The 115,343-nt window shown below is 41.9% G+C and carries 117 protein-coding genes and 1 other RNA gene (2 of these 118 cut by a window edge); 86 read left to right on the top strand and 32 right to left on the bottom strand.

What is annotated here, in order from left to right:
- The 6 genes in view from fliM to fliR are tightly spaced (at most 42 nt apart) and all read left to right on the top strand, a layout consistent with a single transcriptional unit that may run on beyond the window.
- Nucleotides 1–900: the 3' portion of a flagellar motor switch protein FliM gene (fliM, locus tag FG24_RS11195; protein WP_036303464.1), read on the top strand. 105 nt of this gene lie to the left of the window's left edge; only the last 900 of its 1,005 coding nucleotides appear in the window; its start codon lies beyond the left edge, outside the window; the stop codon is at nt 898–900.
- Nucleotides 890–1,363, top strand: coding sequence for a flagellar motor switch protein FliN (gene fliN, locus FG24_RS11190; protein WP_036303463.1), 474 nt, complete (start codon nt 890–892; stop codon nt 1,361–1,363). The genes fliM and fliN overlap by 11 nt, the downstream gene beginning before the upstream one ends.
- A 42-nt stretch (nt 1,364–1,405) precedes the next feature.
- Entirely contained in the window at nt 1,406–1,870 is a 465-nt protein-coding gene (fliO, locus tag FG24_RS11185) for a flagellar biosynthetic protein FliO (RefSeq protein ID WP_036303462.1), read from the top strand.
- Nucleotides 1,863–2,618, top strand: coding sequence for a flagellar type III secretion system pore protein FliP (gene fliP / locus FG24_RS11180; RefSeq protein ID WP_036303461.1), 756 nt, complete (start codon nt 1,863–1,865; stop codon nt 2,616–2,618). Before fliO ends, fliP begins: the two co-directional genes overlap by 8 nt.
- Nucleotides 2,619–2,658: 40 nt before the next feature.
- The gene (gene fliQ, locus FG24_RS11175; protein ID WP_036303460.1) at nt 2,659–2,928 is read left to right on the top strand and encodes a flagellar biosynthesis protein FliQ; all 270 of its coding nucleotides are present in this window, start codon (nt 2,659–2,661) and stop codon (nt 2,926–2,928) included.
- A 31-nt stretch (nt 2,929–2,959) separates the two neighbouring features.
- Nucleotides 2,960–3,751, top strand: a complete 792-nt coding sequence (gene fliR, locus FG24_RS11170) for a flagellar biosynthetic protein FliR (RefSeq protein WP_036303459.1) — start codon at nt 2,960–2,962, stop codon at nt 3,749–3,751.
- 144 nt (nt 3,752–3,895) lie between these two features.
- On the opposite strand, the gene flgL is transcribed toward fliR, so the two are convergent.
- The 11 genes from flgL to flgB form a co-directional block, all read right to left on the bottom strand.
- Nucleotides 3,896–4,807 carry a flagellar hook-associated protein FlgL gene (gene flgL / locus FG24_RS11165; RefSeq protein WP_036303458.1) on the bottom strand — a complete coding sequence of 304 codons (912 nt, stop codon included), beginning with the start codon at nt 4,805–4,807 and terminating at the stop codon, nt 3,896–3,898.
- 20 nt (nt 4,808–4,827) lie between these two features.
- Nucleotides 4,828–6,801, bottom strand: a complete 1,974-nt coding sequence (gene flgK, locus FG24_RS11160) for a flagellar hook-associated protein FlgK (RefSeq protein WP_036303457.1) — start codon at nt 6,799–6,801, stop codon at nt 4,828–4,830.
- 84 nt (nt 6,802–6,885) lie between these two features.
- On the bottom strand, nt 6,886–7,869 hold the full coding sequence (flgJ, locus tag FG24_RS11155; protein ID WP_051901530.1) for a flagellar assembly peptidoglycan hydrolase FlgJ: 984 nt from the start codon (nt 7,867–7,869) through the stop codon (nt 6,886–6,888).
- A gap of 12 nt (nt 7,870–7,881) precedes the next feature.
- Nucleotides 7,882–9,054 (bottom strand): flagellar basal body P-ring protein FlgI, encoded by a 1,173-nt coding sequence (locus FG24_RS11150; protein ID WP_235189768.1) that lies wholly within the window; start codon nt 9,052–9,054, stop codon nt 7,882–7,884.
- A gap of 7 nt (nt 9,055–9,061) precedes the next feature.
- The gene (locus FG24_RS11145; RefSeq protein ID WP_081880978.1) at nt 9,062–9,844 is read right to left on the bottom strand and encodes a flagellar basal body L-ring protein FlgH; all 783 of its coding nucleotides are present in this window, start codon (nt 9,842–9,844) and stop codon (nt 9,062–9,064) included.
- A 135-nt stretch (nt 9,845–9,979) separates the two neighbouring features.
- Nucleotides 9,980–10,762: a flagellar basal-body rod protein FlgG gene (gene flgG / locus FG24_RS11140; RefSeq protein WP_019898879.1), complete on the bottom strand. Its 783-nt coding sequence runs from the start codon at nt 10,760–10,762 to the stop codon at nt 9,980–9,982.
- 94 nt (nt 10,763–10,856) lie between these two features.
- Nucleotides 10,857–11,597 (bottom strand): flagellar basal-body rod protein FlgF, encoded by a 741-nt coding sequence (flgF, locus tag FG24_RS11135; protein ID WP_036303456.1) that lies wholly within the window; start codon nt 11,595–11,597, stop codon nt 10,857–10,859.
- 27 nt (nt 11,598–11,624) lie between these two features.
- Nucleotides 11,625–12,875 carry a flagellar hook protein FlgE gene (flgE, locus tag FG24_RS11130; RefSeq protein WP_036303455.1) on the bottom strand — a complete coding sequence of 417 codons (1,251 nt, stop codon included), beginning with the start codon at nt 12,873–12,875 and terminating at the stop codon, nt 11,625–11,627.
- A 59-nt stretch (nt 12,876–12,934) separates the two neighbouring features.
- Entirely contained in the window at nt 12,935–13,609 is a 675-nt protein-coding gene (locus FG24_RS11125; protein WP_036303454.1) for a flagellar hook assembly protein FlgD, read from the bottom strand.
- 62 nt (nt 13,610–13,671) lie between these two features.
- Entirely contained in the window at nt 13,672–14,079 is a 408-nt protein-coding gene (gene flgC, locus FG24_RS11120) for a flagellar basal body rod protein FlgC (RefSeq protein ID WP_036303453.1), read from the bottom strand.
- A gap of 80 nt (nt 14,080–14,159) precedes the next feature.
- Nucleotides 14,160–14,567, bottom strand: a complete 408-nt coding sequence (gene flgB / locus FG24_RS11115; protein ID WP_036303452.1) for a flagellar basal body rod protein FlgB — start codon at nt 14,565–14,567, stop codon at nt 14,160–14,162.
- Between the two features lie 311 nt (nt 14,568–14,878).
- On the opposite strand from flgB, the gene flgA reads away from it, so the two are divergent.
- From flgA to FG24_RS11100, 3 genes are all read left to right on the top strand, one after another.
- Nucleotides 14,879–15,613: a flagellar basal body P-ring formation chaperone FlgA gene (gene flgA / locus FG24_RS11110; protein ID WP_036303451.1), complete on the top strand. Its 735-nt coding sequence runs from the start codon at nt 14,879–14,881 to the stop codon at nt 15,611–15,613.
- A 158-nt stretch (nt 15,614–15,771) separates the two neighbouring features.
- Nucleotides 15,772–16,110 carry a flagellar biosynthesis anti-sigma factor FlgM gene (flgM, locus tag FG24_RS11105; RefSeq protein WP_036303449.1) on the top strand — a complete coding sequence of 113 codons (339 nt, stop codon included), beginning with the start codon at nt 15,772–15,774 and terminating at the stop codon, nt 16,108–16,110.
- 8 nt (nt 16,111–16,118) lie between these two features.
- Nucleotides 16,119–16,592, top strand: a complete 474-nt coding sequence (locus FG24_RS11100; RefSeq protein WP_036303447.1) for a flagella synthesis protein FlgN — start codon at nt 16,119–16,121, stop codon at nt 16,590–16,592.
- 292 nt (nt 16,593–16,884) lie between these two features.
- Here the strand turns inward: FG24_RS11100 and recQ are convergent, their stop codons facing one another.
- The 6 genes from recQ to guaB all read right to left on the bottom strand — a co-directional run bounded on the left by recQ (nt 16,885) and on the right by guaB (nt 24,781).
- Complete coding sequence (gene recQ, locus FG24_RS11095) at nt 16,885–18,753, bottom strand: DNA helicase RecQ (RefSeq protein ID WP_200876892.1); 1,869 nt, start codon at nt 18,751–18,753, stop codon at nt 16,885–16,887.
- A gap of 45 nt (nt 18,754–18,798) precedes the next feature.
- On the bottom strand, nt 18,799–20,394 hold the full coding sequence (locus FG24_RS11090; protein WP_036303445.1) for an ABC-F family ATPase: 1,596 nt from the start codon (nt 20,392–20,394) through the stop codon (nt 18,799–18,801).
- Between the two features lie 106 nt (nt 20,395–20,500).
- Nucleotides 20,501–21,103: a nitroreductase family protein gene (locus FG24_RS11085; protein WP_036303443.1), complete on the bottom strand. Its 603-nt coding sequence runs from the start codon at nt 21,101–21,103 to the stop codon at nt 20,501–20,503.
- Nucleotides 21,100–21,606, bottom strand: coding sequence for a GreA/GreB family elongation factor (locus tag FG24_RS11080; protein ID WP_036303441.1), 507 nt, complete (start codon nt 21,604–21,606; stop codon nt 21,100–21,102). Before FG24_RS11080 ends, FG24_RS11085 begins: the two co-directional genes overlap by 4 nt.
- A 15-nt stretch (nt 21,607–21,621) precedes the next feature.
- Nucleotides 21,622–23,229 carry a glutamine-hydrolyzing GMP synthase gene (gene guaA / locus FG24_RS11075; RefSeq protein ID WP_036303439.1) on the bottom strand — a complete coding sequence of 536 codons (1,608 nt, stop codon included), beginning with the start codon at nt 23,227–23,229 and terminating at the stop codon, nt 21,622–21,624.
- A 91-nt stretch (nt 23,230–23,320) separates the two neighbouring features.
- Nucleotides 23,321–24,781, bottom strand: coding sequence for an IMP dehydrogenase (gene guaB / locus FG24_RS11070; protein WP_036303437.1), 1,461 nt, complete (start codon nt 24,779–24,781; stop codon nt 23,321–23,323).
- A gap of 172 nt (nt 24,782–24,953) precedes the next feature.
- Here guaB and FG24_RS11065 point away from each other — a divergent pair, with 172 nt between their 5' ends.
- On the top strand, nt 24,954–25,463 hold the full coding sequence (locus tag FG24_RS11065; protein WP_036304289.1) for a DUF4124 domain-containing protein: 510 nt from the start codon (nt 24,954–24,956) through the stop codon (nt 25,461–25,463).
- 108 nt (nt 25,464–25,571) lie between these two features.
- Here the strand turns inward: FG24_RS11065 and FG24_RS11060 are convergent, their stop codons facing one another.
- Both FG24_RS11060 and FG24_RS11055 read right to left on the bottom strand, forming a co-directional pair.
- Entirely contained in the window at nt 25,572–25,895 is a 324-nt protein-coding gene (locus tag FG24_RS11060; RefSeq protein ID WP_036303436.1) for an RnfH family protein, read from the bottom strand.
- 12 nt (nt 25,896–25,907) lie between these two features.
- Nucleotides 25,908–26,342: a type II toxin-antitoxin system RatA family toxin gene (locus FG24_RS11055; RefSeq protein ID WP_036303434.1), complete on the bottom strand. Its 435-nt coding sequence runs from the start codon at nt 26,340–26,342 to the stop codon at nt 25,908–25,910.
- A gap of 155 nt (nt 26,343–26,497) precedes the next feature.
- On the opposite strand from FG24_RS11055, the gene smpB reads away from it, so the two are divergent.
- From smpB to FG24_RS10995, 13 genes are all read left to right on the top strand, one after another.
- Entirely contained in the window at nt 26,498–26,947 is a 450-nt protein-coding gene (gene smpB, locus FG24_RS11050) for an SsrA-binding protein SmpB (protein ID WP_036303431.1), read from the top strand.
- A gap of 112 nt (nt 26,948–27,059) precedes the next feature.
- Nucleotides 27,060–27,424, top strand: a transfer-messenger RNA (tmRNA) gene (ssrA, locus tag FG24_RS12575).
- A 164-nt stretch (nt 27,425–27,588) separates the two neighbouring features.
- Nucleotides 27,589–28,803 carry a tyrosine-type recombinase/integrase gene (locus FG24_RS11045; RefSeq protein ID WP_036303429.1) on the top strand — a complete coding sequence of 405 codons (1,215 nt, stop codon included), beginning with the start codon at nt 27,589–27,591 and terminating at the stop codon, nt 28,801–28,803.
- A gap of 137 nt (nt 28,804–28,940) precedes the next feature.
- Nucleotides 28,941–29,210: a type II toxin-antitoxin system RelE/ParE family toxin gene (locus FG24_RS11040; protein ID WP_036303427.1), complete on the top strand. Its 270-nt coding sequence runs from the start codon at nt 28,941–28,943 to the stop codon at nt 29,208–29,210.
- Between the two features lie 11 nt (nt 29,211–29,221).
- Entirely contained in the window at nt 29,222–29,515 is a 294-nt protein-coding gene (locus tag FG24_RS11035; RefSeq protein WP_036303425.1) for a HigA family addiction module antitoxin, read from the top strand.
- 108 nt (nt 29,516–29,623) lie between these two features.
- On the top strand, nt 29,624–30,463 hold the full coding sequence (gene radC, locus FG24_RS12980) for a RadC family protein (protein ID WP_051901529.1): 840 nt from the start codon (nt 29,624–29,626) through the stop codon (nt 30,461–30,463).
- 97 nt (nt 30,464–30,560) lie between these two features.
- Nucleotides 30,561–31,007 (top strand): hypothetical protein, encoded by a 447-nt coding sequence (locus FG24_RS11025; protein WP_036303423.1) that lies wholly within the window; start codon nt 30,561–30,563, stop codon nt 31,005–31,007.
- A 95-nt stretch (nt 31,008–31,102) separates the two neighbouring features.
- Nucleotides 31,103–31,348, top strand: a complete 246-nt coding sequence (locus FG24_RS11020; protein ID WP_036303421.1) for a helix-turn-helix transcriptional regulator — start codon at nt 31,103–31,105, stop codon at nt 31,346–31,348.
- Complete coding sequence (locus FG24_RS11015) at nt 31,348–31,764, top strand: hypothetical protein (RefSeq protein WP_036303420.1); 417 nt, start codon at nt 31,348–31,350, stop codon at nt 31,762–31,764. The genes FG24_RS11020 and FG24_RS11015 overlap by 1 nt, the downstream gene beginning before the upstream one ends.
- Entirely contained in the window at nt 31,761–33,452 is a 1,692-nt protein-coding gene (locus FG24_RS11010) for a hypothetical protein (protein ID WP_051901528.1), read from the top strand. Before FG24_RS11015 ends, FG24_RS11010 begins: the two co-directional genes overlap by 4 nt.
- Before the next feature lie 426 nt (nt 33,453–33,878).
- On the top strand, nt 33,879–34,139 hold the full coding sequence (locus FG24_RS11005) for a hypothetical protein (protein WP_036303418.1): 261 nt from the start codon (nt 33,879–33,881) through the stop codon (nt 34,137–34,139).
- The gene (locus tag FG24_RS11000; protein ID WP_036303416.1) at nt 34,139–34,717 is read left to right on the top strand and encodes a hypothetical protein; all 579 of its coding nucleotides are present in this window, start codon (nt 34,139–34,141) and stop codon (nt 34,715–34,717) included. Before FG24_RS11005 ends, FG24_RS11000 begins: the two co-directional genes overlap by 1 nt.
- Complete coding sequence (locus FG24_RS10995) at nt 34,659–36,596, top strand: ClpP-like prohead protease/major capsid protein fusion protein (protein ID WP_051901527.1); 1,938 nt, start codon at nt 34,659–34,661, stop codon at nt 36,594–36,596. The genes FG24_RS11000 and FG24_RS10995 overlap by 59 nt, the downstream gene beginning before the upstream one ends.
- Before the next feature lie 324 nt (nt 36,597–36,920).
- Here the strand turns inward: FG24_RS10995 and cptA are convergent, their stop codons facing one another.
- Entirely contained in the window at nt 36,921–38,588 is a 1,668-nt protein-coding gene (cptA, locus tag FG24_RS10990; protein ID WP_036303415.1) for a phosphoethanolamine transferase CptA, read from the bottom strand.
- A 522-nt stretch (nt 38,589–39,110) separates the two neighbouring features.
- Between cptA and FG24_RS10985 the strand changes: the two genes are divergently transcribed.
- The 35 genes from FG24_RS10985 (at nt 39,111) to FG24_RS10820 (ending at nt 75,859) form a co-directional block, all read left to right on the top strand.
- Nucleotides 39,111–40,799 (top strand): phosphoethanolamine transferase, encoded by a 1,689-nt coding sequence (locus FG24_RS10985; protein WP_036304277.1) that lies wholly within the window; start codon nt 39,111–39,113, stop codon nt 40,797–40,799.
- A gap of 118 nt (nt 40,800–40,917) precedes the next feature.
- Nucleotides 40,918–41,259 carry an ArsR/SmtB family transcription factor gene (locus tag FG24_RS10980; protein ID WP_036303413.1) on the top strand — a complete coding sequence of 114 codons (342 nt, stop codon included), beginning with the start codon at nt 40,918–40,920 and terminating at the stop codon, nt 41,257–41,259.
- The gene (locus FG24_RS10975) at nt 41,256–41,714 is read left to right on the top strand and encodes an ArsI/CadI family heavy metal resistance metalloenzyme (protein ID WP_036303412.1); all 459 of its coding nucleotides are present in this window, start codon (nt 41,256–41,258) and stop codon (nt 41,712–41,714) included. Before FG24_RS10980 ends, FG24_RS10975 begins: the two co-directional genes overlap by 4 nt.
- The gene (gene arsB / locus FG24_RS10970) at nt 41,711–42,769 is read left to right on the top strand and encodes an ACR3 family arsenite efflux transporter (protein ID WP_036303410.1); all 1,059 of its coding nucleotides are present in this window, start codon (nt 41,711–41,713) and stop codon (nt 42,767–42,769) included. The genes FG24_RS10975 and arsB overlap by 4 nt, the downstream gene beginning before the upstream one ends.
- A 33-nt stretch (nt 42,770–42,802) precedes the next feature.
- Nucleotides 42,803–43,282: an arsenate reductase ArsC gene (locus FG24_RS10965; protein ID WP_036303409.1), complete on the top strand. Its 480-nt coding sequence runs from the start codon at nt 42,803–42,805 to the stop codon at nt 43,280–43,282.
- Nucleotides 43,283–43,421: 139 nt separating this feature from the next.
- A complete protein-coding gene (locus FG24_RS10960; protein ID WP_036303407.1) occupies nt 43,422–43,733 on the top strand; it encodes a pyrimidine/purine nucleoside phosphorylase in 312 nt (103 codons plus the stop codon).
- 95 nt (nt 43,734–43,828) lie between these two features.
- Entirely contained in the window at nt 43,829–44,323 is a 495-nt protein-coding gene (locus FG24_RS10955; protein ID WP_019898795.1) for a YajQ family cyclic di-GMP-binding protein, read from the top strand.
- Nucleotides 44,324–44,364: 41 nt separating this feature from the next.
- Complete coding sequence (leuC, locus tag FG24_RS10950) at nt 44,365–45,777, top strand: 3-isopropylmalate dehydratase large subunit (RefSeq protein WP_036303406.1); 1,413 nt, start codon at nt 44,365–44,367, stop codon at nt 45,775–45,777.
- A gap of 20 nt (nt 45,778–45,797) precedes the next feature.
- Nucleotides 45,798–45,917: an entericidin A/B family lipoprotein gene (locus tag FG24_RS10945; RefSeq protein ID WP_036303405.1), complete on the top strand. Its 120-nt coding sequence runs from the start codon at nt 45,798–45,800 to the stop codon at nt 45,915–45,917.
- A gap of 83 nt (nt 45,918–46,000) precedes the next feature.
- The gene (leuD, locus tag FG24_RS10940) at nt 46,001–46,639 is read left to right on the top strand and encodes a 3-isopropylmalate dehydratase small subunit (protein WP_036303403.1); all 639 of its coding nucleotides are present in this window, start codon (nt 46,001–46,003) and stop codon (nt 46,637–46,639) included.
- A gap of 100 nt (nt 46,640–46,739) precedes the next feature.
- Nucleotides 46,740–47,795 (top strand): 3-isopropylmalate dehydrogenase, encoded by a 1,056-nt coding sequence (gene leuB / locus FG24_RS10935; RefSeq protein WP_036303401.1) that lies wholly within the window; start codon nt 46,740–46,742, stop codon nt 47,793–47,795.
- A 117-nt stretch (nt 47,796–47,912) separates the two neighbouring features.
- A complete protein-coding gene (gene asd, locus FG24_RS10930; protein WP_036303400.1) occupies nt 47,913–49,025 on the top strand; it encodes an aspartate-semialdehyde dehydrogenase in 1,113 nt (370 codons plus the stop codon).
- 152 nt (nt 49,026–49,177) lie between these two features.
- A complete protein-coding gene (locus tag FG24_RS10925) occupies nt 49,178–52,150 on the top strand; it encodes a FimV/HubP family polar landmark protein (RefSeq protein WP_235189767.1) in 2,973 nt (990 codons plus the stop codon).
- 169 nt (nt 52,151–52,319) lie between these two features.
- Nucleotides 52,320–52,946 carry a CbiQ family ECF transporter T component gene (locus tag FG24_RS10920; RefSeq protein ID WP_036303398.1) on the top strand — a complete coding sequence of 209 codons (627 nt, stop codon included), beginning with the start codon at nt 52,320–52,322 and terminating at the stop codon, nt 52,944–52,946.
- Entirely contained in the window at nt 52,946–53,731 is a 786-nt protein-coding gene (gene truA / locus FG24_RS10915; protein ID WP_036303397.1) for a tRNA pseudouridine(38-40) synthase TruA, read from the top strand. Before FG24_RS10920 ends, truA begins: the two co-directional genes overlap by 1 nt.
- A 74-nt stretch (nt 53,732–53,805) precedes the next feature.
- Nucleotides 53,806–54,420: a phosphoribosylanthranilate isomerase gene (locus tag FG24_RS10910; protein WP_036304272.1), complete on the top strand. Its 615-nt coding sequence runs from the start codon at nt 53,806–53,808 to the stop codon at nt 54,418–54,420.
- A gap of 71 nt (nt 54,421–54,491) precedes the next feature.
- Nucleotides 54,492–55,694 (top strand): tryptophan synthase subunit beta, encoded by a 1,203-nt coding sequence (trpB, locus tag FG24_RS10905; RefSeq protein ID WP_036303395.1) that lies wholly within the window; start codon nt 54,492–54,494, stop codon nt 55,692–55,694.
- Between the two features lie 162 nt (nt 55,695–55,856).
- A complete protein-coding gene (gene trpA, locus FG24_RS10900; RefSeq protein WP_036303393.1) occupies nt 55,857–56,657 on the top strand; it encodes a tryptophan synthase subunit alpha in 801 nt (266 codons plus the stop codon).
- 19 nt (nt 56,658–56,676) lie between these two features.
- On the top strand, nt 56,677–57,540 hold the full coding sequence (accD, locus tag FG24_RS10895) for an acetyl-CoA carboxylase, carboxyltransferase subunit beta (RefSeq protein ID WP_036303391.1): 864 nt from the start codon (nt 56,677–56,679) through the stop codon (nt 57,538–57,540).
- A 71-nt stretch (nt 57,541–57,611) separates the two neighbouring features.
- Complete coding sequence (gene folC, locus FG24_RS10890; RefSeq protein WP_036303390.1) at nt 57,612–58,997, top strand: bifunctional tetrahydrofolate synthase/dihydrofolate synthase; 1,386 nt, start codon at nt 57,612–57,614, stop codon at nt 58,995–58,997.
- The gene (locus tag FG24_RS10885) at nt 58,997–59,761 is read left to right on the top strand and encodes an SPOR domain-containing protein (protein WP_036303389.1); all 765 of its coding nucleotides are present in this window, start codon (nt 58,997–58,999) and stop codon (nt 59,759–59,761) included. The genes folC and FG24_RS10885 overlap by 1 nt, the downstream gene beginning before the upstream one ends.
- A 65-nt stretch (nt 59,762–59,826) precedes the next feature.
- Nucleotides 59,827–60,318, top strand: coding sequence for a CvpA family protein (locus FG24_RS10880; RefSeq protein ID WP_036303388.1), 492 nt, complete (start codon nt 59,827–59,829; stop codon nt 60,316–60,318).
- A gap of 29 nt (nt 60,319–60,347) precedes the next feature.
- Nucleotides 60,348–61,892, top strand: a complete 1,545-nt coding sequence (gene purF, locus FG24_RS10875) for an amidophosphoribosyltransferase (RefSeq protein WP_036303386.1) — start codon at nt 60,348–60,350, stop codon at nt 61,890–61,892.
- 221 nt (nt 61,893–62,113) lie between these two features.
- Nucleotides 62,114–63,304: an O-succinylhomoserine sulfhydrylase gene (locus FG24_RS10870; protein WP_036304270.1), complete on the top strand. Its 1,191-nt coding sequence runs from the start codon at nt 62,114–62,116 to the stop codon at nt 63,302–63,304.
- A 152-nt stretch (nt 63,305–63,456) separates the two neighbouring features.
- Entirely contained in the window at nt 63,457–64,230 is a 774-nt protein-coding gene (locus tag FG24_RS10865; protein ID WP_036303384.1) for an MBL fold metallo-hydrolase, read from the top strand.
- A 350-nt stretch (nt 64,231–64,580) separates the two neighbouring features.
- Nucleotides 64,581–67,181, top strand: a complete 2,601-nt coding sequence (gene gyrA / locus FG24_RS10860) for a DNA gyrase subunit A (protein WP_036303383.1) — start codon at nt 64,581–64,583, stop codon at nt 67,179–67,181.
- Between the two features lie 151 nt (nt 67,182–67,332).
- Entirely contained in the window at nt 67,333–68,409 is a 1,077-nt protein-coding gene (gene serC, locus FG24_RS10855; RefSeq protein WP_036303382.1) for a 3-phosphoserine/phosphohydroxythreonine transaminase, read from the top strand.
- Nucleotide 68,410: 1 nt separating this feature from the next.
- Nucleotides 68,411–69,508, top strand: a complete 1,098-nt coding sequence (pheA, locus tag FG24_RS10850) for a prephenate dehydratase (RefSeq protein WP_036303381.1) — start codon at nt 68,411–68,413, stop codon at nt 69,506–69,508.
- Nucleotides 69,509–69,721: 213 nt separating this feature from the next.
- Entirely contained in the window at nt 69,722–70,816 is a 1,095-nt protein-coding gene (gene hisC / locus FG24_RS10845) for a histidinol-phosphate transaminase (protein WP_036303380.1), read from the top strand.
- Nucleotides 70,817–70,958: 142 nt separating this feature from the next.
- A complete protein-coding gene (pqqA, locus tag FG24_RS12940; RefSeq protein ID WP_012777389.1) occupies nt 70,959–71,030 on the top strand; it encodes a pyrroloquinoline quinone precursor peptide PqqA in 72 nt (23 codons plus the stop codon).
- Between the two features lie 167 nt (nt 71,031–71,197).
- Nucleotides 71,198–72,115, top strand: a complete 918-nt coding sequence (gene pqqB, locus FG24_RS10840) for a pyrroloquinoline quinone biosynthesis protein PqqB (RefSeq protein ID WP_036303379.1) — start codon at nt 71,198–71,200, stop codon at nt 72,113–72,115.
- 107 nt (nt 72,116–72,222) lie between these two features.
- Nucleotides 72,223–72,987 (top strand): pyrroloquinoline-quinone synthase PqqC, encoded by a 765-nt coding sequence (pqqC, locus tag FG24_RS10835; protein ID WP_036303378.1) that lies wholly within the window; start codon nt 72,223–72,225, stop codon nt 72,985–72,987.
- An 11-nt stretch (nt 72,988–72,998) separates the two neighbouring features.
- Nucleotides 72,999–73,280, top strand: a complete 282-nt coding sequence (gene pqqD / locus FG24_RS10830) for a pyrroloquinoline quinone biosynthesis peptide chaperone PqqD (RefSeq protein ID WP_036303376.1) — start codon at nt 72,999–73,001, stop codon at nt 73,278–73,280.
- Nucleotides 73,281–73,300: 20 nt separating this feature from the next.
- The gene (gene pqqE / locus FG24_RS10825) at nt 73,301–74,536 is read left to right on the top strand and encodes a pyrroloquinoline quinone biosynthesis protein PqqE (protein ID WP_036303374.1); all 1,236 of its coding nucleotides are present in this window, start codon (nt 73,301–73,303) and stop codon (nt 74,534–74,536) included.
- A gap of 138 nt (nt 74,537–74,674) precedes the next feature.
- Nucleotides 74,675–75,859 carry a multidrug effflux MFS transporter gene (locus FG24_RS10820; protein WP_036303373.1) on the top strand — a complete coding sequence of 395 codons (1,185 nt, stop codon included), beginning with the start codon at nt 74,675–74,677 and terminating at the stop codon, nt 75,857–75,859.
- Between the two features lie 11 nt (nt 75,860–75,870).
- On the opposite strand, the gene FG24_RS10815 is transcribed toward FG24_RS10820, so the two are convergent.
- The 8 genes from FG24_RS10815 to FG24_RS10780 form a co-directional block, all read right to left on the bottom strand.
- The gene (locus FG24_RS10815; protein ID WP_036303370.1) at nt 75,871–76,365 is read right to left on the bottom strand and encodes a M48 family metallopeptidase; all 495 of its coding nucleotides are present in this window, start codon (nt 76,363–76,365) and stop codon (nt 75,871–75,873) included.
- A gap of 87 nt (nt 76,366–76,452) precedes the next feature.
- Nucleotides 76,453–76,776, bottom strand: a complete 324-nt coding sequence (gene fdxA / locus FG24_RS10810) for a ferredoxin FdxA (RefSeq protein WP_036303369.1) — start codon at nt 76,774–76,776, stop codon at nt 76,453–76,455.
- A 116-nt stretch (nt 76,777–76,892) separates the two neighbouring features.
- Nucleotides 76,893–78,167: a sulfate adenylyltransferase subunit 1 gene (locus FG24_RS10805; protein ID WP_036303368.1), complete on the bottom strand. Its 1,275-nt coding sequence runs from the start codon at nt 78,165–78,167 to the stop codon at nt 76,893–76,895.
- Between the two features lie 180 nt (nt 78,168–78,347).
- Complete coding sequence (gene cysD / locus FG24_RS10800; protein ID WP_036303366.1) at nt 78,348–79,280, bottom strand: sulfate adenylyltransferase subunit CysD; 933 nt, start codon at nt 79,278–79,280, stop codon at nt 78,348–78,350.
- Nucleotides 79,281–79,337: 57 nt separating this feature from the next.
- Nucleotides 79,338–80,117: a phosphoadenylyl-sulfate reductase gene (locus tag FG24_RS10795; RefSeq protein WP_036303365.1), complete on the bottom strand. Its 780-nt coding sequence runs from the start codon at nt 80,115–80,117 to the stop codon at nt 79,338–79,340.
- Complete coding sequence (locus FG24_RS10790) at nt 80,118–80,735, bottom strand: DUF934 domain-containing protein (RefSeq protein ID WP_036303364.1); 618 nt, start codon at nt 80,733–80,735, stop codon at nt 80,118–80,120.
- Nucleotides 80,732–82,399 carry a nitrite/sulfite reductase gene (locus FG24_RS10785; RefSeq protein ID WP_036303363.1) on the bottom strand — a complete coding sequence of 556 codons (1,668 nt, stop codon included), beginning with the start codon at nt 82,397–82,399 and terminating at the stop codon, nt 80,732–80,734. Before FG24_RS10785 ends, FG24_RS10790 begins: the two co-directional genes overlap by 4 nt.
- Nucleotides 82,400–82,431: 32 nt before the next feature.
- Nucleotides 82,432–83,226 carry a sulfite exporter TauE/SafE family protein gene (locus FG24_RS10780; protein WP_036303362.1) on the bottom strand — a complete coding sequence of 265 codons (795 nt, stop codon included), beginning with the start codon at nt 83,224–83,226 and terminating at the stop codon, nt 82,432–82,434.
- A gap of 188 nt (nt 83,227–83,414) precedes the next feature.
- On the opposite strand from FG24_RS10780, the gene cysB reads away from it, so the two are divergent.
- From cysB to FG24_RS10755, 5 genes are all read left to right on the top strand, one after another.
- The gene (gene cysB / locus FG24_RS10775; protein ID WP_036303361.1) at nt 83,415–84,341 is read left to right on the top strand and encodes an HTH-type transcriptional regulator CysB; all 927 of its coding nucleotides are present in this window, start codon (nt 83,415–83,417) and stop codon (nt 84,339–84,341) included.
- A 121-nt stretch (nt 84,342–84,462) separates the two neighbouring features.
- Nucleotides 84,463–84,936: a DUF302 domain-containing protein gene (locus FG24_RS10770; RefSeq protein WP_369797047.1), complete on the top strand. Its 474-nt coding sequence runs from the start codon at nt 84,463–84,465 to the stop codon at nt 84,934–84,936.
- Nucleotides 84,937–85,001: 65 nt separating this feature from the next.
- A complete protein-coding gene (locus FG24_RS10765; RefSeq protein WP_036303360.1) occupies nt 85,002–86,456 on the top strand; it encodes a helicase HerA-like domain-containing protein in 1,455 nt (484 codons plus the stop codon).
- Entirely contained in the window at nt 86,457–87,029 is a 573-nt protein-coding gene (locus FG24_RS10760; RefSeq protein ID WP_036303359.1) for an IMPACT family protein, read from the top strand.
- Nucleotides 87,030–87,086: 57 nt separating this feature from the next.
- Nucleotides 87,087–88,121, top strand: a complete 1,035-nt coding sequence (locus FG24_RS10755) for an AI-2E family transporter (RefSeq protein ID WP_051901525.1) — start codon at nt 87,087–87,089, stop codon at nt 88,119–88,121.
- An 82-nt stretch (nt 88,122–88,203) separates the two neighbouring features.
- Here the strand turns inward: FG24_RS10755 and ppk2 are convergent, their stop codons facing one another.
- The 4 genes from ppk2 to FG24_RS10735 all read right to left on the bottom strand — a co-directional run bounded on the left by ppk2 (nt 88,204) and on the right by FG24_RS10735 (nt 92,872).
- A complete protein-coding gene (gene ppk2, locus FG24_RS10750; RefSeq protein ID WP_036303358.1) occupies nt 88,204–89,379 on the bottom strand; it encodes a polyphosphate kinase 2 in 1,176 nt (391 codons plus the stop codon).
- A gap of 307 nt (nt 89,380–89,686) precedes the next feature.
- A complete protein-coding gene (locus FG24_RS10745) occupies nt 89,687–90,646 on the bottom strand; it encodes a M48 family metallopeptidase (RefSeq protein ID WP_051901524.1) in 960 nt (319 codons plus the stop codon).
- The gene (locus tag FG24_RS10740; protein ID WP_036303357.1) at nt 90,643–91,161 is read right to left on the bottom strand and encodes an SH3 domain-containing protein; all 519 of its coding nucleotides are present in this window, start codon (nt 91,159–91,161) and stop codon (nt 90,643–90,645) included. The genes FG24_RS10745 and FG24_RS10740 overlap by 4 nt, the downstream gene beginning before the upstream one ends.
- A 22-nt stretch (nt 91,162–91,183) precedes the next feature.
- On the bottom strand, nt 91,184–92,872 hold the full coding sequence (locus FG24_RS10735) for a CHASE2 domain-containing protein (RefSeq protein ID WP_036303356.1): 1,689 nt from the start codon (nt 92,870–92,872) through the stop codon (nt 91,184–91,186).
- A gap of 201 nt (nt 92,873–93,073) precedes the next feature.
- Here FG24_RS10735 and FG24_RS10730 point away from each other — a divergent pair, with 201 nt between their 5' ends.
- The 23 genes from FG24_RS10730 to FG24_RS10620 form a co-directional block, all read left to right on the top strand.
- Nucleotides 93,074–94,393, top strand: coding sequence for a DNA recombination protein RmuC (locus FG24_RS10730; RefSeq protein ID WP_036303355.1), 1,320 nt, complete (start codon nt 93,074–93,076; stop codon nt 94,391–94,393).
- 17 nt (nt 94,394–94,410) lie between these two features.
- A complete protein-coding gene (gene moaD / locus FG24_RS10725) occupies nt 94,411–94,668 on the top strand; it encodes a molybdopterin converting factor subunit 1 (protein WP_019898730.1) in 258 nt (85 codons plus the stop codon).
- A gap of 32 nt (nt 94,669–94,700) precedes the next feature.
- The gene (moaE, locus tag FG24_RS10720) at nt 94,701–95,159 is read left to right on the top strand and encodes a molybdopterin synthase catalytic subunit MoaE (RefSeq protein ID WP_036303354.1); all 459 of its coding nucleotides are present in this window, start codon (nt 94,701–94,703) and stop codon (nt 95,157–95,159) included.
- 1 nt (nt 95,160) lies between these two features.
- Nucleotides 95,161–97,281, top strand: a complete 2,121-nt coding sequence (locus FG24_RS10715; protein WP_036303353.1) for a Lon protease family protein — start codon at nt 95,161–95,163, stop codon at nt 97,279–97,281.
- 8 nt (nt 97,282–97,289) lie between these two features.
- Nucleotides 97,290–97,712 (top strand): nucleotidyltransferase substrate binding protein, encoded by a 423-nt coding sequence (locus tag FG24_RS10710; protein ID WP_235189766.1) that lies wholly within the window; start codon nt 97,290–97,292, stop codon nt 97,710–97,712.
- Nucleotides 97,702–98,028 (top strand): nucleotidyltransferase domain-containing protein, encoded by a 327-nt coding sequence (locus FG24_RS10705; RefSeq protein ID WP_036303352.1) that lies wholly within the window; start codon nt 97,702–97,704, stop codon nt 98,026–98,028. Before FG24_RS10710 ends, FG24_RS10705 begins: the two co-directional genes overlap by 11 nt.
- Nucleotides 98,029–98,094: 66 nt before the next feature.
- The gene (locus tag FG24_RS10700; protein WP_036303351.1) at nt 98,095–98,493 is read left to right on the top strand and encodes an RNA-binding S4 domain-containing protein; all 399 of its coding nucleotides are present in this window, start codon (nt 98,095–98,097) and stop codon (nt 98,491–98,493) included.
- 61 nt (nt 98,494–98,554) lie between these two features.
- Nucleotides 98,555–100,015, top strand: a complete 1,461-nt coding sequence (locus tag FG24_RS10695; protein WP_036303350.1) for a phosphomannomutase — start codon at nt 98,555–98,557, stop codon at nt 100,013–100,015.
- Between the two features lie 221 nt (nt 100,016–100,236).
- The gene (locus FG24_RS10690) at nt 100,237–101,199 is read left to right on the top strand and encodes an acyltransferase family protein (protein ID WP_036303348.1); all 963 of its coding nucleotides are present in this window, start codon (nt 100,237–100,239) and stop codon (nt 101,197–101,199) included.
- A 181-nt stretch (nt 101,200–101,380) separates the two neighbouring features.
- Nucleotides 101,381–101,764: a MarR family EPS-associated transcriptional regulator gene (locus FG24_RS10685; RefSeq protein ID WP_051901523.1), complete on the top strand. Its 384-nt coding sequence runs from the start codon at nt 101,381–101,383 to the stop codon at nt 101,762–101,764.
- Between the two features lie 9 nt (nt 101,765–101,773).
- Nucleotides 101,774–103,243 (top strand): mannose-1-phosphate guanylyltransferase/mannose-6-phosphate isomerase, encoded by a 1,470-nt coding sequence (locus FG24_RS10680; RefSeq protein WP_036303346.1) that lies wholly within the window; start codon nt 101,774–101,776, stop codon nt 103,241–103,243.
- Nucleotides 103,240–104,325 (top strand): GDP-mannose 4,6-dehydratase, encoded by a 1,086-nt coding sequence (gmd, locus tag FG24_RS10675; RefSeq protein ID WP_036303344.1) that lies wholly within the window; start codon nt 103,240–103,242, stop codon nt 104,323–104,325. The genes FG24_RS10680 and gmd overlap by 4 nt, the downstream gene beginning before the upstream one ends.
- A gap of 11 nt (nt 104,326–104,336) precedes the next feature.
- Nucleotides 104,337–105,269 (top strand): GDP-L-fucose synthase family protein, encoded by a 933-nt coding sequence (locus FG24_RS10670; protein ID WP_036303343.1) that lies wholly within the window; start codon nt 104,337–104,339, stop codon nt 105,267–105,269.
- The gene (locus FG24_RS10665) at nt 105,266–106,435 is read left to right on the top strand and encodes a DegT/DnrJ/EryC1/StrS family aminotransferase (protein WP_036303341.1); all 1,170 of its coding nucleotides are present in this window, start codon (nt 105,266–105,268) and stop codon (nt 106,433–106,435) included. Before FG24_RS10670 ends, FG24_RS10665 begins: the two co-directional genes overlap by 4 nt.
- Nucleotides 106,436–106,447: 12 nt before the next feature.
- Nucleotides 106,448–107,131 carry an FkbM family methyltransferase gene (locus FG24_RS10660; RefSeq protein ID WP_036303339.1) on the top strand — a complete coding sequence of 228 codons (684 nt, stop codon included), beginning with the start codon at nt 106,448–106,450 and terminating at the stop codon, nt 107,129–107,131.
- Nucleotides 107,128–108,153 carry a glycosyltransferase family 10 domain-containing protein gene (locus tag FG24_RS10655; RefSeq protein ID WP_036303336.1) on the top strand — a complete coding sequence of 342 codons (1,026 nt, stop codon included), beginning with the start codon at nt 107,128–107,130 and terminating at the stop codon, nt 108,151–108,153. Before FG24_RS10660 ends, FG24_RS10655 begins: the two co-directional genes overlap by 4 nt.
- Nucleotides 108,143–109,588 carry a lipopolysaccharide biosynthesis protein gene (locus FG24_RS10650; protein WP_036303334.1) on the top strand — a complete coding sequence of 482 codons (1,446 nt, stop codon included), beginning with the start codon at nt 108,143–108,145 and terminating at the stop codon, nt 109,586–109,588. The genes FG24_RS10655 and FG24_RS10650 overlap by 11 nt, the downstream gene beginning before the upstream one ends.
- A gap of 2 nt (nt 109,589–109,590) precedes the next feature.
- Complete coding sequence (locus FG24_RS10645; RefSeq protein ID WP_036303332.1) at nt 109,591–110,460, top strand: alpha-1,2-fucosyltransferase; 870 nt, start codon at nt 109,591–109,593, stop codon at nt 110,458–110,460.
- Entirely contained in the window at nt 110,457–111,401 is a 945-nt protein-coding gene (locus tag FG24_RS10640; protein ID WP_036303331.1) for an NAD-dependent epimerase/dehydratase family protein, read from the top strand. Before FG24_RS10645 ends, FG24_RS10640 begins: the two co-directional genes overlap by 4 nt.
- A 55-nt stretch (nt 111,402–111,456) precedes the next feature.
- Nucleotides 111,457–112,473 carry a glycosyltransferase family 2 protein gene (locus tag FG24_RS12450; RefSeq protein ID WP_051901522.1) on the top strand — a complete coding sequence of 339 codons (1,017 nt, stop codon included), beginning with the start codon at nt 111,457–111,459 and terminating at the stop codon, nt 112,471–112,473.
- A 68-nt stretch (nt 112,474–112,541) separates the two neighbouring features.
- Nucleotides 112,542–113,981 carry a hypothetical protein gene (locus FG24_RS10630; protein WP_036303329.1) on the top strand — a complete coding sequence of 480 codons (1,440 nt, stop codon included), beginning with the start codon at nt 112,542–112,544 and terminating at the stop codon, nt 113,979–113,981.
- Between the two features lie 95 nt (nt 113,982–114,076).
- Nucleotides 114,077–115,018, top strand: a complete 942-nt coding sequence (locus FG24_RS10625) for a glycosyltransferase (RefSeq protein ID WP_200876891.1) — start codon at nt 114,077–114,079, stop codon at nt 115,016–115,018.
- A 1-nt stretch (nt 115,019) separates the two neighbouring features.
- A protein-coding gene (locus FG24_RS10620; protein WP_036303325.1) for a glycosyltransferase family 4 protein crosses the window boundary here: on the top strand, nt 115,020–115,343 show its start. Its footprint extends 894 nt past the window's final position; only the first 324 of its 1,218 coding nucleotides appear in the window; its start codon is at nt 115,020–115,022; its stop codon lies beyond the right edge, outside the window.

The raw sequence follows: 115,343 nt of genomic DNA, 5'->3' as shown, positions 1-115,343 counted from the left end.
GACTATAATTTAGCCACGCAGGAGCGTATTGTGCGTGGGCGCATGCCTACGCTGGAAATTATTAATGAACGTTTTGCCCGCCTTGTTCGTATTGAGTTGTTTAATTTTTTAAGACGAACGGTAGAAGTTTCAGTCGGCCCTGTCCGAATTACTAAATACAGTGATTTTATTCGTAATTTAGTGGTGCCCACCAATTTAAATCTTGTTCAGATGAAGCCATTGCGTGGCACTGCACTGATGGTGTTTGATCCAACCTTGGTCTTTTTGGTTGTTGATAATATGTTTGGCGGTGATGGACGGTTTCACACACGTGTAGAAGGCCGAGATTTCACGCAAACTGAGCAAAGAATCATTCAGCGTATTCTAAATATTGTGTTTGAGACATATGCCAAATCATGGGAACCTGTTTACCCAATAGAGTTTGAATATCTACGTTCAGAAATGAATACGCAGTTTGCCAATATTGCCACCCCTAATGAGGTGGTGGTGGTCACTACTTTTAATGTAGAGCTTGGACCTGCTAGTGGTGAAATTCATTTTTGCATGCCATATTCGATGGTTGAGCCAATTCGAGATTTATTAACATCGCCATTACAGGGTGAAGTGCTTGGTGCAGATAAGCGTTGGGTGAAGCTGATGACACAACAAGTACAGGCTGCTCAAATTGAGATAGTTGCTGATTTAGCGACAACTGATATGCGATTGGGTGAAGTGCTCAATATGAAAGTTGGGGATGTGATACCAATCAGCATGGAGGACTCCATCGAGGCTAAAGTAGATGGTGTACCTGTCATGCAATGTAAATACGGATTGTTTAATGGGCAATATGCATTGCGCGTTGAAAAACTTTTGAGATCAAACTCTACGGAATATATTAAAGGAGAACCTTATGGCGACTGATCCAGTTGATGAGAGCGGTATAGAAACCATCGCTGAAGATGATTGGGGCGCTGCAATGGCAGAGCAGGCGTCGTCTGAGACAGCAGCAGACGATTGGGGTGATGCGATGAATGAGCAAGCTTCCGCTTTGCAAGCTGATAAAGCTGAGAAGGCTCAAGTATTCACAGAATTTACTGCAAAAAATAAACTGCACGAAACGCAAAATGATATTGATTTCATTTTAGATATTCCAGTACAGCTTACTGTTGAACTAGGACGTACTAAAATTGCGATTAAGAACTTGCTTCAACTAGCTCAGGGGTCAGTTGTTGAGCTCGATGGTATGGCAGGTGAGCCAATGGATGTGTTAGTGAACGGTTGTTTGATTGCACAAGGCGAAGTTGTAGTTGTTAATGATAAGTTTGGTATCCGCCTCACTGATATTATTACGCCTGCGGAGCGCATACGAAAAATTAATCGTTAATTAATTTTTCTTAAACCGCCAACACAGAGACAACTGAATCTAATGAAGTTTAAACTATTATTCCTTTCCATTTTTTATTGGATATCAAGCTCAGCATGGTCTGCAGATGCGGCAGTGCAAACTTCACCTACCAGCGGACTGCTTAAAATGATGTTGGGATTAGTGTTAGTGTTGGGCGTGATGGCAGGGGTTGCATGGCTAGCTAAACGTATGTTGCCAGGGGTTGGTTACAAACAGTCTACAATTAAGGTTGTGGGCAGCGCAAATGTAGGTACGCGCGAGCGAGTCGTTGTGTTGGAAGTGGCAGGGCGTTGGTTAGTGGTAGGTGTTGCACCTGGGCAAGTAAGTGCGATTGCTAATTTAGAAATGGGTGTTGTTGAGAAAGATGGTGCGGTTGTTAATGATGAAATGGGAACATCAGGTCATCATGCAGAATCGCTTGCGACATCATTTGGAAAAATATTAAAGAATTCGGCAAGTAAGTTTACTGAGAAAACAAATGGTTAAAAGTTGGGTTGTCTGTTTTAAAGGTTTGTTTCTCTTAGGATTGGTGTTATTACCCTTTTCTGTGTTTGCCGAGAATGGTCTGCCATTGGTGAATGCAACGCCAAGTGCTGGCGGTGGTCAGGATTACACCTTAAGCCTACAAACCCTCATATTACTTACTTCATTAACATTTTTGCCTGCTGTCGTATTGATGATGACTGGGTTTACACGCATCATCATCGTGCTGTCATTACTCCGCCAAGCATTAGGCACTCAATCAGTGCCGCCTAATCAGGTGATGATTGGATTAGCGCTATTTCTGACTTTTTTTGTCATGTCGCCTGTGATTGATAAGATATATGTGGACGCTTATAAGCCCTTGTCTGAAAATCAAATCACGATGCAAGAGGCCATGGATAAAGGTGTGGCACCACTCAAAGAGTTTATGCTCAAACAAACGCGTGAAAGCGATTTGGCCTTGTTTGTTAAAATGGCAGAGGTAGATAAACTAGAGAGTCCTGATCAGGTGCCACTCAAGGTGTTGGTGCCAGCATTTGTGACCAGTGAATTAAAAACCGCATTCCAAATTGGGTTCGCAATATTTATTCCATTTCTGATTATTGATATGGTGGTAGCAAGCGTATTGATGTCGATGGGCATGATGATGGTGTCGCCTGCAATCGTAGCTTTACCGTTTAAATTAATGTTATTTGTGTTAGTAGACGGATGGCAATTGATACTTGGGTCACTTGTGGAAAGCTTTTATTAGTATTGCTGATATTCCATTGAATATAAGTAGGGAGTTCTGAATGACGCCGGAAAGTGTAATGACATTAGGTAGAGATGCGATGGGAATCACTTTAATGATTGCCGCACCTATCCTGCTTACAGTTTTAGCGATAGGCTTGTTAGTGAGTATTTTTCAAGCCGCCACCCAAATTAATGAACAAACACTGTCATTTATTCCCAAACTTATTGGAGTGTTTGTTGCATTGATGTTCGCTGGTCCATGGATGTTAAGCACAATGGTTGACTATATGCATCTGGTGTTTACAAGCATACCGGCAATGGCTAATTAACGCCCCTAGCATCACAATCGCTTTTTAAACAATGATTACATTCAGTAGTGAGTTTCTCCAAACGTGGGTAATCAGCTTGTTATGGCCACTTACACGTATTTTAGCAGTCATAGCGATTGTTCCGATTTTTAGCCACACGACAATTCCTAATCGAGTACGATTAGGTTTAGGCATTATGCTAACGATTATTATCGTTCCCACTATTCCCCCAGTACCGCAATTTGAGGTTTTCTCGCTTGATGGCTTACTGATATTAATCCAGCAACTCATCATTGGTTTTGCCATTGGCTTCAGCATGAGGCTTGTATTTTCTGCGGTTGACTTAGCTGGCCAAATGATTGGTATGACCATGGGTTTAGGGTTTGCCCAGTTCTTTGATCCTCAGACAAATGGACAATCGACTGCACTGAACCAGCTTTTGGTATTGCTAGCGATGTTGATTTTTTTAAGCTTGGATGGTCATTTAGTGATTGTGACAGCGATGGCTAATAGCTTTATTACGATGCCAATTGCGTTAGGTGGTGCAAGTGTAGATCCAATGCAAATTGCACAGTGGGGTAGTACTATATTTAGCGCGGGTTTAATGTTGGCACTACCAGCAGTTTGTGCCTTACTTATTACTAATATGGCCTTAGGGATATTAACTAGGACAGCGCCACAACTTAATTTGTTTGGTATTGGATTTCCAATTACTTTGAGTATGGGTTTTTTAGTGTTAGCGTTGTCACTAACTAGTATGTTGCAGCCAATTGTGAAATTTATTGAGCAAGGTACCGATAATATGATGCAAGTTGCGATACCTAAAAATATCGATAATAAGTAGCAAATCGATAACTCTAGAGTTTTTTTATACAGCAATACGGAGTTTTAAAACGGACCATGCTATTCAGACGCAAAAGACGCATAGCCAATGTATATGCGTCTTTTGGATTTAATATTTAGATTGCAAATTTAAATAAAATTAAACCTAAATAAAGTTAAACAAAGACAAACTGGTAGTTGCAACAAATGACTTTTGAGCAGCCTCCATAATTGTTTGGTTTTTTGATAAGTCAGATAAGGCTGCAGCGTAGTCCAGGTCTTGAATTTCAGACAATGATTTACTATATTGTAATTCTAAGTCGCTACCAGATATGTCTAACTGGTCTATTTCATTTAGTCTAGAACCGATAGATGCACGCACAGTGAGTATATTGTCTAGGCCTTGTTGTATGCTCGTTAGTCCTGTGGCGATGCCTGTGCTAAATGCAGCTTGGTTTGCAGGTGTTAAGGGAGTGTTCAATAGCGTGACCAAGTTTTGTAAAGTCGCAAATATATCATTGCCACCAGCTTGAAACACTTCATTTCCTGTTGCATTAACGGCCATTTGTCGTTGGCTGTCTACCTGCAACATTTGCTTGTTAGTGTCACCTACGTACGCTGCACCTGTAGCGTTGGCAACAAAAGGTGGGGTGTCAGTTTCGAATCCAGCATACAAGTAATTACCCGCTGCATCTCTAGTATTGGCTAAGCCTACTAATCCGTCTAGTGTGGTTTTTAGTTCTGAAGCAATAAAGCCTCTTTCTAGATCTGAGTAAGTAGAGTTACCTGCTGATACCATTGCAGATTTCACTGATATCATCATGTTAGTCACGCTAGTCAGGTTTGATTCTAGCGTGTTTAGTTTAAGCTGCGCAGTTTGGCGCGTATCAGCAAATTTTGAATTGATACTTTTGGCATGTGAAACCTCTAAGGCTCTTGCTGAAGCGACAGGGTCATCTGAAGGCGAAGCAATGCGTTGCCCAGTAGATATTTGCTGCATCAATTTAAACTGCTCTGATTGCAGGTTTGATATCTTAGAAATGCCTGACTGATAGATAGTGTTAGTACTGATACGCATGATAAATTCCTTAAGCTATTCTAGTTTCCTAGTTGTAATAGCACATCAAATAGTTGACTCGCAATTTGCATCATCTTTCCGGCTGCTTGGTAAGCTTGCTGATAGCGTATTAAATTAGTTGCTTCTTCGTCTAGATTAACACCTGATTCTGCTTGAACTGCAGCGGTAATCTGTTCTAGCACTTGTGCTTCTGACAGGCTAAGAATGTTGAGTTCACGTGTTTTATTACCTACGCCGTTCACCATTTGACCAAAAGCATCAGAGTAACTTTTATTTCCAGTAATGGTATCTGCGTTTTGTAAGCCGCCTAGTAACAGTCCGTTTGTATTATCGCTAGGACCAGTAACGCTACCCGGGGTAACTGTAAACTGATCACCATTATTTGGTGCTCCAGAAATTACAAAGCTCATGCCAGCTGTTGATATCGTGGCACCATTCACAAATGTGACAGGAGCACCTGCTGCGTATGTGACAGAAGTTCCATTTGTTGACGTTACCGTGACTGGTTCAGTAGCAATGAAGCCAGTTAACGTGTTTGGTGCACCTGCATTATAGGTGATGTTAAAAGGACTCGATATCGGGCTAGATGCATAAGTGCTACTGGCGATTGGGCTGCTGATAGTAGCAGCACCAGTGTTTGCAACATTAGTGCTTCCACTGAGTGCGCTGCCGCCAACTGCTAATTTTCTCGCATCTGTAATAGAAACCTGAAATTTTGTTGCTGCATTCTGCGTTGGTTTAATTAAAAAATTATCACCAGCCAGCATTGTTCCTGATGTTTGGCTAATTGTTAAGCCATCCACATTTACTGGTAGGCTGCTGAAAGACTGCGTTGTATTGTCATTCAAGCGTGTAACGTTGTAGTTCGTGCCATCGTACTGTAGTTTGTAATCGCTTGTTGTGAGTGCTTTAGCGTTGACAATTTTTGCAGCAACTTCTGCCGGGTTTGCGTTAGCTGGTGTTGTGCTAGGGCCAGAGTTAAATGCGTTTGCATTAACTAATGGATCTGGAATACTAAATATAGCAGTGCCGAGATTTCCATCTAAATCAAAGCCTTGGGCATGTTGAGTGTTAAAAGTCTCACCCAAAACGGCAGCTATCTGGCCAATTTGGTTTTGTATATTATCTAAAGACTCTGAGCGGAACTGCAATAACCCACCTATCACGCCACCTGGCAGGCTGTTGGTCCCTAATACTGTCACTTTATTGTTAGATTGGTATGCAACCTCTAAGCGGCTAGGATCTGTTGGGGAAGGGGTTGTGAGGATGCTGAATGTTTCTTTACCTACCACCACAGGTAAGCCATTCCCTACATAAACGTTGTATCCACCTTGGCCTTGAGAAACGGTAGTCGTTTTAATTTGTTTACTCAACTCCAGAACTAATTGATCTCTCTGGTCCATTAAATCATTAGGAGTATTGCCATTAGCACTGATAGCTTTTTCGATAGTATCGTTAAGTTGAGCAATTTGTTTAGCATAAGTGTTAACTAGGCCAACACTTGATGTAAGTTGTGTGTTTACACTATCACGAATTTCATTTAATCGATTATTGGTAGTTTGGAAACGGCTGGCAAGAGATTGTGCATACGACAAGGTAGACTGCCGAGTTGCTAGGTCGCTAGGGTTTGCGCTTAAGTCCTGAATTGCACCAAAAAACTCACTCATTGCTGGATTTAGCCCAGCTGTAGCATTCGATAGCATGTCATCAATCGCGGTCATTTGTGTGCGATAGGTATTTACGCCAGAACTATTAGCTTGGCTACGTACGGCCTGAGCAGTCAATATCTCGTTGAAAATCCGCGTTACTGAGGAAATTTCTGTACCTTGACCAATGAAACCATTCCCAAAGTTTTGAGATTGTGCCGCTGATTGCACCACAACCTGTCTTGAGTAACCGGGTGTTGAGGCATTTGCAATATTATGACCAGTCGTGCTGATACCAACTTGCGCAGCAGCAAGAGCACTTTTTCCGATGTTTAAGATGCTAGACATGGTAATGACTCACTTTAACTAATTTCATATATTGTATGACGGCATAAATTATTAAAACTTTAGGGCTAATTGATGTTTGCTTATTTATGATGATGACACTTTTTTAATAACATTAGTGAGTTTTTCTGCATAGTTAGGGTCTGTGGCATATCCAGCTTTTTGCATGGCCTTTGCATAACCTTGCACATTATCTAAATTAGCCATGACATTTTCATAACGCGTGTTATTTCGCATCAAATTTGCGAAATCTTTAAATGAATCGGCATAGTTATCATATGCACGGAATTTTTCAATCCGTTTTTGTTTGATACCATTTACATATTCTGTGGTCACCGCTTCGATGACTTTGCCGCTCCAGTTACCTGTTGCTTTAATACCAAACAGGTTATTGCTTGGTGTGCCATCGGTACTTTTTAGTTCACGTTTACCCCATCCACTTTCTAACGCAGCTTGACCAAGCATTAAGTGGGCAGGGATGCCCGTAGCGCGGCTTGCTGCTTCCGCATGATGCGCCATCTTCTTTTGAAAGCTTTCGGCACTAGTGCTTTCATTAAGTGGTTTAAAGTCAGAAAGATTTTTAACGACTTGATTTAAATTAGCTGAATTTTGTTGTAATGCTACTCTGGCTTGATTTAAAAATGGATTGCCAATTAGATTTTCATTTAAGGATTGTTTATCTTTTAAGTCGGATGAGTCACTCACTACGTCTTCAAGTGATTGATTTGCACCATAGCCATTTTTGCTCAGCTGGCGTGCTAATACATCCGCTAAGCCCAGCCCCTTTGAGGCGAGATTGTTAGTCAGTTGTTGATCTAACATGCTAATAAAGGTACGGCTTTGGTCGTTATCTAATAGGCCATCTTGCGGGGTTGCTTCGCGCATGCTTTTAAGCATCATATTCATGAAAATAGCTTCAAACTGCTTGGCAACACCTTTGATTGCTTCTGGTGAGTTTTCTTTTGCTGCTTGTTTAAGGTTGTTTAGGCTATTTGCATCAAAAGCGAGATTACCTGATAGATCTGCTCTATTGGTGATGCTGTTATTATTGTTATTAATATTGTTTGTCATGGTTGCTTGTCATTAAATGACTTCTAGTTCAGCGCGGAGTGAACCAGCAGCTTTCATTGCTTGTAAGATAGCGAGCAAGTCTTGAGGTGTTGCACCAATTGCATTGAGTGCTTTTACTACGTCGGATAGATTGGCACCACCATCTAGTTTAACCACTTGACCTGGTTCTTTATTAATGTCGATTTCAGAACGTGCGGTTGCGACAGTTTGTCCACTGGATAACGCACCTGGCTGGCTTATCACAGGGTCTGTGTTGATGGTGACAGTTAAGTTGCCATGTGAAACTGCGCAGCTTTCAAGGGTTACTGTTTGGTTCATTACAACAGAGCCAGTGCGGGCATTGACAATCACTTTTGCATAACTGGCTGCCGGTGCTACATTTAAGCTTTCTAGTGCTGCTAGAAATGCAACGCGACTATAGTTGCTGGGCGGGTTGATTTGAATCACACGGCCATTTTGCGCAAGTGCAGTATTTTGACCAAATTTGCGATTAACAGCATCTACCACTAATGATGCAGTAGAGAAGTCCGAGTCTTTTAGCTCTAGATTGAAAATGCTGTTCTCACTGATGTTTGAAGGAACAGCACGTTCAACCGTAGCGCCAGCGGTAATTCTGCCTACACTTAAGTGGTTGACTTGTGTTTGTGAGCCGTTGGCCGATGCCCCCACGCCGCCTACTACTAGGCTGCCTTGTGCCATTGCATACACTTGACCATCAGCACCTTTAAGTGGAGTCATGAGTAATGTTCCGCCTCTAAGGCTTTTGGCATTACCCATAGAAGAGACTGTGATATCTAGATTTTGCCCAGGTTGTGCAAAGGCTGGTAAGCTGCTAGTGACTATCACAGCAGCTACGTTCTTAAGTTGTAACGACGTGCCTGGCGGTAAGGTGACACCCATTTGCTGCATCATGCTGATAATACTTTGTACGGTAAACGGTGTTTGTACGGTTTGGTCGCCTGTGCCATCCAAGCCAACAACTAGACCGTAGCCGATTAGCTGGTTAGAGCGTACGCCTTGAATCGAAGCAAGGTCTTTCAAACGCTCTGCATGGGCAAAAGTGGTAGAGGTGGCGCAAATTATAGAAACAGCGATAAGTGAACAAGCTAATGTTAAGCGCCTAACAGTATGCTGAAAGCGTTCTGCCTGTATTGTTAGAGCATTCATGTTGAATAATTTTGCCATATGATTTCTACCATGGGCTCATGCTTAAGAAGAAGCGAGCGAATATTGACGCAATCGCAGCACCATCAATTTTGCTGTTGGTTCTATATTCTATTCTAGCATCAGCTACTTTGGTAGATGGTACTGTGTTGCCTAGGGAGATAGTGTCAGGGTTGATGACGCCTGAAAACCGGATGAATTCAGTGCCTTTGTCTAAGCCAACTTGTTTTTCACCACTGACTACTAGATTGCCATTGGGTAAGACGTCAACTACTGTTGCCGTTAAAGAGCCGTTAAACACATTTCTTGCGTTAGCAGCTGCATCATCGTTATAAGAAATATCAGAACTAGCGGAGGCTGAACCTAATTTAGCGAATGGCAATTGTGATACTAGGCCGCCAAAAATTGGTATGTTATCTGCAATTCTCGCATCGGTTTGAAAACCAACTTCGCCTTCTTTACTTGCAGAACTTCCATTAGCCTTTGTGGCTGTTGTGTTTTCAGTAATGTTAATGGTGACAATATCCCCAATAAAGCGAGGGCGGCGGTCTTCAAACATCGGGCGATATGATGAAGCACTATAAATGCCACCATTATTACTTTGCGCATTGTTTGGCTGTTGAGCTCTTGCTGTTGTTGGCTGGTTGACAATAGAGGTTGGTGTGATTGCGCAGCCGTAGAGTAGGTTAGTTGCAAATATTGCGACAATACTGCGGCTAAAAAAGTTGTTTATAGGCACTAGGTATGTTTTCATATTTGCTATCTGCTTGATAGTAGCGTTGAGCAATGTACCTTGAGTGGTATTCAACATGATTGCCTCTTGGTGTTCTGACAATAATACGTGTTCTGACAATAAAACCTTAAAAAGTATCTTTGTAGACTTTCGTTCAAATGTGATTTTTTAAGGTTTTTTAGATAATGCTTTGATTTTATAAGCAATGCTAGTTTACATCTGCGTTAATTTTTGCAACATTTGGTCGGATGTTGTAATCGCTTTACTATTAATTTCGTAAGCACGCTGTGTTTGAATCATATTCACCAGCTCTTCCACGACATTAACGTTTGAAGTTTCCACGTAACCTTGAGTGAGCAAACCTGCGCCGTTGGTGCCAGGCGTATTTGCGTTGGCTGTACCAGACGCAGCGGTTTCAACATATAGATTTTCACCGTTAGCTTGTAGACCGGCCGGATTAATAAAAGTCGATAGTTGCAGCTGGCCAATTTGTGTCACAGCTGTTGAGCCGGCTAGCGTGACAGATACTGTACCATCGCGACCTACAGTAAGGCTTTGTGCATTGGTCGGTATTGTGATTGGCGGCTGAACAGAAAAGCCGCTTGAAGTCACCAGTTGGCCTTGAAAGTCCACTTGAAATGCGCCGTCACGCGTGTAAGCAGTAGTGCCATCAGGCAGTAAAATCTGGAAGAAACCAGCGCCTTGGATAGCAACATCTTTATCATTGCCGGTTTGCTGTAAGTTACCTTGAGTGAAAATACGCTCGGTTGCAACTGGTCTAACACCGGTACCTAATTGCAGGCCTGAAGGTAACTGCGTTTGTTGGGATGTCTGTGCACCTGGCTGTCTAATCGTTTGGTATAGCAGGTCTTCAAACACAGCACGTGATCTTTTGAAGCCACTTGTACTAACGTTAGCTAAGTTGTTTGAAATCACGTCCATTTGCGTCTGCTGAGCGTCTAGACCAGTTTTCGATATCCATAGTGAGCGTATCATTTTACTTCCCTTCAATCACAGCGTGCATTTAATTGCTTTAGGCTTAAATTGCTGAATAATTTATTACAATGATTTCATAATAACTGATTTGTCATTAAGTCAATTGCAGGAGTTGACTGGCTTTATTGGCGTTATTCTCAGCGGTTTGAATTAATTTCATTTGCGTTTCAAACTGACGGGCTAGGCTAATCATGGTGACCATTGCATCAACGACATTCACATTGCTACTCTCAAGAGCACCTTGAACTAAGCTAACGCTTGCGTCGGCTGTGGCAGGATTACCATCTTTGGTTGTAAATAAACCGTCATCTGCACGCACTAAATTTGATTGAGGCGGGTTAACTAGCTTAATGCGACCAATGATGTTTGAAGGGCCAGGTAACGTTAAGTTGTTCACAGTTGAAATCGTGCCGTCCTTACCAATACTGACAGCCACATCAGGTGGAATCGTAATAGGGCCGCCATCTCCCATGATAGTGAGCCCATTGGCGGTTTGTAGCAAACCGTTTGGACTTGTTTTTAGTGAGCCATTTCTAGTATAAGCTTCTGAGCCATCAGCACGCTGTATCGCGATCCAGCCATCACCTTTTACTGCAACATCTAAATCTCGATTAGTCGCTTGAATAGCACCTGAATTAAAGTCACTCCCACTAGTAGAGTCTACGACAAACGCGCGCGTTGGCAAGCCTTCACCAATCACAGGCACCGCTCTAAAAGCATCTATCTGTGATTTAAAACCAGTAGAAGTCGCATTGGCCAAATTGTGGCTGGTCGTTGCTTGCTTCTCAAGGATGTGTTTCGCACCTGTCATTGCGGTATATATCATGCGATCCATCGTGGCTCTCCCTTTAGCTACAAACTATTAACGAAGGTTAACAAGTGTTTGCAAGACTTGGTCTTGCGTTTTAATTGTTTGTGCATTTGCTTGGTAAGCACGTTGTGCTGTAATCATATTGACTAGTTCAGCAGTTAAGTCTACGTTGGAGTCTTCTACTGCAGATGATTGAAGTACGCCTAATAAACCACTACCAGGCGCACCTGTTAATGCAGGGCCAGAACTTGCACTATCCGACCATGCATTTCCTCCTAATGATTGCAAACCATTCGGGTTGGTAAAGCTTGATAGCACGACTTGACCTAAATTTCTAGATTGCCCATTGCTATAACGACCTACAAGGGTGCCGTTAGATGATGTGTTAAAGCCTGATAGGCGACCTGATGTAAAACCATCTTGCGATAGGCTATTGATACTGAAATTAGAGCCAAATTGTGTGCTTGTAGAGTAGTCGATTGTTGTTGTAACGTTAGCTGCGCCGTTAGCAACTGCGGGGGTTGCAGTGTTCAGCGGTGTAAAAGTGACTGAAGGTAATGCTGGTACGATAGTAGGTGAAACACCTGTGCCTGTGAAGGTCATCACCGCAGTAGTTGCTGGTAATGCTGGTGTTGATACGCCATCCACCGTCGTGTAAACGTTCCAAGTATTTGCAGCGGTCTTGCGGAAAAAGTTTTGCAATGTATGCGAGTTGCCTAAGCTATCGTAAACTGTTACCGCAGTTGAGTTGTTGTAAGTAGTGGGGTTAGCAGGGTCAAATGCAGGTACAGCAGGCATTGGATCATTTCGAGAATCAAGATTAATCGTACCTTCAATCTCGGTGGTGGCAATTGGCTGAATGTCTGCGGTGGCGATTTGTAAGTCAACTGATGCACCACTTAATATATTGCCGCTGCTATCTGCAGCGTAGCCTGTTAAACGTTTGTTTGCAGAATCTACGATAAAACCATCTCTATCTAATTGAAACTGACCATTACGTGAGTAAGTAATGGCGCCATTTGATGACATGCGGAAAAATCCGTTACCATTAATCGCAATATCCAAGGAGTTGTTAGTGGCGGTAATATTGCCTTGAGTAAATTGCTGGGCGACTGTGCTTAAGTTTGTACCAATGCCGATTTGGGGAGCGCCACCACCAGTAATTGAGTTTGCAAAAACATCTGCAAACTGCGCGCGTGCCTGTTTAAAGCCTACGGTATTAGAGTTTGATACGTTGTTGCCAATAACGTCTAATTGTTTAGACGCTGCGTTAAGACCGCTTAAACCTTGTTGAAAACTCATGCCATTCTCCTTGGAGCTATATTAATTAATTTGCTAACGTCTAAATTTGCGATGCGTTGTTAAAATATTTCTTTTACTGCGGTCGTATCAACGGTCATTAAATTACTCAAGTTCAGTTTAACGCCTGTTGGGTAGTTGGAAATGCTCAATACTTTTGCAAAGCTGAGGTTGGTAGACTCGGCTACGTTGCCGCCTATCGTTGCATTTACCTCAAATTTATAATTACCAGCAGCAGCGGCAACGCCATCATCTTTAAAGCCATCCCAAGTGAGTGGGGTAGTACCAGCATCTTGTTTGCCAAGCTCGATGGTTCTAATGGTGACACCAGAACCATCTTTGATATTTACCGTCACTTTATCTGCGCCAATTGGTAATTCAATGCCAAAATAACCACCTTCACCAGCAGTTTGAATGGTGTCGCCAGGGGTGAGGACGCTACGACCTATCAGGTTTGATGCTTGATAAGACTGTCCCATTTGTACATTGTTAATTAACGTTTCTAATGTACTGTTTAACTTATCGATACCAGTCACCGTTGAAAGTTGTGCCATCTGGCTCGTTACTTGCGCGTTATCCATAGGGTTAAGCGGATCTTGATTTCTCATTTGCGTCACGAGCAGTGTCATGAATCTATTTTGAGCATCGTCAACTGACGTTGCAGTGCTGCTTTGTCTGTTGTTCACAGCGTCTAATAGCGCTTGTGAAGGTGTATTGGCTGTATTGACAGTAGTCATTTAGAGGCTCCTTGTATTTTGTACGCTTAAGTGGGTATCAGTTTTGGTAGGTGCTTAAACAACTAAGACTGACCTATAGACAGTGTTTTCATCAACATTGTTTTTGCTGCATTCATGGTTTCCACATTGTTTTGGTAAGCACGAGAAGCAGAAATCATGTTCACCATTTCCTCTGTCACGTTCACGTTTGGCATGCTGACATAACCTTTGTCGTTGGCTAGTGGGTGTTTTGGGTCGTACAGCATTCTTGGTGGTGAGTTGTCTTCAACTACCTTAGTCACCTTTACACCGCTTGCATCAGCGGATTTGGAAGGCGTTGCACTAAAAACTACTTGTTTTGATTTGTAAGGAGTGCCGTTAGCGCTAGTTGCACTATCTGCGTTTGCAAGATTGCTGGCGACGGTGTTTAAACGTTGAGCTTGTGCGCTCATTGCTGAACCAGAAATATTAAACACGTTAAATAATGACATCGACTTCTCCTTGAAATTTCCCTGCTAATTACACAACTACAGCACTGCTAAACACTTACACTATAAACACTGGCGCTAATTTACTGCCCCTGAATTGCTGACAGCATTTTTTTGAGCTGTCCGTTAATCATGATGATGCTAGCCTCGTAGCGGATTGCGTTGTCTGCAAATTGATTGCGCTCTACATCCATATCCACGGTGTTACCATCTACACTGCCTTGAATGACAGGTCTAAAAAGTGCGTCGCCACCAATGCTAGAAGGTTTACCATCTAGGTGCTTGGCTGAAGTTTTGCTGGTATTAAAAGCTTCTTTATTAGATGCACCTGCCATTGCACTCTTCATCGCAGCATTGAAATCTAAATCACGCGCTTTATAGTGAGGTGTATCTGCATTGGCAATGTTTGCGGCAATAAGTTCTTGACGTTGACCACGTACTCTTAGTGCGTTTTGGTGAAAACTTAACGCTGCATCTAATTTATTAATCATGTTTATTTCCTTTTGCTAACTGCTTAAGTTTTCAGGGTTTTCTTAAAAAATCACACTAAGTAATTTAAACTTAAACCATTAAGTAAAACTTTTTATTGCCGATATCACACTTGTAAGTAATTCTAATGCTTGGCGCAATCTTTGATTGAATAAGAAGAGGGGTATTTATTGCCCTTTTCTTAGTTTTGCTAGACAACTGTGTCCGTAGAATGCACGTTGAATCTTTGTAGACTGCATTGGAATTCGACATGTCCTGTTTTATGTATCATTTACCATTGAAATTGCTTGTAAATATAAGATTGAAATCATGTATGGAGAGTGGTCGGCTGAGCTTTATGGTGTTAATGGCTACTTTAATGCTTGGCAGTAGCTATGCTTCAAATGCTGCAACCAATCAAGCTAGCTTAAATAAGCAATATCCTAAACAAGATTTGTCATTAGTTAAAGTGAAAGTAGCGGAGTTTCTGCAAACGCAAACAGTAGGCTATCCTGGTAAGGTAGCTGTGCAGGCAGGGGCTATTGATCCGAATTTAAAGTTGGTGCAGTGCCAAGATTTGCAGGTGTTTTTACCTTCAGGCAGCCGTGCATGGGGTAAAACTAGTGTTGGTGTACGCTGTAACACACCTAGTGCCTGGACAATTTATGTGCAAGCCACTGTTAGCGTGGTTGCGCAGTATTTGGTTGCTGCTGCACCATTAGCGCAGGGTAGGGTTGTGACGCATGAGGACTTGTTGTTTCAAACCGGTGATTTGACGCAGTTGCCAGCTGGAATTTTCACTGATATGGCACAAGCACTTGGACGCATTGTGAATATTTCGATGAATGCCGGTACTGTGCTTAGGCAAGAAATGTTAAAGGTTTCACCTGTTGTGCAACAAGGGCAGACTGTGATGATTACTTCAGCTGGTAAAGGCTTCCGTGTCTCTGCTGAAGGTAAAGCCATGACCAAGGCGAATGAAGGGCAAGTTGTGCAAGTTAAAGTGGCTAATGGCCAGGTGGTGAGCGGCATTGCGCGCCAAGGTGGTCAAGTGGAAGTTGTTTTTTAGCTGCTAATGTTTAGTGATAGCGACATAGTTAGTTTAAATTATTGATAAACATTGTTTATTTTTAGAAAAAAAGCTAAAGTTCGCTTAAACTATGCCGATATCTGCATTAAGGATGCGTGTATACGTATAAGCAGGTTAAGCAAAAAGGATGAAATGCCATGAAAATCAATGAGACAATTAAAAACACCGCTGGCTTGGGTCTTGATAAAGCAAGTGTCGAAAAAGCGAATGCGGCTAAGATTGAGGCTGAGGTTAAGCAAAAAGCAGGGAAATCTCAATCAGGTGAGAAATCTTCTGGTAATGTGACTTTGTCACCACTATCAGCTAAGTTACAAACTTTAGAAACCAAAGTAAAAGCAAGTAATGTTTATGATGCTGAGAAGGTTGAAGCCATTAAATCAGCTATCGCTGGTGGTCAGTTTTCTGTCAGCTCAGAAAAAGTTGCTGATGGTTTAATTGAAACCGTGAAAGATTTACTAACAAGTCGTTTTGCTTAATTATCATCATGGCTAACACATCTTCCAATCAACCTGTCACTTTTGCACAAGATGCTTTATTAGTAGCAGAGTTGATTGCGTTGCTCGAGCGTGAACAAGCGCATTTGGTAAAAGCGGATGTTGATGCAATAGAAGCAATTCTGGAAGAAAAGTCATTGTTGCTGCAGCGCTTGAATCTCGCAGCGAAAGCACGCTATCAGTTATTACAAGCGCACGGTTTTACATCCAATGAGTCTGGCATGAGTGATTGGGTTGAAAAGCAGGCAAAAAAAGATATCACGACCGCTTGGGTTAATTTCCAAAAATCTCTTGCACAAGCAAAAGAGCTTAATCGATTAAATGGCACTTTAATTAGTAAGCATTTTAATCGTAACCAAGAGCTACTGAATCACTTGCAGGGTAATAATGATGCAAACTCAGTGTATGGCCCAGATGGCCAAGCTAAGTCAAAAGGACCTTCCCGTTCTGGTTTGATTGTTTAGCAGTTTCATATCGCTTCAAATTAGGCAGTCTTGCTGCTTACACTCTCTAACATCAGGCATTTTCTAGCCTCGCGGCCTTTCCCTTAAATAGTTCATAGTTGGCTAGTATTTAGCTATTTACAGGCTTGGTCTGAAATGGTTTTTTTTGAGTAGTCGTGCCTGTGCGCCTATGCATGTTGATAATCGAAGTATCTAGTGCGTGACTGCAGCTGTTTTTCGGTGCTAGTGTGATGGTCGATGAGAGGTGTTGTTAGGCTTGCCAAGCATCAACTGGTTCTGGTAGGTGCTAGGTTTATTGGTACGATGAGTAATCAACGCCGCTTGCTTGCTCTTCTAACACTTGCAAAAATGCGTCGCCGTATCGTGTCAGTTTTGCTTGGCCTACGCCGCTAATCTTACCCATTTCAGTGAGGCTGCTTGGGTGATGGTTAAGAATTTCAAGCAGTGTGCTGTCATGGAAAATCAGGTAGGGTGGTACACCTTGTTCTTTTGCAAGTTCAGTGCGTTTAGCCTTTAGTGCTTGCCACAATGGATCATCTGCAACACCAGCATAGGCTTCTTTAACCTGTGCACCACGCTCAACCTTGCTCACACGTTTGGTAACTTCATGGTCTTGGCGTAGCCATACGCTTACTTCACCACGTAAAATAGGGCGAGCGGTTTCACTGAGACGTAGTCCACCAAACGCATCCATGTCAGTCTCTAAGTATCCATTTGCAACTAGTTGCCTAAAGACGCTACTCCATTGTGCTTGTGATAAAGTCTTTCCAATACCAAACGTACTTAGTTCTTGATGGTTAAATTGTTCAACTTTAGGTGTTAGTTTCCCAAGTAGTACGTCAATCAGATGTACTACGCCGAATCTTTGACCTGTACGATATACACATGACAGTGCCATTTGTGACGCTTGGGTTCCATCCCAATTGTCTGTAGGTGTCAGGCAATTATCACATTGCCCACAGTCGCCTGGGTGTTGTTCTCCAAAATAGTGCAATATGGTTTGGTGTCTGCATGCAGTTGATTCGCAGAAACCGAGTAGTGCATCCAATTTCTGGCGTTCTACATGTTGACGTTCAGGAGAGGCATCGCTGTTTTCCAGCATTTGTTTCATGTTGACTACGTCACCCAGACCATAGGTCATCCAAGCGTTGGCTGGTAAGCCATCTCGGCCTGCACGACCAGTTTCTTGGTAGTAGCCTTCCATGCTTTTTGGTAAATCCAGATGTGCAACGAAGCGTACGTTAGGCTTATCAATGCCCATGCCAAATGCAACCGTGGCGACCATAATTACACCTTCTTCGCGTAAAAATCGTCTTTGGTGGGTGTTACGTATTGTTGCATCAAGCCCTGCATGGTAGGGTAAAGCATCCCATCCTTTTGACTTTAGCCACTCGGCTGTATCTTCTACTTTGCGGCGTGATAAGCAGTAAATAATGCCAGCATCATTAGGGTGTTCAGATTCAATAAATGCCTCTAGTTGCTGGCGTGCATTTGCTTTAGGTAGCACCCGATATTTAATATTAGGGCGATCGAAACTGGAGATAAACTGACGCGCTTTTTCCAGTGTCAGTCGTTCTATGATTTCTGCTCTGGTGGGGGCATCAGCAGTCGCCGTGAGTGCGATTCTAGGTACGCGCGGGAAGCGCTCATGCAGCACCGTAAGTTTGCGATATTCTGGCCTAAAATCATGACCCCATTGAGAAACGCAATGTGCTTCATCAATGGCAAATAGCGCAATGCCGATACTGTCCTCAATTTGCTCTAGTAGCGTAAGGAAGTTTGGCATGAGTAAACGTTCAGGCGCAACGTACAACACTTGCAGTTCACCACGTAGTAGCGCTGCAGTGATGACACTAAATTGCTCTGCATTGAGACTAGAGTTTAAAAATGCAGCTTTTACACCAAGTTGCTGAAGTGCATCGACTTGGTCTTGCATCAGGGCAATGAGTGGTGATACTACAACCCCCACGCCTTTGCGTAATAATGCCGGCAGTTGATAGCACAATGATTTGCCACCACCTGTCGACATCAGAACAAGCGCATCGCCACCCTCGACCATGTGTTCAACAATTTCTTGTTGCTCACCACGAAAGGTTGTGTAACCAAACACATCCTGTAAGCAGGCGTGCGCAGTTATATGACGAACAGATGAGTTTAACAATTAAACTGAGCCGGCCATTGTGCGATGCTTGCTTGAGCTAAGTGCTTATTCAACACCTTGGCTTAATAAGTAGTCTTCATAGTTGCCAGTAAAGTCTACAATGCCATTTGCTTTAATTTCGATGATGCGCGTGGCAATCGAACTTACAAATTCACGGTCATGGCTTACAAAGAATAGGGTGCCTTTGTATTTATCAAGCGCGGTATTTAGCGCCTCGATAGATTCCATGTCCATATGGTTGGTCGGTTCATCCATGAGCAATACATTTGTTTTTGCAAGCATGAGTTTGCCATACAACATACGGCCTTTTTCACCACCAGAAAGTACTTTGACTGATTTCTTTATGTCGTCGCCAGAGAACAGTAGGCGGCCGAGCATACTGCGCACGGTTTGGTCATCATCGCCTTGCTGGGTAAACTTGCTCATCCATTCAAACAGTTCATCACCATCTTCAAACTCGTATTCATGGTCTTGTGCAAAATAGCCGATTTTTGCTTTCTCGGCCCATTTTACTTCGCCATGTTTGGGTTCTAAATCACCAGCTAGACAACGTAAAAATGTGGTTTTACCAATACCGTTTTCACCAATAATGGCCACTTTTTCGCCTGCTTCAAACATCATGTCTACATCATTGAATAACTGACGGTCAAAGCCGTGGCTCAGTTTCTTCAACTCAACGGCATTGCGATGTAGCTTTTCACGCTCATCATATTCAAAGCGGATAAATGGATATTGGCGCGAAGATGGTTTAAATTCTTCAATCTTGATTTTATCAATCTGTTTGGCACGGCTGGTTGCTTGCTTAGCTTTAGAGGCATTTGCAGAAAAGCGGCGAACGAAATCTTGTAAATCGGCAATTTGCTGTTTAGCTTTTGCGTTATCTTTGGCTTGTTGTGCGCGTGCCGCAGTGCTGGCTTCCATGTAGTCGTCATAGTTACCTGGATACACAGCAATTTTTCCGTAGTCCATGTCGCAAGTATGTGTACACACTTGGTTTAAGAAGTGGCGATCATGCGAAATAATAATCATGGTACAGCTACGGTTATTAAGCACATCTTCTAACCAACGGATGGTATTAATATCCAAGTTGTTGGTTGGCTCATCGAGCAGTAGGATATCTGGGTTAGCAAACAATGCTTGTACTAACAATACGCGTAGTTTCCAACCTGGCGCTACTGCACTCATTGGGCCGTTGTGCTGCTCAATAGGGATACCAACGCCCAGTAACAGTTCGCCAGCACGTGCTTCAGCAGTGTAGCCATCGAACTCAGCAAATACAGCTTCTAATTCAGCTGCGCGCATGTAGTCATCTTCAGTCGCTTCTAAGTTGGCGTAGATTGCATTTTTTTCTACGTTTGCCTTCCACATTTGGTCATGACCCATCATGACCACGTCGAGTACGCGTTGGTCCTCGTAAGCGAACTGATCTTGACGCAAGAACGCCATGCGTTCGTTGTTATCAAGTGAAATATTTCCAGACGAAGGTTCTAAAACCTTTGCCAGAATTTTCATGTAGGTTGATTTGCCGCAACCATTGGCGCCAATTAAACCATAGCGGTTACCATCGCCAAATTTAACGGAGATGTTTTCAAATAGTGGCTTTGCGCCAAATTGCATCGTGATATTGTTAGAAATTAACAAAATGTAAGACCTTAAAAAATAAATTAATTACAAAAAGTGTTGTGTAATATGAATTGTGACGTTAGCCGACATTATTACAGATGGCTATATGTGTTTAAATCAATGCTTAGAATTGATTGTAAATAACGACTTCATCCATTGGCAGTTGTCCGCCTCTAGGCATCGCTTCTTTTAACGCTTTACCAACGACGACAAACATCGCAGGTATGTGATCCTCAGGCAGTTTTAACAATTGTGCTACTGCATCAAAGTCAAATCCATCCATCGGGCAGGTATCGTAGCCCATTTCTTTAGCAGCTAGCATAATAGTAGTAGCTGCCATCCCACAAGAGCGCATAGCTTCATCACGCTGTATTTGTGCATTGCCATCGTAATATTGGCCAATCGCTGGCACTAAGATGTCCTGCACAGGTTTGGCGGCATTTACCCAATAACGCTCAGGCTGTTTTTCCCATGCTTTTAAATCAGCTGTCAGCACGACAAGTAGTGATGCTTCTTCAACCTGTGCTTGGTTCCAGCTAACGCTACGGATTTGGTGACGTAAATTAGGGTCTGTGACAAGCACAAATCGCCAGTTTTGGATATTAAATGCGGTAGGCGACAGCATTGCTAAAGACATGAGTTGAGATATCTCTTCTTCGCTCATTTTGTGTTGTGGGTCGTACGCTTTAATAGAGCGTCGTTCGATAATGGCTTGGCTTACTTTCATGATGGGTAGTGAATGTCCAGAATTTCTAAATTGATATTGCCTACAGGGCGTTGCCAAATGACTGTATCTCCAACCTTTTGGCCAATTAATGATTTTGCTAATGGTGAAACCCAGCTCACTTTGTTGATACTAGCATCAGCTTCATCTTCACCTACAATATGAAATGTATGTTGAGCGCCAGTGTCATCTTGCACTTCAATAGTTGCGCCAAACAACACTGTTTCATGGTTTTGTTTGCTAGGGTCTACCAATATTGCAGAGTCTAAACGTGCGCGTACATAACGTAAGTCACGTTCAATTTCGGCTAGTTTATCTTTTGCAAAAGTGTCTTCAGCTGTTAGTTTTAAGTGATTAAGTTCCGCGATTAACGATTCTTCCATGGTTTGCAGCCCAAGCGCGCCAGTAGGCGTCACATAATTAGGATGTTCGCTAATTGGGCGCTCAACAAGCTCTTTTCCATTGGCTTGTTCAAACCTTTCTTCATTGACGAATGCGCGGCTCATAATGACTGCCTCCTGTTATTCCCACTCGATGGTTGCTGGTGGTTTACCAGAAACATCATATACAACACGGTTAATACCACGAACCTCATTGATAATACGGTTAGAAACACGGCCTAATAATGCATATGGTAGCTCTGCCCAGTGTGCTGTCATAAAGTCGCTAGTCACTACTGCACGTAAAGCAACAACGTAATCATATGTGCGGCCATCACCCATCACACCTACTGATTTGACAGGTAAAAACACAGTAAATGCCTGACTTGTTAACTCATACCAAGTTTTACCAGTTGCTTCATCTTTGGTATTACGTAGCTCTTCAATAAAAATGGCATCAGCACGGCGTAATAGATCAGCAAAATCTTTTTTGATCTCACCTAGAATACGCACACCTAAGCCCGGGCCCGGGAAAGGGTGGCGATAAACCATATCGGCTGGCAAGCCAAGCGCTACGCCAAGCTCACGTACTTCATCTTTAAATAAATCACGTAACGGCTCTAGTAGTTTTAGACCCAATTGCTCAGGCAATCCGCCTACATTGTGATGACTTTTAATAGTGACGGCTTTTTTAGATTTAGCACCGCCTGATTCAATCACATCAGGGTAAATCGTACCTTGTGCTAAGAAAGTTGCACCTTTGTGGCCGCCTGTGCCGGCTTTTAATTTGGCGGCCTCGGCTTTAAATACCTCTACAAACTCACGGCCAATAATCTTGCGTTTAGCTTCTGGGTCGCTGACGCCAGCCAAATGTCCCATGAATTGATTCGTAGCATCTACGCGTATCACATTGACATGTAAGCGACCTGCAAACATATCCATGACTAGGTCGCCTTCGTTTAATCGAAGTAAGCCGTGGTCAACGAATACGCAAGTGAGTTGGTCACCGATTGCGCGGTGAATCAGTGCCGCGGCAACGCTAGAGTCTACGCCACCTGATAAACCTAAAATGACTTCCTCATCGCCCACTTGAGCTTTGATTTTAGCAACTGCTTCTGCAATGTAGTCGCCCATAATCCAGTCAGGTTTTGCACCACATATATCAAGCACGAAGCGATTGAGCATGGCTTGGCCTTGTTTAGTGTGCGTCACTTCTGGGTGAAATTGCACCGCGTAAAATTTGCGGGCTTCATCGGCCATCGCCGCGATAGGCGTAGTGTCGTTGCTTGCAATTACTTTAAAGCCAGATGGCAACTCAGTTACTTTATCACCATGACTCATCCATACGTCAATCAGACCGTGCCCTTCAGCATTCGTGCTGTCCTGAATGTCGCGGAATAGCGCAGAGTGACCGCGTGCACGCACTTGAGCATAACCGAACTCACGTTTATGACCAGCTTCAACTTTTCCGCCAAGTTGTTGCGCCATGGTTTGCATGCCATAGCAAATGCCTAACACAGGCACACCAAGTTCAAATACGGCTTGTGGCGCTTTATCTGTTTCTTCTTCGTATACACTTGCATGGCTGCCAGAAAGGATAATGCCATCGGCGTCAAAATTACGTACAAAGTCATCTGAGACATCGCATGGGTGAATTTCACAATACACATGTGCTTCACGTACGCGGCGAGCAATCAGTTGAGTAACTTGAGAGCCGAAGTCTAGGATTAAAATTTTGGAATGAGTCATTGTTTAGTCACAAAATGCACAGAGAACACAATGTCAGAATAAACTTCTCTGACATTGTGTTCTCTGTTGTTAGAGTTAATATTAAATTGAATTAGTCAACGCGGTAGTTAGGCGCTTCTTTTGTAATTTGTACATCATGCACGTGCGATTCACGCATGCCCGCACTGGTAATTTGTACAAATTCAGCACGTGAACGCATTTCTTCGATTGTTGCGCAACCAGCGTAACCCATTGAAGCACGTAAGCCACCCATGAGTTGATGAATCACAGCGAGCACACTGCCTTTATATGGCACACGACCCTCAATACCTTCTGGTACTAATTTGTCCGCGTTGCCATTGTTATCTTGGAAGTAACGATCGCTAGAGCCTTTTTGCATCGCGCCGATAGAACCCATGCCACGGTAAGACTTGTATGAACGGCCTTGGAATAGCTCGATGTCGCCAGGTGCTTCTTCAGTACCAGCAAACATACCGCCAAGCATTACGCTGTAAGCGCCAGCAGCAATCGCTTTTGAGATGTCGCCAGAATATCTGATACCACCATCAGCGATGAATGGTACACCAGTGCCGCGTAAGGCTTCTTCAACGTTAGCAATTGCACTGATTTGTGGAACACCCACACCAGCAACAATACGTGTAGTACAAATTGAGCCTGGGCCAATACCTACTTTAACGCCGTCCGCACCTGCATCAACTAAAGCGAGTGCAGCGCTGGCAGTTGCAATATTGCCACCAATCACGTCGATTTGTGGGAAGTGTTTTTTAACCCATTTAACGCGATCTAACACGCCTTGTGAATGACCATGTGCTGTATCAACAACGATCACATCAACACCAGCCTCAGCAAGTGCCGCTACACGTTCTTCAGTGCCATCACCAACACCAACAGCTGCACCAACACGCAATCTACCGTGCGCGTCTTTGCAAGCTAATGGATGGTCTGTCGATTTTTGTATATCTTTAACAGTGATGAGGCCTTTTAATGTATCTGAATCATCTACTACCAACACGCGCTCTAGGCGGTATTGATGCAATAAGCGGATCACATCCTCTTTAGTCGCGCCTTCTTTAACCGTGACCAATCTATCTCTAGGGGTCATGATGTTTTTAATTGGCTGATCTAAGTTGGTTTCAAAGCGAAGGTCGCGATTAGTCACAATCCCAACGATCTTGCCATTATCAACGACAGGGATGCCTGATATCTTGTGGGTGTGGGTAAGTTCTAATACGTCACGAACAGTCATGTGGCTTTGAATGGTAATCGGGTCGTTCACAACACCGGATTCAAAACGTTTAACACGTGCTACGTGCGCTGCCTGTTTCATGGCAGTCATATTCTTGTGAATGAAGCCTAAGCCACCTTCTTGCGCCAATGCAATCGCAAGCGGCGCTTCAGTGACAGTATCCATCGCAGCAGAAAGAAGAGGGATGTTTAGTCGAATGTTTCGAGATAATTGTGTGGTGAGTGAAACTTCGCGTGGCAGCACATTAGAGTAGGCCGGCACTAGTAAAACATCATCAAAAGTGAGAGCTTGTTGCAATAAACGCATGCGTAAATCCTTGTACCCAAAACGAAATTATACAGACTTATAATCGACTTAGCGAGAGTGTCAATCATTTATTTGTAAACTTAAAATGTTAACAAACGTTTAAGTGCGATACTTGCTAGTAAGTTAGATTAGCAATAATATGACCAAAAACCTATTAATCAAAGGATGTTTTATGTTAATTCGCTTGTTGGTGCTGTGTTTGGCGATAGTGCCTTTGATGGCAAACGCTGAAATTTACAAATGGAAAGATAAAGATGGCGTTACTCGTTATAGTGATATTCCGCCACCGTCTAACATCAAACAAGAGTCTATTCGCGGTAAAAAGGTGACAAAACCAACAGGCCAAGCACCCTTGGCACCTGTCGAGGGCGATATAGCAACATCTCTCAATAGAAACAAAGCGCCAGAAAAAGCCAAAGAGAGTAGCGCTAGCCAAGAGGATGCTGCAAAAAAACGCGCTCAGGATGCCGAGGCGCAAAAAGCAACAGATCAGCAGAAACAGGCCGAGTTGAAAGTTAAGCAAGAAAATTGTGCCGCGGCTAGAAAAAATCTTGTTACCTATACAACGGGTGGCAGAATTTCAAGAATCAACGAGCAGGGTGAGCGCGAGTATCTTGGTGATGACGACTTGTCGCAAGGTAAAGCTGACTCACAAAAGGATGTCGATGCCTATTGTGACTAATAGGCTAATTTAGATTGATGGCTTGCAGGGCGCATAGTGCACACGATTGCATAGAGCGCCTAATTTTTTTATGCAATCATTTTAGGTGTTGATGTGTTTTTCCATCATTTAGACCGCTAAGTCACCACCGCCTTTTTTCATTACCCTTCCATCAGCGGCCCTTTGCTTTCTCACTTCTTTGGGGTCTGCTATCAGTGCACGATAGATTTCTACGCGATCTAGATGGCGTAGCTTAGTGTCTAGTTTGGTTAGCTTTCCAAAAACACCTACTTTATTAATACTTAAGTCAATATCAGGAAATTTAGCCATAATGCCTGATGCGATGATTGCTTCTTCTGCAGTGATGCCGTCTTGCACTTTGATGGGAATGATTAATTGCTCATCTGGTAATGCGTAGGCTACTTCTACAATCATTTCATTAGGTAGGCTCATTGTAGTCTTTCATTATTTTGCGTAGATGGTATCTGCACGTTTAACAAATCCATCTACAAAGGTATTTGCAATATGGTTAAACACAGGCGCAATAATTTTCTCTAAAAAGTGATTTTCAAATTCATAGTTAAGTGAAAACTCGATTTTACAGGCCTCATCAGATAATGCCACGAAATGCCAAGAGCCATTTAGATGCTTAAACGGCCCATTTTTTAATTGTATTTCCATCGATGCAGGGAAAGACTTCTGATTTTCTGTTGTAAAGTTCTGACGCAAGCCGTGGTAGTCGATATGCAATGTTGCGATAGTCGTCACATTATCCTGTTGAATTAAATCAACGCCACCACACCACGGTAAAAACTTAGGGTATTGTTCAACGTCATCTACTAAAAGAAACATACAGCTAGCCGAGTGGTGGACTAGAACGGTTTTTTTTACATGAGCCATGCTTACCTTTAAACACTGTCATAAAACAAATTGGCTCAAATCAAGAGCGGGTTTTAATGAATTACTTTTTATTACTCAATACGTTCAGCCAAACAAATAAGAGAAGTAGAGTAAAATGATGATTTTAAGCTATTCGCCAAGAAATTTTTAGTTTTATGAGCATTGCACAAAATAAAAAAGCTTTTTTTGATTACTTCATTGAAGACAAATATGAGGCTGGTATTGTTCTCGAGGGGTGGGAAGTCAAAGCCATACGAGATAATCGCGTCAATATTAAAGAAGCGTATGTCATTATTCAGCGTGGCGAGATCTATTTGATTGGTTGCCATGTGACGCCATTGGGCGCAGCCTCTACGCACATACGGCCTGATGCTATTAGAACACGTAAGTTACTGTTGCATAATGAGGAAATATCTAAATTAATCGGTAAGGTAGAGCGTGCAGGCTATACGCTGGTGCCGTTAGATATGCATTTTTCTAAAGGGCGTGTTAAGGTTCAGATTGGTCTTGCCAAAGGTAAGAAGCAGCACGATAAACGTGACACAGAAAAAGCCCGTGATTGGGAGCGTGAAAAAGGCAGAATTATGCGGGCGCATAATAAATAGTTCAGTAGTCCGCTTTAAAAGCGTATAATCGAATTTGCTTATGGAAGCACGGTAATTAAATTATTGTGGATTTCATCTGTCAGATTGTGACTGTTTCTAGTCACAGACTTATGGGGCTGACCAGGTTTCGACGTGGGTTGCAAAGCAGTGCAGGGCATACCGAGGACTAGTCACCTCGTAAATAAACTAGAAAAAGTATAGTCGCAAACGACGAAACTTACTCTCTAGCAGCTTAGTTCTGCTGGACGCTGCACCATCTCTCCCGTGGGGTGGATTGGGGTAACCCATACGTAGTGTCATATACACGGGATACGTGTTGTGTTGGGTTACTTAGCACTTCATTAACCTTAAGGTAGCTCGCGTGCAAACTGCTTGTCTGTTGGTGTGTTGCACGTTAAATTAAACAACAAGGCTAAGTATGTAGAACTGTCTGTGGAGGGCTTGCGGACGCGGGTTCGATTCCCGCCTGCTCCACCATTTTAATGTAGTAGATTATCCTAAGTTGTACCGAAAACCCGCCGAAGTGCGGGTTTTTCTTTATCTATTGTTCCTATTTATGCCTAATTTATTTTATTGCATCCAATGCTAAAAGGGGGTATAAATATGGGGTACATTGATAAATATAAACGGACATACCCCCAATGGCGCTTTCAGATATTGCTGTGCGTAATGCTAAGCATGAAGACAAACCTAGAAAACTAGCGGACGAAAAGGGGTTGTTTCTGCTAATTCACCCAAACGGCTCTAAATACTGGCGGATGAAATACCGTATTGTGGGTAAGGAAAAGCTACTTGCTTTGGGGGTATATCCTGAAGTAACGCTTGCAACTGCTAGGCAGCTTAGAGATGATGCCCGAAAGATGATTGCTAATGGAGTAGATCCAAGTCTAGTAAAGCAGCAAGTAAAACGCTCTAAAAGCGAAGCAGCAGCCAATAGCTTTGAGGTTGTTTCTCGGGAGTGGGTTATTTCCCATATGGCGAATAAGTCCGAGTCTCATAGAGAAAGAACGCTTAGACGCTTTGAAACTTATCTATTCCCTTGGGTTGGTAACAGACCCATATCTGACTTAACTGCTCCCGATATACTTCAATGTGTTAAACGACCTCAAAATCAAAATAAATTAGAGACAGCTCACAGAGTCTTGCAGGCATCTGGCCAGGTGTTTCGTTATGCAGTGCAAACAGGTCGAGCTTTTAGAGATGTAACAGCTGACTTAAAAGGTGCGCTACCAAGCCCAAATGTAAAACATATGGCATCTTTCACCGAACCTAAGCAGGTGGCAGAGCTTCTCAGAGCTATAGATGGATTCCAGGGAACACTCACAGTCGAGTGTGCGTTGAGGCTTGCTCCGCTTGTTTTTGTAAGGCCTAGTGAACTCCGCAGGGCTAAATGGGCAGACATTGATTTAGAGCGTGGTGAGTGGAGTTATCGGGTTAGCAAAACAAATACGGATCATCTTGTGCCATTGTCCAAGCAAGCAATTGAGATTCTTAAAACCATTCATCCATTATCTGGACGTGGTGAGTTTGTATTTATAGGGGGGCATGACCCTAAGAAGCCTATGAGCGAGGCTGCTATCAATGCATCCCTTAAGCGTATGGGGTATGACACAAAAACAGAGATTACGGGGCACGGTTTTAGAGCCATGGCACGCACTATTTTACATGAGCGCCTTGGGGTAGATCCTCATGTAATTGAACATCAATTGGCCCACAAAGTACCAGATGCTCTAGGTGCAGCTTATAACCGTACTAAGTTTATTGATCAACGTACTTTGATGATGCAGCAATGGGCAGATTATTTAGATGAGTTAAAGGCAGGGGCGAAAGTTATTCAAATTAACAGTGCTATGTGATTCGCTTTGTGGTCTGCTTAATTTAGCAGCATTAGTGAGGTATGGTTTCTTGTTTTTTAATCAAATAGAAATTACTTTTGGTAATTATTAAATAAACACTTGCATTGTATCTTGATGCGTTATACGATACAAATTAAATGATAAAAAGTTTTGCTCATAAAGGGCTTGAAAAGTTTTTCTTAACTGGTAGTAAAGCTGGCATAAGAACAGACCATGCAAGTAAGTTAGCACGCCAACTGGCAATGCTTAACATGGCAACCGATCCGAAAGACATGGATATACCAGGCTGGAAGTTACACCGACTAACTACAGGACATTGGTCTATATGGGTAAATGGTAACTGGCGCCTCACGTTTAGCTTTGAAGGTGAAGATGCAGAGATTGTTGATTATCAGGACTATCACTAGGAGATAAAAGTATGAACAAAATGTTTAACCCGCCTCATCCAGGTGAGACTCTCAAAGAAGATGTATTGCCAGCCTTGGGACTAACTGTTACGGAAGCAGCGGAACAGTTGGGTGTTGCTCGCGTAACCTTGTCACGTATGATTAACGGTCATGCTGCTATCAGTGCTGATATGGCTATTCGTTTGGGGCAATGGCTTGGAGGTAGTGCTGAGGTATGGCTTCGTTTACAGCTTCAATATGATTTATGGCATGCAGAGAAAAATAGCAACATTAAAGTTAAACCTGCTCAGCAGTTAGCAGCGTAGTTTTACCGTCACCTGACGGCTTCAGGTAAAAGCGGCAACGCTGGTAACTTTTCGACGGACACCAGCGCTACCTAACCACAATGCAATACTAAATTGGAGTATCACATCATGGCTAAGCAACATTCTACTACTACGGAATCAAAACAGGATAAAACAATAACTGAGGCAATAAGTTTGCTATATGCACAACTTAAGCAACCAAAAACTGAGAGTTTGAATAATCCTTCTAAAGTAAAACAATACCTGACTCTTGCACTCTCAAAAGAAGAGCGTGAAGTGTTTATGGTGCTATTCCTTGATGCAAGAAATAGGCTGATTGAATCAGATATTATGTTTAATGGCACTCTTACACAAACAGCGGTTTACCCGAGAGAAGTTGTGAAGCAGGCATTGGTACACAATGCAGCGTCTGTGATATTTGCTCATAACCACCCAAGTGGTGATGCTTTACCTAGCAATGCAGATAAAGCTTTAACAGAGCAGCTGCAAAATGCCCTAGGATTGTTGGATGTTAGGGTTTTAGATCACTTTATTGTTGCTGGCAATGAAATATATTCATTTGCTGAGCATGGCGTGCTTGATAGTAGTCATGCATCAGTTAAGGATGATAATAAAGATTATGAAAAAAGACACTATGCAAAACCATTCAGCGAGATATCGGGTTTTAATGATTTTGGAACTGGAATTGGTAATTATATAAAAGCCATATCTAAAAATGATAAAGATATGATTTCATCTCGCGGGGAAAATGTTGCGGAAACCGCATTTTCGCTTTTGGCCACACTAGGTAAGTTAATTGTTTATGCTGATATGAAAGAGTTACAAGGAGAGACCGGTAACATAGGATGGTTAGTTACAACTTTAGCTGAACTAGGCTCAAATGCTCACTGTCATTCAACTGAAGCTACATTTATACAAAGTAAGATTAAAGAGCTGCATCAAAGTTAAGCGGTTTAGCTATCCCTAGCACGGCCATGCGAAAAGCGGATTCCTTCACCGCCTGGGATAGTTTCCATATTGAAGACAGCGCCTTGAAGGGGTGTTGATGAGAGAAAATAAAAAAACACCTCAAAGTAACTTGAAGTTACTAGATAAATTGATTGACTGGTATATTCAAAAATATCATTTTGATGATCCCATTAAGGAGGTATGTCAAATAATAGGTCTTTTTCTTGAAGCTAAGAAAAAAGCGCATTATGAAATAGTCCTTCCAGAATTTCCAGATAGTGGTAGTACGTCTTTTATTGATTATATTAGCGACTACGCCTTTGAAGCTCACCCAAACCTTGAAAGAGATGAGTGGAAATATCTTTTTACGCGAATACTTTCAAAAAAATATGGAGGTGAAAAATTTTATATAAATAGTGATCCTGCAGCTGAGCGTAAGCAAGCAGCCAAAAGTATGACACCTAATGAGTTGATGAATAAATTCGGTATTAGCCGGGGTTATGCTTATAAACTTAGGTCAGCAGCATTAAAAAGAAATACATAAAATAATTCTCCTTTTTTAGAAGAAATTAGACTTATATATATTTAGCATAAATGCCATGTTCCGTAGCAATACGGATTAATCCTTTAGGAGCTAACATGGCAGATTCAGAACAATCCACACCTTCAATTCTCAGACGCAAGCAGCTTGAGACAAAAATCGGTCTAAGCAGATCAACCATCTATGACAGAATCGATCCAGATAGTCCTCGATACGATTCAACTTTTCCTAAACCCATTAAGCTAGGCAGTGGTAAAAATCCGCCAATTGGATTCGTTGAGTCTGAAGTTAATGCCTGGATCACCTCTCAGATTATTAAAATCCGCTCATCTGGAGCGCAGTAATGGCAATTGATAATCTGCTATCAAAACTAGATCATGTAAGGCGTACGAATCATGGGCGATGGATAGCTAAGTGTCCTGCACATGATGATAGTAGAGCATCTTTATCAATTAGAGAGTTGGATGATGGCCGAGTGCTGATTCATGACTTTGCTGGGTGTTCTACTGAGAATGTTCTTGGGGCTGTAGGACTCACATTCTCTGATCTTATGCCAGAGGTAGTTAGTGAGTGTAAGAGAAAAGAATCAAGGCCATTTTCAGCAGCCGATGCTCTTAGATGTGTCTCGTTCGAAGTAATGCTTGTAGCAACGTATGCTAACAAAATGGCAGGCGGGCAGAAGTTGGGTGTTACGGATAAGGAAAGACTGTTATTAGCTAGTTCCAGAATACGTGGTGCGCTTCAGGGGGCAGGGCTATGAGCTACACTGATGTTGAATCAGCGACAGCTAAAGTTGATGCATTCTTAAAAGGTAAAAATGTTATTGCACTACCCGTGCCTGAGGTTAGTGAAAAAACCGAACCTGTAGTCTTCTATTCAACTGATGGTCGAATGGGAATAAGACATACAAATGGACGGTTACCAGAAATATTAGATGCGGTTGGTTTGGCTTTATCTGCTTCTCCTAATATGAATGTATTTGTGCACGCTGGTAGGTTAGTGCGTGTTCATGAAGTTAAAAATAAATCCGTTGGTATTCATCGTCCAGATGGTGCATTAGTGATTCACCCTTTAGAAGCGTCGCACTTAACTGAGTTAATAGGTCGTGCTGCAATGCATGTTAAGTATGACCTTAGATCGACAGATGATGCATCTGGAAAAAAAGGAGCTTGGGTTAATTGCGATTGTCCACGTCGTGTATCTGAGTCGTATATTGCTCGTGGCTATTGGCCTGAGATACCTGTTTTATCTGGCTTTGTTGAAGCGCCAACGATAGATCACACTGGGCGTTTGATAGATAAGCGAGGTCATGATTCTGAAAGCGGTTTATACCTAGCTATATCAGATGCAGTTACTGATAGTTACCAGTCCCCAACAAATAAACCAAGCAAGAGCGAGGCTGAAAAAGCACTAAAAAATTTATCAGAGCTAGTTGAAAGTTTTCCTTTTGTTAACGATGAAGATAAATCAGCCATTATTGCAGCCATTATTACTGCGATGGTAAGGCGTGTATTACCTTCAGCTCCTATGTTTGCGGTTACTGCGCCAATGCCAGGAACAGGTAAAACACTCCTAGCTGAGACCGCTGCCATCATAGCTACTGGTAGGAGGTCATCAGTGTTATCTCTAGGCCACGATGACGCAGAGGCTGAGAAGCGGCTTGGTGGTGTTCTCTTAGCTGGTGATGCAGCTATTCTTTTAGATAATATTGAGCGTCCGCTTGGTGGTGATCTCTTGTGTCAAGTTACTACACAGCCAAGTGTAAGGTTAAGGCCACTTGGTGTATCAAGCGTTATTTCAGTTCCCACACATGCACTAATGTTAGCTACTGGTAACAACTTAGCAATTGTTGGTGATCTTAAACGTAGAGTTGTACTTATACGTATGGATGCTAAGACAGAGAGACCTGAGCAACGTGCCTTTGATAGAAGCCATATAGATGAAGTTATATCAAGGCGAGGCGCTTTAATCAGTGCAGCACTCACTATCCCAATGGCATATATGGCAGCAGGCGCACCTGCTATTCATGGGCATAGACCATTTGGTAGCTTTGAGTTGTGGGATCAGATGGTTCGTCGCCCATTGTTGTGGCTTGGATACCCCGACCCACTCGGCGGTGCCGAAGCGCTAAGAGAGAGTGACCCTGATCTTGAGGCAATGCGAGCACTCTTTAGTGCATGGATAGAAATACCTAGCCTAAATAAACCCTGCACTGTGGCTGAGGTTATTAAGGTAGGCATGGAGTATATGCTCGGAGGTGGAGATTCAGCGTGTCCTGAATTACGAGATGCATTGCAATTGGTTTGCTCTGAGAAAGTTAATAGCCGAAGGCTTGGTATTTGGCTAAGAAACCATAGGGATCGAATTGTTGATGGAATGCAACTTATTCGGGCTGGTGATGATGGGCATGCAAAGGTAGCTATGTGGAGGATAGTTAAATGTGGATAACGTTTGAAAGGTACTCCTCAGCTTTGGATGTAAGGGTAATTTGAACCTCATGTTTTCTCTAGTTTTAAAATATCGTATAGGGGGTTATTTATTACTAATCAATAGGTTAAATGATTTTACCACCTTGATTATTCTGATTTTGGTTAGATTTTTTTGCGGGGTATGCGGGTAATAGCGGGTAATGTTTCTTACTACGTACGAAAAATACAAAAGATGTAAATAGTAATAGGAATAAAAAATACCCCGCACGACCCCGCATACCCCGCAATTTTAGGCATGGTTGTTTTATAGGTAGTGACTTTACGTCACTACCAAATTCAGCAGGATTCTATATTTATAATTTCTTACCAAATCATGTGGCGTTAGGCGCTTGTGAAAATAAAAAGGGGTGGGGAGTTATCTAATTGATTTGAAAAAGGATAGTTTATGGATGCAAGACATGAAGCAAATATTGAGGTATTACATCGTTGTTTAAAGCAATTGTTTATAGACTATTTAAATAGAATAGGATCAGAAAGGGTTGCTACAGGCGATATAGAGCGAGTGATGCTTAGTTATCTGGAAAATGGCTATATATTAAATTTTTCATCATCTGTTACGCCTGAAAAGATGACCGTTGTTTGCTCCGTAAATGGTTCAAGTCTTTTTAATATTGATTTGAGTTTGGGCAAGGTTACTTATCAGTAATGTCAAAAGTACGTCAATCCACTGATTCTTTAAGGAGGCTTGCTATAGATCTACTAGCAGGAAAAGATATTCCTGCAAATAGTGATCAATGGCTTTGGCTTAAAAGTGGAGTTATGAAATATATGCAGCAAGAAAAGCAACTATCCTTAGATAAGGCATTGGGATTGGCTGTATGTGGTTCAAGGCATGTGTCAACACAATTAACATTAAGTGTTCGTAATCATTATTTAATTAAGTCTATACGCAATATCAGCTTAGACGAGGATATTTCTGATTGGGAGCGCTGCAAGCGATTGGCGACTAAGGTAAATAATCTCTGTAATTTTTGGGAAGCTCATCAAAATACACGACCTGAGCAAAATTGGGATCTGTGGAAATGTTATTTACATCAGGCCTGGTCAACTGGATCAGGTGTGCCCACGACAGCTAGAGGGTTGTATCTAGTGATTGAAAATGATGACTACTCGCTTCATAGCGATGAATTGATAATCTATCAAACAATTCAGGCTAATAGGAATCATGAAAAACTGGTACTCAATCAAAGCAACTGGAAAAACAGCGAACCTGTCAATTTATGATGAAATTGGCGGTTTTGGTGTGACCGCGCAAAGTTTCATTAATGAGCTTAACTCTCTCACTGGCGTAAGTAATATTCATCTACACATATCTTCAGAAGGTGGATCAGTGCAAGAGGGTGTAGCGATATATAACGCCCTAAAACGCCACCAGGCTAAAGTTGATGTGTTTATTGATGGATGGGCGTTGTCAATGGCTTCATTTATTGCTATGGCTGGTGACAAAGTTTATATGTCAGAAAATGCCTTAATGATGATCCACAATGCTTGGGGCGGTGGGAGTGGTGATGCAAGAGAACTTAGAAAAACTGCAGATATTTTAGAAAAAGCTACAGACTCTTTGGTTGATGGGTATGTACTAAAAACAGGTAAGTCTCGTGAAGAAATATCATCTATGTTAGATGAGGAAACATGGATGACAGCTGAAGAGGCTTTAGAACAAGGCTTTATAGATCATATAAGTGAGCCTGTGAAAATTTCAGCTCAATTCAATATTAATAAATTTAATCCTCCGGAAAAAGTGAAAGGTTTAATCATGCAGAAAGATAGTGTAAATAATTCAACTTCTTTAGATGCTCATGCATCTTCAATTCTTATTAAAGATGCAGAGAGGCGTCAAAGTATTCGTGCCGTGTTTAGTAAGTTCAAAGACTACGATGGCGTTGATCAGCTAATGGATGCTCTAGAAAACGATATTAACTGTAGTGTGCAATTAGCTAATGATAAGCTATTAGCACATTTAGGCAGCCAATCATTTCCTATTAGTGGCGGATACTATAATCCAAGTGAAGGTCTACATGTTTCTGACAAGCTAAGAGAGTTTAAGGCAGCAGCAACTGATGCACTATTGATTAGATCAGGTTTGCGTTTAAATGATCCAAGCCCAATGGTGCGTGATGTTCAGCGGATGGATGTTGTCATGATGGCTGAGCGTATTTTGAGCATGCAAGGTCGCAGTGTAAATGGAATGAGTCGTGTTGAAATAATTAAGGCAGCTCATTCTTCAAGTGATTTCCCATTGTTATTAGCAAATACAGCTGGTAAGGCATTACGTATTGGTTATGAAAGTGAGCCGAGCACACATGTTTTATGGACTGCCGAGAAAGAAGTTCCTGATTTTAAAACGCAAAGTATGGTTGCACTGTCTGAAGCCCCTAATTTGCTAGAGGTTCCAGAGTCTTCAGAATACAAAAATGGATCTTTTGGGGAGAGTGCGGAAGAGTTTGCAATTAAAACCTATGGTCGTATCTTTGGCATTACTCGCCAGGCATTGATAAATGATGACCTTGGTGCACTAACTTCAATGCCAGCTGCATTTGGAGCTGCAGCACGAAGGTTGGAGGCTGATTTAGTATATGGAAAGCTGTTGTCTAGCTCGGCTATGTCAGATGGTAAATCACTATTTCATGCTGATCATGGCAATCTTGCTGCAGCAGGAACAGCATTAAGTATAGCGTCACTTGCTTTTGCTAGGGCGGCTATGCGTCGCCAAAAGGGAGTAAATGGATTACAACATATTGATCCAGTACCTCGTTTCTTGATTGTGCCTGTGTCACTTGAGACTACAGCAGAGCAGCTTGTTTCTAGTTTAGTGGATCCGTCAAAATCTAATGATGCAACGAATGTTCAGTGGGTGAGGAATCTTACTGTAGTTGCAGATCCTAGATTGGACGAAAACTCAGAGTTTTCTTGGTATTTGTCAGCTAACCCAAGTCAAATTGAAGGCATAGTGAGAGCTTATCTTACTGGTCAGGATAGACCATATTATGAAGTTGATGAAGAGTTTAACCGAGATGTTACTTCAATTAAATCTAGATTAGATATTGCAGTTGGAACTATAGATTTTCGTGCGCTTTATAAAAATCCTGGTGCTGCATTGTAAATAATTTGATCGCTGGGCTGGATGGACGGCTGACCTCCAGTGATGACGTATCCAGCGCATGATAGTCTCCTCATGTTTACTACGTCACTTTATAGAGTTGGGTAATTTATCATGGGGGTATATTTGGGGGTATATTTTAAATTAATAATATAACTATCCTTTTAAATTGAGGCTTATATTGGATTGTTTGATTGACGCCTGCCCACCATTTTAAAAGTGTTAACACGATGTACTTGAAGGCCATGTATCGCTAGATACATGGCCTTTTTGTTTTATATCTTAAAGAAGCTTATCATTTAAATAACAACACCTTTTACAGTTTAGTTATTGAGCTAGTGTTTTTAAGCCAGCACTGCCTCTAGGGTCACCAATTAGCACTGGGGATTGCTTAAATGAGGAGTTCACTAGGCTTTTATTGATATCAAGGTCATCAAAGCTTAATCCTGCCACATCAAACCAAGTGTGTATGAAGTTGGAAAGGCTATAAGGCGCGTCTAAGTGCCCATTTAGATTGATTGCTGATTTTTCTTTCCATGCAGGGGATGCCCACATAATCAACGGCGTGGCATACATAGCTAACGATGGATTCCCTTCGTTCCTGCCAAGAAAGTCATGAGGTGGTGTGTCATATACATCCTCACCATGGTCTGACAGATAAGCCATAAAGCTTCGTTCTTGCTTGGCTTCTATCATTTTTTTTATGGATGACACGACGTAATCGTTGTATAAAATTGCATTGTCATAAGTATTAATGATGTCAATTTTATCCTGACTAAGTCCTTTTTTTGTGCCTTCTGCAGAGTCAAATTTAGCAAACTTATCTGGATAACGATATTTGTATTTCATATGCGTCCCGAGCAAATGGACAACGATGAATTTTTTAGGGGCATTGTCATCAAGAGACTTTTGCAAAGGCTCTAGTACGTTCTCATCATACTCTCTAGAGTTTTGTGCACTGGAGTTATTCATGTAGTACTGCACATCCATCTGTTTAGAAAAGTTAGTCAACATGGTATTTCGTTTGGTAATGGTTTGTTGGTTGGTTATCCAATAAGTTTTATAACCAGCCTGCTTCATGATGTTCATTAATGTTGGCTTGGTAAGAAATAGGTCTGGGTTGTTTTGGTCTGCAAACGTAAGTATCTGTTCTAAAGATTCAATGGTTGATGGGCGTGATGAGACTGCGTGTTGAAAGACGGATAGTTCATTTTTCATTGCATCTAGTTGAGGGGTTGTTGGGCGGTTATATCCATACAAGCTCATGTGTTGGCGGTTAGTGGATTCTCCGATGACCAATACCATCGTACTATTCAACTCTCCATGTTTATCTTTAAGGTTTTTAACAGGAGGTAGGCTTTTGTTCTTTTCAAGCATTGCTTCCATCGTTGCCAATTGTTCACGGTAATGTACATATCCGATAATTAATTGCCATGGTTGTGCTGGTTGCATGTGTTTTTCAATGATATATACGACTTGATTCCATGGTGCTTTTTTGACTATTAAACTCTTAAATAGCGGAGCGCCAAATAAGAACGTAAGGATAAATAGGCTAATGAACACAGCGTTCTTTAATGGAAAAGTGACAGGTTTAACTTGTCGCCATAGCAAGTAGCTAATGATGGTGTGTCCAATCAATATTGGTAGCATCCACCATTTGAAATATTGCGCGATAAACTCAGAAGACTCCGCTAGATTAGATTCAAAGATGATGAAGATGACACTTTGAGAGAACTCTTGTTGATAAATGCAAAAGTAGCCTAGGCTGACCAGTGATGAAGCCCATAGCATCAAGCCAACGGCGCCTGTTATTTCTTTCGTTTTATTTGGAAAGAGTAAAACTGGAATCATCCATAAAAAACTCATGTAGATTGCTTGTCTTAACCCAACAAAAATCGTTGCATCTGTGACTTGCAGTAGGAGATGAGTGATGCCAGAAAAATATAAAAAGAAAATATATAGAATAAAAAATGCGCGCCAATTTTGTTTTGTCATTGTTATGTTTGGTGTAGTCTAAATCGCATAACTAATGCAAGTGATGTGCCGCTATATGTTTAAACGTTGTGTGAAGTAAAAACTTAACGATATCAATAAGATAGAGATTTATTATTTTTATTGGTAATTATTTTACGAATATGCATACATTTTTTGCAGGGTTGCACTTGGTGAAGACTGTAAAAAATATACAAATATTGCAGGGTGTCTTTATATGGTGCCCAATCACATTAGTAGGTTTAGTAGATAAAGAATCAGATTCAAGCTTTGAATGGTATCGACTTAATGCTAATGCGCACCGTTGAGCGGAGGTTAGAGCTGGCAGTAATGACATTGAGACAGCCATTGCATGCAGCAATGGTTAAAAGCTTTGCACGATAGATGTTAACCGTGATGCAAATTCGTGTTTATTTAGCACGGGAAATTTTAGTTTGAATTATAAAGATTCAACTAGATAACATATTGGCATGTATGTTGCAGCTGCTCTTCAAGATAACTTGAATTGAAAGCAATAGCATTATGATGCAGTCAACTATTTACAGTAACTTTTGTAAATTACTCCCCACCAAGAATTTTAATCATTCACAAACGCCGACTATATTAATAGTCACCGTGTTTATTATGCTGACAGGCAACTATTCTCTGTTTAATGGCATTCTCAATATTTATCCACTCACCATAGCAAACTTACCATTTTTGATTTCATTAGCCCTGTTTTTTACGTTACTTACAGGTGGCTTTTTCTTGATAGTTTGCCACGGACGATTAACGCGTTGGGTATTGGCTTTATTTTTAGTGCTTGCCTCACAGTTGGCTTATTACATGGACCACTTTGGTGTCATTATCGACACAGTCATGATTGATAACATCATGCAGACCAATCGAAGTGAGTTTGCTAGCTTAATCACTACAAACCTTATTGTTAGAACAGTTATTTTTGGGATTATTCCTGCATGGATATTATTAAAATATTGTCCAAATCCAGCAAGTTTTAAAACTGAATTAAAATCAAAATTGAGTTGTTTGGTCGCTTTCTTAGTCGCCATATTGTTATTAATTGTTGCGTTTACACCTGATTACACATCGTTCATACGTGAACACAAAGTTGTTCGGCTTTATGCAAATCCAACTTACTCAGCATATTCATCCATTAAATACATAAGCCAACAAACACAAATTGCAACTGATGTTGTTATTGGAAAAGTCGCTGATGATGCAGTTTTAATGGATCCGTCTACGAGCAAGAATGAATTGATCATTATGGTGGTTGGTGAAACGGCGCGTGCGGATAGGTTCTCTCTTAATGGCTATAAACGAGATACTAACCCCTTATTATCTAAGCAGAATATCGTTAGTTTTACTAACGTTAGTGCATGCGGTACATCTACTGGAGTGTCTGTGCCATGTATGTTTTCATCGTTAGGTCGTAAAAAATACGATAAAGAGATTGCACTTAAGCAAGAAAATGCACTGGATGTTTTGCATAACAATGGCATAGAAGTTTTATGGCGCGATAATAACTCTGATTCAAAAGGTGTTGCCACACGTGTCAAGTATCAGGACTTTAAATCACCAACGCTTAATCCTGATTGCGCAGGAGAGTGTAGGGATGTTGGTATGTTAAGTGGGTTGGATAGCTATATTTCATCTCATCAAGATAAGGATATGTTGATTGTTTTGCATCAAATGGGGAATCACGGTCCTGAATATTACAGAAGATACCCCAAGGAGTTTGAGCGCTTTAAGCCAGCCTGCCAAACTGGGGAGTTAAGGGATTGTTCTCAGGCGGAAATTGATAACGCTTATGATAATGCAATACTTTATACCGACTACTTTTTATCGGAAGTGATTAACTTTCTTAAAAAATATGATGATAGATACGAAACAGCCATGCTATATGTTGCTGACCACGGTGAGTCACTTGGTGAGCATGGGTTTTATTTGCATGCTGCGCCTTATATCATTGCCCCAAAAGAACAAAAGCGAATTCCTGTCATTGCATGGTCGGGTAAAAACTTCGATTATGATTTGCAAGACATTAAGCCATATAAAGACGTGGTGCTGAGTCATGATGATTTATTCTGCACATTGCTGGTTGCCTATGAACTGAATTCAAATGTTTGTAAAAGTAAAAATGGCATGCTTGCGAGAAACGTTAATCTAAAACCTTATGCCTTATTTGGAGACTCCTTCGGTAAGGGTGTCAATTGAGTTAAGTAATCCGTCTGACATTTAACCATTATTTTCTATGTGTTAATTTTCTAATGTCTAATCACTTTCTTGACATTACTACTTGACATTGTTTCTATATTTATGGAAATATAGAAATATGGATAATAAATTAGCGGTAATACAGTTAGCATCTATTGCGCAAGAGGCGCGCTTGGATATTTTTAGGCTGCTTGTGCAAGCTGGATTTAAAGGGTTGCCTGCAGGCGCAGTAGGCGAGCAACTGAAAATACCCGCAAGCACGCTTTCTTTTCACTTAAAAGAATTGAGCCATGCAGGGCTTGTGAGCTCACGCCAAGAGGGACGTTTTGTCTATTACACGGCCAATTATGATGTGATGAATAATCTACTAGCCTATCTTACTGAAAATTGTTGTGCAGGACAGGTGCCATGTTGTTCTGATAGCGCTTGCAACCCAAATGAAAAGGAGAGGCAGTCATGAAGCGTATGCATTTACATGTGTCAGTTGATGACCTTAATAAAAGCATTGGTTTTTATAATACTTTGTTCGGCGCAGAGCCAATAGTCATTAAGCAAGATTATGCCAAATGGATGTTAGATGACCCTTTGGTGAACTTTGCTATCAGCCAGCGTGGTGCAAAGGCTGGCTTAGATCATGTCGGTATTCAGGTGGATGATGAGGCGGAGCTGTCGGAAATAAAGGCTAGATTTGATGGTGCAGAGCTGAGTGTGTTGACGCAGGAGGGAACGACTTGCTGTTATGCGAAATCAGATAAGCACTGGGTGCAGGATCCGTCCGGTATAGCTTGGGAGACTTACCACACATTAGAGAGTGCACCTACTTTTAATGATACTAAAGGCCAAGCAGACTCAGCATGTTGTGCGCCTAGTGCGCAGCAGGTTCAATTTATTTCACGTAGAAACAACTCACAATGACAGCAGAATCTAAAACTTTAACTATAAGTCCAAAAATTGGTACTTTTGAACGAAATTTAACCTGGTGGGTACTGGCATGCATTGTTGTCGGGATCGGCTTGGGAGAGTTGAGTCCGGAAGCATTTCAATCAATAGGTAATCTAAAAATAGCTGAAGTGAACTTGGTTGTAGCTGCGCTTATTTGGTTGATGATTATCCCCATGCTGCTAAAAGTAGATTTTTATGCAATGCGTGACGTATTGCAACATGGCAAAGGTATTGGCGTCACATTATTTATTAACTGGGTAGTAAAGCCGTTTTCTATGGCTTTGTTAGCATGGGTGTTTATACGTCATTTGTTTGCGGGATATCTGCCAGTAGATCAAATAGATAGCTATATTGCAGGGTTGATATTGCTTGCGGCGGCGCCATGTACTGCCATGGTTTTTGTTTGGAGTAATTTGTGCGGCGGTGAGCCGAAGTTTACTTTATCTCAAGTAGCGATTAATGATGCGATTATGTTGTTCGCATTTGCACCTCTAGTTGGGCTGTTGCTGGGGTTGTCTAACATAAGCATTCCATGGGGTACCTTGTTCTTGTCGGTGTTGTTGTTTATTTTAGTGCCTGTTTTTATGAGTCAGTTAATGCGTAAGTATTTACTGGCAAAAGGATCGCAGGCATTGGATGTTGTCCTGAAGCAACTGCATCCAATTTCTTTGGGTGCGTTGCTTGCCACCTTAGTGCTATTGTTTGGTTTTCAGGGGCAACAAATACTGGCTCAGCCCTTGATTATTGCTTTATTGGCGGTGCCTATCATTATTCAGGTTTACTTTAATTCAATGCTTGCATACTGGTTAAATAAAAAGTTCAAAGTGGCACATTGTGTAGCAGGACCATCCGCACTGATTGGCGCATCTAACTTTTTTGAGTTGGCGGTTGCTACTGCAATCGCGCTATTTGGTTTTAACTCAGGAGCGGCGCTTGCGACGGTTGTGGGTGTGTTGATTGAGGTGCCAGTCATGCTGTCTGTGGTACATATTGTCAATCGTAGTCGCCATTGGTATGAGGCTAGCTAAGCTCATTATTGAAACTTAAAAGAGAAAATTAAGATGAATGTTTTATTTTTATGTACAGGTAACTCATGCCGATCAATATTGGGTGAGGCGACTTTTAATCACCTTGCCCCAGCTGGTTTGCGTGCAATGAGTGCTGGTAGTAAACCGGCTGGATATGTGCATCCACGCTCACTTGCCTTATTGGCACGTGAGGGCATCTCGACAGAAGGTTACTTTAGTAAGTCTTGGGAAGATTTACCTGCTACGCCTGATATTGTGATTACGGTGTGTGGTAGCGCTGCTGGCGAAACTTGCCCTGCGTATTTGGGCCCAGTACTTCGCACTCATTGGGGCGTGGAAGACCCTGCGCATGTCGTTGGTAGCAACGAGGAGATTGATGCTGCTTTTGTAAAGGCATACAGTATTTTACGTGCGCGTATTGAGGCCTTTTTTGCGTTGCCGTTAGAAACATTAAAGCATGACAAAGTTGCCCTTAAAACAGAAATGGACAAAATTGCGACTATCCTTGCTTAAGGAGCGTTAAAAAATACTACATGTTTTTTAATCAGCTTGTGTGAAGTAGCCAAATTCGTAACCATTTGCTCGTCATTATTGGTTTGACAAACCTTTTCTGCGATAATGGTGTTTTGATTTTTTCTGAAAGCTAAAGCAAATGGCACAATTTGATAATGTCAGTGTAAAAAAGAAAGCTAACGTTTATTTTGATGGTAAATGCGTTAGTCACACCGTAATGTTTCCTAACGGAACACGCAGTACGATTGGTGTTATTTTTCCAAGCACGCTTACATTTAACACGGCTGCTCCTGAATTGATGGAAATTAATGCAGGTATTTGTAAAGTGCGCTTGCAAGGCGAAAGTGACTGGAAAACATACAGTGAAGGTGAGAAGTTCACCGTGCCAGGTAACTCATCATTTGACATCGAAACAGTAGAAACATTAGATTACGTTTGCCATTTTGAGTAGGTTTAATAAGGTGCGAGTACTAGTTGATGAGATTTAAGTTCTCGCACCGTTGATTAAAGCGCTAAGATGGTTTGTTAATAATATAGGGATGATGTATGCCTTCATTTGATATTTCTTCAGAAGTCGACATGGTCGCTTTGAAGAACGCGATTGATACAGCTGGTAAGCAAATTACCAATCGTTATGACTTTAAAGGTAGTTCAGCGAAGGTTGAACTGAATGAAAAAGATAGTGTGATTACCCTGTTTGGAGATAATGACTTTCAGCTTGATCAGGTTAAAGATATTTTGTTACCAGCAATGGAAAAGAAAGAGCCTGATTCATCTAAACGTCTGGATCATAAAGATGTCCAAAAAGTGTCTGGTAACAAAGTGAAGCAAGAGATGAAAATCCGCGCTGGTATTGATACTGACTTGGCTAAACGGATTACTAAGCTCATTAAAGACTCTGGCATGAAAGTGCAAGCGAGTATTCAGGGTGATACCGTGCGTGTGAATGGCGCCAAGCGAGATATCTTGCAAGATGCGATTGCATTTGTAAAAAAGAATGTAACGGATTTTCCGTTGCAGTTTGGTAATTTTAGGGATTAAGTAAGCGCAGTATTTACTGACGTACTTAAAAGCAGAGAACTATGGCAAAAACGTTATACGACAAATTGTTTGATTCCCACGTTGTGACCGAAGAAAACGGCACGGCACTCATTTATATCGACCGTCATTTGGTGCATGAGGTGACAAGCCCGCAAGCTTTTGAAGGTCTGCGTTTGGCTGGTCGTAAGCCTTGGCGTATTTCGTCTATCGTTGCAACGGCAGACCATAACACACCAACCAATGGTTGGGATAAAGGCTTGTCTGGCATTGCTGACCCTGTGGCACGTTTGCAGATAGAAACTTTGAGCGACAATATACGTGAGTTTGGCGCAAAAGCTTATTTCCCGTTTATGGACTCGCGTCAGGGGATCGTGCATGTGGTTGGCCCTGAGCAGGGTGCTACCTTGCCTGGTATGACTGTGGTTTGTGGTGATTCTCACACCAGTACACATGGTGCATTTGGTGCATTGGCGCATGGCATTGGTACTTCAGAAGTTGAGCATGTCATGGCAACGCAGTGCTTAGTACAGAAAAAATCTAAAACGATGCAAGTAGTGGTCAATGGCACGTTAGAGAAGGGCGTTACAGCTAAAGATGTGGCGCTGGCTATTATTGGTAAAACAGGTACGGCTGGTGGTAATGGGTATGCAATTGAGTTTGCAGGCTCTGTGATCCGCAATATGAGCATGGAAGGTCGCATGACTTTATGCAATATGGCGATTGAAGCTGGTGCACGTGCTGGGATTGTGGCTGTTGACGATACAACGATTAACTATGTAAAAGGTCGCCCATTTTCACCTAAAGCTGAGCAATGGGATGCTGCTGTGGCTTACTGGAACACTTTACATAGTGATGAAGGTGCTAAGTTTGATGCAACGGTTACTTTGGATGCAAAAGATATTCAACCACAGGTGACATGGGGTACATCGCCTGAAATGGTGGTTGGTATCGATGGCAAAGTGCCAAGCCTAGACATGGCTAAAAATGAAGTGCAGCGTGGTGATTGGGAGCGTGCTTATGCTTACATGGGCTTAACGCCTAATACGCCAATTAGTGATATTCAAATCGATAAAGTATTTATTGGTTCTTGTACTAACTCACGTATCGAAGATTTGCGTGCTGCGGCTGCCATTGCAAAGGGTAAGCACATTGCACCTAATGTCAAGCTTGCACTTGTTGTGCCGGGTTCTGGTTTGGTGAAAGCGCAAGCTGAGCAAGAGGGGCTGGACAAGATATTTACAGAAGCTGGTTTTGAGTGGCGCGAGCCAGGCTGTTCAATGTGCTTAGCCATGAATGCAGACCGCTTGTCTTCTGGTGAACGCTGTGCATCAACAAGCAATCGTAATTTCGAAGGTCGTCAAGGGCAAGGTGGGCGTACGCATTTAGTTAGCCCTGAAATGGCAGCAGCAGCAGCAGTCGCTGGTCACTTTGTTGACGTAAGAGATTTAAGCTAAATTTTAAAAAGGATATATCAATGAAAAAGTTCTTCTTTCTTGTCATGATCGCAGTCGCATTGTCAGCTTGCAATACCGTTGCAGGTATCGGTAAAGACATCGAAAAAGGTGGCGAGGTTATCCAGAAGTCAGCAAACTAAATACATCCTAGTTGCCTGAGATGTTGCCTTTGGGGAAATCTCAAAGTGCGACTAGATTATTAACTAAAACTTAAGAAAATAACATGCAAGCTTTTACGCAATTGAATGGATTAGTAGCACCGTTGGACCGCGCTAATGTGGATACTGACGCTATTATTCCTAAACAGTTTTTAAAATCAATCAAACGTAGCGGTTTTGGCCCAAACGCGTTTGATGAGTGGCGTTATTTAGACCAAGGTGAACCAGGTATGGACAATAGCAAACGTCCGATAAATCCTGACTTTGTGCTAAATCAGTCGCGCTATCAAGGTGCCAGAGTATTGCTTACACGTGAGAACTTTGGATGTGGCTCTAGTAGAGAGCATGCGCCTTGGGCGTTGGAAGATTATGGCTTTAAAGTAATCATTGCGCCTAGCTTTGCTGATATTTTCTTTAACAACTGCTTCAAAAATGGCATGTTACCTATCGTGTTAAGCGCAGAGGTTGTTGATGGATTGTTTAACCAAGTGGTCGCTGCTGAAGGTTATCAACTTAATGTTGATTTAAGTGCGCAAACAATCACAACGCCGACAGGTGAAGTACATCCGTTTGAAGTGGATGCTTTCCGTAAACATTGTTTGTTAAACGGATTAGATGACATCGGTTTAACCATGCAGCAACAGGATAAAATTAAGGCGTTCGAGCTTAAGCATCAACAAGCCCAACCATGGCTTTTTAATTAAGGCGATTTGAACGCAGGGCGCTGTTTAGGCCCTTTTGTAAATGCTTTGTTGATATCCTTTCATTTTAGTTTAGTAAATTCAAGTTTAAGAAAGTCTTTTCATGAAAATAGCAGTATTGCCAGGCGATGGTATCGGCCCAGAAATCGTTGCACAAGCGGTTAAAGTTTTAAATGCGCTTAATCTAGACATCAGCATGACTGAGGCGCCAATTGGCGGCGCTGGTTATGAGGCTTCAGGCGACCCACTGCCAGATGCAACCTTAAAGTTAGCTAAAGAGTCTGATGCTGTTTTATTAGGTGCAGTAGGTGACTGGAAGTACGATAAGCTTGAGCGTCACTTGCGCCCAGAACGTGGCTTGTTACGTATTCGTAAAGAGCTTAACTTGTTTGCTAATTTACGCCCAGCATTACTTTATCCAGAGCTTGCTTCAGCATCTACATTAAAGCCTGAAGTGGTTTCAGGTTTAGATTTAATGATTATTCGTGAGCTGACAGGTGACATTTATTTTGGTCAGCCTCGTGGTATTAGCACTTTAGAAAATGGTGAGCGCGAAGGCATTAACACTATGCGTTATAACGAATCTGAGATTCGCCGTATTGGCCGCGTAGCGTTTGACATCGCAATGAAGCGCAATAAAAAAGTTTGCTCAGTCGATAAAGCTAACGTGTTAGAAGCGACTGAGTTATGGCGTCAGGTGATGATTGAGTTGTCGGCAGAATATCCAGAAGTCGAGTTGAGCCATATGTATGTGGATAATGCTGCGATGCAGTTGATTCGCGCACCTAAACAGTTTGATGTGATGGTCACGGGCAATATTTTTGGCGATATCTTGTCAGACGAAGCTTCTATGCTCACAGGTTCGATTGGTATGTTGCCGTCTGCTTCTTTAGATGAAAACAATAAAGGTATGTATGAGCCTAGCCACGGCTCAGCACCTGATATCGCAGGTAAAGATATTGCTAATCCATTAGCGACAATTCTTTCAGTTGCCATGATGTTACGTTATACGTTTAATGACGAAGCAAATGCACAGCGCGTAGAAAACGCAGTGAAAAAAGCGCTGGCGCAAGGCTATAGAACTGCCGACATTTGGACAGAAGGTTCAACTAAAGTGGGCTGTAATGCAATGGGTGATGCAGTAGTTGCAGCACTTTAAGCTTAACTGCTTACGTTTAATCGCTTGGTAGGGCTGTGTCAGTGTAGTGAGAGTTTATTATTGATAATCTGTTGAATTGATTTCAGCAACCGTTAATTATTAAAAGTGGAAAATAAAATGCTTAAAGTAGGTTTTGTAGGCTGGCGTGGCATGGTTGGGTCTGTTTTGATGCAACGCATGTTAGAAGAAAATGACTTTGCACTCATTGAGCCGCAATTTTTCACAACCTCACAAGTGGGTGGCAAAGGCCCGAATGTAGGTAAAGATACGCCATCATTGCTGGACGCTAAAGACATTAACGCGCTAAAGGCAATGGATGCAATCGTGTCTTGCCAAGGCGGTGACTACACCACTGAAGTATTTCCGCAGTTGCGTGCAGCTGGCTGGAATGGCCACTGGATTGATGCGGCATCTACACTACGCATGGAAAAAGATGCGGTAGTCGTGCTGGATCCAGTCAACATGAACGTTATCCAAGATGCTTACGCGCAAGGCAACAAAAACTGGGTGGGTGGTAACTGTACGGTTTCATTAATGCTGATGGCTTTAAATGGCTTATTTAAGGCAGATTTAGTCGAGTGGGCAACCTCAATGACTTATCAAGCAGCTTCTGGTGCTGGTGCACAGAACATGCGTGAGTTGTTGAATCAAATGGGCGAAGCGCACCGTGTAGCAAGTGGCTTTTTAAAAGATCCAGCTTCTGCCATTTTAGATATCGATAGAGAAGTTGCCGGTACATTGCGTGATGAACGTTTCCCTACTGCACAGTTTGGCGTGCCTTTAGCTGGTAGTTTAATCCCTTGGATTGATAAAGATTTAGGCAATGGTCAAAGTAAAGAGGAGTGGAAAGGTGGCGTAGAGACTAATAAGATTTTAGGTCGAGAAGCTAACCCGGTGCTGATTGATGGCTTATGTGTGCGTATTGGTGCAATGCGCTGCCATAGTCAAGCGCTAACCATTAAGCTTAAAAAAGACGTGCCACTGGATGAAATCAGCCAAATGCTCGCTGAAGCAAATCAATGGGCAAAAGTGATTCCAAACGAGCGCGAGGTTAGCATGCGTGAGTTAACACCAGCTGCGGTGACAGGGACACTAACCACCCCAGTGGGTAGATTGCGTAAGCTTAATATGGGTAACGACTATCTGTCTGCATTTACCGTAGGTGACCAGTTGCTATGGGGGGCAGCTGAGCCATTACGTCGCATGTTACGGATTTTAATAGAAAAATAAATCAACCCAGAGTAAATCTGGGTTGTAAAAATACCTTACTAAATGCCGTTGCCAGATAATGGCTAAATATAATGTGCATTATGAGCTTGCATACCTAACTATTTGATGTTATTTTCATATTGCAAATATTTAGTACGTTTAAAGGTAGCGATGTGCGTAAATCAAAAATAAAGCAAATTTCGTTAGCGGTCTGCATGGCGTTTATGCCAATTGTTGGCTATACAGCAGGCTTGGGGAAACTAAATGTTAATTCTGGGTTGGGTGAACCATTAAAAGTAGATGTAGAGCTTTTGTCTGTTACCCCAGAAGAGCTCTCTACCTTAACAGCCGCGATTGCTTCTGAAGAAGCTTACAATGTGCAAGGGATTACTCGTCTTGGTATTCATAATAATATCAAAGTTGACCTTGCTAAAAGCGATGCCGGTGCACCCATTTTAAGAATCCGTTCCAGTATGCCAATCAACGATCCATATCTGGATATGTTGATTCAAGTTGACTGGGCATCAGGACGTTTATTACGAGAATATACCGTTTTACTTGACCCTCCTGAGTATAAGTCGACGGTGAGTGCGGCTTCTGATTTTATCCCTGTTATTAAACCTAGCACTAATGCTGGCGTGTCTACTGATACTAGTACGTTAAAACCTTTATCCCAAAATACAAGTAAATCTTCAAAGAAAAAGACAGCCGCCGCTAAGCCTGCTGCTACGCAAAAAGAGGCTGGTGGCGAATCTGGCTCGGTTCCTAATATAGATGAGCTCACGACTAAGCGTGGCGATACATTGGCTGCAATCGCGCAAAAGATGCAAATCGATGGCGTAAGTCTTGATCAAATGCTAGTCGGCTTATTTGAAAACAATCCGTCTGCTTTTGCTAATGGTAATATGAACCAACTGAAGGTTGGGCAAATCATTAAAGCGCCTTCTATTGAAGCGTTAACCTCAATCGATCCAAAACAGGCAAAACAAGCGTTGAAAGTACACGCGTCTAATTGGAATGCATATCGAAACTCACTTGCCGGCAATGTAAAGACAGCACTAGCCTCAGAAGATAATGAGCCAAAACAATCAGCATCAGGAAAAATTGCTTCAGCAGAAGATAAGTCTGCTGCGATTAAACCGGGTGTTCAAGACGTAGTGAAACTTTCTGCAGGCGACAAAAATATTGCCTCTAGTCAGAAATCAGGAACTGCGGAAGCTGATGCAAAAATAGTAGCGTTACAGGAAGAGGCGACTGCGCGTGAAAATGCGCTGAAAGAATCGTTATCACGTGCTGCAGCACTAGAAAAACAAATTGAAGATATGCAAAAGTTGCTGGCGCTGAAAAATCAGACCATGACTGAATTGCAAAAAAATGCAGGGCTTGCTACTGAGCCTGTTGTTGAAAAGCCTGCAGCTGAGAAGCCAGTGGCTATTGAGCCTGCCGTCAAAGCTGAATCTAAAAAACAAGCTGTAGCCAAAGTTTCTTCACCTGAGCCGGTCCAAGAGCAGTCTTTCTTTGAAAGCTTATTGGCTGGGCTAGATGTTAAATTATTGGGTGGCGCTGGTGCGTTGCTTGCGTTGGGAGTGGGCTGGTTGTTTTTGCGTAATAAGCGTAGAAAAGAGCTTGATAGCTTCGAACGAGGCATTCTCACTTCTGGTGGCTTACGCGCTAATACCGTGTTTGGCAATACCACTGGTAATTCAAGCACCTCTGATACTTCGTTTTTAACTGATTTCGCGCAGAGTGCTGATGGCAGCATGATTGATACTAATGATGTTGATCCGATTGCCGAGGCTGAAGTTTATATGGCTTATGGGCGCGATGCACAAGCCGAGGAAATACTCAAAGACGCTATCGTTAAAGAACCAAAACGTTATGAATTGCATCTGAAGTTGTTGGAAATGTATGCTGGTCGTAAAGACGTTTCTGCATTTGAGGCGATTGCGGGAGAGTTGTATACCACTTTAGGTGCGGATGACCCTACTTGGGCAAAAGTCGCTGAGATGGGTGCGAAGCTTGAGCCTGAAAATCCACTTTATGATGTTTCTAGTTCTGGTGTTGCGACCTCAGTTGCGCCAGTGTTAGCAGCAGCGGGCGTAGCATTATCAGCACAACAAGAGGATGGCTTGGACTTCTCTTTAGATGATGCTAGCTCTACATACGAGACTAAATTTGAATCCCCAGTAATGGAAGAAGTCAAACCGACGTTGTTTAATAGTGAATCTACCACTGAATTTAGTCCAAGTGATGTTGTGATGGAAAGCTTTTCTTCTGCCCAAGATGCTGATAATAGCCTTGAGTTTGATTTAGGTGTTCCTGAGATTGAGCCTGTTGTTGAAGTTGAGTCTAAGCCAACTGATGAAGTGATGCCTGCAGATGATGCTGTCATTAATGAGCCTGTTGTGACGGCTGATGATAACGCACTAGCGTTTACGTTTGGTTCTGATGATAGCAGTGAGTTAGCTGCCCCATTCAATGCTGAGTTAGAAACACCAGCAAATGATGCGAGTTCTTTTGAGGTACCATCCTTTCTGGAAACAGCACCAAGCATTGATTTCTCAGGTGAGTTTGCAGAAAATAACCATGCGGTATTAAAAGATGAGTTAAATGTTGTTGAGAGTGCTGCGATGGAGTTTTCTATCCCGGAGCCAGTGGCATTTGAAATACCTGATACGCCGATGGAGATATCATTTGATATTCCATCAGACAAAATTGAAGAGGCTAGCTTCGGTAGCAATTTAGATAAGCATGAAAGTGCAGTGGCTAGTAGCAAAAATGATCAGCCTTTAGATGAAGCTATCAACTTTGATTTCTCATTAAGTGACGACCTAGAGTCTCCTGAAATCGATACCAAAGATTCAGTAAGTGATGTTGCTAGCAATGAGTTTGACTTTTCTGCAATCAGCTTAGATTTGGGTGATGATACCCAATTGTCGGTTGAAAAAGACGATGATAATCTTGCAGTAGAAACGCCTGTATCTGGCGGCTCTGAAAATCAAGATGTTGATATTAAGCTTGATTTGGTTGCGGCATACATTGATATGGATGACAAAGAGGGTGCACGTGAGTTGCTTGAGGAAGTATTAAAAGAAGGTGGTCCTCAACAAAAATTAAAAGCTGAGCAATTGTTAGCTGGGCTGTAGTTGTGATTTAAACAAAAAGGCCGAGCATTTTGCTCGGCCTTTTTGTTCGTTGAAAGTATTTGTATTGAATAGTGTAATGGATGTTACTGGTTTGATTTTAATTACTGTAAAAATATAGGCTAGTCTACTTCAGTCCCAAATATTAAGTTCTTACTAAGATTTATTAAATATGCACCCATTTGTTAAGATGTTAATGTTTTTGTTGATGCTGTTACTGGCTGGCATTGTTGGTAATCAGTTGCTAATACTTATCATGCTGGTGCTGTCTGTTATGGCTATTAAGTTACAGCTCAAGATTTTTTTTGCTACATTAAGGCGGATGCGCTGGCTGTCTATCTCAATTTTTCTGATCTATGCTTTTGGTACGCCTGGAGAGATGGTGCAGCCATTTCCACTAAGTCTTGCACCAAGTTATGAAGGCTTGCATCTTGGTTTGTTGCAAATATCAAGGTTGTTGATTGCATTGGCCGCGCTCAACGTGTTGCTTGCGACTTCGACTAAAGAAGAGTTGATGTTGGCATTGTATATGTTGTTGCAGCCATTGAAATATGCTGGTTTAGATGTTGAGAAGTTTTCAGTTCGTTTGTTACTTACGCTTAACTATGTTGATGAGCTTGCTATCAAAGGTAAAACGAGTTTTAGTTTTAAGCACTTTAATGACATACATCGTGAATTGGATGCGATGCCAACTGTGGATGTTGTGTATTTTGAGAATAAATCTTTTAATTTAGTAGATAAAATTACGATGGTTGTGATGGTATTTGTTTTAGGCGTAATGATTACGATGGGGGCATAGTGAAGATTGCTTTAGGAGTATCTTACGATGGCTCACGCTTTTGCGGATGGCAGAGTCAGCCTTCAGCTTGTGGTGTGCAAGATGCATTAGAAGCGGCGATTCAGAGTGTTGCGCAACACGTGGTTAGAGTGCATGCTGCAGGCAGAACAGATACAGGTGTTCACGGCCTTGGCCAAGTGGTACATTTTGAAACTGATGCAAATCGTCCCTTGTCTGCGTGGGTGCGAGGGGTTAATGCACATTTGCCTGAAACTGTTAGGGTGGAGTGGGCGCATGAAGTGGGTGAATATTTTCATGCGCGATTTTCTGCATTTAACAGAAGTTATCAGTATTTGTTATACAACGCGCCGGTAGCTTCAGCAATTATGGCTAATAAAGCGGGTTGGTTTCATTTGCCTTTGGATTATGCAGCAATGCGAGAGGCCGCCACATATTTGGTTGGTGAGCATGATTTTACGGCTTTTCGTGCGTCTGAATGCCAAGCAAAAACAGCTGTCAGAACCTTATCAAAAGCTGAGGTTTTAAACGCGGGGCAATACTTTCTATTTAATTTCTCAGCCAACGCCTTTTTGCAGCACCAAGTACGAAATATGGTTGGCGCGTTAGTTTATATTGGAAAAGGTAAATACGCGCCCAGTTATATGCAAGAGTTGTTACAAAATAAAGACCGTACATTGTCTCCACCGACATTCTCTCCCAATGGGTTGTATTTAACTGATGTTGGTTATGATGAAAAGTGGGGATTGCCAAAAAACACTCAGCCAGGCTTGAAAATATTGGTTTAGCGTTACAATGACATTAGCACCGATGGTGATGAAAATTTAAGTGACTATGATCATGCAAGTTAAAGGATATGGGTTTGAGAGTCAGAGTTAAAATCTGTGGTATCACTAGGGTTGAAGATGCTTTATCTGCTGTGGCGCACGGCGCCGATGCCGTTGGCTTGGTTTTTTATGCGCCTAGCCCAAGAGCTGTATCTATTGAGCAGGCAGCGCAAATCGTCAAACAAATCCCCGCATTTGTTAGCGTGGTAGGCTTATTTGTGAATGCTGAAGAGAGTTTCGTGCGTGATGTGGTGTCGAATGTTGCATTAGATCTACTCCAGTTTCATGGAGATGAAACACCTGAGGAATGCGCGTGTTATGGCTTACCTTTTATCAAGGCAATTCGCGTTAAGTCAGACACAAATTTGGTACAATGTGCGAAAGATTATTCTGCATCTAGGGCCTTGTTGTTAGATACCTATACAGAAGGTGTTGCTGGTGGTACGGGTCATGTGTTTGATTGGGGTTTAATTCCGCCTGATTTAAATAAGCCTGTCGTATTGGCTGGTGGTTTAACCGCAGAAAACGTGGCTTTAGCGATTCAGCAAGTCAAGCCTTATGCCGTTGATGTGAGCGGCGGAGTAGAAGCATCAAAAGGAATTAAAGATGCAGCAAAAATTGCTGCGTTTATGCAACAAGTCTATTTGTAATTAGAACCTATTTTAATTTAAACCTATTTTTAACTTAAATAGCATGCAGTGAGTTTAAGTGGAGATTGAATATGCAGCTTTATGATATGCCAGATGCACGTGGGCATTTTGGACAGTTCGGTGGTACTTTTGTCGCGGAAACTTTGGTGGAAGCACTTGATGAGTTACGTGTGATGTACGAGAAGTATCGCCATGATCCTGAGTTTTTGGCTGAGTATGCATATGATTTAAAACACTTTGTTGGTCGCCCAAGTCCAATTTACCACGCAAAGCGCTTATCCGACCAAGTTGGCGGAGCTCAAATCTATTTAAAGCGTGAAGACTTAAACCATACGGGTGCGCACAAAATAAACAACACGATTGGCCAAGCGCTGTTAGCTAAACGCATGGGTAAACCTAGAGTGATTGCGGAGACTGGCGCAGGGCAGCATGGTGTTGCTACTGCCACTATTGCAGCACGGTTGGGTTTGGAGTGTGTGGTATACATGGGTAGCGAAGATGTTAAGCGCCAAGCACCAAACGTATTCAGAATGAAATTGTTAGGTGCGACCGTTGTGCCGGTTGAAAGTGGCTCTAAAACGCTTAAAGATGCCCTAAATGAGGCGATGCGTGATTGGGTGACTAACGTACATAATACTTTTTATATTATTGGTACTGTAGCAGGTCCACATCCATATCCAATGATGGTGCGTGATTTCCAAGCGGTGATTGGCGTAGAAGCCAAAGAGCAGATGCTGGAGATGGCAGGACGTCAGCCTGACGCTGTGGTTGCCTGTGTAGGTGGCGGTTCAAATGCCATGGGCATTTTCTACCCGTATATTGATGTGCCTAACGTAAGGTTAATTGGTGTTGAAGCAGCAGGGCATGGCATTGAGACAGGTATGCATGCTGCACCACTCACGGCTAATAGCCCAGTTGGTGTTCTGCATGGTAACCGTACTTACCTAATGCAAGATGCAGATGGTCAGATTATCGAGACGCATTCTGTTTCAGCTGGTTTAGATTACCCCGGTGTTGGCCCTGAGCATGCTTGGCTGAAAGATATTAAACGCGCAGAGTATGTGGCGATTACTGATGATGAAGCAATGGCTGCATTCCATAACCTATGCCGTACTGAAGGTATCATTCCTGCATTGGAGTCTAGCCACGCATTAGCGTATGGACAAAAATTGGCTAAAACCATGAGTAAAGATCAAATAGTGTTGGTTAACTTATCAGGCCGTGGTGATAAAGATATCAACACTGTTGCTAAACTTGCAAACATTACTTTATAAACCTTAACGTTAAGGTGATAGTTTCTTCAGTCAGATATCTTCATATCAATCATGCGTAGCACTGTACTCAAACAATACGGCTTACGCATGGCTTTTGTGTAGCATGCATATTGATTAAAATCTCGCCTTAGATAAATTAACTAGTACAACATTAAGCTACCTATGTCACGAATTCAAACAACTTTTGCTACTTTAAAACAGCAAGGTAAAACAGCCTTGATTCCCTATATTACGGCAGGTGATCCACATCCTAAACATACCGTTAATTTAATGCACACATTAGTTAAAAATGGTGCAGACATGATTGAGCTTGGCGTACCATTTTCAGATCCGATGGCAGATGGCCCTGTTATTCAGCGCGCTAGTGAGCGTGCTTTAGTGCATAAGGTTGGTTTAACAGCGGTGTTGGATATGGTGAAAGAGTTTCGTCTAACCAATCAAACAACCCCGATTGTTTTAATGGGTTATGCTAACCCGATTGAAGCGATTGGACCTACGGTGTTTGCCGATAGAGCAAAAGCTGCGGATGTTGATGGCGTTATTACCGTGGATTACCCACCAGAAGAGTGTGGTGACTTTGTTAAAGAGTTGCGTGCACGTGATATTGACCCTGTATTTTTATTGTCACCAACCACTGAGCCAAAACGTGTAGAGTTAATCGTTAATCAGGCGAGTGGTTTTGTGTATTATGTGTCGCTTAAAGGCGTTACTGGTGCGGCAAATCTAGATATTGTTGAGGTTTCTGCGCGTGTTGCTTCAATTCGTCAGCAGACAACGCTACCGGTTGGTGTTGGTTTCGGGATTCGTGACGCAGCGACTGCAAAAGCAACGGCAGCCATTGCCGATGCGGTTGTCGTAGGTAGCCGTATGGTGCAGGAGATTGAAGCTTCTAATGATGATAATTTGTTAGAGAATGTCGCTGCACTGATGAAAGAATTAAAAACCGCAGTTGATGCTGCGTAATTGTTAAAAGGGATATGCAATGGGTTGGTTAAATAAATTACCGCAAAAAATTCAACGTGTTGTTGGGGCAGATAAGAAAACAGTACCAGAAGGTCTTTGGAGCAAGTGTTCATCTTGCCAGTCTGTACTTTATCGTAAAGATCTAGAAGACAATGCGGAAGTATGTCCTAAATGTGGCTACCACAATCGTATAGGCGCGCGTGCACGTTTAGCACAATTGCTGGATGCGGAAGGTCAGTTTGAGATTGGCGCGAACGTGCAGCCAATTGACCCGTTAAAGTTTAAAGATAGCAAAAGCTATGCTGAGCGTATTAAAGAGTCACAAAAAGCAGTCAATGAAAAAGATGCCTTGATTGTGATGCAGGGTAGTATCAAGTCTGTCCCTGCTGTGGTTGCAGTGTTTGAGTTTAAGTTCATGGGTGGTTCAATGGGCTCTGTTGTTGGCGAGCGTTTTGCCCGTGGCGTACAAACTGCGATCGACAACAAAATGGCATTTATCTGTATTTCTGCCAGTGGTGGTGCCCGTATGCAGGAAGGCTTGTTGTCTTTGATGCAAATGGCTAAAACTAGTGCGGCACTAACGCAATTAAGCAAAGCCGGTTTGCCATATATCTCGGTTTTGACAGATCCGACGATGGGTGGCGTTTCTGCTAGTTTTGCCATGTTAGGCGATGTGATTGTTGCAGAGCCGCAGGCTTTGATTGGTTTTGCAGGTCCTCGTGTGATTGAGCAGACGGTTCGTGAGACCTTGCCTGATGGCTTCCAGCGAGCAGAGTTCTTGCTAGAGCATGGTGCAATTGATTTGATTATTGATCGCCGTGAGATGCGTAATCGATTGGCTTCTCTTTTAGCTAATTTAATGCGCTTGCCAGCTGTGGCTTAATATTTGGTTTTATTATATAAACTTAGCGATTAACTCTTGGGACTGACTTTAAATGCATAAAGGTTTTTTGCATGTTTAATAGTTTGACACCGAAAGCTTTACCTAAAGATTTGTTAGCTTGGTTAAGGTACATTGAGCAGTTGCATCCCAATGCCATTGAAATGGGTTTGGATCGCATCAAGACTGTCGCTAATCGATTGGGTTTGAAGCCAGCGTTTAAGATCGTTACAGTAGCCGGTACTAATGGTAAGGGCTCAACCTGCACGATGTTGTCCCAAATATACCAGCATGCAGGTTATCGTGTCGGTTGTTATACATCACCACACATCTTGCGGTATAACGAGCGTGTGAATGTTGATGGGCAGGAAGTCAGTGATGCGTCTTTATGTGCTGCATTTGCTGCAGTTGAAGAGGCGCGGCAGGGTGGTTCAGATAACGGTGATGCAATATCGCTAACCTATTTTGAAATTGGGACGTTAGCCGCAGTGTGGCATTTTGTTCAAGCCAAAGTTGATGTTGCAATATTGGAAATAGGGCTTGGCGGTAGATTAGATGCTGTTAATGCTTTTGAGCCAGACTGTACGATTGTGACAAATGTAGATTTAGATCATCAGGATATTTTGGGACATACACGAGAGCTGATTGGTTTTGAAAAAGCTGGTGTCTACAGACCTTTCATTCCAGCCATATGTGGTGATATTGACCCACCTGAAACGTTAATCGCTTATGCTAAACAAGTGAAGGCTGATTTGAAATGTATCCATCATGAGTTTGGATATGAACTAGATGATGCTAGTTGGTATTATTTAAGCAATCAACAACGAATGTACCCATTGCCTATCCCTGCATTAAAAGGGCAGTATCAATTAAGTAATGCCGCGTGCGCTGTGACGGCTATCAATGCATTGCAATCAGTGTTGCCGGTGTCTGTGGATGCGATTGCAAAAGCAATCCAAGAGATTAAGCTCGTCGGTAGATTTTATACTGACTCCCGATTCCCTTGGTTGATATTAGATGTTGCCCATAATCCTCATGCCGCAGTTGCTTTAGCAGATAATCTAAAGACGCTTAAGTCAAGCCATATACCTGTCAAGAATAACGCTGAATGTCAGATGCAGGTTACCTCTGTCTTCTCAATGTTGGCAGATAAAGATATCAAGGGTGTGATTGAGGCTTTGAAGGATGAAATAAGCGCTTGGTATGTTGCACCGATTGAACATGTTAGAGGTGCAAGTGTTAGTGCGCTAGTGAACGCGATTAGTGAAGTGATCCCGAATGCGTCAGTGAAAGTGTTTGATAATTTAGGTGATGCTTATTATCAAGCCTATATCGATAGAGAAAGCTGTATAGAACAGCATGAAAATGATAAAATCGTGGCGTTCGGTTCGTTTTTTACAGTGTCTGGTGTGATGCAATATTTAAACGAACATGTAAACACATCCTTAAGGAAGCAGTAATGTCTGTAGATTTGCCAGTGGATCAAGCATTAATACTTAAAAAGAGGGCACGTAGACGCTTGGTAGGTGCGGTTGCGCTTGTACTGTTGATGCTTATTGTATTGCCGCAGATACTTCAAGATCGTTCTGAACTGACAAAGCCAGAATCTATTAAAATTACAATGCCTGAGGTAAAGCATGAGCAAGCTTATGCGCTAAGTGAACCGCAGGTGCCAGTTCGCACAGATATTGACCAACCAGTCGCTGAAGCTGAATACACAGCTGAGGCTGAGCCCGTGGATACACCTAGTGCGGAAAGTGTTGCGGTGCTAAAAGAAGCGGAAGCAAAAGAGGCTGAACGTAGAAAGTCTTTAGCGAAAGCTGCAGAAGCTAAAGCGGAACCAGTAGATTTGCCAAAACCAGTGGTTGTGCCAAAAGTTGAAGTCAAAAAGGCAGAGCCTGTCAAAACGATTAAACCTGTTGAAAAAGCACCAGCTGAAGTGATTGCTGCTCCAGTTAAGGCGGTTGAAGATAAAGCACCAACAAAATCTGAAGGTAATTTTACGGTTCAGGTTGGGGTGTATTCTGATGTGGCAAATGTAAAGCGTTTGCAGGATCAGCTAAAGCAGGCTGGATTTGCAACGACTACCGAAAAAGCGACCACGCCTAAGGGTGACGGGCTGCGTCTTAAAGCAGGTAAGTTTACATCTCGTCAGGATGCGATGAATGCGTTGGTGAAGATCAAAGAGATTGGACTACCGGGTATCGTTATTAGTAATGATTAGTTTGATATTACTTCGCACTAGCCTTAAGCAACGATGCATTCTGATGGAATTGGTAGAGATTTAAAATGACGGTTTTTGACTATATTGTATTAATCATAATAGGGTTGTCTGTAATACTAAGCGTCATGCGTGGCATGATTAGAGAAGTGCTAGCGATTGTTGGGCTGGTCGCCGCGTTTTATGTAGGCATTACTTATACCAATCAACTTCTCCCGATGATGCCGGTAGATATCCCTAACGATGCACTCCGTGTGTTAGCGGCTTTTTTGGTACTGTTTTTAGCAACTTTATTGCTTGCAACTTTGCTAGGCATTGCACTATCTGCGATTTTTAAGAAAGCAGGATTGGGTTGGTTAAATCGCTTCTTAGGTGCTTTATTTGGTGTCGCCCGCGGCCTGCTCATTGTATGCGTGATTGTCTTTCTCGCAGGGTTGACCGATATCCCTAAAGACCCTAGGTGGCGTAATGCAATGTTTAGCGCACCGATAGAGGCGTTAGTAGTTAACTTGTTGCCTTGGGTGCCTGAGAGCATCGCGAAGCACGTTAAGTACGACTAGAATTATTATTTATATAGAAGGCTCGATACATGTGTGGAATTATAGGGATTGTTGGTAAGAACCCAGTTAATCAGTTGTTGTATGATGGATTACTGGTGCTTCAGCATAGAGGTCAAGATGCCGCAGGCATTGTGACCTGTGATGGTAATACCTTCTTTATGCATAAAAATAACGGCCTAGTGAAAGATGTGTTTCAAACACGTCATATGCGTAGCCTTGTTGGTAATGCAGGTATTGCTCACGTACGTTATCCAACTGCAGGTTCATCCAATGCCGCTGAAGCGCAGCCGTTTTATGTGAATTCTCCGTTTGGGATTGTATTGGGCCATAACGGCAACTTGACCAATTCTGAGCAATTAAAATCAGAAATGTTCCGTCAGGACTTACGCCACATTAATACGAGTTCAGACTCTGAAGTATTGCTTAATGTGCTTGCACATGAAATTGAAAAAACATCACGTAACGCAGTATTGAATACTGACATGGCATTTGATGCAGTTGCTGGCGTTCACAAACGCTGTAAAGGTGCGTATGCCGTGGTGGCGATGATTGCTAACTTTGGTTTACTTGCATTCCGTGACCCTAACGGCATTCGTCCATTGGTGATTGGTAAGAGTGAAACTGACAAAGGCACTGAATACATTGTCGCTTCTGAAAGCGTGGCTTTAGATGTATTAGGCTTTCAAGTTGTGCGTGATGTTGAGCCTGGTGAAGCGGTATTTATTGATATGGAAGGTAACTTCTATTCACGTCAATGTTCTGATGAAGCGAAGTTGAATCCATGTATTTTTGAGTATGTATATTTGGCGCGTCCGGACTCAGTGATTGATGGTGTGTCTGTTTATCAAACGCGTTTGGATATGGGGAAGAGCTTAGCTGAGAAAATTAAGCGTGAATGGGCTGATAAAAAGATTGATGTCGTGATTCCGATTCCTGATACTAGCCGTCCAAGTGCGTTGCAAGTTGGTTTGGCGTTAGGGTTAGATTACCGTGAAGGTTTTATTAAAAATCGATATATTGGCCGCACGTTCATTATGCCCGGCCAAGCATTACGTAAAAAATCAGTCCGTCAAAAATTAAATCCAATTGGGATTGAGTTTAAAGGTAAAAATGTTTTACTGGTAGATGACTCGATTGTGCGTGGTACGACCTCTCAGCAGATTGTGCAGATGGCACGTGATGCAGGTGCAACTAAAGTGTATTTTGCTTCAGCGGCACCTCCAGTTCGTTTCCCAAATGTGTACGGTATTGATATGCCAAGTCGTGACGAATTGTTGGCAACAGGGCGTAGCGATGAAGAAATTTGTAAAGAGATTGGTGCAGATGCACTCATCTATCAAGATCTTGATGCTTTGGTAGATGATATCAAGCAAAGTAACCCTAAAATCAAAGATTTTGACTGTTCATGCTTTGATGGTAAATATGTGACTGGTGACATTAGTGAGGCATATTTGTCTAAAATTGAATCTGCGCGTGGTGATGGGCAAAAGAATGCTAAACCAGCAAACTCAAGCACACAGTTGGATTTGAATTTAATCAATGCCAATGGACTTGAGGTTGAAGAAGGCGCTTAAATTAGGCTTTCTAAAATATGTAATCGCTCATGTTAAATGCTTGACTGTGTTTACAGTTAAGACTAACATGAAGTTGCGCTGATTTGAGTTTGCCAACATTAATCAAGGCCACACTCAGCTTGCGGGCGCATTATAAATACAGCTAAAGCGAGTAAAAAAAGAACCCGTTTTAGCGCAATGCTTGAGCGGGTTTTTTTATGCCTGAGAACTTAGAGGAAATGATGAATAATAATTTACAATTTCACCCAGAAACACTGAGTGTACGTGCTGGTAGCGAATCAACTGAATACGGAGAAAACTCTGAAGCTTTATTCTTAAATTCCAGCTTTAGGTTTGAAAGTGCAGCACAGGCCGCAGCTCGATTTGGTGGTACTGAACCTGGCAATATTTATTCACGCTTTACTAACCCTACCGTCACGATGTTCCAAAACAAGCTGGCTGCTTTGGAAGGGGCAGAGCAATGCGTTGCAACTTCTAGTGGTATGTCTGCAATTTTGGCGTGCGTGATGGGCTTGTGTTCGGCTGGTGATCATGTCGTTGCTTCGCGCAGTATATTTGGTACTAGCGTGCAGTTGTTTGGCAATATACTTAAACGCTGGGGTTTGGAGGTAACCTTTGTGTCGCTCACTGAACCTGATGAATGGGCGGCTGCAGCAACAGCAAAGACTAAACTATTTTTTGTAGAAACTCCGTCAAATCCATTAACTGAGGTGTGCGATATCAAGCTGTTAGCAGACATTGCACATAAGGCAGGTGCGCATTTAGTGGTTGATAATTGCTTTTGTACGCCAGCGATACAGCGTCCATTAGCATTGGGGGCTGATATTGTGATTCATTCTGCGACAAAATATATTGATGGGCAGGGTAGATGTTTAGGTGGGGCGGTATTAGGGTCTAAGGCGCTGATGGAGCCAGTTTATGCGTTTTTACGCACAGCTGGCGTGACCATGAGTGCTTTTAATGCATGGGTGTTTTTAAAAGGGTTGGAAACATTGCATGTCCGTATGGAGGCGCATGCCAAGAACGCTTTAGCGTTGGCAACATGGCTAGAGGCGCAGCCGCAAGTTAGTCGTGTACATTATCCAGGGCTAAAATCTCATCCACAGCATGCGCTAGCCATGAGCCAGCAACTTAGTGGTGGCGGTATTGTGACGTTTGAAGTGAAGCCAACATCAGGTAGGTCTGCACAAGAGTCAGCCTGGGCTTTAATTGACTCTACGCAATTGATATCAATTACTGCGAATTTAGGGGATGCAAAAAGCACGATTACGCACCCAGCAACGACCACGCACAGCAGAGTAACGCCTGAAGCGCGCGCGGCTGCAGGCATTAGTGATGGCTTGGTACGCATTGCAGTAGGTTTGGAGCATATTGAAGATTTAAAAGCGGATTTGGCTTTATTAACACGCTAAATGCTGTTCTGTTTGATGTAAGTCATTAGCTGCAATGTTTAATTGAGATAAAAAGACAACCCTAGGGTTGTCTTTTTCAATTAGCACTCTGCCCATTACGATTTTAGTAAGTGATGTGCAGTTTTGATTTGTCGTCAAAAGGTTAGCAAAACGTGGCATCGGAACTATTTAATAACGGTAAGCACATTTGTGTCAAATTCAGCGATTTGTCAGACACTGATGCGTCGGATGAGGCTGTTCAGTCAAACCAGTTTTTGATTGTCAATAACGGTCACGGTGCGCTGATTGACCCAGGTGGTAATATGACCTATAGCGCACTGGTGATGGGAATGGGAAAGTATTTTCACTTTCGTAAGCTAGATTATATTTTTGCATCCCATCAGGATCCGGATATCGTAGCATCCATCAATAAATGGCTGGTAGGCACTGAGTGTAAGGTGCTTGCGCCTGCAATTTGGGAGCGATTCTTGCCGCATTTTTGTAGTGTCGGAAATACCAAAAACCGTATTATTGGTATCCCTGACCTAGGTATGAATATCACCCTTGGCGATGCAATTATCAAAGCGATACCCGCACACTTTTTACATTCAGAAGGCAATTTCCAGTTTTACGATGTGACAAGTAAGATTTTGTTCTCGGGAGATTTGGGTGCCTCGTTGGTGCACCACGACCTTGCTGTCGAGCCAGTCACTAATTTTGACGATCATTTGCCTGCGATGTTGCCTTTTCACCGCCGCTATATGACCTCTAACAAAGCCTGCCGCTTATGGGCTGCAATGGTACGTAATTTAGAGATTGATTCTATTGTGCCGCAGCATGGACGCTCTTTTGTGGGTAGGGACATGGTTAGTCGGTTTATTGATTGGGTTGAGAGCCTAGAATGCGGTATAGATTTAATGACGCAAGAACACTACAAAATCCCTTAAATAATTGCCTGTTGGTGTGCTAGTTCGCCACTAATTTCCAATCATCATTAGGCTTTTGCAGCGAGTAAAGTTTACTCAAGTGTAACGAGTAGAAATTACACAAGCATCATGGTGTAAATTTGATGCCGATTGCTTAAGTTTTTGATGCCATTTCATACCGCATAAAATAAGCCTTAAATTAACTAAAATGCAGTGATTCCGTGCTTATTGGCTGATTTAATTTCCATAAGATTCAGCCCTCATTTTTAGTGTTGAAAAACTATGTTAAAAGTATGGTTGTAAGCGTTATTTTGCGCGCTAATCATGCTAAAATTTGCCTCATATAAAAACCATTATAAGACAGTCAAAATATGGATCAATTCGCTAAAGAAACCCTCCCAATTAGTTTAGAAGATGAGATGCGTCGATCTTACCTCGATTACGCAATGAGCGTAATTGTGGGGCGTGCTTTACCTGATGTTCGTGATGGTCTGAAGCCTGTGCATAGACGCGTTTTATTCGCCATGCATGAGCTGTCTAATGATTACAATAAACCATATAAAAAATCTGCACGTATCGTAGGCGATGTAATCGGTAAATACCATCCTCATGGTGATACGGCGGTTTATGACACCATCGTTCGTATGGCACAAGATTTCTCATTGCGCTATATGTTGGTGGATGGACAGGGTAACTTTGGTTCAGTGGATGGTGATAATGCGGCGGCGATGCGTTATACGGAAATCCGTATGGCTAAAATTGCACATGAATTGTTAGCCGATATTGATAAAGAAACTGTAGATTTTGGCCCTAACTACGATGGTTCCGAACATGAGCCATTAATCATGCCTGCACGTATTCCTAACCTGCTCATTAACGGTAGCTCAGGCATTGCGGTAGGTATGGCAACAAATATTCCACCACACAACATTAACGAAGTGTTGGATGCCTGTTTTGCATTGCTTAAAAACCCAGAAACAACGGTGGAAGAATTAATCGAATTAGTGCCAGCACCTGACTTCCCAACAGCTGGTATTATTTACGGTACTGTGGGGGTGAAAGAGGGTTATCGCACAGGTCGCGGTCGCGTTGTGATGCGTGGCCGTACTCACTTTGAAGACATGGACAAGGGTGGGCGCCAATCAATTATTATTGATGAGTTGCCTTACCAAGTGAACAAGAAAACATTGATTGAAAAAATCGCTGAGCTTGTGAACGAGAAGAAAATCGAAGGCATCTCTGATTTACGTGATGAGTCTGATAAATCGGGCATGCGCGTAGTAATCGAGCTGAAACGTGGCGAGATTCCAGAAGTTGTTTTAAATAATTTGTATAAACAAACGCAGCTTCAAGATACTTTTGGTATGAATATGGTGGCCTTGTTAGATGGCCAGCCACGGTTGCTGAACTTAAAGCAGATGCTGGAGGCGTTCTTACGTCACCGTCGTGAAGTGGTTACGCGCCGCACTGTGTTTGAATTGCGTAAAGCGCGCGAGCGTGGTCACGTGTTAGAAGGCTTAGCGGTTGCGTTGGCAAACGTAGACGAAATGATTGCGATTATTAAAGCTGCGCCAACGCCACCAGAAGCCAAAAAAGACTTGATGGCAAAATCTTGGCAGTCTCCTGTGGTTGAGGAAATGCTAAGACGTGCGGCGATGGAAGCGGCGCGTCCAGATGGATTGGCTGTTAACTTTGGTTTGACGCCTGATGGTTACAAATTGAGCGATGTGCAAGCGCAAGAAATCTTGCAAATGCGCCTGCAACGCTTGACTGGCCTTGAACAAGACAAAATAGTCAACGAATACAAAGAAGTCATGGATGTGATCGCCGACTTGCTTGATATTCTAGCAACAGCTTCACGTGTGACGACTATCATTACTGATGAGTTGAATGAAATCAGAAGGCAGTTTGGTGATAAGCGCCGTAGTGAGATTGTGGTGAATGCGCAAGATTTATCATTGGAAGATTTGATCTCACCGCAAGATGTTGTGGTGACGCTGTCTCATACTGGTTATATTAAATCACAACCCTTAGATGAGTATCGCGCACAAAGACGCGGTGGTCGTGGTAAACAGGCTGCTGCCACGAAAGAAGATGACTTCATCGATAAAATGTTTGTGGCAAATACCCATGATTACATTTTATGCTTCTCAAACCGCGGCCGTGTTTATTGGCTTAAAGTGTATGAGGTACCACAAGGTAGTCGTACCAGCCGTGGTAAACCTATTGTTAACTTATTCCCGCTGGAAGACAACGAAAAAATCAACGCGATTCTTTCAGTGAAGAGTTTTGATGAAAATCATTTTATTTTCATGGCAACGTCACTGGGTACCGTGAAGAAAACAGCGTTAACTGAATTCGCTAACCCACGTAAATCTGGCATTATTGCGATTAATTTAGATGATGGTGATTACTTGATTGGTGCTGAAATCACCAATGGTAGTAACGATGTAGTGCTAGTGTCAAACGGCGGTAAAGCGGTATGGTTTGATGAAGATGAAGTCCGTCAAATGGGTCGTGCAACACGTGGTGTTCGCGGCATGAAGCTTGCCGAAGATCAGCAAGTGTTATCACTGCTGATTGCATCAGACGACCAGCAAACGGTGATGGTGGCGACTGAGAACGGCTATGGTAAACGTACCGTGCTAGCAGATTTCCGCCGTTCAGGCCGCGGTACACAAGGTGTGAAGGCGATTGCAGTGAGTGAGCGCAATGGTCTTGTGGTTGCTGCCAAACTAGTGAACGATGAAGATGAAATTATGCTGATTACTACTGGTGGCGTATTGATTCGCACACGTGTCAGTGAGATTCGCGAGTTAGGCCGTGCAACGCAGGGCGTTATCTTGATTAACCTGGGTGAAGGAGAAAAACTCTCAGGAATCGAGAAAATTGTAGAAACGGATGATGACGAAGATGGCGAAATCGACAGCGATGTTGAGGTTAATGACGAAATCAACGGCGACACCGAGTAGTGTTCGGTGATGCTAGGCTACGCAGGGGTTTGATGCGAGTCTTGTTCGCCAGTCAATACATGCACTGATGAGCAGTGTCACTGCATGTATTACAATGATCTTTGTTTAACTACTTAATTTTAAATAATATTTTTTACTTTTAACTTAATTGATGACTAAAATTTATAACTTTTCTGCAGGACCTGCAGTTTTACCTAAGCCAGTATTAGAACGTGCGCAAGCTGAGATGTTAGATTGGCACGGCTCAGGCATGAGTGTGATGGAAATGTCGCATCGTGGCAAAGAGTTCACCAGCATTCTGGCTAAAACTGAAGCGGATTTACGTAAGCTTCTTAATGTTCCACAGAACTATAAAGTGTTGTTTTTGCAGGGCGGCGCCATTGCAGAAAATGCAATTATTCCAATGAATTTACTGAATGGTGGCGAAGCTGACTATGTAGTAACAGGCGCATGGTCTAAACGCAGCGTGGAAGATGCCAATGCGTATGGAAAAATCAATGTGGTCGCAAATGGTGAAGCGGATGGCTTTACCAACGTACCAGCATTCTCAACTTGGCAGCTTAATAAAGATGCCGCCTATCTGCATATCTGTACTAATGAAACGATCAATGGCGTAGAGTTCGATGGTTTACCAGATGCTGGCGATGTGCCTATTGTTGCTGATATGTCTTCACATATACTTTCTCGCCCGATTGATGTGAGTCAGTATGGTGTGATTTATGGCGGCGCACAAAAGAATATTGGCCCTGCTGGGCTATGTATCGTGATTGTGAGAGAAGACCTGCTTGATCGCGCATCACCTTTAACACCAGCTGTGTTTAATTGGAAAACACAGTCTGAAAACCAATCAATGATTAATACGCCACCAACTTATAGTATTTACATTGCAGGCTTAGTGTTTGAGTGGTTGTTAGCGCAAGGTGGTGTAAGCGCGATAGAGCAAGTGAATATCGAAAAAGCCAATATGCTCTATGATTACATTGATAGTACTGATTTTTATATCAATAACATAGCGGTCCCTAATCGTTCACGTATGAATATTCCATTTTTCTTAGCGGATGAATCATTAAATGATGCTTTCTTAAAAGGTGCAGAAGCTAAAGGTTTGCTGCAGTTAAAAGGGCATCGTATGGTCGGTGGTATGCGTGCGTCAATTTACAATGCAATGCCGATTGACGGTGTACAGGCGTTGGTGAGTTATATGCAGGAATTTGAAAAAGCGCACTAATATGTCTAAAGAACAATTATCAAGCCTGTTAAAACAGCATCGTGATCAAATTGATGCGATTGATGAACAAATCCTTAAACTTGCCAATGAGCGAGCGAGTCACGCGCGCCACATAGGTGAGCTTAAAGATGATGGGGTGATTTACCGTCCTGAACGCGAGGCGCAGGTGTTAAGGCGCTTATCAGCGTTAAATCCAGGACCGCTACCTGCAGAAGCTGTGACAAATATATTCCGTAGCATTATGTCTAACTGCCGCGCACTAGAAAAAGAAATGACTGTTGCTTTTTTAGGCCCGCTCGGTACTTACAGTGAAGAGGCTGCGCTTAAGCAGTTTGGCGAAGGCAAGCATGCTGTTGTCTGTGGTTCAATTGACGAGGTTTTTCGTACGGTTGAGTCTGGTCAGGCTGATTATGGTGTGGTGCCAGTAGAAAACTCAAATGAAGGTGCTGTTGGTTTAACATTAGATTTGCTGTTGAGTAGCCCGCTCAAAATTTGTGGTGAGGTAACAATACCAATTCACCATTGCTTGCTCTCTAAGCAGACTGATATACATCAAATATCACACGTGTTCTCACACTCACAGTCTTTAGCACAGTGCCACGAGTGGCTAAATAAGATGCTGCCAAAAGCTCAGCGTGAACCGGTAACAAGTAATGCGCGTGCCGCACAGATGATTCATGATTTGATTGTTGCGGATGGTACTTTTGCCGCGGCCATTGCGAGTAAGCGTGCAGCTGAATTGTTCAGCTTGAATATTCTTGCTGAAAATATTGAAGATGACCCTAAAAATACTACACGTTTTCTAGTGTTGTCCGCGCATGATGTTGCGCCATCAGGTCAAGATAAAACTTCTTTTGTCACTGCGACCAAAAATCAGCCTGGTGCAATACTAGGTTTATTAGAGCCATTGGCTAAGCATAATGTCAGTATGACTAAACTGGAATCAAGACCGGCAAAAGGCGGCATGTGGGAGTACGTGTTCTATGTTGATATAGAAGGGCATGTGCAAGATCCCAATGTCGCTTCAGCGATAGATGAAATTACCTCAAAGGCTTCTTATCTTAAACTTTTAGGGTCTTACCCGCTGGCGATTATCTAGCATCTGTCAGGATTTATGTTTTTTGTTCGGTGATTTTTACGCTAGATTTCTCGCTAAAAATGGCAATATGCTGACATGATAGTGCTTTTTAGCGTACTGGCATGATTTGGCATCACCACTAAATAACAAGTTGCTGGTGATTAACAGCAACTTGTTAATGATTTTTATTGTTCCTATATTCTTCACTTTTAACTGTTTACATCAACTCATACCATGACCATACAAGCACCTAATCATATCCAAAAAATAGCACCATATCAGGGTGGAAAGCCGATTACTGAGCTTGCCCGTGAAATGAATTTGAGAGTTGAAGATATTGTTAAACTAGCTTCCAATGAAAACCCGCTAGGCATTAGTCCTAAAGCTGATTATGCAATTCAAGAGGCAATTTTGGACATTGCCAGATATCCGGATGGTAATAGCTTTGCCTTGCGTGAAGCCGTGAGCAATAAGTTTGGCGTTGCGCATGACCAGATTGTGTTTGGTAATGGCTCAAACGATATTTTAGAGTTGGTCGCGCGTGCATATTTGAGCAGTGATAGTGAAACTATTTACTCGCAGCATGCTTTTGCGGTTTACCCTTTAGTGACTCAAGCGATGGGGGCTAAGGGTGTTGTCGTACCTGCTAAAGATTTCGGTCACGATTTATCTGCAATGCTCGCTGCGGTGACTGATAAAACCCGCTTGATATTTATTGCAAACCCTAATAATCCAACAGGTACTTTATTAGCTAAAGATGCTTTATACACATTCTTGAAGCAGGTGCCGCAGCATGTGTTGGTGGTGCTGGATGAAGCTTATGACGAGTATTTATCTGCTGAGTATAAATCTGAAGCTATCGGCTGGCTAAAAGAGTTTGAAAATCTAGTGATTTCACGCACATTCTCAAAAGCTTATGGTTTGGCAGGTTTACGTATTGGTTTTGGCTTATGCCATGCACAAGTTGCAGATATGATGAATCGTGTGCGTCAGCCTTTTAATGTGAATAGTGTTGCGCAAGCCGCAGCTGTCGCTTCACTTGCGGATGATGATTTTGTTGAGCGTAGCTATGCGTTAAACCAAGCGGGTATGGCACAGTTAAAGCAAGGCTTTGATCAATTAGGGCTATCTTACATTCCATCATTTGCTAATTTCATTAGCGTAAAAGTAGGTGATGCTGCCGCTATTAATCAAAAATTATTGCAGCAAGGTGTGATTGTTAGACCTGTTGCAAACTATGAAATGCCTGAGTATCTGAGGGTGAGTATTGGTTTGTTTTCAGAGAATGCTAAGTTCTTAGCGGTGTTAACGCAAATAATCAATGGGTAAACGCATTCTAGCGTGCGCATCATGAATTTACTTAGTAGAAATCGGGTAAGTTTGCGGTGTTGTACGTATGAATAAGGGCGCAGAATGCATCTCACGTTACAACAAGTAACGAATTCAACTAAATGACAAAAAGGAATTAATTATGTGGACAACACCAGCAGCTACAGAAATGCGTTTTGGCTTTGAAGTAACAATGTACGTAATGAACAAGTAATTGTTGTTCGCGTAATGTTAAAAAAGGCTGCCGAGAGACAGCCTTTTTTTGTAAAAAAATGATTTTTGATAAAGCTAGCATCGTTTTTTTACAAAAAAATTGTGGTGTTTTTATAAAGCACATTTTTTAATGATTGAAGTTTAATTTAAATAGAAATGTAGAGATTCATGCATATACATGTATTAGGAGCTGGTGCTGGGGGTGGTTTTCCACAGTGGAATTGTAATTGTTTTAACTGTGATGGTTTACGTAAAGGCACGATCAAAGCAACCAAGCGTACACAGTCATCAATCTGCGTAAGTGGTGATGGCGTAAACTGGGTGTTATTTAATGCGTCTCCAGATGTATTGCAGCAAATTCAAGATTTTGCACCGTTGCAACCAGGCCGTGCCGCGAGAGATACCGGCATTCAGGCGATTGTGCTGATAGATGCACAAATTGACCATACAACCGGTCTATTTATGTTGCGTGAGGGTTCTGTAAAGCGCGAAATTTACTGTACGGATATGGTGTATGGTGATTTAACCTCAGGTAATCAGATTTTAAATATACTTGGGCATTATTGTGGCGTTAATCATCACAATGTTCCGATTGATGGTAAAACCAGCTTCACCATCCCGAATGTACCTAACTTGAAATTCACAGCAGTTGCGCTGAAGAGTGCAGCACCTCCTTACTCACCGCATCGTAATGACCCACATCCTGGCGATACGATTGGTGTGTTAATTGAAGAGATTAGCTCTGGTAAAAAATGTTGGTACTCGCCAGGTTTGGGTGAAATTGAACCACACTTACCAGAACTAATGAATCAAGCCGATTGCATTATGGTGGATGGCACGTTCTGGACCGATACTGAAATGTTAGATTTAGGTTTAATGACTAAGACCGCACGTAGTATTGGTCATAATCCTCAATCAGGCCCTAATGGCATGATTGAAGAGCTAGATAAATTTGGTGATGTGCGAAAAGTATTGATTCATATCAACAACACCAACCCGATTTTACGTGAAGATTCAGCTGAGCGCGCCGTGTTGAATGAGCACAAAATTGAAGTGGCTTATGATGGCATGGATATTATTTTGTAAGTATACAAAGTGCTTAGACGTTTCTGTTGGCTCATGCTTTTGATGATGGAAACACAACAATAGAGCGTCTCTACTGACTTAATCACTTGAATTATTTGGAGAAAAAAATGGCTGAAAAATTGGCACCCTGGACTAGAGAAGAGTTCGAAGCTAAGTTACGTGAAAAAGGTAAGGGTTATCATATCTATCACCCAATTCACGTGTTGATGTATGAGGGTAAACTCACACAGCAACAGATGCAGGCATGGGTGGCCAATCGCTATTATTATCAAACTGCTATTCCAATGAAGGATGCAGCAATTTTATCAAACTGTCCAGATCGTGAATTGCGCCGTGGTTGGATTCAACGTATTTTTGATCATGATGGCAGCGGTCAAATTGCCGAGGGCGGTGAAGGTGGTATCGAAGCTTGGATTCATTTAGGGGCAGCCGTAGGCTTAAGTCGTGATGATGTAACATCAATGAAACTGGTTGCGCCTGGCACCAAGTTTGCTGTGGATGCTTACATTAATTTCGCAAAACAGCGCTCATGGCAAGAATCTGTTTGCTCTAGCTTAACTGAACTATTCGCACCGCATATCCACCAACAACGTATAGACTCTTGGCCTGAAATGTACCCATGGATTAATGCAGAAGGTATGCAATACTTTAAAAATAGGCTGACGCAAGCACGTCGTGACGTTGAGCAAGGTTTGGAAGTGACATTAGATTACTTTAGTCAAAGTCGTGAAATGCAAATGCGTGCATTAGACATACTGCAATTTAAACTGGATGTGTTGTGGGTAATGGCCGATGCCATTATGTTGCAATCAACAGACATTAAGGTTGAAGGTAATGATTACTTGCGTCAACCAGTGATGAACGTAAGTTAAGAAGGTTAACGATGGACAACAAGATACTACATACGGATATTTACGCGCTTGCACCTCACCACCGTTTTCAGTGGGAAGAGGCACAAAGTAGTTATGTGATACTTTTCCCAGAAGGTATGGTCAAACTACATGGAGGAGCAGGTGAGGTCATTAAGCGTTTGGATGGAAAAGCAACAGTAGGGGATGTGATTGCTGAATTGAAAGCGGCATTCCCTGATGCTGAGAATATTGAGAATGACATTGTTGGTATGTACGAGCTTGCGTTTAGCAAAGCTTGGATACGTAAAGTTTAGATTAATTTAGGAGTAGCAAAATGACACAAGCGTCTTTAGGTGAGTCAGTGGTTCAAAAGACTATCCATGCGACTCATGCTCAAAATAATGGTGTAGCAGCTAACATTACCCAAACACAGCCATTATGGCTGTTAGCTGAGGTGACGTATCGTTGTCCATTGCATTGTGCATTTTGCTATAACCCTACCGATTACGACAAGCATACGCAAAATGAATTAACCACCGAGCAATGGATTCAGGCATTGCGTGAAGCACGTAAATTAGGTGCTATTCAGCTTGGTATCTCCGGCGGCGAGCCACTACTACGTGATGATATTGAAGATATTGTGATTGAGGCGAGAAAGCTTGGTTACTACAGTAACTTAATTACCTCTGGCGTTGGGCTGACAGAAAAACGTATTCAAGCGTTTAAAGAAGGTGGTTTAGATCACATTCAGTTATCTATGCATGATATTACTGAAGAGATTAATAACTTTATTACCAATACCAAGACTTTCGAGCTCAAGAAAAAAGTCGCAGCGATGATTAAAAGTCATGGCTATCCAATGGTGCTGAATGTCGTGATTCATCGCTACAACATCGGCCACATGAAAGAAATTTTAGAGATGGCTGACGCACTCGGTGCAGAATATATCGAGCTAGCCAATACCCAATATTATGGTTGGTCATTAGTGAACCGTAGCCAATTAATGCCTACCAAAGAGCAGGTGGACGAGGCGGAAAGAATCACTAACGAATTTAGAGAAAAATCTGGCAGCAAGATGAAGATTTTCTTTGTGGTGCCAGATTACTTTTCAGACCGCCCTAAAAAATGTATGAACGGCTGGGGTGAAGTATTTATGATTGTGACAGCCAATGGCGATGTATTGCCTTGTCACTCAGCACGTGTATTGCCTAACATGCAATTTCCAAACGTCAAAGATACTGATTTAGGCTGGAGCTGGAAAGAGTCACCAGCATTTAATAAATACCGTGGCGACAGCTGGATGAAAGAACCATGTCGTACATGTGATGAAAAAGAAAATGATTTAGGTGGCTGTCGTTGCCAAACATTCTTGCTCACTGGCGATGCAGAGGCCGCTGACCCTGTTTGCAGTAAATCACCTCATCATCATCTCATAGAGCAGGCGATTTTAGATTCAAGAAACCCTATCATAGCGGCTCAGCCTATTGTGTTTAGGAACGATAAGAACTCTAAGAAAATTATCGCTGGTGAGCTTAAAGACCGTGTAGATGAGTTCCATGCCTTACCGTAAATAAATATTTGGATAACTAGCTTCTTGTATCTCGCAAAGGTGCATTAATACTGTTATTGTGATTTAATCTAGCGCGCTACTGAAATATGCAGTAGCGCGTTTTTTATTGCCAGTAATATATTTTATGAAAGTTGAGCTTTGAAGCATCAATCATCACCATTGGTATTGTCGGTTGTACTTGCAAGCTTAGCTGCACTTGCACCGTTTGCAATTGATACTTATCTCCCTGCATTTCCGTCACTAGAGCGTGAGCTACACGGTACTTCATTAGAGCTGCAACAAAGCCTTACATTTTATTTGCTGCCATATGCACTGATGACACTATGGCATGGCGCGATATCAGACTCGATAGGCCGTATTACGACGATTAAATGGGGCTTGGGTGTTTTTGTGCTTGCATCAATCGGATGTGCATTCGCACCAAATGTGGAAACACTGTGGTTCTTTCGCGTATTACAAGGCTTATCCGGAGGTGCTGGTAATGTCGTAGCACGTGCAATGGTGCGTGATTTGTTTGAGGGGCCACAAGCCCAGCGTGTGATGGCAACCGTGCAAATGCTGTTTGGTATTGCGCCAGCAGTTGCACCTATTATAGGTGGTCTACTGTTAGGTATTCATTGGCAGGCTATCTTTATCTTTTTAGCTTTATATGCCGCATTCAGCTTATGGGCGGCAATGAAATATCTGCCTGAAACCATGCCCAAAGAAAAGCGTTTACCGCTATCTGCGAAACAGGTTATCAAAGACTACCGTGCAATTTTTAGTGATAAAGAATTTAATTATGTGGTGTTTGCACTTGGCGCAAACTTTGCGGGGTTCTTTCTTTATGTGCTGGCAAGCCCTGTATTTCTAGTCAAACATTTAGGCCTGACTGAGCATCAATTTGCTTACATGTTTATTCCCACGGTCTGTGGCATGGTGTTGGGCTCTTACCTAGCTAAACGCGCCGCTGGCAGATACGCACAAAGCAAAGTGATTAAGCTGGCGTATGCTTGGATGTTCGCAATGGTCTTGCTCAACATTGGCGTTTGTTTATACCTACCTACAAATGTTATTTACAACATAGTACCAATCGCGCTATTTAATATCGGCATGGCTTTGGCAATGCCCATACTCTCATTAGCGGCTTTGGACAGACACCCTAAAATTCGTGGTACGGCTGCATCTGGGCAGGCTTTCATCCAAATGTTGCTATCTACAGTATCCGCAGGTTTAGTCGTTCCGCTGGTTTGGTATGCACCATCAGGTTTGGCGATTGCGATGGCAGTATATTTAATGATTAGTTGGGTTATGATTCGACGCGCTAAAATTTGGCGTCATTAGTATGCATTAAATTACTTCTCACTTTTCCATGTTAGATAAACACGGCAATCGAACTCTAGCTGATGATAGTTGGGTTCCATATGCTGGCAAAGTTGGTAGAAGGCTTTGTCATGATCGCGCTCTTTTAAGTGCGCCAGCTCATGAACCACAATCATGCGTAAGAACTCAGTGGGGGACTCTTTAAAGAATGATGAAATTCTGATTTCTTTTTTGGCTTTAAGTTTGCCACCTTGTACTCGTGAAATAGCTGTGTTCAGGCCAAGCGCATGGTGTTCTATGCCTAATTTATTATCGTAATGTACTTTATCGAGCTGAGGCGCGTTACGTAAAAAGGCTTGCTTAATCTCATTACTATATTGGTACAGCGCTTTGTCTGTTTGGATGGTGTGATGTTGCGGGTAGCGTTGTGTGATGTAGTCGCCCAGCAAGTCCTGCGTCTGCAATTGCCTAATTTTATCTTGCAGGGTAGGTGAGTAGTGCTGAAGGAATCTCAGTGGTTTAGTCATTGCAATAAATTAATATGTTTTGCACATGCAGAAAAGGAGGCATATGCCTCCTTTTTGTGTTTGGTAGAGCAAGAATTGATATTATGACTACTCAATCAATAAATCACGTTTACCAGTTACACCATTCATTGCATCAGCATCCGGCAGTGATTCTTTACGCGCAGTAATGACTGGCCATACCTGAGCTAGCCTTGCATTCAGTGCGATATACTCTTGTTGGTCTGCAGGAACATCATCCTCAGCAAAAATCGCTTCCGCTGGACACTCCGCAACGCATAATGTGCAGTCAATACACTCATCTGGGTTAATCGCAAGGAAGTTAGGACCTTCTACAAAGCAATCAACCGGGCAAACATCTACGCAGTCAGTGAATTTACATTGAATACAATTTTCGGTAACGACATAAGTCATTTTTAAAGTCCTTTACAGCTTAAAAGCTAAAACGTTATTTTATTAGAAATTCTATTAGTTTGCGATGACTAATTCTATCAAGTTACCGTGTTTATACACAGTAACTTTGTTGAAATTTACACAATCATCCCTGCACCGACAGTGTTGTTGGTTGATTCATCAATGATAATGAAAGCACCTGTAGCACGGTTATTTTTATAGCTGTCTATCATCAGTGGTTGCGCCAGCTTGAAACTAATGCGTGCGATGTCATTCATTTTCAAGTCAGTTGTTGCTTGCTGTTCCAGTGTGTTGACATCAACTTTGTAGCTAATAGTGCCTACTTTAGCTTTTGATTCACGCGTGGTGTGGCGAATGATGTAGGTGCGCGCCGTAGACATTGGCATTTCTGATAGCCAGCACACAAAGGCTTCTACCTGTTTTACCGGTTCAATAGATTCGGCACTTTTAACAATCATGTCACCACGTGACGTGTCGATTTCATCTTCTAACAGCAGGGTAACACTTTGTTCTGTGGATGCCGATTGCAATTGGTCTGCACCGAGTTGAATGGCTTTTACTTTTGATTGGTAACCATTTGGTAATACAGTCACTGCATCACCTACTGTAATTTCACCAGACTCGATACGTCCCATAAATCCGCGAAAATCATGTAACTCAGGGTCGTCAGATGCGTGCGGGCGGCATACAAATTGAACAGGGAAGCGGAAAGCTTCAGATTGTTCTGTATGTGCAGCCGGTGCTTTTTCCAGCATTTCAATCAAGGTTTCGCCTGTATACCAAGGCATATTTTCTAGACGGTCTACTAACATGTCGCCATTTAATGCAGACATAGGAATAAAGCGAATGTCTCTAGCTGTAGCTAAGCCAATTTCTGTCGCGAAAGCAGCGTAATCTGCACATATTTTGTCGTAAACAGCTTGATCGTAATTCACCAAGTCCATTTTGTTAACAGCCACCACAATGTGCGGAATGCCCACAAGGTGCGCTAAATAGCTATGGCGACGTGTTTGCGTGAGTACGCCTCTACGCGCATCAATCAAAATAATCGCAAGATTAGCTGTTGATGCTGCCGTTACCATATTGCGTGTATATTGTTCATGGCCTGGCGCATCGGCAATAATATATTTACGAGTACCTGTGCTGAAATAGCGATAAGCAACATCAATGGTGATGCCTTGCTCACGTTCAGCTTGTAAACCATCGGTAAGCAGTGATAAATCTACAGCTTCCATACCGCGTTTTTTAGAGGTATTTGAAATTTGCGTCAGCGTATCTGCCAGAATGGTTTTGGTGTCGAATAGCAGACGGCCAATCAGGGTGCTTTTGCCGTCATCTACGCTACCGCATGTCATAAAGCGTAATAGTGAGTCGTTGTGTTGTGTAGTCATAAGTTTAGTTTTCAAATTATCAAAAATGCCCGGACAGAAATGCCTAGATAAAGCGGTTTATTGAATAATAGTGCAAAGGCGCACGGAACGCAGAAACCGGAATGTACAACTAGTACATGAGGATTTCGAGTACCTCGCAACGCAGCAATATGTTCAATAAATTGGTTTAGGTTGCATTTCTTAGAAATATCCTTCTTTTTTGCGTTGTTCCATTGAAGCATCTGAGGTTTGGTCATCTAGGCGGGTAGCACCACGTTCTGTAATGGTGGTGGTCGCAGTTTCAATGACAATTTTGCTCACATTATCTGCATCAGACAGCACTGGTGCCGTGCATGTGATGTCACCCACAGTTCTGAAACGAACTTGCATGTTAATGACTTCTTCACCTGATTTAGGTTGGTTAATGATTTCACCGTTAGCAAGTGGTACGTTTGCAGGCATCATTGCACCACCGCGCATAATAATGTCACGCTGATGTGAGAAATAGATGCTTGGTAAGCCTAAGTTTTCACGCTCGATGTATTGCCATACGTCCATTTCTGTCCAGTTAGAAATAGGGAAGGCACGGATGTTTTCACCTTTATGTGAACGCGCGTTATACAGGTTCCATAATTCAGGACGTTGGTTTTTTGGATCCCATTGACCAAATTCATCGCGGAAGCTCATGATGCGCTCTTTAGCACGGGCTTTTTCTTCATCGCGGCGCGCACCACCGATACAGCAGTCAAAGCCAAACTCTTCAATCGCTTCCAGTAAGGTTACAGATTGATGCTTGTTGCGTGGCTCATCAGGTGATTTTAATACCACGGTACCACGTTTCATTGAGTCTTCCACTGAACGTACAATCAGGCGCTCGCCCAGTTCTGCCGCGCGTTGATCGCGGAAATCCAATACTTCCTGATAGTTGTGGCCAGTATCGATATGCATCAGTGGGAACGGGAATTTACCTGGGCGGAATGCTTTTTCCGCTAAACGCAAAATACATAGCGAATCTTTGCCACCTGAGAATAGTAGTACAGGGTTACTACATTGGCCTGCAACTTCGCGCAGAATGTAAATGGCCTCTGACTCTAGCCAGTCTAAATGAGATAAAGGTTGTTTAGTCGTTGTCATATTCTTAGGTTTCAAAAATCAAAATTACTACTTAGTACGTAGCAGAATTTTATAAAATCATTTCTTTACGTGTAATCCGCACTCTTTGCTATTAGGGTCTTCCCACCACCAGCGGCCAGCGCGTACATCTTCACCCATGGCAATCGCACGCGTACATGGTGCGCAGCCGATGCTAGGGTAAAACTGGTCATGCAGTTTGTTGTATGGCACATCAAACATACGGATGTAGGCCCAGACTTCTTTTTCAGTCCAGTTACTTAGCGGGTTGAATTTTTCTAAATTGTTGCCGCTGTCAAACTCACGGAATGGCAGGTTAACGCGCGTGGTAGATTGCTCTGCACGCATGCCGGTGACCCATGCTTTTTTATCTTTTAACGCACGTTGTAATGGCTCTACTTTACGCATAAAGCAGCAGGCTTTGCGCAGGTCTATAGACTCATAGAATGCATTGATGCCGTTGGTTCTTACATAACTTTCTACCGCATCAGACTGCGGGAAAAAGATTTTAAGCTTGGTATTGTAAGTTTGCTCTGTTTTGGCAATTAAGTCGTAAGTTTCAACAGGTAAGCGACCAGTATCTAGCGAGAAAATCTCAATGGCAATCTTTTTGCGTTGAATAATGTCGGTTAGCACCATATCTTCTGCGCCAAAGCTATTGGCAAAGGTGACTTCATTCGCGCCAAACTCGTTTGCAGCGTTACTCAACAATGCGTGCACTTCGTCCGCTTTTTGCTTAACGCTTGCTACTAACTCATCCGTCAGTGTTGGTCTAGTCGCAGGGTTGTTTGCGCTAGGTTTAAGCATCACAACCTGGCCTAAATCTACATCCGTAGTCATTTATGCGCCTCTGTTGTAACGCTTAAATACAGGGCGTGGCTCATCAACAGCACCTTGGTATGGTTTGGTAAAGTCAGTTAAGCTGGCAATCGCCTCTTGTGCTGAGCGGTCAGCACGTACTAAGTAGCTAGTAAAGCCACTGCGTTTCAAGAAGAATAATTGGTCACGCAGCACATCACCAAACGCACGTAGCTCATTTTTAAAGCCAAAACGCGTGCGCAGTAAGTTACCTAAAGAGAAAATACGGCCATCAGCAAAGCGCTCTACAAAAATCGCGATGATAGGCAGTGCATTTAAGTCTGCTTGTTGTTGCGTCAGATTTTCAAGTAGCTCATGCGTGGCTAACCAAACACCGATTTCACCTTGTGCAATACGAGCTTTAACCTCGCTGTTGCGCGCAATAAATACACTTAACGGCAAAATGATTTTGCCTGTTGCCGGAATTACCGTATCAGCAATTTGTGCATCAGTGACTGTAGCTTCACCAGTAAGCTTAAATAAAACCACTTTACCAGCTTGTTTACGTTCTTCTATTTGTGTGGCAGGTAACTGAACTAGTGTCCAGTCATCTTCTACCAAGCTAGCAACACCATTGTTTAGTTTGATTAAATTACTCATGCTGCAACCTCATTTTTTGCATAGACATGTGCTTTGAATGGGGCAACGCCCAAACGGCGCACAGTATCAATAAATCTTTCTTCAGGTGTACGTTCTTTAATGTAAACCTCAATTAGTTTTTGCACGACACCTGGCATTTCATCCGCAGAGAATGAAGGCCCAATGACAGTGCCAAGGCTTGCATCGTTACCTTGTTTACCACCGATACTGACTTGGTACCACTCAGAGCCATCTTTATCGACACCAAGAATGCCAATGTGACCCACATGGTGGTGACCGCAGGCATTCATACAACCTGAAATGTTGAGCTCCATCTCACCAATATCGTGCAGATAATCCAAGTTATCAAATTGCATTTGAATCGCTTTAGCGATAGGAATACTCTTTGCATTAGCAAGTGAGCAGAAGTCGCCACCAGGGCAGCAAATGATATCTGTCAGCAAGCCAATGTTTGGGCTAGCTAAACCATTAGCACGTGCTTTTTCCCACAATGCAAATAAATCGCTTAATTTAACATCGGCCAATATTAGGTTTTGCTCATGAGATGAACGTAACTCACCAAAGCTATATTCATCAGCAAGGTCAGCCACGGTCCACATTTGCTCAGAGCTAATGTCACCAGGGGCTTGACCATGCGGCTTGAGCGAAAGGGTAACTGCGCGGTAGCCAGTTTGTTTGTGTGGATGTACGCAACGTTTAACCCATGCGGCAAACGCAGGGTTGCTAGCAACTGCCGCATCAAAGCCTGCGTCATGTGCTGGTACGTTTTCATAAGGCATTGCGTCAAAGTGCTGCGCAACACGTGCTAATTCGGCTTCAGTAATGGTGTTATCTGTATCTTTAAGGTGCGCCCACTCAGCGTCCACTTGTTTGCGGAACTCATCAATACCTAACGCTTTTACTAAAATCTTAATACGTGCTTTGTAGATGTTATCGCGGCGGCCATGTAAGTTATAGACACGAATAATCGCTTCGCAGTAGGTGAGGGCATGTTGCCATTCTAGATGTTCGCGAATTACTGCGCCTAAGATAGGTGTACGACCTAAGCCACCACCTACCCATACTTTGAGAGCTACTTGGTTATTGCTGTCGCGGTAGAACTCTAAACCGATATCGTGCGCTTGCACCAATGCACGGTCATTTTTAGTACCAGACACTGCAATTTTGAATTTACGTGGTAATAAAGCGAACTCAGGGTGAAATGTGCTCCATTGGCGCATGATTTCAGCAATCGCGCGAGGGTCGATTACTTCATCCGGTGCAACACCTACGAACTGGTCTGTCGTAATGTTACGAATGCAATTACCTGAGGTTTGAATAGCGTGCATTTCTACTGTCGCTAAATCCGCCAAAATCTCAGGCACATCCTCCAGTTTAGGCCAGTTTAATTGCAAGTTCTGACGTGTACTGAAGTGACCATAACCTTTGTCGTATTTTTTTGAAATATCGCCAAGTTTGCGCAATTGTGCGCTAGATAACATGCCATAAGGCACTGCAATGCGGAGCATCGGTGCCTGACGTTGGATATATAAGCCATTTTGAAGGCGTAGCGGGCGGAACTCATCTTCAGATAGTTCGCCAGCTAAGTAGCGGCGAGTCTGGTCGCGATATTGGGCAACGCGTTCATCAACAATCTGTTGATCTATTTCATCATATTTATACATAATATATAGTGCTTTTTAAACTAACTTTTAAATTAAACCAAAACGAACTTCAAACCAATCACTAGTAAGAGCGTGGCTAAAACTAGACGTAATATTTTTTCTGGAATTTTTACACTTAAGTGGCTACCGACCCATATTCCAGGTAGAGATCCGATGAGCAATGTGCCTAACAGTTCAAAGTTGACATGTCCAAGCGTCCAATGACCGAAGCCAGCAACCGCCGTTAACGGGATTGCGTGCGCTAAATCAGTACCTACTACTTTGAGCGTGCTCATCTTAGGATAAAGGAAGAGTATCGCCAGTGTGCCAAGCGCACCTGCACCTACTGAAGAGATTGTTACTAGCGCACCCAGTATTATGCCAGTAAATATGGTTGCTGGGACTTGAATTTTATTAAAACGACCACTACTAATGACACTATCTTCGATTTCGCGTATTTTTTTTCTGGTGATATAGCTACGAATAATCAATGCGATTGAGGTTAATATCAGTGCGATACCTAATGTAAAAGTGATAATTCCTGAAACATCTTTTTCAATTTGAATGAGATGTTTAATCACAAAGATAGTGACCACTGCTGAGGGCAGGCTGCCTAGTGACATCCATCCCACAACACGCCAATCTACCGATTTGTGCGTATTGTGATGAACAAACACTCCACCAGTCTTGGTAATCGCGGCATAAAGCAAGTCTGTGCCTACAGCTACGGATGCTTTAAAACCAAATATAAACACAAGTAAAGGTGTCATCAGCGAGCCGCCGCCAACGCCAGTAATACCGACAAGCAAACCAACCGCAAAGCCCGAAATAATATAACCAAATTCCATGAGGAGTATCCGTTATTCATTAATTAAATTTAGCCGGGCACTATAGCAGTGAATGGCTTATTTTTTTAAGAATATGTTATTCTATGGATATATCATTTAGTTATATAAAGCAGCGGCACTTAAGCGTAAAAATATTAGCATTAACTTGAAGCTTAATTTTAAGAAATTTTATAGAAAAATTAAACCAAATGAAATTACATCAGTTACGTTATTTACATGAAGTCGTGAAGCAAGGGTTAAATATTACCAGTGCTGCGGATGCTTTATATACATCACAACCAGGTGTTAGCAAGCAAATTCAATTAATTGAAGAAGAGCTTGGTTTGCAAATATTTAAACGTAACGGTAAGCGCTTAACAGGATTAACTGAGCCTGGGCAACAAATCATTAGCTTGGCTGATAAAGTCATGCGGGATATTGAGAATATCAAGCGTGTTGGAGAAGAGTTTAGTGATGTTGAAACAGGCACATTAACGATTGCTACCACACATACCCAAGCGCGCTATAAGCTGCCTGCTGCAGTGAAAGCGTTTATGACTAGCTATCCGCGCGTTAAACTTAATATTCATCAGGGTAACCCAAGTCAAGTTGCAGAGCAGGTTGAAAACGGGGAGGCTGATATTGGGATTGCAACTGAGTCTATCAGTGAGAGAGAGAGTTTGCTGTGCTTACCTTGTTATCACTGGAACCGTTGTGTGGTTGTACCGCATGGTCATCCCTTACTTACAGATGGGCTTTTGACATTAGAGAAACTAGCTAATTACCCACTCATTACCTATGACTTTGCATTTACAGGGGGTACGCTTGTATCTAAGACTTTTTCTGATGCGGGATTAACGCCTAATGTGGTGCTCACGGCGATTGATGCCGATGTGATTAAGACTTATGTAACCCTTGGTTTGGGCGTAGGCTTGCTTGCAAATATGGCTTATGATGCTGAGCGAGATACGCATTTAGCAAAAATAGATGTTGATCATTTATTTGCTGATAGCACGACTTACTTAGGGGTGCGTAAAGATGCGTTTTTACGTGGATATATGTATGGCTTTATTGAACTGATTGCGCCGCATTTTAATCGAGCAGCGGTGAATCAGGCGCTTAAAATCACTGATTAATAATAGAATGGTGGACGCTATGCTCATGCTTAGAACGAGACACAATATTGTTTTTATCGTTACGGTTGCATTTTTCATGACTGCTTGTAGCACCATTAAGCCAAATCCAGCTTACGAAGATATGATGCTGATTGGTCAAGTGAGGCCTGGTATGCCGGCAATTGATCCCACTACTGCAATTTATGAGCTGCCTGTTAATGCTGATGTCAGTTATCAGGATGTGGTAGAGAGTCTGAAAAGTATTTCAGAAGGGTTGAATTTTGTTAACCCAGCCAACTTTCCGATTGGTGAGCATATGAAACTGCGCGGGCAGGATCCACAAGGGATTAAAGAAGTGCACTCGTTTTGTAACTTGAGCATGGGGACAGAAATCATTTTAGACCACCCTGAGTTTTTAGTATTTGCGCCTTGTAGAATCGCGATTTATGAGAAGCTGGATGAACACAACAAGCTCAAACTTTATATTGCGATGGATCGTCCGACTTATGATTTGAAGAGTATCAAGCATCCGACTGAACGTGCAAGAAAGTCTGCACAGCAACTAGAAACCAAGCTTTTGGAAATTATGGATAGAGCACGGAAAGGTGATTTTTAGCTATTTTTCAGTAGTTGGTTATCACACTTTCTTAATGTTAATGACTCATTAGGTAATCACTTTTTATGGCAACCCCAATTTTAATTGCAAAAAATAATGAAATATCGAGCGTTATTCTGCCTCGAATGGCTAACCGTCACGGTCTGATTGCTGGTGCAACAGGAACCGGAAAAACTGTTACGTTGCAGACACTAGCCGAAGGATTTTCAAAAAATGGTGTGCCTGTGTTTATGGCCGACGTTAAAGGTGATTTGTCTGGTATGTCGCAGCAAGGGGGCGGTAATGCCCGTGTTGAGGCTAGGGTTCAGCAATTGGCAATTTCTGATTTTAGTTACGCCAAATGCCCTGTCACGTTTTGGGATATGTTCGGAGAGAAAGGGCATCCTGTACGTACGACAATCGCTGAAATGGGGCCATTGTTGCTATCACGCTTGCTTAACTTGAATGATGTGCAGGCTGGGGTGCTGAACGCAGTTTTTAAAATTGCCGATGATAAAGGTTGGTTGCTGTTAGATTTAAAAGATTTACGCGCAATGATGCAGCATGCTTCTGAGAACTCAGCACAGTATCAAGCTGAGTATGGCAATATTTCTGCGGCAAGTGTGGGGGCAGTGCAGCGTGCGCTGTTACAGCTTGAAACGCAAGGCGCTGATATGTTGTTTGGTGAACCAGCGCTCAACTTAGATGATTTGATGCAGACCGATGAACAGGGCCGTGGTGTCGTTAATATCTTGATGAGTGACAAGTTGTTTAATTCACCGCGTATCTATGCAACGTTGCTACTGTGGCTGTTGTCCGAGTTGTTCGAAAAATTGCCGGAAGCTGGCGATTTAGATAAGCCAAAATTAGTATTCTTTTTTGATGAAGCACATTTGCTATTTAACGATGCGCCAGCCGTGTTGCTTGAGAAAATTGAGCAAGTCGTTCGCCTGATTCGTTCTAAAGGGGTTGGTGTGTATTTTGTGAGCCAAAATCCACTCGATATTCCTGATGCGGTCTTGGGGCAATTAGGTAATCGTGTTCAACACGCCTTGCGCGCATTTACGCCACGGGACCAAAAAGCAGTGAAATCTGCTGCAACGACCTTTAGAGTGAATCCTAAGCTAGATGTAGAAAGTGTGATTACCGAGTTAGGGGTAGGTGAGGCGCTTGTTTCATTTTTGGATGAAAAAGGCATTCCAACACCGGTTGAACGCACGTTTGTTTGCCCGCCAGGTAGCCGTGTTGGCCCAGCTACCGATGCTGAGCGGATTGAGTCTATTAGGACTTCAATTCTGAATAACGTGTATGAGAAACAAGTTGACCGTGAATCCGCTTATGAGATTTTAAAGGCACAAGTTGCGGCCACTGCAGCCGAAGATGCAGTGCTAGCTGAGTCTTCAGCTAAAAAAGAGCCAGCGAGCCGTTCTGATGGCATATTAGAGGCAGCAGCCAAAAGTGCTGCACGTGCGATTGGTTCGCAATTAGGCAGGCAAATCATTCGTGGCATATTAGGTAGTATTTTAGGTGGGCGTAAATAGTTGCAGATTATTGTACAAGCAGGGTTTGCTGAGCAAACCATTACAAAGTCACGTTTTATTGCCATGGCGGTGTCATGCGCTTCTGAGCGAGAGGTAGGGCAGGCATTACGTGCCTTTGCCGCCAAACATCAGAATGCACATCATCTGGCTTATGCTTTTAGGCTAAAAACAGAAGAGGGGATTGTTCAGCGTTTTTCAGATGCAGGCGAACCTTCAGGCACGGCAGGCATGCCTGTGTTAAAGCTGTTGGAGGGCAGAAACCTGATTAATGTTTGTGTTGGTGTGATTAGATATTATGGCGGTATTAATCTGGGTACTGGTGGTCTAGCGCGTGCTTACGGCGGCACAGCTAAACTTGCGTTGGATGCGACAGAAGTCGCAGATTATGTGGAGATGAAAACCATTAAGCTCACCATCGCTTATAATCAAATGGATTTTGTCACGCGGGCATTAGCAAAGTGTAACGGTGCTATTGTCGATAAAGCGTTTAATGAGCATGTGGATTTGATTGTGTCGTTGCCAGCAAATGATGCCGGTGATTTTATTAATCGATTTTCACTTAAAAGTTATTAATCAACATATTGTTGTTGGTATTTAACATTAATATGTAATCCATTCTTAAAGGTAAATATGGCCAAATTAGCGCAAGTGCAGGCAGCAACCAGTTATGAAATAGCCGCATGGCTATTAACCGGAGTTGCTTTGTTTTGTGTGCTGAAATTTAGCCTGTTACCTGCCTTGCTGGCAGGGTTGTTGGTGTATCAATTAGTACACATGATTACGCCATATATATCACGCAGATTTCCAAGTAAGCGCCCGAGTAATTATTCCAAACTTTGGGCAGTAGGTATTTTAGTCTTTATTGTTGTGAGCTTACTTTCCTTGGCTGGTGCTGGTTTAACAGCGTTTTTGAGATCTGATGCGGGTAGCTTGACGGTGTTGTTAGCGAAAATGGCGCAGATACTTGAAGACTCAAGAAAAATTTTACCGAGCTCGTTATTAACGCATCTACCTGCTGATGCGCTTACCTTTAAAGAAATGTTAACGACATGGTTGCGTTCGCATGCTGATGAGTTGCAAGTGGTAGGTAAAGAAGCGGGGCGTGTGACTGCACATATCCTGATTGGCATGATAGTCGGTGGAATGTTGGCGTTGCGCGAGGCGGTGTCGATTGAGCATTTTAAGCCATTTTCCGGCGCACTTTATGAACGCTGTGCTTTGTTAAGTGATGCTTTTAAGCGTGTAGTATTCGCACAGATACGTATTTCAGCCATTAATACTTTCTTTACAGCAATCTACTTAGCAGTAGTGTTGCCGTTAATGGGCGTGCATTTGCCCTTAGTGAAAACCATGATTGCCATTACCTTTGTGGTTGGTTTGATTCCAGTCATTGGCAATTTGATTTCGAATGCTGTCATTGTGGTGGTGAGTTTAAGCCAATCACTTGCTGTAGCGCTCGGTTCTTTGCTGTATTTAGTGATTATTCATAAGTTTGAGTATTTCCTGAATGCACGCATTGTAGGTAACCAGATTCGTGCAAATGCATGGGAGTTGTTAATTGCTATGCTGTGTATGGAGGCCGCATTTGGGCTGATAGGGATTGTTGCTGCCCCTATTTATTATGCCTATATAAAAGCTGAGCTGCGCGCACGTGACCTAATTTAAATACAACTCAGGTGATTTAAATATTTTTACACCGCAGTTGTTTGCGTTGTCATGTGTTCGACAGGGCTTAAATTTAGCAGTGTTAAAGAATAATATGATTATGCTCACCACGTTCATAAACAATGTGTGCTCGTCCTACTAGCAGCAGGTCTAAGTTGCCAATCGCATCAATATCTTTATTGGTATACGGTAGTTTGTGTAAAACATAGCGCATGGCATTCAGGCGCGCTCGCTTTTTACAATCAGATTTGATCACCGTCCAAGGTGAGTCAGCTGTATCCGTATGAAAGAACATGGCTTCTTTTGCTTTTGTGTAGTCATCCCATTTGTCGAGAGAGGCTAAGTCAATCGGGCTGAGTTTCCATTGTTTGAGAGGGTGCATTTCACGCTCTCTGAAACGTCTGCGTTGTTCAGAGCGGCTGACAGAAAACCAGAACTTAATCACGTGTATACCGCACCGTGTGAGGTTACGCTCAAAGTCAGGGGCTTGACGCATAAATTCAAGGTACTCATCATTGTTGCAAAACCCCATGACGCGCTCCACGCCTGCACGGTTGTACCAGGAGCGGTCAAATAATACGATTTCACCAGCGGTTGGTAACTGTGAAACATAGCGCTGAAAGTACCATTGGCCACGTTCGACCTCACTTGGTTTTTCAAGTGCTACAACACGCGCACCACGTGGGTTAAGATGCTCCATGAAGCGCCTGATTGTGCCACCTTTGCCTGCTGCATCGCGCCCTTCAAACAGAATCACAACACGCTGCCCAGTCTCTTTGACCCAAGCCTGTAGCTTTAATAACTCTACTTGCAGATGGTATTTTTGTTTTTCGTAAGATTTTCGTGAGAGTAGGTTTTGGTAAGGGTATCCACCATCTCGCCAGTCTTTAGCCAGCGCTTGATCATTGCGTAAGCGCAATTTCATGGTGTTTGTATCGTTAATAACCGTTAACGCTTTGGTTAATGCCGCAGCATCGTCGGGCGATGCGCCTTTTATGATGGTATGTAATGCTTCAGGCAGGGTTGATAAATCACTGCTAGAGATTCTTTGGATAATATCTTGCACAGCCTCAAACTTAGATGCTTGAGCAGCGGATATTTTTTCATGCACAGCAAAGCTTTCAATACCTTCTGCAGTATTGTCTGGGGCGATATCACCTGCTGATACATTGCGTTTTTTTGAGCCATTACCAGCAGCTTTGGTCGTCGTTTTTTTAAGAGCATTACTAGCGCTGCGCTCTTTGTGCTTGGTTGTCATATCACAATCTCCGACAATGTATAAGGATATTCTTACCCCTATACATTGAGATGTCAAACAACTCAACCAACTAAAATAGCTTTATTTGAGCATGATCAAACGTTGAGCTATTTGCCATCACTTAAATCCAATCTGACTATTAGGATAGTTGATGAATTATTCAGACCTGACCTTGCTCCTGGAGTTCTCAAGACTACTGAATCGTTCGAATAGTTAGGGAAAAATGTATTCGATTAATCTTCATCAAACAAACACAACTTGCATGTTTTTATGCAGGCCCATTATGATTGTTATGTTGATGAGCCTGTTATTTAAGTAGATAGAATCGTTTTTCCAATGTTTTGCCATTAGTAATCTTATCGAGCTGCCCGCCAACAGATTCACTTAATGCCGCAAGCCTTTCATCTGGGTGAGGGTGGGTTTTAAACAGTAAAGCAACGCTTGCATCACTATTGCTGGATTGTCCCAATGTTTGCAATACCTCAGCCAAACCGTATGGCTCGTAACCGGCGCGGGTTGCGTAACTTAAGCCCAATCGATCTGCTTCGTACTCAGCCGACTTATCTAAACTCCTAGCACTGATTTCTGCACCACTGCCAATCGCTTTACTAACTAGAGCATTGTCTTTTGCATATTTGTCACTTAAGAGCCCAGCGCCAATGTTTAACAGTTGTTGTTTTTGCAATACTTTGAGCTGGTGCTTCTTGACTACATGGGCAATTTCATGTCCTAACACACCAGCGAGCTGTGCTTCATTTTGAAGTTTTCGGTACAAGCCTTTGGTCAGCATAATATAGCCGCCTGGTGCTGCAAAAGCATTTAAATCTTCACTCTCAATCACACCAAAGCGCCAAGGTAAATCTGGGCGCTCAGATTGTGATGCAACCCAACGGCCTACAGAATTGACATATTTTTGTAGTGCAGCATCTTTTACCAACGGTGCAGCCCCCAGCAAGTTTCCGGCAATCTCACGCCCAAGCGTAATCTCTTCTGCGGTACTGGGATTTTTCCAGTTGAACGCAGTTTCTGAGCTGGCTGTTGTGTTATTAGGTTTAGTGTTTTCAGTAGTGCTTGTAGCGTCAGTAGGGGCTGTTGGGCTTTCTGATTGTTGGCCGATTTCTTTTTCCACGGCATCTTTGAGCGCGCCTTTAAAATCAAAAGCGGCACTTTGTAGGCTGGCAACACCTAATAAGCTTGCGACCAAGATGGAGATTAGGCGATATTGGTGATGTGTCGACTGTTTTTTTGATGTTTGATTTGCGCTCATTGAGCACCACCTTTCACTTCTTTTAAGTTTTTAAAAGCAACGCTGTTTAAGTTTCCGGCTTTAGCAAAAGCACGGCCTTTTTCTGCATTTAAGGTATAGCTTTCTAGCGTTTTAATTTCTTCTTCATTAAATTTAGCTGCTTTTAACTCTTGCTCACTTAAGCCACGAACACCGGTCGTTGATACCACTTGTCCCGTACCTGCACGACCACTAGCCACGGCTAGTACTCCAGCTGCTTGGTTGCTGCTGGTTGCTGCACCACGTTTTACTGAAAGTAAACGTACCCAGCCTGAGCCTTTTTTCGCTTTTACTTGTAACCAAGCACCTTGTTTTTTGATGATTTCCAAACTTTCACCACGTGCAAAACTGCCGGTGATTTTTGCATCAGCATATGGTTCTGTGCGTAAGTTGTCATTTTTAAGCGCACTACCTGTTTCGGCTGCAGCGCTCATGCCTGCATAAAGTAAAGGAATTAAACTGCTCGCGATTAATGCTTGCTTTAAGTAATGCTTCATTGGTTTTCACCTTGTAAAATGTTTAATTTTCTAAAATATCTAATTTGATAATGGCTTGTGCAAATAACCCTCTCCATTGATTTGCCATCGGCTTTGCTGTGTTGAGCACTCCTGCATGCAATATATAACGCGCGGTTGTGTTAGCAGGTATACCCGTATTCTGTATTAATCGGTTGAGCTCCTCGCCAAGCTGCTTAGCGGCTTGCTCTGCTTTAATTGCTATCGCTTCATCATCATGGCGATAAGCCCAGCTGACAATAATCATGTCGCTAAACAAGCCCCATATGCCACTTTGGGTACCTTTTAAAATTTCCACTGTGCCTTGTTGATGAACTTCCTGTTGAATTTTATGTTGTAATTTTTTGAGTATGCTATCGCTGAGTGGTTCTTGCGTTTCAAATAAAATTGGCATCAGTAGAATCGCCGAACCCTTTTTGCCTGATTCTACGTCATTTGCTAATAGCCGTTGCATTGCGCGGTCGTTAGCTAGCGCATATATTTTAGCCACACTAAAATACATAATGGCCCAGGCAATAGGGCCGGTGAGGTCTAAATAGGTGTTTGTAAAGTTGATAGCAAGGTAAGACAGCGTAATCAAGATAATTTGGCTACTACTGAAAATAGTCGTTACTTTGTCTCGGTCTACATTGCGGAAGAATGCCAGTGCGGTCAGCCAGATTAACGTTAGGCTCATTAATATATAAGGCGTTTTTCCTCGCCACACTTTTAAATAATCATCGTGTTTAACGTTATCAATGGCTGTAGCTAGAATCTCTACCCCTGGGTGTGCTTTTGCCATCGCGGTTGCTTTAAGGTCAAACAATGAAGGCGCGGTAGAGCCGATAATCACTATTTTGTCTTTAAACTCATTAGGCGGGCGTTTTTTCACCTTGCTGGCCATATCTGCGTAAACATCACTGAACGTTGCAAATTGGTAGGTAAAGGGTTTGCCACGCCAATTGATCAGCATGTTTTGTGGAAGCGTGTCTGAGTTTTTCTGTACAAAGCTACCGACTGCTAAGGGGAGGGAAGGCAGTACCCAGCCATTTTCGTCGTGCCAAAGTCTGTATTCACGCACAATACCGTCTTTATCTGGGTAAATGTTATGCGTACCTAGGTGCTGGGAGTTTAGTGCAGCCTCAAAATGCGGCAGAACGATTGCAATTGGTTTGGTTGTGGTATTTGCATCTGTGGCTAGTCCAGTGCGCTTAATGCCCGGAATCATATCAGGTGTGACCTGACTTAACTGATCACTAGCTTCAGCAAGCCGCAGCATCGGGAAGAACGTATTTTGGGTGCTGGCAATCACCTCGTTAAAATATGCATCACTATCTTGGTTGTAAATATCAGGGTCACTAAATAGTATGTCAAACACCACTGCCTTAGGCTGTTGTGCTTCAATGTTTTCTAAAAACTCACCTAATACTTGCCTAGGCCAAGGCCAGCGACCATACTCTGCAGACATTGCACTCAAGGATGCTTCATTGATATCAACGATGACAATGTCGGCATCTGGCTTGGGCTCGATAATCCGATTTTTCACCATCATATCAAACGCACGGTCTCGCATGTTTTCACCCACATGGAACAAGCTGGCATCTAATAAAACCAGCACAGTGAGCAGTGCGCTTAGGTATAAGTAAAAGCTGTTATGTAGCCGGCGTGTAATGTTGGCTAGCCACTGGTTGATGAGTAGTTTTAGTTTAAGCACGATTAGCCTAACAAGATTATTAATAGGGTTAAGTTTGGCATAGTCCGCAGTGTTTTAGAAATAGTCTTTTGAAAACTTTTGTTAATTACATCTAAAACATCAATGTCATATGATTGACAATTGAACGTGTGTTCTATAAAGCATCTATTTAAACCATGAATTTATAGAGATGCTAAACAAGCATCGGGTATAATTTAGCCTATGTTACAAATCATTATATTAATTATTTCATTTGCTATTCTTTTGCTGCTTCTATTACAGATGTGGCGTGAAAGCAAAGTAGATCACAATACGCTTATACTGCAACAGTTAGAGGAAAAGCATCGCGCCATGTTGCTAGACTTTAACGATGGCTTAAATAAACTTGGCGACAGGTTGAGCAGTGCCACTAACGAGACCAGTGAGCGTCTGCGTGCCAGTGTGGCAAGTGAGTTGCAAGCAACACGCGATGCGATGCAAGCATTACAGCTTGCACAAAACAACAGTCTTTCTCAAACACGTGAAACGGTGTTGGAAAAACTGCATACGACATTGGCAGAGCAGGGTAAAGCCGAGCAGGAGCTAATCCAGTCAACCATGCGCAATGCGACATTACAGCTTACTGCAAGTATTGAGGTGCTGACTAAATCAGTAGATGGTCGACTTGAGTTGATTGGTGGCAAAGTGTCTGAGCGTTTGGATGAAGGCTTCAAGAAAACTAATCAAACCTTTATGGATGTCATGGCGCGCCTTGCAACCATTGATGAAGCGCAAAAGAAAATTGACGGCTTAACCACCAATGTGGTGAGCTTACAGGAGTTGTTAGGCGATAAGCGCTCACGCGGTGCTTTTGGTGAAGTGCAATTAGAGGCATTGGTGCGCAACGTGTTGCCCGTAAATTCTTTTGCAATGCAGCATACTTTTGAGAACGGCACGCGTGCTGACTGTGCGTTGTTTTTACCTGAACCTACTGGCGTGGTTGCTGTGGATAGTAAATTTCCGTTGGAAAACTATCACCGCATGCTAGATAACAAGCTGAGCGACGCAGAAAAGCTTGTTGCTGAAAAACAATTTAAATTAGATGTTAAGAAGCATGTCGATGACATAGCCACTAAATACATTATTTCTAATGTGACCTCCGATGGTGCCGTGATGTTTATTCCAGCAGAGGCTGTGTTTGCTGAGTTGCACGCCTATCATGCTGACGTCATTGAGTATGCCATGAATAAACGTGTTTGGGTGGTTTCGCCAACTACCTTGATGGCCGTTTTGAACACGGCTAGAGCAGTATTAAAAGACGTAGAAACCCGTAAGCAAGTGCACGTCATTAAAGAAGAGCTAGGTAAGCTCAGTAAAGATTTTGGACGTTTTGATTTACGTATGAAAAAGCTTGCTGACAATATTAGACAGGCGCATGAGAATGCACAGGACGTGCATATTTCTAGCCAAAAGATTTCACAAAGATTTGCGCAAATCGAACGTGTAGAGTTAACCAAGAACACCCCCGATTTGTTAGATATTATTGATGATAAAACAGATTAACTTAGTTAAGTAACCCAATGAAAATTAAATTATTTTACTTCGCAAGACTTAAAGAAACACTCAAATATTCTACAGAGGATTTAGAGTTGCCTGATGAGTCATTCACGATTCTTAAATTGAAAGCTTTTCTCGCCAAACGAGGTGATGTGTGGGGACAAATGCTGATGGGGAAGCTTAAGGTAAGAGCAGCAATTAACCATGAGCTTGTGGATGATAAAGCGGTAATTAACGATGGTGACGAGGTTGCGTTTTTTCCTCCTGTCACTGGCGGTTAAATGTTGATGCTTTGCGGCGTATCGATAAAAGTATGACAGTTAGAGTACAAACAGAAGATTTTGATGTTGGCTTAGAAATCAATCAACTACGTCAAGCACGTAAGGATATTGGTGCGGTTGTTAGTTTTGTGGGCTTAGTGCGCGATTTGAATGAGGGTGATGAAGTGTCACAGCTCACGCTTGAGCATTATCCGGGCATGACAGAGAAATCTTTAAGTTCGATTATTGATCAAGCAAAAATACGTTGGAATATCATCGATGCTTTAATTGTACATCGCGTTGGAACACTGCAACCTAGCGATCAAATCGTGCTGGTCGTTGTGAGTAGCGCCCATCGTGGAGATGCATTCTCCGCATGTGAATTTATGATGGATTATCTAAAAACAGAGGCACCATTCTGGAAAAAAGAAGCAAACTCAAAAGGTGAGCATTGGGTAGAGGCAAAATCAGCAGATGATATGGCACGTGATCGTTGGAATATAGAAAAATAATATGCAAAAAACATTAACACCTCAAGAGCTAACCCTAAATGTGGCATTGGGTCAATTCAACTTTGCTGATACTTCAGCATTACTCGTTGAAACGCACGATAGCGCACAATATCAAGCATGGGTCGCACAAGCGGAAGCTAAAAAAGCGGCTGAGTTTGGATTAAGTATTCAGCAATCTGGCTTTAACTTGCTTGCATTGGGTGAGCCTGGTTCGGGTAGAACCACGCTGATGACGAGTGTGATGCACGATGCTGCAAAAAAATGGCCAGCAGCGAGTGATTTAGTAGCGCTTTATCAGTTTGAAGGTAACGGAAAACCTCTGTTTATCAAGTTGCCGGCTGGTGCTGGTGTACAGTTAAAGCAAGCGCTAGATAGTTTTGTGCGTGTTTTTGCAAAAGACCTTGCAAGTTTATTAGAGGCTAAAGTGCAGCAAAATTCTGTTGCGCCATTACAGACATTTTTAGATGTGCAGTTAAGCTTGATTAAGGCCAGTCTGACGCTCATAGATCCAGACAAAATGCCGACGCATTACTTCAATACGCTGCAAAAAGATATTTTAGAGACATTGGAAAATTGGCAGCCCACAACAAGCCCAGATGGTGAAAGTAACCTTGAAGCACTCTTATCTGAGAGTTTCTTTGGGCGCTATCGTGCCAACGTATTAGTGGAGCATCATGCAACACAGCATGCGCCAGTACTTTATGATAACGACCCTAGTTTGCAATCCTTATTTGGTGGAATAGAGGGTGCCAGCGAGGCTAGTAATATCCCAGACTTTATGCGCTTACGTGCTGGTAATTTGATGCGTGCTGATGGAGGCACATTGTTGCTACACTTGCGTGACATTGTTGCAGATGAGCAAAATGGAACGCATATTCTTGAGAAATTACATCGCTTCTTACGTAATGGCACTTTGCAGATTGAGGACTTAAGCAGCAGTAGCAATCAAGGCAGTAGCTTGATTAGTGCACAAGCGGCGATACAGGTTTCAGTCAAAATTGTGTTGATTGCCACCCGTGAAGACTATTACGAGCTATTGGGTGTGAAGCCAGACTTCTTTGATTACTTTCCCATCAAAATAGAGTTTGCTGATCAAGTAAAAGCAACGCCTGAAAACTATGCAGCTTATGCCTCTTTTATTGCCCACAAGTGCCGTCAACATCATTGTTGCCACTTTACTGCAGAAGCTGTTGCTGCTTTATTACAAGCAATGCATCGCTTAATTGAGGATCAAACAAGACTTAGCACTAAGTTTGCCGTGTTGGAAAAATTACTTTTGGAAAGTGCTGCCGCTGCTAATTTGCGTGGCGCGCAATTAGTAGAAATTGAAGATGTGAAATCAGCAATTCAACGCAAATATGCACGCCACAGTTATATTGAGGCACATATGCGAGATTCTATCGTGGATAAAGAGCTCATTATCAGCGTGCATGGTGAATGTATCGGCCAGATTAATGGCCTGACGCATATCGATTTATCTGAAGCAAGTTTTGGTTCACCAGTTCGTATTTCTGCGAACTGCTACCCAGGTAGCCGCGGTGTGCTCACCATTGACCGTGAAGTGAGTATGAGTGGCCCAACGCATGATAAAGGCGTTATGATCTTACAAAGCTGGCTACATACTAACTTTGCGTTATTGAATCCACTTAACCTTACAGCCTCGCTTGTGTTTGAGCAAGAGTATAGCGGTGTGGATGGCGACTCAGCCTCATGTGCAGAGCTCTTCGCGCTACTCTCATCACTTGCACAAGTGCCCATTAAGCAAGGCATTGCGGTCACTGGTGCGCTCAATCAGCATGGCGAAGTGCTACCAGTCGGTGGCCTAAATGAGAAGATTGAAGGCTATTTCAGAGTATGTAAAGAAATAGGCTTAGATGGTAAACAAGGCGTGCTGATGCCTGAGCGCAATATGCGCCATCTCATGCTCAGTGACGAAGTCATTCAAGCAGTTGAAAATGGTCAATTTCATATTGCCACCATGAATAATGTAGCCGAGGGTATTCACTACTTAACGGGGCATCAATTAGAGTCTCTGAATGTCATGGCAGAAGTGGTGCTTAAAGGCTTTAAAACCATCCTAGAAACTAACTCACCTAAAAACTATGGAATTTCAATAAGGTAGTAAACTAGATGATGAGCAAACATTTATCCACAGATATTCGTTGGCAGCAACGCTTCTCAAACTATCAAAAAGCGCTCGCACAACTGACTAAATTTATTGCAAAAAATGATTTAAATGAGTTAGAAGAACAAGGCTTGATTCAGAGCTTTGAGTATACGCATGAGCTAGCATGGAAAACCTTAAAAGATTTTTTAGAGCACAGCGGTAATGCCGAAATTTTTGGATCAAAAGATACGACAAGACTTGCCTTTAAATTAAGCCTTATTGAAGATGGTGAAGGGTGGATGCTGATGATACAAGACCGTAATCAAACCAGTCATACCTATAATATTGAAACTGCAAGAGCGATAGTAGACCATATCAGGCAACGCTACTTTTTGTTATTCCAACAGTTAGAGACGCAACTGAAAGCGTTACACAATGCAGCTTAAAGATCTATCTGAAAAATCAGGTTTGCCAGAAGCAACTATCAGAAAAATCACATCTACGCTTATAGAGCATGCTGATTTAACAAAAGCAATCCTTTATGGTTCGCGCGCAAAAGGTAATTTCCGCGAGGGTTCTGACATTGATTTGGTTTTGTTTGGAGATAAACTTAACTACAATGATTTAGCTAGCATTGCAAGCCAACTAGATGACTTGTTCTTACCCTATACATTTGATCTTTCTCTATATAATCAAATTGATAACCCTGAACTCATTGATCATATAAACCGAGTTGGCATTGTCTTTTACTCAAATGCATAGACTTCAAATTGTTTATGCTAAACCTAACATTTCTAGATCAGCATAAAAACACGGAATATAAGCAGTATGAATGCGTTAGATAATAGCAAATGCAGGCTGGATAAATGGTTATGGGCTGCACGTTTCTTTAAAACTCGTAGCTTAGCCACTACCGCGATTGATACTGGTAAAGTGCATGTGGATGGCGACCGTGTAAAACCTGCAAAAGAGGTACATATCGGTCAAGTGATTCACATCCGTAACCGAGACTTTGAAATTGAAGTCAATGTTCAAGCCCTATCAAATATACGCAAAGGCGCATCAGAAGCTGCGCTGCTATACTCTGAAACCATAGAAAGCATCGCTAAACGTGAAAATGCTAAACTCACAGGCGAGCATGATTTTGCCCAACGAGACCGTGGAGCAGGGCGCCCAACCAAAAGACAGCTTAGAGATATCAAGAAGTTTACGGGTGGCGCTTATTAGCTTCGTGTACTTCTAAAATATATGCGTAACACAAACTCAACACTGGCATAATAAATTCAAAATGACTTCTAAAAACATTAGCATTAGCGCTTTGATGGAAACTACTGATGTGCGATTTGGTACAAGTGGTTTGCGTGGCTTAGTCGAACAAATGAATGATGAGCTTTGCTATGCATATGTTGCGGCCTTTTTACATACGGTTGTTGGTAGTTTGGGTACTGATAAAAGAGTAGTGTTAGGACATGATCTGCGCCCCAGTAGTCCAGGTATCGCTAATGCTTGTGCAAAAGCAATCATAGATTCAGGTATGGAGGTTTTGTATGCTGGTGAGCTGCCAACACCCGCGCTAGCTTCATACGCTTATGAACATGCTTTGCCTGCGATTGTTGTCACTGGTAGTCATATACCTTTTGATCGTAATGGTATTAAGTTTTACAAATCAACTGGTGAAATATCTAAATCAGATGAGTTATTAATACAGCAGGCTTCCGTAGATTTTCCTGAAAACGGCGCTATTTCTTCAATTAATTCACTTGTGGCAGATGCTAGCGTTAAGTCTCACTATTTAAAGCGATATATTGACTTTTTCGGAAACGCGAATCTCGCTGGTATGCGTGTTGCTATATACGAACATTCGAGTGTTGCTAGAGACATTCTGCGTGAAGTGTTAGAAGCATTGGGTGTGAGTGTCATTTCCTTAGGTCGTAGTGAAGATTTTGTCCCAATTGATACAGAAGCCGTCAGACAAGAAGATATTTTGCAAGCAGAAGAATGGGCAAAACAATATAGCTTTGATGCAATAGTATCTACTGATGGTGATGCAGACAGGCCGCTGATAAGTGATGAAAATGGTCATTGGTTACGTGGGGATGTTGTTGGAGTTTTATCCGCAAGATTATTATCAGCTAGAGTGGTGGTGACGCCGGTGAGTAGCAACACCCTTACTGAGAAGTCAGCATGGTTTAATCAAGTTGTTCGCACTAAAATTGGGTCACCTTACGTGATTGATGCAATGCAGGCTTCTTTAAATACTAAAGACAGTGGAAACAATCAAAGTGTCGTTGGTTTTGAAGCTAATGGTGGGTTCTTGTTAGGCAGCACTATTACATTAAATGGGAAGATGCTAAATGCGCTGCCAACTCGTGATGCAATTTTGCCTATCTTAGCGATACTTTCTATCTCTAAACAAAATCAGCAGCCTATATCTAGACTGATTGAAACATTACCGCACCGTTATACTGCAAGCGATAGATTGCAAAATTTCCCTGTGATTAAAAGCACACAGCTAATTGAAAAATTAAATAAAAATCATCAACTTGCTGATAGCTTAATGTCTGGAAACTCTGGCTCTGTCCGCACTGTAAATACTGTAGATGGTTTTAGAGTTACATTTGAAAACGGTGACATTGTCCATCTGCGCCCATCAGGAAATGCTCCAGAATTACGTTGTTACGCAGAGTCTGAAAGTCAAAAAAGAGCTCAGTTTTTATGTCAGCAGTGTTTGTCTAAAATTAGTATATGAATTTTTAAATAATTTTGATTGTCTGGCTCGATAAAAACCTAAATTAATATATTGTATTTTCAATATCTAATATAAAAATTTTTAGCGGTTAAGCCGCATTCTAATTTGAATTATCCTATCATAAACAATTATTGTTAGATGCTTATTTTGTAGTACCTTTTTAAAAATAAAGTTGGAGTATGTCTTTTACGCATAAAGGCTTCAAATTGTGACACCTCTTAATGATCAATAATATTCAAATTTTACGTGCTTTTGCTGCTATTAATGTTGTTTTGACTCACATTATTGGCACTTCCACCTCATATTATCAAGATACTTTTCTATTAAGATACTTTGAGGGTTGGGGTGGTAATGGTGTTGATATCTTTTTTGTCATTTCTGGGTATGTAATGCTTCATACGCAGATAATTCAGAGACGTACACCATACGAGTTTTTTAAGAATCGTGTTGTTCGTATTGTCCCCATATATTGGGCTCTTACCTTCTTTGTTTTAATGCTTTATTTTGTGTTTCCATCAGTTACTAGAGAGATATTAGTCACTCCAGTTTGGGTGGTGTCGTCACTTTTTTTTACATCTAGCATTTTTACAAGTAATTATCCTGTTGTTTATGTTGGCTGGACACTTGAGTTTGAAATGTTTTTCTACTTGATTTTCTCTATCGGTTTATTTTTAAAGTCTTGGAGATTGCAAGTTACTTTTGTTGTTATTTCGTTACTTACTTTTACTATCATTACTAACAACTTTATAATTGTAGAATTTTTGTTAGGTATGTTCGTGGCTTGCATATTCCGAACCTATAACTTTTCCAAAAGAAAAGGCTTAGCTATATTCATATTTGGAACATTACTTCTGCTTGCGTCAATCTCATCTGAAATAAAAAGCTTAAATCTGAATAGGATTTTTATTTGGGGTATACCATCCTTTTTTATTGTTTTTGGCCTTTTATACTCTACACAAGTTAAGTGCCGTAGTTTAGTGTATTTAGGCAATGCCTCCTACAGTATTTACCTTGTTCAAATATTAACTATTCCAGCTTTCTATAAGTTATTCAGTAAAGTTTCTTACGATTGGAATGGAGATTTTCTTGCTTTTTTGTGTCTGGTTTTCAGTGTGACTTTCGGCTGTGTAGTTTATTCGGTTGTAGAAAAACCATTAACCGAAATGCTGAAAAGATTCATTTAATTTTCTATTTGCCACTTCAATTTAGCGCTTTAACTGTCTTATAAAATATTAACCTATTAAACCTCTTTGACTTATTAAATTAATTATCAGTAATTCATTTTTTAGATAAAGAACTTTGTTTGGTTCGGTTTATTATTTGTTATAATTGCGTTCAACAAATGAACAGATTCTGATTCCTTTTATGTTAACTGACGAATATAGGTACAAAATACTTAAACTACTTGAAGTCAATTCTGGGCTCAGCCAGCGCGAGCTTGCAAAAGCTTTGGGTATTAGTTTAGGTAAGACCAACTTCTGTGTTAACGCACTGATTGAAAAGGGATTCCTTAAGGTAAGAAACTTTAAAAACAGTAAAAATAAACTCGCCTATTTGTATTTGTTAACGCCGAATGGTGTTGAAGAAAAATCGATAATTACCCTCAGGTTTCTAAAATCTAAGGTTGCTGAATATGAAATCCTTAGTACTGAAATAAAATCTCTCGTGCAAGAAGCAAATGTTTGCTCAGATCACTTTTCTTCTCATCTCGAACTGATGCAACTTAGTCTGGATGAGCAGGAATCTTAAAATTACATCATGGCTAAATCCTTAATTAACATTACCCCAGTTATTCTAAGTGGAGGTTCCGGTTCGAGATTGTGGCCTTTATCGCGTAGAGGTTTCCCTAAGCAATTTTTGGTGCTATCTGGTACGGATAGTCTCTTTCAGCAAGCGACTAATCGTTTAAGTCATTTGTCTGCTACAGATATTGTGGTTGGGGAAACTCTAATTGTGACTAATGAAGAGCATCGTTTCTTGGTGCTTGATCAGTTGCGTGAGTTTACAAAAATATCAGCCAGCTTATTGCTTGAGCCTGAAGGGCGAAACACAGCACCAGCACTTACTCTGGCAGCGCTACAAGCAGTTTCTGGTGGAGAAGACCCCGTTCTCGTTGTTACCCCAGCAGATCAAACTGTGCAGAATGGTGAGGCTTTTACCAAAGCACTACAAAACAGCATTCGTGTAGCGGCGACTGGCGCAATTGTGATTTTAGGAATTAAACCAGATAAGCCTGAAACTGGATTTGGTTACATTAAACGTGAGGGGCAGGCTGGCTCAAATACTGAATATGATGTAGCAAAGTTTGCAGAAAAACCTGATTATCAAACTGCAAAATCATACTGTGCATCTGGAAGTTACCTATGGAATAGTGGGATGTTTGTGGTGCGTGCTAGCGTATGGCTTAAAGCGCTGAAGCATTTTAGGGCGGATATTTTGCAATGCACTTCAAATGCCTTTAGTAGTAGTGTACGAGACAATCAGTTTATTCGGCCTGATGCGACTTTGTTCGCAAATATACCAAGTGAATCTATAGATTATGCAGTCATGGAAAAGTGCCCTGGATCAGATTTCCCAATTAAGATGATATCGCTTGATGCTGGCTGGAATGATCTTGGCGCTTGGGATGCTGTTTGGCAGGTGGGGCAGCAAGATGCTAATGGTAATGTGTCTAGTGGCGATACAATCATTGAACATACAAGTAATACGTTGATAAATGCAAGCCATAGATTGGTGAGCACAGTAGGTGTCAATAATTTAGTGATTATTGAAACTGCGGATGCTGTATTGGTTGCTGATCGCGGGATGAGTCAGGACGTTAAAAAAATAGTTAGCCAGTTAGAGTCACAAAAACGAGAAGAACGCATTTTACACAGAAAAGTATCTCGTCCTTGGGGTTGGTATGACACTATTGATGTAGGTGAGCGATTTAAAGTAAAACGGATACAGGTCAACCCTGGTGCTAGCTTAAGCTTGCAAAAACACACCAAACGCGCAGAGCATTGGGTAGTGGTAAGAGGTACAGCTGAAGTAACTTGTGGAGATAAAGTGATTACACTTCATGAAAATGAATCAACTTTTATTCCATTAGGTGAAACACATCGTCTAGCGAATACTGGCAATACTTCATTGGAGATTATTGAGGTGCAGTCTGGTACTTATTTGGGTGAAGACGATATAGTTCGTTATAAAGACAGTTATGGCAGAATAGAAGAGGGAAATGTATGACTAAAGTTGCGTTAATTACAGGCGTTACAGGGCAAGATGGAGCATATTTAGCCGAGTTGCTGCTTGATAAAGGATATGAGGTTCATGGTATAAAGCGTCGTAGTTCATTGTTTAACACTGCGCGAATTGATCATTTATTCCATGATGTGCATGAAAGAGGCAAGCCATTCTTTCTGCATCATGGCGATATGACAGATTCATCTAGCTTAACTCGTATTATTCAGAAAGTTCAGCCTGACGAGATTTATAACCTAGCAGCGCAAAGCCATGTTGCGGTATCATTTGAAGAGCCTGAGTATACTGCAAACTCTGATGCACTGGGCGCATTGAGGATTTTAGAAGCCATTAGAATGTTAGGTTTGGAGAAAAAAACTAAGTTTTACCAAGCTTCTACATCAGAATTGTATGGCCTAGTGCAAGAAACTCCGCAAAAAGAAACAACACCATTCTATCCGCGTTCGCCCTATGCTGTTGCAAAGCTTTATGCTTACTGGATTACAGTTAACTATCGTGAAGCCTATGGTATTTATGCTTGTAATGGCATCTTGTTTAACCATGAAAGTCCAATACGTGGCGAAACTTTCGTGACACGTAAAATCACTCGTGCTTTGGCACGTATCAAGTTGAATCTGCAAGATTGTTTATATCTTGGCAATATGGATTCTTTACGTGACTGGGGACATGCAAAAGATTATGTTGAAATGCAATGGTTAATGCTGCAACAAGAAACACCTGAAGATTTTGTAATTGCTACAGGCGTGCAATACAGTGTGCGTGATTTTGTGAATGCAGCGGCAAAAGAGCTTGGCATAGCCATTACGTGGCAGGGTGAAGGTGTGGATGAAAAAGGCTACAATGCCGCAGGAAAATGCATTGTGGCAGTTGATCCGCGTTATTTCCGTCCAACAGAAGTGGAAACTTTGCTAGGCGATGCTAGTAAAGCCAAAAATAAACTTGGCTGGGTGCCAAAAATCAGCTTTGAAGATTTAGTAAGCGAGATGGTTCGAGAAGATTTAAAGGGTGCAGAGCGTGATGAGTTAGTTAAAAAGCACGGCTATACGGTTTTCAAACCTCAAGAATAGTCTAGTAAACTATGAGTAAAACTAAAATCTTATTAACTGGCGGCGGCGGTATGGTTGGGTGCAATATTTTGGAGCATCCCTCTATCAGCGAGTTTGAAATACTTGCGCCGCGTAGCCGTGAGTTAGATTTACGCGACTTTAGCGCAGTACTAAGTTATTTGAGTAAACATCAGCCCAATATGGTCATTCATGCTGCAGGTAAGGTGGGTGGCATTCAGGCTAATATGCGCGAACCAGTGGGATTCTTGATGGAAAATCTCGATATGGGGCGCAACATTGTGAGTGCTGCGCACAAGGTAGGCATTAAGCGTCTAATTAATCTCGGTAGTTCATGTATGTATCCACGTAACTACTCAGAGCCGTTACGTGAAGAAATGGTGCTTAAAGGCGAACTTGAGCCTACTAACGAGGGTTATGCGCTGGCCAAGGTAGTAACGGCTAGGTTTTGTGATTACATCATGCGTGAGGATGCAAGTTATCAATATAAGACGCTAATCCCTTGTAATCTTTATGGACGTCATGATAAGTTTGACCCCGTTCACTCTCACTTGCTTCCCGCAATTATTCATAAAGTGCACCTAGCCAAACAAAATGGTCAACAAACTGTTGAAATATGGGGTGATGGAACCGCTCGACGCGAGTTTATGTATGTAGGTGATTTGGCTGATGCAGTTGTTAGAGCGATCCATAATTTTGAAACGTTACCCCCTTATATGAATATAGGGTTGGGGCATGATTTTACAATCAATGAGTATTATCAAGTGACAGCAGAAGTAATGGGATACACAGGAAGTTTTGTACACGATATTAGTAAGCCAGTTGGTATGGCGCGTAAGCTTGTGAGTGTAGATCGTCAGCAGGCTTGGGGCTGGAATGCTCAAAGCGACTTACGTACGGGCATAGAAAAAACATACGAATTTTATTTAAAGGAATATTTGCAATGAGTATCAAGTTTCCATTAGCCACAGCAACTTGGGGGCAAGAAGAGCAAGATGCGATGCAACGTGTTATAGCCTCTGGTATGTACACCATGGGTGCAAATGTACAAGCCTTTGAACGTGATTTCGCTCATTACGTAGGGAGTAAGCATTGCGTGATGGTGAATTCTGGTTCATCCGCTATATTGTTGATGGTGGCAGCATTGTTCTATACCAAAAACTCACAATTGAAGCTGCAGCGTGGTGATGAAGTGATTGTTCCTGCGGTGTCGTGGAGCACTACGTTCTATCCACTATATCAATACGGGTTGAAAATCAAGTTTGTGGACATTGATCTGAACACCTTGAACTATGATCTTAATCAATTAGAGCAGGCTGTTACAGATAAAACACGTGCGATCATGGCTGTGAATCTGCTTGGTAATCCAAACGATTTTGGACGTATCCAGCAGATTATCGGTGAGCGTAATATCGTGTTGATTGAAGATAACTGTGAGTCGATGGGTGCTAAGTATGAGGGCAAGCATGCTGGCACTTTTGGTGTAATGGGTGGTTACAGCTCTTTCTTTAGCCATCATATTTCCACCATGGAAGGTGGTTTGATTGTAACGAATGATGAAGAACTATACCAAATTTTACTTTCACTTCGAGCGCATGGTTGGACACGCAACTTACCTAAGCATAATCTTGTGTGTAGCGAGAAGAGCGACGACCCGTTCGAGGAGTCATTTCGATTTGTGCTGCCTGGTTATAACGTTCGCCCACTGGAAATTGAAGGGGCATTGGGAGTTGAACAAGTCAAGCGTTTACCTAGCTTAATAGCCGCCCGCCGAGAAAATGGAAAATTGCTACAGGCCGCATTATCAAATCACCCAGATATCATTATTCAACAAGAGATAGGTGAGAGTAGTTGGTTTGGATTCAGTTTAGTGATACGCCCAGGTAGTAAAATGACACGCAAAGCATTAGTGGCAAAATTAAATGAACTTGGTTTTGAGTGTCGTCCTATTGTTGCAGGTAATTTTGCTAAAAATGAAGTGGTGAAATATTTTGATTCAGAAGTGCATGGCACATTAAAAAATGCTGAACATATTGATCAAAATGGATTGTTTGTGGGTAATCATCATTACCCAATCCCCGAGGCTTTTGTTGCTCTCGAAAAAATATCTTGATTGGATAATACAATGAGCTTTCTATCAAAAGTTAAAAATAAGCTAACTTTACTATTTCGTAGGTATATATTACGCGAACCTTTCTTGCTAGAAGTTAGCCGCTGGTTTGATGACAATGGTGATGAAACCCTGCGTTTAGATTACCCTCTGAACAAGGATAGTATCGTATTCGATTTAGGTGGTTATCATGGTGATTTTGCAGCAGCTATACATGAAAAGTTTGGATGTACAATTTATATTTTTGAGCCTGTTCCAGAGTTTTATCAGATGTGTGTTGACCGATTTCAAGGTAATAAAAAAATCGTTTGTTTGAATTATGGGCTTTCATCTGCTGATGGCTGGTTAGATATTAATATGGCAGAGAATGCTTCAAGTTTTACTTCTCCTAACATTAAAGGATCAATGCAACGAGTGCAAGTACGTTCAGTTGTGGATTGTATTAGGGAGTTAATGATTAATCAAATTGACTTAATGAAGATAAACATAGAAGGAGGGGAGTTTGATGTTGTTCCTGCAATTATCGAGTCGGGTGATATTAAAAAGGTGCAATATCTACAAGTTCAGTTTCATAACTTTTTAGATAATGCAGCCAAGCGACGAGAAACGATAAGACATGAACTCACAAATACGCATACAGAAATGTGGAGTTATGACTTTGTTTGGGAGAGCTGGAAGTTAAAGGGTGAAAGCCGTTGAGTGATGTAATCTATGCTAACTTCGAGGCGCGAGGTTTTGCGGGAAATGTGATTTTCGATTTAAGTCACAAAAACAATAGAGATAATTGTTTTCAGCCATATTATTTGATGCGAGAGCAGCTAAAGCAGCATGGTATTGAGATTAATACGAGCGATACTAATGTTGGAAAGTCATTAGCATTTGAGTTACACATGGATGTACAGAAGCAAAGTGTTAATACGGCATATTATTTACTGATGCTTGAAACACCGCAGGTCTGGCCGTCAAATGGTATTGCGTCAAATTGGGATTGTTATCGTAAAGTTTTTACTTGGAATGATGACTTGGTGGATGGTAATCGTTTCATAAAAATCAATTTTCCTAATCCAGTTTATGTTGGTCCTGTTATTGGATTTTCAGATCGAGATCAGTTTTGTTGTCTAATTTCTAGCAATCGGACACTTTCTTTGCAAGATAATCGAGATTTATATCCAGAGCGCGTCAATGCGATCCGTTGGTTTGAAACTCATGCTCAACAAGATTTTGATTTATATGGGGTAGGTTGGGATATCCCTGTGGTACGTAGTGGTTTGGTTGGAAAGATAGAGCGTCGATTTTGGGGTATTATTGGTCGACTCTTTACATTGCAGCCATTTCCTAGTTACCGTGGAAAAGTTGCTCACAAGCAAGATGTATTAACGCGAACAAAATTTTCAATTTGCTATGAAAATATGCGTGACTTGCCTGGCTACATCACTGAAAAAATATTCGACAGTTTTTTTTCTGGTTGCGTTCCTGTGTATTGGGGTGCCAGCAATATCACGGATTATATTCCCGCAGATTGTTTCGTTGACCGTCGCCAGTTTAACGACACAGAGGATGTATATCGCTTTCTTAAATCAATGACGGAAATAGAGTTTGTGGGCTATCAACAACGTATTGCAGCGTTTTTACAAAGTGAGGCCGTGTATCAGTTTGGTTCAGAGTTTTTCGCGAAGACTATCGTTAATACGATAATTCAGGATATTGGTCTTGAGCCGTGATTTGATACTGATTGTTGGGGGGCGGCTAGCTGCAGCATTAATGGCATTAGTTACTATAAGGGCTGTAACAACATTTCTTAGCCCTGAGCAATACGGTGAACTCGCTTTATTAATCACAGTGCAAATGTTTTGTGGCTTATTTTTGATTAATCCTGTAGGGCAACATATTAATTTGCACACGCATGCATGGTGGGATGATGGTACGCTCTTCTCAAGACTAAAGTCATATAGAAATTATATACTCTGGGTTTCACTTGTAGGTGGCTTAGTTGCTTTGAGCATAGAGGAGCAGTATTCTGCTGAACAGTGTATTTTGCTTTTTATTTCAATGTTCACAATGGTTGTTGCAGGCACCTGGAACGCGACTCTAATACCTGCGTTGAATATGCTTGGCTTTCGAGGTGCTTCAGTAATTTGGTCTATCATTACTGTAGCAATTGGGTTGGCCAGTTCTATTTTTTTAGTTATGTGGTTATCATCCGCTACTGCTTGGTTTGCTGGGCAAGCAGTAGGTATGGCATTGGGGGTGTTGGGTGCTAAGCATGTTTTACGACAACATGTTATACATTCTAAGCGTTCTGAAAATCGCTTGCCGTTGTTGACTAAAAATACGGTCAGAACATATTGCTTACCTTTAGCAGTGGCAACGGGGCTTATGTGGTTGCAGCTTAGTGGTTACAGGTTTTTGATTGAAAAGTATTGGGGATTGGCGCAATTAGGCTTTTTGGTCATAGGTTTACAGCTTGCTGGTCAAATTTTTGCACTCGCAGAATCATTAGCTATGCAATTCTTCTACCCGCTTTTTTACCGTCGTGTTAGTAAGCATGAAAATTTAACAGAAGTTGAATCCGCTTTTTCTGATTTATTAAATACTTTGGTACCTGCGTATTTTGTTCTTACTGGGATGGTAATTTTTAGTGCACCATATCTACTTAAAGTGTTAGTCGCTTCTCAATTTCAAAATGCAATTATTTTCGTTATGTTGGGTGCTGGTATTGAATTGTGTCGTGTATTAAGTAACTTACTCAGTAATGCAGCGCAAATCAAACGCGAAACTAAATCACTTGCTTTGCCATATGCATTGGGGTCAATCACTTCATTGGGTTTGATCTATTTTGCAGGGGTGCGGCATGTGGAAATCAGTTGGGCTGGTATGGCGTTAGTACTTGGTGCTATGGCTATGTTTACTGTAATGCTGATACATATGTACCAGCAAGTAAGGTTTACTCTCGATGTTGGACGTTGTCTCGTTGGAATTGCTGTCATGTTTGTGCTAGCTACGCTTGTTGTTTGGGTGCCTGAAGCTGCTAACTTAAGAGTGGCGATTGGTATGTTGGTGTTGATATCGTTGATAGTAGGTATTGTTATATTGACTTTGTTGTGGAAAAACCCGGCCACGCTTAGGCTGCTAAGTGTGAAATTGCGAGAAAATTGAAAATGGTCATCTCTAATATTATTGGTGGTCTTGGCAACCAGATGTTTCAATATGCTGCAGGGCGAGCGCTTTCAATAAAGTGTGGAAGCAATTTGCAGTTAGATATCTCAGGTTTTGCAAACTATGAACTACATCAAGGCTTTGAGTTACAGCGAATTTTTAATTGCAATACAGAAATAGCAAGTAAAAGCAATGTGCGTAACGTATTAGGTTGGCAGTCATTGTCATTTGTGCGGCGGATAATCTTACGATCAAATATGCAAAAATTGCGTTGTAAACCATTTGTTGTTGAGCCACATTTTTATTATTGGTCTGGCATCAGAAATTTAACTGAAGATTGTTATCTTTATGGTTATTGGCAATCAGAAAACTATTTTGTTGATGTTGCAGCGCGAATTCGTGAAGATTTTACATTTAAGCTGCCAATGCAAAACAATAATGCTGAGTTAGCAGTACATATTAATAATGTGAATGCTGTTAGCTTGCATGTGCGACGTGGCGATTATGTAAATAACACAACAACGTATGCGTTATGCTCGTCTGATTACTATAAAGCTGCAATTGAGTATATTGCCGGACGTGTTGAGCAGCCACATTTTTATATTTTTTCTGATGATATTGCTTGGGTAAAAAATAATTTAAAAATAGATTTTCCACATCATTATGTAGATTGCAATCATGGAAGTGAAAGCTACAATGATATGAGGTTGATGAGCTTATGTAAGCACAACATTATTGCTAATAGCTCATTTAGCTGGTGGGGAGCATGGTTGAATTCTAGTTCAAAAAAAATTGTTGTTGCCCCTAAGTATTGGTTTGCCAATGAAACAAATATACAAGATTTGATGCCAGAAGGTTGGGTGAGATTATGAATATCAATAGAACAAGCACCCTAGTCATTGGGGGCGGTGGGTATATTGGTTCACATCTTGTGCTTCAACTTCTTAAAACTGAGCGACAGGTAACGGTTTTGGGTAGAAGTCCAATACCTCCTAATAAATTGCCTGATGGCGTTGTGTATGTTGCTGGAGATTTTGGGCAACATGAACTAATTTGCAAGTTGTTGGATAAGCATCAAGAGGTTATTTATTTAGCTTATGCCACAGTTCCGAACACTTCTTTTGAGAATCCGCTGGTGGATCTTCTTCAAAACTTGCCGCCAACAGTGCAGCTGTTTTCTGAAGCAGCAAAGAGAGGCGTCAAGCTTATATTGGTATCCTCTGGCGGTACAGTTTATGGTGAGTCGATTGAGCTACCAATACTTGAAACGCATCCAACTAAGCCAATCTCTCCTTATGGTGTAACTAAGTTAACCTTGGAAAATTATGCATACCTATATGCTGCAACCCATGGTTTAAAATTTGTTTGTGTTCGTCCCGCCAATGCATATGGTGTAGGACAACGACCATTTATAGGGCAGGGATTTATTGCTACCGCGATGGCCTCTGCTATGTGTGGTATGCCAATTAAGATATTCGGGCAGAATGGAACTGTGCGCGATTATTTATATGTGAGTGATTTAGCAGCTGGAATTGTTAGTACATTGCAGCATGGAAATCTATCTGAAACTTATAACCTTGGTTCTGGTTTAGGTGTTACTAACTTAGATGTGATTAAGGCATTTGAACTGCTTATTAATGACGATGGGTACAAAGTTAAAGTGGAAAACTTGCCGGAAAGACCATTTGATGTTAAAGCTAATGTATTAGACTCGACTAAATTGCAGACACACACGGGATGGAAACCCAACGTTGATTTTATGGATGGTTTGCGTCTAACTTATGAATGGTTAAGGTTGGTGAAAAGTGAGTGATGTTGATTCGTCTATAAATTCCAGTACAGTACAATTGCCGTTAATTTCAGTAGCTATGCCTGTATATAATGGCGAGCAATATTTGGCAGAAGCAATAGAGTCTATTCTTGCGCAAACCTTTAATAATTTTGAGCTGATTATCATTGATGACGGATCAACAGACGCGTCACTAGAGGTGCTGAGAGTATACGAAAAGCGTGACTCTAGGATTAGGTTGATTACACGTGAAAATAGAAATTTAGCTACTACGTTAAATGATATTGTTAGCCTTGCACGCGGTAAATGGCTTGCACGAATGGATCAGGATGATATTGCATTGCCACAGCGCTTTGAACGCCAATTACAATGGCTACAGCAAACCGAAGCTGACATTACTGGTAGTTGGGTTCAGCGTTTTGGCACATCGGATAGGCGGTTGGTTAGACTGCGCCAAACTGATGATGCCATTAAAATGGAGTTGTTGTTTTGTTCACCATTTGCACATCCATCGATAATGATGCGCACTACATTGATTAAGCAATTGTGTTATGACAATACATGGGAGAAAGTAGAAGACTACGACTTATGGGAGCGTGCTGCAAGAGCAGGATGGAAAATGACAAATGTGCCTGAAGTTTTGCTTCTATATCGTATTCATGATACGCAAATTTCAACTAAAACAGCGAACTCTCAACAACAGTTAACGCAACTAATTCGTCAAAGATACTGGGAGTTTGTATGCTATTCCATGGATTTAGATCCAAAATGTGTTGATGAGTTAATGAAGATTTTTAAATTCTCACCATCTAGTATCAATATGGATGCGGTGGATGCCTTATTTACAAAACTTTTGTATTCTAGGCAGGGAGAATCAAGAGTTATCATTTTTGATCATATGACACGACTCTATTTTAGAGTAGCTGCTAGTAACCCAACTGTCGTTTTTAGGTGGGGGAGGCTTAATCGAGATTATGGTAAAGGTTTGGGGTTGAGTACCAAATTTCAGTTAATGATATTTAGTTTATTACGAATTCATGTTGATGGTGTGTTATTTAGGCAGTTGAAAAAATTTCATGTGTGGAAGGCTTCTTAAATGAGAGTTTTTCACAAAAATGAACTGAACAATTATCTTTCTAACAAAATTGCTCAGGTTAGCTGGATATGATAGCTAAGTTGGGTGTTAATTCGATTATGAAATGGCTTTTACTATCTGTCTGGATATTATTGTTTATTGGAGGGGTTGCCAACTATACAGGTTCATGTTTGCATTATACGGTGTTCTCTTTTGTGTTCTTGGCCATGTTAATAAGTGGGTTATATAGGCAAGTAAGCTATGGATATCTCTTTCTCGTCGCGATGCTTTGGCTGGGATTCTGGCTTAAGTTAACAGTTCATTTGCTCATTGATTATCCGTTTGGGGAGCCTATTGGTTTTTTTGATCGGACACCAGTTGCTTGGGATAATGTTTTGTTGAGTGCCTCGGTTGGTAGTGTAGGAGTAATTTTAGCGCGATTTCTCTATCACTTTTATAAACAACCATCATCGATTCTTGCACAAAACAGTACTTTTGCTGTGCCAAGTTGGTACGTTAACGAACGTTGTTGGATTTGGGCTGGATTGATCTTTCTTTGCATTTTTGTAGCTACAATAAATGTATTATTTGGAATACAACAAAGTGGCCTCGTATCAAATACTATTCTTTTATGGCCGCTTAATGCCGTTATATATTTGTTGTTAGCATCTGGTTTTTCTTTTTGCGTAGCAACACTTTTATGGTGGGATATAGCTCTTGGTCGTAAGGTATCTAAGGTGGTGTATTTTGTTTTATTAGAAGCATTCTCTTCAACCATTTCTATTTTAAGCCGTGGTACTTATATTTTTCATGTAATTCCACAGATGTTTGCTTTATATAAAAATAAAGAGTTGGTTTTTGGGTGGTCTAGAAAGAATATTATTCTGATGACTATAGTCTTTGTGATGTTGTTTGCAATATCAAATCCTATAGTTAACATGATGCGTGCATATTTATATTCAAATAATACTCAAGAAATTACTTTTGCTGACTCTGGTATTTCTTTGGGGGCTTTTATGAAGTTTTCTGTTGATCGTTGGATTGGCCTTGAGGGCGTAATGGCTGTTTCGATGTACCCATTAAAAGGAAGCGACTTGTTTATTGAGGCGATGACTGAACATGGTGGGGTCGGAAAAAGTACGATTTATCAAGAGGTGTGTCAAGCTCATTATAGATTTATGAATATGAGTAAATTTCAATTTGCCAGTGTGCCTGGGGCAATTGCGTTTTTATACTTTACCGGAAATTTATGGGCTGTTGCAGTCGGTATGATCTTTCTTGTTTTTGTTTTGTTGCTTAGCGAGAGCCTTATTTTTAGATTTACAGGCAATCCGTTGTTATCCGCTCTATGGGGTGGGGTAACTGCTAATGCAGTCGCTCAAATGGGTATTGCCCCAAGAGGTTTGTTGTTTTATTTTTTTGAACTCATCTGTGGTGTTATGGCTATATACTTTGTACAGTCAGAGTTCTTTTCAAAATTTCTGCAAAGATTTTTCGTATTTGTCAATCTGAAAAGTCAAATTAAATAATGGCTAAGAGGATATTCATACATGCTACTAATGTTCATCAAGGTGGTGGTCGAGCTTTATTAATTGCGATAATACATGCACTTCCAGCAGGACTGATGTCGATATTATCTTTGGATAGTCGAATGCTTTTGAGTACCGATAAAATTGTTAAGCGCATTCAGCCTACACTCGTCCAAAGATTGTTTGCGGAAATATGGCTGGCGAAGAATGTAGCATTAGGAGATGTTGCGTTGTGTTTTGGTAATCTGCCACCTTTATTCAAGTTGCGTGGTTATGTGGTGGTGTTTGTTCAGAACAGATATTTGATTGATAGTGTAAACCTAGATGGTTTTTCATTTAAAACAAAGATAAGGCTTAAAGTAGAGCGGTTATGGTTATCATTCAGAGCTAGAAATGTGAATGAGTTTTTGGTACAAACGCCATCTATGCAAAGCTTGATGCAAGCTAGAACAAAAGCTAAAGTTTCTGTTTTTCCATTTGTTGAGAATCCTGATGGATATGTAAGAAAATTGCATTGTTCAGATACCACAGAAAAAAGAGATTTCTTTTTTTTATATGTAGCGTCTGGTGAACCACACAAAAATCATTTGCAGTTAATTGAGGCTTGGTGCTTGTTGGCAACTGAAGGGTTATTTCCTACTTTAACATTAACGCTAAATAATATGCATTTTTCGGAATTATGCTTTTGGATAGAGCATAAGATCGAGTCGCATAAGCTATGTGTGAAGAATTTGGGTAGCTTGCCACATGGCGAGGTTAAAAAACTCTATAGTCAGGTAAATGCTTTAATTTACCCTTCTACATTTGAGTCGTTTGGTTTGCCTTTGATTGAGGCTAGGCAGGCTGGGCTGCCTATAATTGCGTCAGAGTTGGATTATGTACGTGATGTGCTTGATCCAGAACAGTCATTTGATCCAGACTCATCAGTTTCTATCGCTAGAGCCGTTAAGAGGTTTATGGGGCTAGATGAAGCGTCTTTGCCATTGCAAGATGCTAGCAGACTTGTAGAGTATCTTTTAAAGAGAGTAGAAGATTAGTTTGCGTATTCTTATTGTTAGCCAATATTTTTGGCCAGAAAATTTTAGAATTAACGAAGTTGCGTGCGCGCTAAAGGCGCGTGGGCATGAAGTTGAGGTGTTGACTGGTAAACCTAATTACCCAGAAGGTAGGTTTTTTACTGGCTATAACGCATGGACTATTAGTAAACAGTTTTGGCAAGATATTCCAATTATGCGCATCCCAATGTTGGCTAGAGGGGATAATAGCGCAATAAGGCTTGTGCTTAACTATTTATCTTTTATAGTTTCTGGCCTTTTGTTTGCTCCTTGGATATTAAGAAAAGAAAACTATGATGTGATATTT

Origin of the sequence: Methylotenera sp. L2L1 (assembly GCF_000744605.1) — a bacterium.
Taxonomy (GTDB): domain Bacteria; phylum Pseudomonadota; class Gammaproteobacteria; order Burkholderiales; family Methylophilaceae; genus Methylotenera.
This window is presented reverse-complemented; position numbering and strand designations above follow the sequence as displayed.

Coding starts and splice junctions, on each gene's coding strand:
- FG24_RS10715 (WP_036303353.1), top strand. CDS start 95,161: ATGCAAAAAACATTAACACCTCAAGAGCTAACCCTAAATGTGGCATTG.
- FG24_RS11145 (WP_081880978.1), bottom strand. CDS start 9,844: ATGTTGAATACCACTCAAGGTACATTGCTCAACGCTACTATCAAGCAG.
- FG24_RS10785 (WP_036303363.1), bottom strand. CDS start 82,399: ATGTATAAATATGATGAAATAGATCAACAGATTGTTGATGAACGCGTT.
- gyrA (WP_036303383.1), top strand. CDS start 64,581: ATGGATCAATTCGCTAAAGAAACCCTCCCAATTAGTTTAGAAGATGAG.
- guaA (WP_036303439.1), bottom strand. CDS start 23,229: ATGACTCATTCCAAAATTTTAATCCTAGACTTCGGCTCTCAAGTTACT.
- folC (WP_036303390.1), top strand. CDS start 57,612: ATGTTTAATAGTTTGACACCGAAAGCTTTACCTAAAGATTTGTTAGCT.
- cptA (WP_036303415.1), bottom strand. CDS start 38,588: ATGACAAAACAAAATTGGCGCGCATTTTTTATTCTATATATTTTCTTT.
- FG24_RS11150 (WP_235189768.1), bottom strand. CDS start 9,054: ATGGCAAAATTATTCAACATGAATGCTCTAACAATACAGGCAGAACGC.
- gmd (WP_036303344.1), top strand. CDS start 103,240: ATGACTAAAGTTGCGTTAATTACAGGCGTTACAGGGCAAGATGGAGCA.
- FG24_RS10920 (WP_036303398.1), top strand. CDS start 52,320: ATGCACCCATTTGTTAAGATGTTAATGTTTTTGTTGATGCTGTTACTG.
- FG24_RS11010 (WP_051901528.1), top strand. CDS start 31,761: ATGAGCTACACTGATGTTGAATCAGCGACAGCTAAAGTTGATGCATTC.
- FG24_RS10680 (WP_036303346.1), top strand. CDS start 101,774: ATGGCTAAATCCTTAATTAACATTACCCCAGTTATTCTAAGTGGAGGT.
- FG24_RS11085 (WP_036303443.1), bottom strand. CDS start 21,103: ATGAAAGTAAGCCAAGCCATTATCGAACGACGCTCTATTAAAGCGTAC.
- FG24_RS10980 (WP_036303413.1), top strand. CDS start 40,918: ATGGATAATAAATTAGCGGTAATACAGTTAGCATCTATTGCGCAAGAG.
- FG24_RS11125 (WP_036303454.1), bottom strand. CDS start 13,609: ATGACTACTGTCAATACAGCCAATACACCTTCACAAGCGCTATTAGAC.
- FG24_RS10880 (WP_036303388.1), top strand. CDS start 59,827: ATGACGGTTTTTGACTATATTGTATTAATCATAATAGGGTTGTCTGTA.
- flgK (WP_036303457.1), bottom strand. CDS start 6,801: ATGTCTAGCATCTTAAACATCGGAAAAAGTGCTCTTGCTGCTGCGCAA.
- fliQ (WP_036303460.1), top strand. CDS start 2,659: ATGACGCCGGAAAGTGTAATGACATTAGGTAGAGATGCGATGGGAATC.
- FG24_RS11025 (WP_036303423.1), top strand. CDS start 30,561: ATGAGAGAAAATAAAAAAACACCTCAAAGTAACTTGAAGTTACTAGAT.
- FG24_RS10770 (WP_369797047.1), top strand. CDS start 84,463: ATGATGCTGATTGGTCAAGTGAGGCCTGGTATGCCGGCAATTGATCCC.
- FG24_RS10805 (WP_036303368.1), bottom strand. CDS start 78,167: ATGACTACACAACACAACGACTCACTATTACGCTTTATGACATGCGGT.
- flgL (WP_036303458.1), bottom strand. CDS start 4,807: ATGCGTATCAGTACTAACACTATCTATCAGTCAGGCATTTCTAAGATA.
- FG24_RS10795 (WP_036303365.1), bottom strand. CDS start 80,117: ATGACTACGGATGTAGATTTAGGCCAGGTTGTGATGCTTAAACCTAGC.
- moaE (WP_036303354.1), top strand. CDS start 94,701: ATGACAGTTAGAGTACAAACAGAAGATTTTGATGTTGGCTTAGAAATC.
- fdxA (WP_036303369.1), bottom strand. CDS start 76,776: ATGACTTATGTCGTTACCGAAAATTGTATTCAATGTAAATTCACTGAC.
- FG24_RS10670 (WP_036303343.1), top strand. CDS start 104,337: ATGAGTAAAACTAAAATCTTATTAACTGGCGGCGGCGGTATGGTTGGG.
- FG24_RS11040 (WP_036303427.1), top strand. CDS start 28,941: ATGATAAAAAGTTTTGCTCATAAAGGGCTTGAAAAGTTTTTCTTAACT.
- FG24_RS11005 (WP_036303418.1), top strand. CDS start 33,879: ATGGATGCAAGACATGAAGCAAATATTGAGGTATTACATCGTTGTTTA.
- FG24_RS10755 (WP_051901525.1), top strand. CDS start 87,087: ATGGCCAAATTAGCGCAAGTGCAGGCAGCAACCAGTTATGAAATAGCC.
- FG24_RS11080 (WP_036303441.1), bottom strand. CDS start 21,606: ATGAGCCGCGCATTCGTCAATGAAGAAAGGTTTGAACAAGCCAATGGA.
- FG24_RS11035 (WP_036303425.1), top strand. CDS start 29,222: ATGAACAAAATGTTTAACCCGCCTCATCCAGGTGAGACTCTCAAAGAA.
- FG24_RS10815 (WP_036303370.1), bottom strand. CDS start 76,365: ATGACTAAACCACTGAGATTCCTTCAGCACTACTCACCTACCCTGCAA.
- FG24_RS10645 (WP_036303332.1), top strand. CDS start 109,591: ATGGTCATCTCTAATATTATTGGTGGTCTTGGCAACCAGATGTTTCAA.
- FG24_RS10955 (WP_019898795.1), top strand. CDS start 43,829: ATGCCTTCATTTGATATTTCTTCAGAAGTCGACATGGTCGCTTTGAAG.
- ppk2 (WP_036303358.1), bottom strand. CDS start 89,379: ATGACAACCAAGCACAAAGAGCGCAGCGCTAGTAATGCTCTTAAAAAA.
- FG24_RS10965 (WP_036303409.1), top strand. CDS start 42,803: ATGAATGTTTTATTTTTATGTACAGGTAACTCATGCCGATCAATATTG.
- FG24_RS10700 (WP_036303351.1), top strand. CDS start 98,095: ATGAATGCGTTAGATAATAGCAAATGCAGGCTGGATAAATGGTTATGG.
- FG24_RS11000 (WP_036303416.1), top strand. CDS start 34,139: ATGTCAAAAGTACGTCAATCCACTGATTCTTTAAGGAGGCTTGCTATA.
- fliR (WP_036303459.1), top strand. CDS start 2,960: ATGATTACATTCAGTAGTGAGTTTCTCCAAACGTGGGTAATCAGCTTG.
- FG24_RS10690 (WP_036303348.1), top strand. CDS start 100,237: ATGATCAATAATATTCAAATTTTACGTGCTTTTGCTGCTATTAATGTT.
- trpA (WP_036303393.1), top strand. CDS start 55,857: ATGTCACGAATTCAAACAACTTTTGCTACTTTAAAACAGCAAGGTAAA.
- radC (WP_051901529.1), top strand. CDS start 29,624: ATGGCTAAGCAACATTCTACTACTACGGAATCAAAACAGGATAAAACA.
- pqqC (WP_036303378.1), top strand. CDS start 72,223: ATGGCTGAAAAATTGGCACCCTGGACTAGAGAAGAGTTCGAAGCTAAG.
- asd (WP_036303400.1), top strand. CDS start 47,913: ATGCTTAAAGTAGGTTTTGTAGGCTGGCGTGGCATGGTTGGGTCTGTT.
- FG24_RS11055 (WP_036303434.1), bottom strand. CDS start 26,342: ATGGCTCATGTAAAAAAAACCGTTCTAGTCCACCACTCGGCTAGCTGT.
- smpB (WP_036303431.1), top strand. CDS start 26,498: ATGAGCATTGCACAAAATAAAAAAGCTTTTTTTGATTACTTCATTGAA.
- FG24_RS10960 (WP_036303407.1), top strand. CDS start 43,422: ATGGCACAATTTGATAATGTCAGTGTAAAAAAGAAAGCTAACGTTTAT.
- cysD (WP_036303366.1), bottom strand. CDS start 79,280: ATGACAACGACTAAACAACCTTTATCTCATTTAGACTGGCTAGAGTCA.
- FG24_RS11015 (WP_036303420.1), top strand. CDS start 31,348: ATGGCAATTGATAATCTGCTATCAAAACTAGATCATGTAAGGCGTACG.
- flgE (WP_036303455.1), bottom strand. CDS start 12,875: ATGAGTTTTCAACAAGGTTTAAGCGGTCTTAACGCAGCGTCTAAACAA.
- moaD (WP_019898730.1), top strand. CDS start 94,411: ATGAAAATTAAATTATTTTACTTCGCAAGACTTAAAGAAACACTCAAA.
- trpB (WP_036303395.1), top strand. CDS start 54,492: ATGCAGCTTTATGATATGCCAGATGCACGTGGGCATTTTGGACAGTTC.
- FG24_RS10685 (WP_051901523.1), top strand. CDS start 101,381: ATGTTAACTGACGAATATAGGTACAAAATACTTAAACTACTTGAAGTC.
- FG24_RS10630 (WP_036303329.1), top strand. CDS start 112,542: ATGATAGCTAAGTTGGGTGTTAATTCGATTATGAAATGGCTTTTACTA.
- leuD (WP_036303403.1), top strand. CDS start 46,001: ATGCAAGCTTTTACGCAATTGAATGGATTAGTAGCACCGTTGGACCGC.
- fliO (WP_036303462.1), top strand. CDS start 1,406: ATGAAGTTTAAACTATTATTCCTTTCCATTTTTTATTGGATATCAAGC.
- FG24_RS10640 (WP_036303331.1), top strand. CDS start 110,457: ATGAATATCAATAGAACAAGCACCCTAGTCATTGGGGGCGGTGGGTAT.
- FG24_RS10665 (WP_036303341.1), top strand. CDS start 105,266: ATGAGTATCAAGTTTCCATTAGCCACAGCAACTTGGGGGCAAGAAGAG.
- FG24_RS10945 (WP_036303405.1), top strand. CDS start 45,798: ATGAAAAAGTTCTTCTTTCTTGTCATGATCGCAGTCGCATTGTCAGCT.
- FG24_RS11060 (WP_036303436.1), bottom strand. CDS start 25,895: ATGAGCCTACCTAATGAAATGATTGTAGAAGTAGCCTACGCATTACCA.
- FG24_RS10790 (WP_036303364.1), bottom strand. CDS start 80,735: ATGAGTAATTTAATCAAACTAAACAATGGTGTTGCTAGCTTGGTAGAA.
- FG24_RS10765 (WP_036303360.1), top strand. CDS start 85,002: ATGGCAACCCCAATTTTAATTGCAAAAAATAATGAAATATCGAGCGTT.
- FG24_RS10885 (WP_036303389.1), top strand. CDS start 58,997: ATGTCTGTAGATTTGCCAGTGGATCAAGCATTAATACTTAAAAAGAGG.
- hisC (WP_036303380.1), top strand. CDS start 69,722: ATGACCATACAAGCACCTAATCATATCCAAAAAATAGCACCATATCAG.
- purF (WP_036303386.1), top strand. CDS start 60,348: ATGTGTGGAATTATAGGGATTGTTGGTAAGAACCCAGTTAATCAGTTG.
- FG24_RS10740 (WP_036303357.1), bottom strand. CDS start 91,161: ATGAAGCATTACTTAAAGCAAGCATTAATCGCGAGCAGTTTAATTCCT.
- arsB (WP_036303410.1), top strand. CDS start 41,711: ATGACAGCAGAATCTAAAACTTTAACTATAAGTCCAAAAATTGGTACT.
- leuC (WP_036303406.1), top strand. CDS start 44,365: ATGGCAAAAACGTTATACGACAAATTGTTTGATTCCCACGTTGTGACC.
- cysB (WP_036303361.1), top strand. CDS start 83,415: ATGAAATTACATCAGTTACGTTATTTACATGAAGTCGTGAAGCAAGGG.
- FG24_RS11065 (WP_036304289.1), top strand. CDS start 24,954: ATGTTAATTCGCTTGTTGGTGCTGTGTTTGGCGATAGTGCCTTTGATG.
- flgA (WP_036303451.1), top strand. CDS start 14,879: ATGGAGAGTGGTCGGCTGAGCTTTATGGTGTTAATGGCTACTTTAATG.
- fliP (WP_036303461.1), top strand. CDS start 1,863: ATGGTTAAAAGTTGGGTTGTCTGTTTTAAAGGTTTGTTTCTCTTAGGA.
- FG24_RS10745 (WP_051901524.1), bottom strand. CDS start 90,646: ATGAGCGCAAATCAAACATCAAAAAAACAGTCGACACATCACCAATAT.
- FG24_RS11100 (WP_036303447.1), top strand. CDS start 16,119: ATGGCTAACACATCTTCCAATCAACCTGTCACTTTTGCACAAGATGCT.
- flgM (WP_036303449.1), top strand. CDS start 15,772: ATGAAAATCAATGAGACAATTAAAAACACCGCTGGCTTGGGTCTTGAT.
- flgC (WP_036303453.1), bottom strand. CDS start 14,079: ATGTCATTATTTAACGTGTTTAATATTTCTGGTTCAGCAATGAGCGCA.
- FG24_RS10780 (WP_036303362.1), bottom strand. CDS start 83,226: ATGGAATTTGGTTATATTATTTCGGGCTTTGCGGTTGGTTTGCTTGTC.
- FG24_RS10730 (WP_036303355.1), top strand. CDS start 93,074: ATGTTACAAATCATTATATTAATTATTTCATTTGCTATTCTTTTGCTG.
- accD (WP_036303391.1), top strand. CDS start 56,677: ATGGGTTGGTTAAATAAATTACCGCAAAAAATTCAACGTGTTGTTGGG.
- flgB (WP_036303452.1), bottom strand. CDS start 14,567: ATGATTAATAAATTAGATGCAGCGTTAAGTTTTCACCAAAACGCACTA.
- guaB (WP_036303437.1), bottom strand. CDS start 24,781: ATGCGTTTATTGCAACAAGCTCTCACTTTTGATGATGTTTTACTAGTG.
- FG24_RS12450 (WP_051901522.1), top strand. CDS start 111,457: ATGCCTGTATATAATGGCGAGCAATATTTGGCAGAAGCAATAGAGTCT.
- FG24_RS11045 (WP_036303429.1), top strand. CDS start 27,589: ATGGCGCTTTCAGATATTGCTGTGCGTAATGCTAAGCATGAAGACAAA.
- pheA (WP_036303381.1), top strand. CDS start 68,411: ATGTCTAAAGAACAATTATCAAGCCTGTTAAAACAGCATCGTGATCAA.
- pqqE (WP_036303374.1), top strand. CDS start 73,301: ATGACACAAGCGTCTTTAGGTGAGTCAGTGGTTCAAAAGACTATCCAT.
- FG24_RS11020 (WP_036303421.1), top strand. CDS start 31,103: ATGGCAGATTCAGAACAATCCACACCTTCAATTCTCAGACGCAAGCAG.
- pqqD (WP_036303376.1), top strand. CDS start 72,999: ATGGACAACAAGATACTACATACGGATATTTACGCGCTTGCACCTCAC.
- pqqB (WP_036303379.1), top strand. CDS start 71,198: ATGCATATACATGTATTAGGAGCTGGTGCTGGGGGTGGTTTTCCACAG.
- FG24_RS10975 (WP_036303412.1), top strand. CDS start 41,256: ATGAAGCGTATGCATTTACATGTGTCAGTTGATGACCTTAATAAAAGC.
- FG24_RS10660 (WP_036303339.1), top strand. CDS start 106,448: ATGAGCTTTCTATCAAAAGTTAAAAATAAGCTAACTTTACTATTTCGT.
- leuB (WP_036303401.1), top strand. CDS start 46,740: ATGAAAATAGCAGTATTGCCAGGCGATGGTATCGGCCCAGAAATCGTT.
- flgJ (WP_051901530.1), bottom strand. CDS start 7,869: ATGACAAACAATATTAATAACAATAATAACAGCATCACCAATAGAGCA.
- FG24_RS10985 (WP_036304277.1), top strand. CDS start 39,111: ATGCAGTCAACTATTTACAGTAACTTTTGTAAATTACTCCCCACCAAG.
- FG24_RS10995 (WP_051901527.1), top strand. CDS start 34,659: ATGAAAAACTGGTACTCAATCAAAGCAACTGGAAAAACAGCGAACCTG.
- flgF (WP_036303456.1), bottom strand. CDS start 11,597: ATGGATCGCATGATATATACCGCAATGACAGGTGCGAAACACATCCTT.
- FG24_RS10710 (WP_235189766.1), top strand. CDS start 97,290: ATGATGAGCAAACATTTATCCACAGATATTCGTTGGCAGCAACGCTTC.
- flgG (WP_019898879.1), bottom strand. CDS start 10,762: ATGATACGCTCACTATGGATATCGAAAACTGGTCTAGACGCTCAGCAG.
- fliN (WP_036303463.1), top strand. CDS start 890: ATGGCGACTGATCCAGTTGATGAGAGCGGTATAGAAACCATCGCTGAA.
- FG24_RS10705 (WP_036303352.1), top strand. CDS start 97,702: ATGCAGCTTAAAGATCTATCTGAAAAATCAGGTTTGCCAGAAGCAACT.
- FG24_RS10695 (WP_036303350.1), top strand. CDS start 98,555: ATGACTTCTAAAAACATTAGCATTAGCGCTTTGATGGAAACTACTGAT.
- serC (WP_036303382.1), top strand. CDS start 67,333: ATGACTAAAATTTATAACTTTTCTGCAGGACCTGCAGTTTTACCTAAG.
- FG24_RS10625 (WP_200876891.1), top strand. CDS start 114,077: ATGTCGATATTATCTTTGGATAGTCGAATGCTTTTGAGTACCGATAAA.
- FG24_RS10870 (WP_036304270.1), top strand. CDS start 62,114: ATGAATAATAATTTACAATTTCACCCAGAAACACTGAGTGTACGTGCT.